The sequence below is a fragment of the Mesorhizobium sp. M0077 genome, assembly GCF_040322955.1.
In the GTDB taxonomy this organism is placed as follows: Bacteria; Pseudomonadota; Alphaproteobacteria; order Rhizobiales; family Rhizobiaceae; genus Mesorhizobium.
This window is the reverse complement of sequence record NZ_JAMYUL010000003.1, coordinates 110,866-222,992: the sequence shown is the minus strand read 5'-3', so window position 1 is coordinate 222,992 and position 112,127 is coordinate 110,866. Positions and strand designations below refer to the sequence as shown.

Annotated in this window: 109 protein-coding genes (2 of these 109 only partly in view); 53 read left to right on the top strand and 56 right to left on the bottom strand. The window is 63.9% G+C overall.

Annotation, left to right across the window (positions count from 1 at the left end):
• Positions 1-167 carry the 5' end (the start) of a DoxX family protein gene (locus tag NKJ57_RS08300; protein ID WP_352510831.1) on the bottom strand. It extends 247 nt beyond the left edge of the window, so only the first 167 of its 414 coding nucleotides appear in the window; the start codon lies at positions 165-167; the stop codon falls past the left edge of the window.
• Positions 168-311: 144 nt separating this feature from the next.
• The gene (locus NKJ57_RS08295; protein ID WP_023693744.1) at positions 312-785 is read right to left on the bottom strand and encodes an Lrp/AsnC family transcriptional regulator; all 474 of its coding nucleotides are present in this window, start codon (positions 783-785) and stop codon (positions 312-314) included.
• Positions 786-899: 114 nt separating this feature from the next.
• Between NKJ57_RS08295 and NKJ57_RS08290 the strand changes: the two genes are divergently transcribed.
• Together NKJ57_RS08290 and NKJ57_RS08285 are read left to right on the top strand one after the other, a co-directional pair.
• Positions 900-1,457, top strand: coding sequence for an RBBP9/YdeN family alpha/beta hydrolase (locus NKJ57_RS08290; RefSeq protein ID WP_352510832.1), 558 nt, complete (start codon positions 900-902; stop codon positions 1,455-1,457).
• Positions 1,458-1,541: 84 nt separating this feature from the next.
• Positions 1,542-1,907 (top strand): VOC family protein, encoded by a 366-nt coding sequence (locus NKJ57_RS08285; RefSeq protein ID WP_023804966.1) that lies wholly within the window; start codon positions 1,542-1,544, stop codon positions 1,905-1,907.
• Here NKJ57_RS08285 and NKJ57_RS08280 read toward each other — a convergent pair.
• Positions 1,904-2,068, bottom strand: coding sequence for a hypothetical protein (locus NKJ57_RS08280; protein WP_023804965.1), 165 nt, complete (start codon positions 2,066-2,068; stop codon positions 1,904-1,906). The two genes, NKJ57_RS08285 and NKJ57_RS08280, sit on opposite strands and share 4 nt — an antisense overlap.
• 242 nt (positions 2,069-2,310) lie before the next feature.
• On the opposite strand from NKJ57_RS08280, the gene NKJ57_RS08275 reads away from it, so the two are divergent.
• Positions 2,311-2,487 (top strand): hypothetical protein, encoded by a 177-nt coding sequence (locus NKJ57_RS08275; protein ID WP_023671438.1) that lies wholly within the window; start codon positions 2,311-2,313, stop codon positions 2,485-2,487.
• Positions 2,488-2,600: 113 nt separating this feature from the next.
• Positions 2,601-2,894 (top strand): DUF982 domain-containing protein, encoded by a 294-nt coding sequence (locus tag NKJ57_RS08270; protein WP_023685943.1) that lies wholly within the window; start codon positions 2,601-2,603, stop codon positions 2,892-2,894.
• A gap of 49 nt (positions 2,895-2,943) precedes the next feature.
• On the opposite strand, the gene NKJ57_RS08265 is transcribed toward NKJ57_RS08270, so the two are convergent.
• On the bottom strand, positions 2,944-3,663 hold the full coding sequence (locus NKJ57_RS08265) for a Crp/Fnr family transcriptional regulator (RefSeq protein WP_023671436.1): 720 nt from the start codon (positions 3,661-3,663) through the stop codon (positions 2,944-2,946).
• Between the two features lie 283 nt (positions 3,664-3,946).
• Between NKJ57_RS08265 and NKJ57_RS08260 the strand changes: the two genes are divergently transcribed.
• Positions 3,947-4,177, top strand: a complete 231-nt coding sequence (locus tag NKJ57_RS08260; protein ID WP_023671435.1) for a DUF6894 family protein — start codon at positions 3,947-3,949, stop codon at positions 4,175-4,177.
• Positions 4,178-4,283: 106 nt separating this feature from the next.
• Entirely contained in the window at positions 4,284-4,784 is a 501-nt protein-coding gene (locus tag NKJ57_RS08255) for a hypothetical protein (protein ID WP_023693749.1), read from the top strand.
• Between the two features lie 38 nt (positions 4,785-4,822).
• Here NKJ57_RS08255 and NKJ57_RS08250 read toward each other — a convergent pair whose 3' ends face one another.
• The 3 genes from NKJ57_RS08250 to NKJ57_RS08240 all read right to left on the bottom strand — a co-directional run bounded on the left by NKJ57_RS08250 (position 4,823) and on the right by NKJ57_RS08240 (position 8,186).
• Positions 4,823-6,937 (bottom strand): EAL domain-containing protein, encoded by a 2,115-nt coding sequence (locus NKJ57_RS08250; RefSeq protein WP_352510833.1) that lies wholly within the window; start codon positions 6,935-6,937, stop codon positions 4,823-4,825.
• 145 nt (positions 6,938-7,082) lie between these two features.
• Entirely contained in the window at positions 7,083-7,640 is a 558-nt protein-coding gene (locus NKJ57_RS08245) for an RNA polymerase sigma factor (RefSeq protein WP_352573678.1), read from the bottom strand.
• Positions 7,641-7,796: 156 nt separating this feature from the next.
• A complete protein-coding gene (locus tag NKJ57_RS08240) occupies positions 7,797-8,186 on the bottom strand; it encodes a DUF427 domain-containing protein (RefSeq protein ID WP_023685939.1) in 390 nt (129 codons plus the stop codon).
• A gap of 819 nt (positions 8,187-9,005) precedes the next feature.
• Here NKJ57_RS08240 and NKJ57_RS08235 point away from each other — a divergent pair.
• The 4 genes from NKJ57_RS08235 to NKJ57_RS08220 are packed head-to-tail and all read left to right on the top strand — an operon-like array spanning position 9,006 to position 13,603.
• Entirely contained in the window at positions 9,006-9,497 is a 492-nt protein-coding gene (locus NKJ57_RS08235) for a Csu type fimbrial protein (protein WP_023685937.1), read from the top strand.
• A 26-nt stretch (positions 9,498-9,523) separates the two neighbouring features.
• Positions 9,524-10,246 (top strand): fimbrial biogenesis chaperone, encoded by a 723-nt coding sequence (locus NKJ57_RS08230; RefSeq protein ID WP_031204518.1) that lies wholly within the window; start codon positions 9,524-9,526, stop codon positions 10,244-10,246.
• Positions 10,218-12,632 (top strand): fimbria/pilus outer membrane usher protein, encoded by a 2,415-nt coding sequence (locus NKJ57_RS08225; RefSeq protein WP_023828876.1) that lies wholly within the window; start codon positions 10,218-10,220, stop codon positions 12,630-12,632. Before NKJ57_RS08230 ends, NKJ57_RS08225 begins: the two co-directional genes overlap by 29 nt.
• A gap of 14 nt (positions 12,633-12,646) precedes the next feature.
• Positions 12,647-13,603 (top strand): Csu type fimbrial protein, encoded by a 957-nt coding sequence (locus NKJ57_RS08220; RefSeq protein WP_352510835.1) that lies wholly within the window; start codon positions 12,647-12,649, stop codon positions 13,601-13,603.
• Here NKJ57_RS08220 and NKJ57_RS08215 read toward each other — a convergent pair.
• The 7 genes from NKJ57_RS08215 to NKJ57_RS08185 form a co-directional block, all read right to left on the bottom strand.
• Entirely contained in the window at positions 13,597-14,583 is a 987-nt protein-coding gene (locus NKJ57_RS08215; RefSeq protein ID WP_023743307.1) for a branched-chain amino acid ABC transporter permease, read from the bottom strand. The two genes, NKJ57_RS08220 and NKJ57_RS08215, sit on opposite strands and share 7 nt — an antisense overlap.
• A gap of 1 nt (position 14,584) precedes the next feature.
• A complete protein-coding gene (locus tag NKJ57_RS08210; RefSeq protein ID WP_023693757.1) occupies positions 14,585-15,472 on the bottom strand; it encodes a branched-chain amino acid ABC transporter permease in 888 nt (295 codons plus the stop codon).
• A gap of 175 nt (positions 15,473-15,647) precedes the next feature.
• Positions 15,648-16,352, bottom strand: coding sequence for an ABC transporter ATP-binding protein (locus NKJ57_RS08205; RefSeq protein WP_023743305.1), 705 nt, complete (start codon positions 16,350-16,352; stop codon positions 15,648-15,650).
• Entirely contained in the window at positions 16,349-17,140 is a 792-nt protein-coding gene (locus NKJ57_RS08200; RefSeq protein ID WP_352510836.1) for an ABC transporter ATP-binding protein, read from the bottom strand. The genes NKJ57_RS08205 and NKJ57_RS08200 overlap by 4 nt, the downstream gene beginning before the upstream one ends.
• A 14-nt stretch (positions 17,141-17,154) precedes the next feature.
• Entirely contained in the window at positions 17,155-18,363 is a 1,209-nt protein-coding gene (locus NKJ57_RS08195) for an ABC transporter substrate-binding protein (protein ID WP_023743303.1), read from the bottom strand.
• A 208-nt stretch (positions 18,364-18,571) separates the two neighbouring features.
• The gene (locus NKJ57_RS08190) at positions 18,572-19,630 is read right to left on the bottom strand and encodes a GSU2403 family nucleotidyltransferase fold protein (RefSeq protein WP_352510837.1); all 1,059 of its coding nucleotides are present in this window, start codon (positions 19,628-19,630) and stop codon (positions 18,572-18,574) included.
• A gap of 210 nt (positions 19,631-19,840) precedes the next feature.
• Complete coding sequence (locus NKJ57_RS08185; RefSeq protein WP_352510838.1) at positions 19,841-20,437, bottom strand: YdeI/OmpD-associated family protein; 597 nt, start codon at positions 20,435-20,437, stop codon at positions 19,841-19,843.
• A gap of 171 nt (positions 20,438-20,608) precedes the next feature.
• Here NKJ57_RS08185 and NKJ57_RS08180 point away from each other — a divergent pair, with 171 nt between their 5' ends.
• Entirely contained in the window at positions 20,609-21,223 is a 615-nt protein-coding gene (locus NKJ57_RS08180) for a hypothetical protein (protein ID WP_023715162.1), read from the top strand.
• Positions 21,224-21,413: 190 nt separating this feature from the next.
• Here NKJ57_RS08180 and NKJ57_RS08175 read toward each other — a convergent pair whose 3' ends face one another.
• Complete coding sequence (locus NKJ57_RS08175; protein ID WP_352510839.1) at positions 21,414-22,325, bottom strand: S1C family serine protease; 912 nt, start codon at positions 22,323-22,325, stop codon at positions 21,414-21,416.
• A 220-nt stretch (positions 22,326-22,545) separates the two neighbouring features.
• Between NKJ57_RS08175 and yghU the strand changes: the two genes are divergently transcribed.
• Positions 22,546-23,415: a glutathione-dependent disulfide-bond oxidoreductase gene (gene yghU, locus NKJ57_RS08170; RefSeq protein WP_352510840.1), complete on the top strand. Its 870-nt coding sequence runs from the start codon at positions 22,546-22,548 to the stop codon at positions 23,413-23,415.
• Between the two features lie 152 nt (positions 23,416-23,567).
• Here the strand turns inward: yghU and NKJ57_RS08165 are convergent, their stop codons facing one another.
• Positions 23,568-24,764: an aminotransferase-like domain-containing protein gene (locus tag NKJ57_RS08165; protein WP_352510933.1), complete on the bottom strand. Its 1,197-nt coding sequence runs from the start codon at positions 24,762-24,764 to the stop codon at positions 23,568-23,570.
• A gap of 269 nt (positions 24,765-25,033) precedes the next feature.
• Here NKJ57_RS08165 and NKJ57_RS08160 point away from each other — a divergent pair, with 269 nt between their 5' ends.
• Positions 25,034-25,774, top strand: coding sequence for a sulfotransferase family protein (locus NKJ57_RS08160; protein ID WP_352510841.1), 741 nt, complete (start codon positions 25,034-25,036; stop codon positions 25,772-25,774).
• A gap of 22 nt (positions 25,775-25,796) precedes the next feature.
• Here the strand turns inward: NKJ57_RS08160 and NKJ57_RS08155 are convergent, their stop codons facing one another.
• The 4 genes from NKJ57_RS08155 to NKJ57_RS08140 form a co-directional block, all read right to left on the bottom strand.
• Positions 25,797-25,985 (bottom strand): hypothetical protein, encoded by a 189-nt coding sequence (locus tag NKJ57_RS08155; protein WP_352510842.1) that lies wholly within the window; start codon positions 25,983-25,985, stop codon positions 25,797-25,799.
• Between the two features lie 285 nt (positions 25,986-26,270).
• A complete protein-coding gene (locus tag NKJ57_RS08150; protein WP_352510843.1) occupies positions 26,271-26,975 on the bottom strand; it encodes a Crp/Fnr family transcriptional regulator in 705 nt (234 codons plus the stop codon).
• Between the two features lie 171 nt (positions 26,976-27,146).
• The gene (locus NKJ57_RS08145) at positions 27,147-27,320 is read right to left on the bottom strand and encodes a hypothetical protein (RefSeq protein WP_023754596.1); all 174 of its coding nucleotides are present in this window, start codon (positions 27,318-27,320) and stop codon (positions 27,147-27,149) included.
• A 141-nt stretch (positions 27,321-27,461) separates the two neighbouring features.
• A complete protein-coding gene (locus NKJ57_RS08140) occupies positions 27,462-27,617 on the bottom strand; it encodes a DUF1127 domain-containing protein (protein ID WP_023671409.1) in 156 nt (51 codons plus the stop codon).
• Positions 27,618-28,377: 760 nt separating this feature from the next.
• On the opposite strand from NKJ57_RS08140, the gene NKJ57_RS08135 reads away from it, so the two are divergent.
• Complete coding sequence (locus tag NKJ57_RS08135) at positions 28,378-29,214, top strand: SLC5/6 family protein (RefSeq protein ID WP_352510844.1); 837 nt, start codon at positions 28,378-28,380, stop codon at positions 29,212-29,214.
• 318 nt (positions 29,215-29,532) lie between these two features.
• Here the strand turns inward: NKJ57_RS08135 and NKJ57_RS08130 are convergent, their stop codons facing one another.
• Positions 29,533-30,600 carry a M35 family metallo-endopeptidase gene (locus NKJ57_RS08130; RefSeq protein WP_352510845.1) on the bottom strand — a complete coding sequence of 356 codons (1,068 nt, stop codon included), beginning with the start codon at positions 30,598-30,600 and terminating at the stop codon, positions 29,533-29,535.
• A gap of 269 nt (positions 30,601-30,869) precedes the next feature.
• Here NKJ57_RS08130 and NKJ57_RS08125 point away from each other — a divergent pair, with 269 nt between their 5' ends.
• The 4 genes from NKJ57_RS08125 (at position 30,870) to NKJ57_RS08110 (ending at position 36,818) form a co-directional block, all read left to right on the top strand.
• Positions 30,870-31,496 carry a nuclear transport factor 2 family protein gene (locus NKJ57_RS08125; RefSeq protein ID WP_023831038.1) on the top strand — a complete coding sequence of 209 codons (627 nt, stop codon included), beginning with the start codon at positions 30,870-30,872 and terminating at the stop codon, positions 31,494-31,496.
• Between the two features lie 48 nt (positions 31,497-31,544).
• The gene (locus tag NKJ57_RS08120) at positions 31,545-33,503 is read left to right on the top strand and encodes a hypothetical protein (protein ID WP_352510846.1); all 1,959 of its coding nucleotides are present in this window, start codon (positions 31,545-31,547) and stop codon (positions 33,501-33,503) included.
• A 97-nt stretch (positions 33,504-33,600) separates the two neighbouring features.
• On the top strand, positions 33,601-36,684 hold the full coding sequence (locus tag NKJ57_RS08115; protein WP_155921577.1) for an ATP-binding protein: 3,084 nt from the start codon (positions 33,601-33,603) through the stop codon (positions 36,682-36,684).
• Positions 36,681-36,818 (top strand): hypothetical protein, encoded by a 138-nt coding sequence (locus NKJ57_RS08110; protein WP_155921578.1) that lies wholly within the window; start codon positions 36,681-36,683, stop codon positions 36,816-36,818. Before NKJ57_RS08115 ends, NKJ57_RS08110 begins: the two co-directional genes overlap by 4 nt.
• Before the next feature lie 94 nt (positions 36,819-36,912).
• Here NKJ57_RS08110 and NKJ57_RS08105 read toward each other — a convergent pair whose 3' ends face one another.
• From NKJ57_RS08105 to NKJ57_RS08030, 16 genes are all read right to left on the bottom strand, one after another.
• A complete protein-coding gene (locus NKJ57_RS08105; RefSeq protein ID WP_023689831.1) occupies positions 36,913-37,896 on the bottom strand; it encodes a substrate-binding domain-containing protein in 984 nt (327 codons plus the stop codon).
• Positions 37,897-38,016: 120 nt separating this feature from the next.
• Positions 38,017-39,069, bottom strand: coding sequence for an ABC transporter permease (locus NKJ57_RS08100; protein WP_023735417.1), 1,053 nt, complete (start codon positions 39,067-39,069; stop codon positions 38,017-38,019).
• Complete coding sequence (locus NKJ57_RS08095; RefSeq protein ID WP_352510847.1) at positions 39,069-40,586, bottom strand: sugar ABC transporter ATP-binding protein; 1,518 nt, start codon at positions 40,584-40,586, stop codon at positions 39,069-39,071. Before NKJ57_RS08095 ends, NKJ57_RS08100 begins: the two co-directional genes overlap by 1 nt.
• Positions 40,583-41,596, bottom strand: coding sequence for a LacI family DNA-binding transcriptional regulator (locus tag NKJ57_RS08090; RefSeq protein WP_352510848.1), 1,014 nt, complete (start codon positions 41,594-41,596; stop codon positions 40,583-40,585). Before NKJ57_RS08090 ends, NKJ57_RS08095 begins: the two co-directional genes overlap by 4 nt.
• A gap of 266 nt (positions 41,597-41,862) precedes the next feature.
• Positions 41,863-42,327, bottom strand: a complete 465-nt coding sequence (locus tag NKJ57_RS08085; RefSeq protein WP_352510849.1) for a GFA family protein — start codon at positions 42,325-42,327, stop codon at positions 41,863-41,865.
• A gap of 32 nt (positions 42,328-42,359) precedes the next feature.
• Positions 42,360-42,896: an isochorismatase family protein gene (locus NKJ57_RS08080; protein ID WP_352510850.1), complete on the bottom strand. Its 537-nt coding sequence runs from the start codon at positions 42,894-42,896 to the stop codon at positions 42,360-42,362.
• A gap of 79 nt (positions 42,897-42,975) precedes the next feature.
• Complete coding sequence (locus NKJ57_RS08075; RefSeq protein WP_352510851.1) at positions 42,976-44,985, bottom strand: amidase; 2,010 nt, start codon at positions 44,983-44,985, stop codon at positions 42,976-42,978.
• Positions 44,986-45,217: 232 nt separating this feature from the next.
• Entirely contained in the window at positions 45,218-46,600 is a 1,383-nt protein-coding gene (locus NKJ57_RS08070; protein WP_352510852.1) for a tetratricopeptide repeat protein, read from the bottom strand.
• Between the two features lie 80 nt (positions 46,601-46,680).
• On the bottom strand, positions 46,681-48,288 hold the full coding sequence (locus tag NKJ57_RS08065) for a WD40 repeat domain-containing protein (RefSeq protein ID WP_352510853.1): 1,608 nt from the start codon (positions 48,286-48,288) through the stop codon (positions 46,681-46,683).
• 106 nt (positions 48,289-48,394) lie between these two features.
• Positions 48,395-49,165, bottom strand: coding sequence for an exodeoxyribonuclease III (locus NKJ57_RS08060; protein WP_352510854.1), 771 nt, complete (start codon positions 49,163-49,165; stop codon positions 48,395-48,397).
• Positions 49,166-49,172: 7 nt separating this feature from the next.
• Positions 49,173-49,820 (bottom strand): alpha/beta hydrolase family protein, encoded by a 648-nt coding sequence (locus NKJ57_RS08055; protein WP_352510855.1) that lies wholly within the window; start codon positions 49,818-49,820, stop codon positions 49,173-49,175.
• On the bottom strand, positions 49,810-50,172 hold the full coding sequence (locus NKJ57_RS08050) for a hypothetical protein (protein ID WP_155922512.1): 363 nt from the start codon (positions 50,170-50,172) through the stop codon (positions 49,810-49,812). Before NKJ57_RS08050 ends, NKJ57_RS08055 begins: the two co-directional genes overlap by 11 nt.
• Positions 50,173-50,179: 7 nt before the next feature.
• Positions 50,180-51,307 (bottom strand): tetratricopeptide repeat protein, encoded by a 1,128-nt coding sequence (locus tag NKJ57_RS08045; RefSeq protein ID WP_023834502.1) that lies wholly within the window; start codon positions 51,305-51,307, stop codon positions 50,180-50,182.
• Positions 51,304-52,209, bottom strand: a complete 906-nt coding sequence (ku, locus tag NKJ57_RS08040; protein ID WP_023673485.1) for a non-homologous end joining protein Ku — start codon at positions 52,207-52,209, stop codon at positions 51,304-51,306. The genes NKJ57_RS08045 and ku overlap by 4 nt, the downstream gene beginning before the upstream one ends.
• 273 nt (positions 52,210-52,482) lie before the next feature.
• Positions 52,483-54,969: a DNA ligase D gene (ligD, locus tag NKJ57_RS08035; RefSeq protein ID WP_023673484.1), complete on the bottom strand. Its 2,487-nt coding sequence runs from the start codon at positions 54,967-54,969 to the stop codon at positions 52,483-52,485.
• A gap of 117 nt (positions 54,970-55,086) precedes the next feature.
• Positions 55,087-55,311 (bottom strand): hypothetical protein, encoded by a 225-nt coding sequence (locus NKJ57_RS08030; protein ID WP_023673483.1) that lies wholly within the window; start codon positions 55,309-55,311, stop codon positions 55,087-55,089.
• Positions 55,312-55,356: 45 nt separating this feature from the next.
• On the opposite strand from NKJ57_RS08030, the gene NKJ57_RS08025 reads away from it, so the two are divergent.
• From NKJ57_RS08025 to NKJ57_RS08000, 6 genes are all read left to right on the top strand, one after another.
• On the top strand, positions 55,357-55,683 hold the full coding sequence (locus NKJ57_RS08025) for a hypothetical protein (protein WP_352510856.1): 327 nt from the start codon (positions 55,357-55,359) through the stop codon (positions 55,681-55,683).
• A gap of 27 nt (positions 55,684-55,710) precedes the next feature.
• A complete protein-coding gene (locus NKJ57_RS08020) occupies positions 55,711-56,718 on the top strand; it encodes an aldo/keto reductase (RefSeq protein WP_352510857.1) in 1,008 nt (335 codons plus the stop codon).
• Between the two features lie 406 nt (positions 56,719-57,124).
• Positions 57,125-58,072 carry a substrate-binding domain-containing protein gene (locus tag NKJ57_RS08015; RefSeq protein ID WP_023673481.1) on the top strand — a complete coding sequence of 316 codons (948 nt, stop codon included), beginning with the start codon at positions 57,125-57,127 and terminating at the stop codon, positions 58,070-58,072.
• 171 nt (positions 58,073-58,243) lie between these two features.
• Positions 58,244-59,875, top strand: coding sequence for a sugar ABC transporter ATP-binding protein (locus NKJ57_RS08010; protein ID WP_488377237.1), 1,632 nt, complete (start codon positions 58,244-58,246; stop codon positions 59,873-59,875).
• Complete coding sequence (locus NKJ57_RS08005; RefSeq protein WP_023685887.1) at positions 59,872-60,888, top strand: ABC transporter permease; 1,017 nt, start codon at positions 59,872-59,874, stop codon at positions 60,886-60,888. Before NKJ57_RS08010 ends, NKJ57_RS08005 begins: the two co-directional genes overlap by 4 nt.
• Positions 60,889-60,898: 10 nt before the next feature.
• On the top strand, positions 60,899-61,396 hold the full coding sequence (locus NKJ57_RS08000) for a GNAT family N-acetyltransferase (RefSeq protein WP_023735430.1): 498 nt from the start codon (positions 60,899-60,901) through the stop codon (positions 61,394-61,396).
• A 66-nt stretch (positions 61,397-61,462) separates the two neighbouring features.
• Here the strand turns inward: NKJ57_RS08000 and NKJ57_RS07995 are convergent, their stop codons facing one another.
• Together NKJ57_RS07995 and NKJ57_RS07990 are read right to left on the bottom strand one after the other, a co-directional pair.
• Positions 61,463-61,696 carry a hypothetical protein gene (locus tag NKJ57_RS07995; protein WP_081731260.1) on the bottom strand — a complete coding sequence of 78 codons (234 nt, stop codon included), beginning with the start codon at positions 61,694-61,696 and terminating at the stop codon, positions 61,463-61,465.
• 145 nt (positions 61,697-61,841) lie between these two features.
• Positions 61,842-62,471: a glutathione S-transferase family protein gene (locus NKJ57_RS07990; protein ID WP_023703088.1), complete on the bottom strand. Its 630-nt coding sequence runs from the start codon at positions 62,469-62,471 to the stop codon at positions 61,842-61,844.
• Positions 62,472-62,680: 209 nt separating this feature from the next.
• Here NKJ57_RS07990 and NKJ57_RS07985 point away from each other — a divergent pair, with 209 nt between their 5' ends.
• From NKJ57_RS07985 to NKJ57_RS07955, 7 genes are all read left to right on the top strand, one after another.
• Complete coding sequence (locus NKJ57_RS07985; RefSeq protein ID WP_031246361.1) at positions 62,681-63,664, top strand: tagatose kinase; 984 nt, start codon at positions 62,681-62,683, stop codon at positions 63,662-63,664.
• Positions 63,661-64,938, top strand: coding sequence for a D-tagatose-bisphosphate aldolase, class II, non-catalytic subunit (locus NKJ57_RS07980; protein ID WP_352510859.1), 1,278 nt, complete (start codon positions 63,661-63,663; stop codon positions 64,936-64,938). Before NKJ57_RS07985 ends, NKJ57_RS07980 begins: the two co-directional genes overlap by 4 nt.
• A 52-nt stretch (positions 64,939-64,990) precedes the next feature.
• On the top strand, positions 64,991-65,581 hold the full coding sequence (locus NKJ57_RS07975; RefSeq protein WP_502900815.1) for a DUF922 domain-containing Zn-dependent protease: 591 nt from the start codon (positions 64,991-64,993) through the stop codon (positions 65,579-65,581).
• 195 nt (positions 65,582-65,776) lie between these two features.
• Positions 65,777-66,862 carry an ABC transporter ATP-binding protein gene (locus NKJ57_RS07970; RefSeq protein WP_352573676.1) on the top strand — a complete coding sequence of 362 codons (1,086 nt, stop codon included), beginning with the start codon at positions 65,777-65,779 and terminating at the stop codon, positions 66,860-66,862.
• Between the two features lie 39 nt (positions 66,863-66,901).
• Positions 66,902-68,227: an ABC transporter substrate-binding protein gene (locus tag NKJ57_RS07965; protein ID WP_023693796.1), complete on the top strand. Its 1,326-nt coding sequence runs from the start codon at positions 66,902-66,904 to the stop codon at positions 68,225-68,227.
• A gap of 141 nt (positions 68,228-68,368) precedes the next feature.
• Positions 68,369-69,268, top strand: coding sequence for a carbohydrate ABC transporter permease (locus NKJ57_RS07960; RefSeq protein ID WP_502902023.1), 900 nt, complete (start codon positions 68,369-68,371; stop codon positions 69,266-69,268).
• Between the two features lies 1 nt (position 69,269).
• Positions 69,270-70,172, top strand: a complete 903-nt coding sequence (locus tag NKJ57_RS07955) for a carbohydrate ABC transporter permease (protein WP_023673469.1) — start codon at positions 69,270-69,272, stop codon at positions 70,170-70,172.
• A gap of 31 nt (positions 70,173-70,203) precedes the next feature.
• Here NKJ57_RS07955 and NKJ57_RS07950 read toward each other — a convergent pair whose 3' ends face one another.
• A complete protein-coding gene (locus NKJ57_RS07950) occupies positions 70,204-70,908 on the bottom strand; it encodes an SDR family oxidoreductase (protein WP_352510863.1) in 705 nt (234 codons plus the stop codon).
• 117 nt (positions 70,909-71,025) lie between these two features.
• Between NKJ57_RS07950 and gcvA the strand changes: the two genes are divergently transcribed.
• The gene (gene gcvA / locus NKJ57_RS07945) at positions 71,026-71,925 is read left to right on the top strand and encodes a transcriptional regulator GcvA (protein ID WP_352510864.1); all 900 of its coding nucleotides are present in this window, start codon (positions 71,026-71,028) and stop codon (positions 71,923-71,925) included.
• Between the two features lie 58 nt (positions 71,926-71,983).
• On the opposite strand, the gene NKJ57_RS07940 is transcribed toward gcvA, so the two are convergent.
• Together NKJ57_RS07940 and NKJ57_RS07935 are read right to left on the bottom strand one after the other, a co-directional pair.
• Complete coding sequence (locus NKJ57_RS07940) at positions 71,984-73,087, bottom strand: flavin-containing monooxygenase (protein WP_352510865.1); 1,104 nt, start codon at positions 73,085-73,087, stop codon at positions 71,984-71,986.
• 455 nt (positions 73,088-73,542) lie between these two features.
• Positions 73,543-73,959: a winged helix-turn-helix transcriptional regulator gene (locus tag NKJ57_RS07935; protein WP_023673465.1), complete on the bottom strand. Its 417-nt coding sequence runs from the start codon at positions 73,957-73,959 to the stop codon at positions 73,543-73,545.
• Between the two features lie 136 nt (positions 73,960-74,095).
• Here NKJ57_RS07935 and NKJ57_RS07930 point away from each other — a divergent pair, with 136 nt between their 5' ends.
• Positions 74,096-74,683 (top strand): dihydrofolate reductase family protein, encoded by a 588-nt coding sequence (locus NKJ57_RS07930; protein WP_023740061.1) that lies wholly within the window; start codon positions 74,096-74,098, stop codon positions 74,681-74,683.
• 95 nt (positions 74,684-74,778) lie between these two features.
• Here NKJ57_RS07930 and NKJ57_RS07925 read toward each other — a convergent pair whose 3' ends face one another.
• Positions 74,779-75,207: a VOC family protein gene (locus NKJ57_RS07925; RefSeq protein WP_352510934.1), complete on the bottom strand. Its 429-nt coding sequence runs from the start codon at positions 75,205-75,207 to the stop codon at positions 74,779-74,781.
• Between the two features lie 245 nt (positions 75,208-75,452).
• On the opposite strand from NKJ57_RS07925, the gene NKJ57_RS07920 reads away from it, so the two are divergent.
• Positions 75,453-76,661, top strand: coding sequence for an MFS transporter (locus NKJ57_RS07920; RefSeq protein WP_352510866.1), 1,209 nt, complete (start codon positions 75,453-75,455; stop codon positions 76,659-76,661).
• A 30-nt stretch (positions 76,662-76,691) separates the two neighbouring features.
• Here the strand turns inward: NKJ57_RS07920 and NKJ57_RS07915 are convergent, their stop codons facing one another.
• Positions 76,692-78,986 (bottom strand): cation:proton antiporter domain-containing protein, encoded by a 2,295-nt coding sequence (locus NKJ57_RS07915; RefSeq protein ID WP_352510867.1) that lies wholly within the window; start codon positions 78,984-78,986, stop codon positions 76,692-76,694.
• 238 nt (positions 78,987-79,224) lie between these two features.
• Here NKJ57_RS07915 and NKJ57_RS07910 point away from each other — a divergent pair, with 238 nt between their 5' ends.
• On the top strand, positions 79,225-79,956 hold the full coding sequence (locus NKJ57_RS07910; RefSeq protein ID WP_023693804.1) for a DUF2270 domain-containing protein: 732 nt from the start codon (positions 79,225-79,227) through the stop codon (positions 79,954-79,956).
• 37 nt (positions 79,957-79,993) lie between these two features.
• On the opposite strand, the gene NKJ57_RS07905 is transcribed toward NKJ57_RS07910, so the two are convergent.
• Positions 79,994-80,338, bottom strand: coding sequence for a hypothetical protein (locus NKJ57_RS07905; RefSeq protein ID WP_352510868.1), 345 nt, complete (start codon positions 80,336-80,338; stop codon positions 79,994-79,996).
• 284 nt (positions 80,339-80,622) lie between these two features.
• Here NKJ57_RS07905 and NKJ57_RS07900 point away from each other — a divergent pair, with 284 nt between their 5' ends.
• A complete protein-coding gene (locus NKJ57_RS07900; RefSeq protein ID WP_023689804.1) occupies positions 80,623-80,928 on the top strand; it encodes a hypothetical protein in 306 nt (101 codons plus the stop codon).
• A 49-nt stretch (positions 80,929-80,977) separates the two neighbouring features.
• On the opposite strand, the gene NKJ57_RS07895 is transcribed toward NKJ57_RS07900, so the two are convergent.
• Positions 80,978-81,625, bottom strand: coding sequence for a Vgb family protein (locus NKJ57_RS07895; RefSeq protein ID WP_352510869.1), 648 nt, complete (start codon positions 81,623-81,625; stop codon positions 80,978-80,980).
• 29 nt (positions 81,626-81,654) lie between these two features.
• Positions 81,655-82,875: a hypothetical protein gene (locus NKJ57_RS07890; RefSeq protein ID WP_023685490.1), complete on the bottom strand. Its 1,221-nt coding sequence runs from the start codon at positions 82,873-82,875 to the stop codon at positions 81,655-81,657.
• Between the two features lie 389 nt (positions 82,876-83,264).
• On the opposite strand from NKJ57_RS07890, the gene NKJ57_RS07885 reads away from it, so the two are divergent.
• The 3 genes from NKJ57_RS07885 to NKJ57_RS07875 all read left to right on the top strand — a co-directional run bounded on the left by NKJ57_RS07885 (position 83,265) and on the right by NKJ57_RS07875 (position 85,429).
• The gene (locus NKJ57_RS07885) at positions 83,265-84,017 is read left to right on the top strand and encodes a DUF899 domain-containing protein (RefSeq protein ID WP_352510870.1); all 753 of its coding nucleotides are present in this window, start codon (positions 83,265-83,267) and stop codon (positions 84,015-84,017) included.
• Between the two features lie 86 nt (positions 84,018-84,103).
• Complete coding sequence (locus NKJ57_RS07880; protein WP_023695475.1) at positions 84,104-84,376, top strand: hypothetical protein; 273 nt, start codon at positions 84,104-84,106, stop codon at positions 84,374-84,376.
• 48 nt (positions 84,377-84,424) lie between these two features.
• Positions 84,425-85,429 (top strand): zinc-dependent alcohol dehydrogenase family protein, encoded by a 1,005-nt coding sequence (locus NKJ57_RS07875; RefSeq protein ID WP_023693809.1) that lies wholly within the window; start codon positions 84,425-84,427, stop codon positions 85,427-85,429.
• An 18-nt stretch (positions 85,430-85,447) separates the two neighbouring features.
• On the opposite strand, the gene NKJ57_RS07870 is transcribed toward NKJ57_RS07875, so the two are convergent.
• The 3 genes from NKJ57_RS07870 to NKJ57_RS07860 form a co-directional block, all read right to left on the bottom strand.
• The gene (locus NKJ57_RS07870; protein ID WP_352463162.1) at positions 85,448-87,310 is read right to left on the bottom strand and encodes an ATP-binding cassette domain-containing protein; all 1,863 of its coding nucleotides are present in this window, start codon (positions 87,308-87,310) and stop codon (positions 85,448-85,450) included.
• A 71-nt stretch (positions 87,311-87,381) separates the two neighbouring features.
• Positions 87,382-88,527, bottom strand: coding sequence for a sugar ABC transporter substrate-binding protein (locus tag NKJ57_RS07865; protein WP_352510871.1), 1,146 nt, complete (start codon positions 88,525-88,527; stop codon positions 87,382-87,384).
• A gap of 158 nt (positions 88,528-88,685) precedes the next feature.
• Positions 88,686-89,342 (bottom strand): SGNH/GDSL hydrolase family protein, encoded by a 657-nt coding sequence (locus NKJ57_RS07860; protein ID WP_352510872.1) that lies wholly within the window; start codon positions 89,340-89,342, stop codon positions 88,686-88,688.
• Positions 89,343-89,508: 166 nt separating this feature from the next.
• Here NKJ57_RS07860 and NKJ57_RS07855 point away from each other — a divergent pair, with 166 nt between their 5' ends.
• From NKJ57_RS07855 to NKJ57_RS07845, 3 genes are all read left to right on the top strand, one after another.
• Complete coding sequence (locus tag NKJ57_RS07855; RefSeq protein ID WP_352510873.1) at positions 89,509-90,744, top strand: ROK family protein; 1,236 nt, start codon at positions 89,509-89,511, stop codon at positions 90,742-90,744.
• A 233-nt stretch (positions 90,745-90,977) separates the two neighbouring features.
• The gene (locus tag NKJ57_RS07850) at positions 90,978-93,527 is read left to right on the top strand and encodes a caspase family protein (RefSeq protein ID WP_352510874.1); all 2,550 of its coding nucleotides are present in this window, start codon (positions 90,978-90,980) and stop codon (positions 93,525-93,527) included.
• 14 nt (positions 93,528-93,541) lie between these two features.
• A complete protein-coding gene (locus tag NKJ57_RS07845; RefSeq protein WP_352510875.1) occupies positions 93,542-93,829 on the top strand; it encodes a hypothetical protein in 288 nt (95 codons plus the stop codon).
• 49 nt (positions 93,830-93,878) lie between these two features.
• Here NKJ57_RS07845 and NKJ57_RS07840 read toward each other — a convergent pair whose 3' ends face one another.
• Positions 93,879-94,520, bottom strand: coding sequence for a TetR/AcrR family transcriptional regulator (locus tag NKJ57_RS07840; protein WP_352510876.1), 642 nt, complete (start codon positions 94,518-94,520; stop codon positions 93,879-93,881).
• A 435-nt stretch (positions 94,521-94,955) separates the two neighbouring features.
• On the opposite strand from NKJ57_RS07840, the gene NKJ57_RS07835 reads away from it, so the two are divergent.
• Genes NKJ57_RS07835 through NKJ57_RS07825 form a run of 3 tightly spaced genes read left to right on the top strand, consistent with a single transcriptional unit; the run spans position 94,956 to position 98,727 of the window.
• The gene (locus tag NKJ57_RS07835) at positions 94,956-95,450 is read left to right on the top strand and encodes a (2Fe-2S)-binding protein (protein WP_352510877.1); all 495 of its coding nucleotides are present in this window, start codon (positions 94,956-94,958) and stop codon (positions 95,448-95,450) included.
• Positions 95,447-96,430 carry an FAD binding domain-containing protein gene (locus tag NKJ57_RS07830; RefSeq protein ID WP_352510878.1) on the top strand — a complete coding sequence of 328 codons (984 nt, stop codon included), beginning with the start codon at positions 95,447-95,449 and terminating at the stop codon, positions 96,428-96,430. The genes NKJ57_RS07835 and NKJ57_RS07830 overlap by 4 nt, the downstream gene beginning before the upstream one ends.
• Positions 96,427-98,727: a xanthine dehydrogenase family protein molybdopterin-binding subunit gene (locus tag NKJ57_RS07825; protein ID WP_352510879.1), complete on the top strand. Its 2,301-nt coding sequence runs from the start codon at positions 96,427-96,429 to the stop codon at positions 98,725-98,727. The genes NKJ57_RS07830 and NKJ57_RS07825 overlap by 4 nt, the downstream gene beginning before the upstream one ends.
• A gap of 184 nt (positions 98,728-98,911) precedes the next feature.
• Here the strand turns inward: NKJ57_RS07825 and NKJ57_RS07820 are convergent, their stop codons facing one another.
• Positions 98,912-99,922 (bottom strand): zinc-dependent alcohol dehydrogenase family protein, encoded by a 1,011-nt coding sequence (locus NKJ57_RS07820; protein WP_023754629.1) that lies wholly within the window; start codon positions 99,920-99,922, stop codon positions 98,912-98,914.
• 106 nt (positions 99,923-100,028) lie between these two features.
• On the opposite strand from NKJ57_RS07820, the gene NKJ57_RS07815 reads away from it, so the two are divergent.
• The gene (locus NKJ57_RS07815) at positions 100,029-100,976 is read left to right on the top strand and encodes a LysR family transcriptional regulator (RefSeq protein WP_352510880.1); all 948 of its coding nucleotides are present in this window, start codon (positions 100,029-100,031) and stop codon (positions 100,974-100,976) included.
• Positions 100,977-101,071: 95 nt separating this feature from the next.
• The gene (locus NKJ57_RS07810; protein ID WP_352510881.1) at positions 101,072-101,572 is read left to right on the top strand and encodes a hypothetical protein; all 501 of its coding nucleotides are present in this window, start codon (positions 101,072-101,074) and stop codon (positions 101,570-101,572) included.
• A gap of 140 nt (positions 101,573-101,712) precedes the next feature.
• On the opposite strand, the gene NKJ57_RS07805 is transcribed toward NKJ57_RS07810, so the two are convergent.
• Genes NKJ57_RS07805 through NKJ57_RS07795 form a run of 3 tightly spaced genes read right to left on the bottom strand, consistent with a single transcriptional unit; the run spans position 101,713 to position 104,473 of the window.
• Positions 101,713-102,603: a ribokinase gene (locus NKJ57_RS07805; protein WP_023814860.1), complete on the bottom strand. Its 891-nt coding sequence runs from the start codon at positions 102,601-102,603 to the stop codon at positions 101,713-101,715.
• On the bottom strand, positions 102,600-103,475 hold the full coding sequence (locus NKJ57_RS07800) for a MurR/RpiR family transcriptional regulator (protein WP_023672510.1): 876 nt from the start codon (positions 103,473-103,475) through the stop codon (positions 102,600-102,602). Before NKJ57_RS07800 ends, NKJ57_RS07805 begins: the two co-directional genes overlap by 4 nt.
• Entirely contained in the window at positions 103,472-104,473 is a 1,002-nt protein-coding gene (locus NKJ57_RS07795; protein ID WP_352510882.1) for a TIM barrel protein, read from the bottom strand. Before NKJ57_RS07795 ends, NKJ57_RS07800 begins: the two co-directional genes overlap by 4 nt.
• A gap of 237 nt (positions 104,474-104,710) precedes the next feature.
• On the opposite strand from NKJ57_RS07795, the gene NKJ57_RS07790 reads away from it, so the two are divergent.
• Genes NKJ57_RS07790 through NKJ57_RS07765 form a run of 6 tightly spaced genes read left to right on the top strand, consistent with a single transcriptional unit; the run spans position 104,711 to position 110,582 of the window.
• Complete coding sequence (locus tag NKJ57_RS07790; protein WP_352510883.1) at positions 104,711-105,313, top strand: CDP-alcohol phosphatidyltransferase family protein; 603 nt, start codon at positions 104,711-104,713, stop codon at positions 105,311-105,313.
• A 41-nt stretch (positions 105,314-105,354) separates the two neighbouring features.
• Entirely contained in the window at positions 105,355-107,136 is a 1,782-nt protein-coding gene (locus NKJ57_RS07785; RefSeq protein WP_502902024.1) for a bifunctional alpha/beta hydrolase/class I SAM-dependent methyltransferase, read from the top strand.
• Between the two features lie 4 nt (positions 107,137-107,140).
• Positions 107,141-108,496, top strand: a complete 1,356-nt coding sequence (locus NKJ57_RS07780; RefSeq protein ID WP_023807771.1) for a phosphatase PAP2/dual specificity phosphatase family protein — start codon at positions 107,141-107,143, stop codon at positions 108,494-108,496.
• Positions 108,497-108,506: 10 nt separating this feature from the next.
• Positions 108,507-108,941: a hypothetical protein gene (locus tag NKJ57_RS07775; RefSeq protein ID WP_023693832.1), complete on the top strand. Its 435-nt coding sequence runs from the start codon at positions 108,507-108,509 to the stop codon at positions 108,939-108,941.
• 3 nt (positions 108,942-108,944) lie between these two features.
• Positions 108,945-109,613, top strand: a complete 669-nt coding sequence (locus NKJ57_RS07770; protein ID WP_023672504.1) for a lysophospholipid acyltransferase family protein — start codon at positions 108,945-108,947, stop codon at positions 109,611-109,613.
• A gap of 39 nt (positions 109,614-109,652) precedes the next feature.
• Positions 109,653-110,582 carry a phosphatidate cytidylyltransferase gene (locus NKJ57_RS07765; RefSeq protein ID WP_352460524.1) on the top strand — a complete coding sequence of 310 codons (930 nt, stop codon included), beginning with the start codon at positions 109,653-109,655 and terminating at the stop codon, positions 110,580-110,582.
• Positions 110,583-110,592: 10 nt separating this feature from the next.
• On the opposite strand, the gene NKJ57_RS07760 is transcribed toward NKJ57_RS07765, so the two are convergent.
• Positions 110,593-112,127, bottom strand: partial view of an FGGY-family carbohydrate kinase gene (locus tag NKJ57_RS07760; RefSeq protein WP_023751870.1) — the 3' portion only. It continues 73 nt past the right edge of the window; only the last 1,535 of its 1,608 coding nucleotides appear in the window; the start codon falls outside the window, past its right edge — the gene reads right to left on this strand; it ends in the stop codon at positions 110,593-110,595.

Here is a 112,127-nt window from a genome sequence, read left to right as displayed (position 1 = left end):
CACCAGGCCAGAAACAGCGGGAAGGGAAAGCCGGCGGCGGCGATGTAGCCGGCGGTCATGCCCATATCCATGAACTTGAAGGCTGCCCCCATCGCGAACATGGCGGCCAGGGTCAGGCGGGCGATGAGAATGGCCGCGGTCTGCCACGGCGATTGAACGGCTTCCATGATGTTCTCCAAAGGTTTGCAACGGGTTCGTCCCAAGGACGGGCGCCACGCCTCCGATCCTACACCAGCCCCCGAAATTCTTTCCCGGCAAAGCCGGACCTCGCAAAAGGAGGCGCTTGCAATCCTCTTGCCGCGCGTGGCCGCTCAGAGCTTCGCCATCAGCTCCCGCCCCAGCCGCTTCGGCGGCTCGGCCCGAAGCACCACATTGGTCGTCACCGCGCCGTAGCGGCCGATGGCGTCGACGATGCTTTCGAGGTCGGGCGGCGACGGGACGACCACCTTGACCAGAAAACAATCCTCGCCGGTCACCCGCAGCACCTCGACCACTTCCGGCATGGCGGCGAATTTCTTCAGGCAGGTCTGGATGTGCTCATGCGTGGTGCGCAGGCGGATCATGGCCATGGTGCCGAGACCGAGGGCGGTGGGATCGATCGCGGCCCGGTAGCCGGCGATGATGCCGCGCTCCTCCAGCCGCTTCACCCGCTCCGACGTCGCGGGCTGGGACAGGCCGACGCGGCGGCCGAGTTCGGAAATGCCGATGCGGCCATCCTCCTGCATGATCTCGATGATTGCCATGTCGGTGGGGTCGAGCCGTGGCCGGTAATCGCCGTTTGCCATGAACACCTTCAATCCATCGGAATTCTTCGTCGCTTTCCGATGATCTCTCATTCCGCGAACAAGGAGAAGCCCTAGGATTGGGACATCATCTGCGGCGAAGAAACAGGATTTTCCATGACCGACTTCATCATTCTGCCGGGCAGCGGCGGATCGGGCGAGGCCCACTGGCAGACACGCTGGCAACAGGCCGACCCGGCGATGCGCCGCTTCAGCCCGGCAAGCTGGGAGCTGCCGGATTTGGACGACTGGGTGGCGGCGCTGGACGTCGCGGTGTCACAGGCACAGACCCCGCCGGTGCTCGTCGCCCACAGTCTCAGCTGCCTGCTGGTCGCGCATTGGCAGGCGGTGTCGAGCCGTCGGATCGGCGGGGCGTTTCTGGTTGCGGTTCCCGACCCGGCCTCGCCGGTCTATCCCGCTTACGGAATTCCCTTCGCCGATACGCCGCGCGGGCCGCTTCGCTTCCCCTCGCTGATCGTGGCCAGCACCGACGATCCCTATGATCCGAACGGTTATGCCCGTGAGAAAGCCGCACAATGGGGCAGCGAACTGCACATCGCCGGTCCGCTTGGTCACATCAACAGCAATAGCGGGCTGGGCGACTGGCCGGCGGGAATGGAGTTGCTGACGGCCTTCGTGAGAGAGAGACAGGCCGACCACGCAATCGCACCATAGACGCCCGAACCGTGCGCCGCGGGCTTGCCCCAGCTTGTCCCGCCAGCTATCTCTCGGGAGGGGCCTTTGTGAGGGAGCCTGCGAATGGTGTCCGTCCGATATCTGGTCCGCGATGTCGATCTGTCCATCGCGTTTTATACAAGCCATCTGGGCTTCGCGCTGAAGCAGCAATTCGGTCCGGCGATGGCCATCCTGACGCGCGGCGACCTCTCGCTCTGGCTCGCCGGCCCCATGGCGTCGGCAGCCAGGCCGATGCCGGACGGCCGGACACCCGAGCCGGGCGGATGGAACCGGTTCGTGCTCGAAGTCGAGCAATTGCCGTCAATCGTGACTGAGATGCGCGAGGCCGGCGTGCGGTTCCGCAACCAGATCGTCGAAGGTCCGGGCGGGCGACAGATTCTTTGTGAAGACCCGTCCGGCAACGTGATCGAGCTGTTCGAGCCCAGCTAGGCTTCGGCCGTCGCCTGGGCTTCGGCGCCGAGCTTTGCCGGGTCTTCCCAAGGCCGCTCGGCGTCTGCTTTGCGCTTCGGACAATCCTCGTAGTCATGCTCTCGCGAACCGCAATAGGAGCAGCATTTTGCCGGCGTGTCGGTTCGAAGCATTGTGGCCATGCACAAGAATGCACGAAAATTCATCCGGTTGCAGCAGCGTCTGCGACACCGCTGCTGGGATGCGTGACCGCCAGCCTGGCGACGCCGCTCAATAGCCGCCGCCGAGGATCGGCAGAATCTCGGCGGCAGACATTGCGCGCGGCGCGTATTCGTCCGGCCTATATCAAAGTTAAATGCGGATGGTGGGGGTGAGGTGGTAGGTGATCGCGATGGGGGGACTCTCAACGCGCTCGAGGTGTCCCATGGACGTTCGAAATCTGATTGCCAAATTGTCAGCCGCGGTATTGCACCGCCGCGCCGCGTCTTCGCCGATACTGTTCAGGCCGATCCGCAACTCGCTCGCCGACATCCCGTTGAAGCCGGCGCCGCGGCCGCCTTATCGTCCGCATCGGCCGATCTGGCCGGCAAGCAACATGTAGCTCGCCGGGCTGCAACCAGTTTGTGATTTCCTCGTTTATGGCGATCCCGTTTTCAAGGAGGCAAGTGATGAGATCGATCCGGGCGAGACGCGAATGGTTTGGATGGTGAGCGCATGAGCCGTTTTCTGCCCCTGACGATCAGATTCGTGGACGGAAGCGCGATGACGGTGTCGTCGATCGCCGACGCCAGGAGGGCGCTAGGCGGAACATGGAAGAACAAGCAGACGGCGGCCTACAAGGCGGCCGACAGGCTGGTGGACGACGCGTTGAACGGCATTTGCCGCCCGGACATCGCCTTTGCCGCTTTCCAGAATGCCGCCGCCCAACAGGGCTTGCTGAAGCCGGCCAAGCCAAGTGCCGCCCTTGCCATGCTCGACGAATTGGCGTCGCTGGATGGGCATCGTTGAAAGACCGGCTGACGGATTGCCTGCGATGTCATGGCGAACGCCGGATAGCCTATCTCGGCTCGCGGTTCATGCTGAGATAAGTCGGGTCGAACTCGGCGATTTCCACCAGCTGCTGCCAGTCCAGAATGGTCACCATGTAATTTGCCCAGCCGATCACACCGATCTTGCGCAGCGCGCCGATGACCCGGTTCATGTGGACGACCGAAAGCCCAAGCACATCGGCCAGTTCCGCCTGCGACAGGGGAAGCCGGAAACTCATGCCGTTGGTCTGCTTGACGACCTGGAGCCGCACGAACAGCTCGCACACAAGATGCGCCAGATGCGAAGTCTTGGACCGCCGGCCCATGGCCACGATCCATTCCCGATGGATGGCGCCATCGACGAGCGTGTCCAGCCAAAGCAAGCGGCTGAGATGAGGCGCCTGTTCGGTGATCGTCCTTAGCCGACTGTGGTCGGCGGCGATCACCCGGCATGGCGACAAAGCTATAATGCCATGGTCCATTGTCTTGAGCAGGAAGGCGTGCAAATCGACAAAATCGCCTGGCACCTGCAACGAGGTGAACTGGCGGCCGCCATCCTCCAGCACCTTGTAGCGCGCCGCCAGACCCTCGATGATGAGCGTGCTGTAGCCTGGCCTCGATCCCTCTGAAACGATGTCCTGACCGGTGGCAAAATCCATCTCGATGGTCATGGCGGCGGCCAGCAGCCCCTTTTCCTGCTCGGACAAAGCGTCATGCTGGCCAAGGTTGAGATAAAGCGGTTCTAGCATCGAGGATCCAGTTCGAGATTTCGTGGACATTCGTGGCCTAGCCAAACGCCGGAGATCGGGTGCGGTTGCAATCGGCCGGCACGGCGACGGCTCCTGGCAGGAAATCTGCTCAGGACACAGTCGCATGGAACCATGGGTGCGGGTTGGGATTTAATCCATGTCGCTCAAAAATGGCCCCGATTTTGAGACAACGACATGCATAAAAACACAGACCTGAAGCGCGTCGCCTGCGTCCTTCAACCGCGATGCGCCTTAGCGTTCTCACGCAGGGATCCTTGCACACATGGAACGGTTCTACTTCGACTTGTACAACGCCGAGACCCAGATTGATGAAGAGGGGCAGCTTTTTCCCAGCCGGGAGCGTGCGGGAGCCGAAGCGCTGCGCATATTGCACGATGTGGCGCGCGACGAGATACCGGAGGGCGACCACCGGCGGATCACCGTCAAGATGCTGAACGAGAACAGGGAGCAGATATTCGAAGCGTCGCTGACCATGGCGTCGCTGTGGAGTTGAACTCGTCGACCCTGTCGAGGACTGTATGGAACCTCTTGCCCTCCCCTCTGTTTCCTAAGGAGGGGCCAGCGGCAGAAGCTGCACGGCTGATTGACTGGAGGCATCTATGTCCTTGCAAAAGCTTCATCCCGAGCAGGTCGACGACACACGCAGGCTTGCCTATTCGACCTTTGCCCCGGCGCTGATCGGTTCGCTCACCAAGCGTCTGGCGCGGTGTCAGGGCGTCAAGGAACTGGGCGCCCTGGAAAAGTCGCTCATCCGTTTGATCGAAGACTCCGATGTCGATGGGCCGCAAGCCGAGGCGATGAAAGAGTTCGCCATCGAGCTGGTGGTGTCGACGATATCGGAAGCCCGCGCTCACCCCGACACCAAGAGCGATGTCGAAGCCGTTGGCGAGCGCCGCGCCGAAGGCCGCTCCGAGAACCCGCAGACGCTCGAGGAGCAGTTGCAATCAGGGCTCGAAGATAGTTTTCCGGCCAGCGATCCGCCCGCCGTCGTCTCGACCGCCATTTCCGGCGCCTCGAAGGACCTTGTCGGTACAGATGAGGTGTTGCGCCGCAAGAAGGAGGCGGCGCAGCGAAAGCAGGAAAAGGCCGACGCCGGTTAGCCGGACAACTCGCGCGAGCCCGAGGCGATGAGAAGTCGTCAGCCGAAGCGCTTTTCCGGCGACTGTCCGCTGGCCGGTGACTGTTCGCCGGCCCGCGCGACGATCGCCTCGAGCGGCTCCGGCCGGTGAAGCAGAAAACCCTGGCCATAGGCCACGCCCATGCCGCGCAGAATGTCGAGCGCTTCCTGCTGCTCGATCTTTTCGGCCACCACCGCGCAGCCGAGACTTTTGGCGATGCCCGCTATGGCCGAGACGATCTCGCGATCGAAACGGCTTTCCGCGATATTCTCGATGAACGAGCCGTCGATCTTGATCTGATCGACCGGAAAGCGCCGCAAATATTCGAACGAGCTCATGCCGGCGCCGAAATCGTCGAGGCTGACGCGGCATTGCCGCTCGCGCGCCTTGCGCACGAACTGCTCGGCGGCGTCGAAATTGGTGACGGCCGCGGTCTCGGTGATCTCGAAACCGATGCCGGAATGCGGCGCCCCGGTCTCGGCGATGACGGCGTCGACGAAATCCCATAGCAGCGGATCGCTCAGCGTCTGCGCCGACAGGTTGAAGCCGAGCAAGATGGCGCCTGACCGCATCGCCGCGCCATGCTGCGAAAGCGCTGTCTTGATGATCCAGCGGTCCAGCCGCGAGGCAATGCCGAAGCGCTCGGCGACGGGAATGAATTCGTTGGGTGGGATCAGCTTGCCATTGCGCCCGGCAAGCCGCGCCAGCACCTCGACATGGCGGCTCTCCTGCCAAGGCTGGCCCAGAAGATGGATCTCCTGGCCGAACAGTTTCAGCTGCCCGTCATCCATGGCGTCGACCGTGTCGGCGGCGACACGCGCCGCGTTGAGGCCGCCGGAGCCCGACGCCGCGTCGGCCGAAAACACCGCGAAGCGATTGCGCCCGGCCGCCTTGGCGGCATAGCAGGCGTCGTCGGCGCAGGCCAACGCATCGGCAACCGTGGTGGTGGTGTCCTCGACGAAGGCGATGCCGATGCTGGCCGCGAGCTTTCGCGAGGTCGCCGGCAGTCCGAGGTCGGCGTCACGGACCGCCGCAAGGATGGCGCCCGCCAGCGCCTCGGCTTTGGCCGATTGGCAATTGGGCACCAGCAGCGCGAACTCGTCGCCGCCGAGGCGCGCGGCGCGCGCCGTTGACGGCAGGCAACCCAATATGCCGGCGGCGACGCCCTTCAGCGCCAGGTCGCCGGCGGCGTGGCCGGCAAAGTCGTTGAGCGCCTTGAAGTAGTCGAGATCGACATAGAACACCGCCAGCGGCAGAAGCCGCTTCATGGCGATGTGTTCGGCCAGCAGCCGGTCGAAGGCGGCGCGGTTAAACAGGCCGGTCAGCGCATCGTGGTGCGCGGCGTAGGCGAGTTCCCGCTCGCGTTTCTTGTCCTCGGTGATGTCGCGCACGGTGCCGAGAATCTGGCCCGCCGTCTCGGGCGCCGCGATAAAGCGCACCAGCGATTCGACATGGCGGATTTCGCCGTCGCGCCTGACGATGCGGTATTGCGCGGCGACGACGCCGTCGGTCGAAAGCGGCGCCAGATGGGCGCGCTCTGCGGCATCCTTGTCGTCGAGATGCAGATAGGAATGCCAAAGGTCGGCAGCCACCTCGTCGGTGTCGGCGACCAGGCCGAATATCTCCCTGGTGCGGGCGTCCCAATAGCTCTTGTTGGCGTCGATGTCGTGATGCCAGATGCCGGTGCCACTGGCCGCCAGCGCCAGGCGAAAGCGCACATTGACCCGCTCCAGTTCGGCTTCCGCCTCTTTCTGCCGGCTGATGTCGGTCTGCACGCCCATCAGCCTGACCGGCCTGCCCGTCTCGTCACGCTCGACAATGCCGCCGCGGTCCAGCACCCAGATCCAGTGGCCGTCCTTGTGCTTGAGGCGTAGCTCGGTCTCGATCGAGGCGGTCAGGCCGGAAATGTGCCGCTCTCCGCTGGCCAGCGCCCGCTGGCGGTCGTCGGGATGCGTCAGCTTCAGCCAGAGGTCGTCGCTGTTGGCAAGCTCGCCATCCTCATAACCCAGCATGTGCGACCAGGTTGGCGAATAGAAACAGTCGCCGCTCAAAATATCCCAGTCCCATACGCCGAGATGAGCGCGTTCGAGCGCAAGCGCCCAGAATTCGCCGTTGCGTATTTTCTCTTCAGCCATGCCCTGGTTTCGCTCACTCCGTCGCCGCCACTATGCACGCAAGCAGAGAAGAAACCGTTACCGGGTGCGCCGCGCCCACAGTGCGGACAAGGCCTGCAATCGGATCGTATCCTGCCGTGTTGCGCCATCAAGCGATCGGGATTCCTCATGCCATGGGCGCCCTGATTGGAGCCGCCCGGCCCGGCCCGGGCTCGACGATCCTTATCGCGCGGCGGCGCGCATTGTCCTCGAGCAGGCCGCGCAGTTCCTCACGGCCGCGCGCAATGCGCGACATCAGCGTGCCGGCCGGCACGCCGAGCATCTCGGCGGCCTCGGCATAGGAGAAGCCCTCGATGGCGACCATGGTCAGCGCGGCACGGCGGTCCGGGCTGATCGCCTGCAGCGCGTCGATGATCTCGCGCGCGGCGACGTTCTCCAGTTGGTCGGCGGGAGAGGCTTGCGCCTCTCCCGCTTCCAGCGGCAGCATCGACGCCTCGCCACGCCGGTTCACCTTGCGCATCTGGTCGATGAACAGATGATGCATGATCGTGAACAGCCATTTTCGCGGGCTCTCTCCCGTCTGCCAGTTGTCCAGCCGCAGCAGCGCCCGCTCCAGGCAGTCCTGGACGAGATCGTCGGCGGAATCGCGGTCGCGCAGCAGCGAGCGCGCATAGCGGCGCAGGCGCGGGATTTCGTCGAGAATGGCTCTCTGCTTTTCGTCCATGACCTTTTGTCTTCGTTTCGGCATGCCGTTGCCGCAAAACCGCTGCGCCCCCGGGTGAGGACAGCTTTGGCTGATCTGAAAAATTCCTCTGTTCATGCCTGTCGTCGGCTCCAAAAACGCTGGGCACTTTTGGGCGACAGGCATGACGCGCTCAGCTCAGCGCGGCGTGGCGTCGATGGTGACCCGGTCGGGATAGAAGGCGCCGTGGGCGCGAATCTCGGCCATCTCGTCGAAGGGCTGCTCATAGGCCCACATCGCGTCGTTGCCGGTTTCACCCGCCGGCAGCACGTTCCAGTAGCTGGAGTCGCCCTTGTAGGGGCACAGCGTCGACCGCTCCGTCTTCCTGAGCTTCCGGAAGTCGATGTCCTCGAACGGGATGTAGAAGGAGAAGGGATGGGGCGGCTCGGTCACCATTTTGGCTTTTGCCGAGGAAGCGATGATGGTGCCGTTTGCAAACACGACGACACGCCCGTTGAAGGGCTCGACGGTGATCACCTTGCCCGGATTGCGCCTGAAGCCGGGTGACGGGTTCGCATGCTGATCCATGACTGCTCTCCTTGTCCGCTGGTGGTTCGATGTCGGTCGACGGCGTCAGCTCTCACTGGTCACTGACGGGCCGGCGACAGCGGTCACACGCGACAGCTTCTGGCGCTTTTCGAGCTGTGGCTTTTCATAGGTCTTCTTCATCGTTCTTCCTTTTCTGACGTCTGGCAGCCGGTCCGCGCGGCTGCCGGCCGTGGATCATGGCTCCAAGGGACAACAGGCGCATCTCCCGTCCGGCCGATGCGCCGCCGAAGGAAATCCGGGCCAGCGTGGCAAGAACGATTCGCATGTGTTTCGCCGCGATCCGACGGCGGTGGATTTATCTCAGCCGGGACGGCCATGCTTGGGCCGGGCGGAACACGGTTTTGGCGGATGCGGCCCTGTCAGCACGGCCGCAAGGCTTGGACAGGCGCGAACAGCTACCGGCGCGGCTATGGCGATGGCTGCTTGGCGCCGGTGCACGCCGCGAAATATCGATAATAAAGGACGACAGGTGAGACTCTACAAAATCAAGATGATTTGCCAGATATTTTCGCCTTTTCGGCACGAGAAGCAAAATAAATTTTCGACAGACGAACTTTCACTTCGGAAAAATGTCCATTTCATCTCTGTTAACCAAATATTAACCAAAATTATCCGATACATACCGAAGTTATTCGCTGTCGCAATCCGAATCTAAGTTGTAATAATCATTGCACAGTTCGCTTCTGACATTACTGTATCGTTGATGTCTTGCGAAGCATGCAACGGAGGAGCTGTAGGAGTGAAATCCGGGTCAAGACTGTGTTGCGAGGAACGGTCTGCCCGACGGAGGAAACACGCATGAGATTGCTGAAATATGCGCTGCTGGCGGGAGCGTCGCTGCTTCCCATCCTGCCCGCGATCGCCGCGACCGCGACGGGCAGCATGAATGTCCGCATCACGATTACCGACGAATGCAAGGTGCAGACGGCGAGCGATCTCGATTTCGGCTCGCACGGTGTCATTGATGCGAATGTCGACCAGACCAGCACCATCAACGTGCAATGCACGACCGGCAAGTCCTACAATGTTGGTCTGAGCGCCGGAGCGGGCGCGGGCGCAACGGTTGCTGTTCGCAAGATGACCGGGCCGGCGTCGGCGACGATCGACTACACCATCTACAGGGAAAGCACCCGGACGCAGCTTTGGGGCACCACGATCCCCACCGACACGGTCGGCGGAACCGGCAACGGCGCCATTCAGCCGCTGACGGTCTACGGGCGTGTTCCACCGCAGACGACACCGGCGGCGGGCCTCTACACCGACACCGTTGCGATCACCATAACGTACTGACAATCGATACCAACACGAGGACGATCATGCGATCCATGCTTTCATGCATCGGAGCCACGGCTGTTCTGTTGCTGTGCGCCGGTCTCTCACAAGCCGCTTCGCTCAGGGTGGCGCCGACAGGTCTCGAGCTGATCTCGCCCGACGCCTCGGCGGTTCTCAACCTCAGCAACGATGACGCCAAGCGGCCGATCAATGTGCAGATCCGGGTCTTCGCATGGAGCCAGGCCGGCGGCATCGAAACGCTGACGCCGACCACGGACGTGGTCGCCAGCCCACCATCGACCAAACTCGGACCCAATGCCCAATACGTGGTTCGCGTCGTGCGCGTGTCGAAGGCGCCGGTGCGGGCCGAGGAAAGCTACCGCGTCATCGTCGACGAACTGCCGGACCCCTCACGCAAGAAGGCCGGTACGGTCGCGCTCGCGCTTCGCTATTCGGTCCCGGTGTTTTTCCGCGACGCCGATGCCGCCGCGCCGGCAGTCGCCTGGAGTGTTTCGCGCAAGGGCGGCAGTCTTGTGCTGACAGCCAGCAATACCGGCGAAAGTCGCCTCCGCCTGTCCAACCTATCCCTGACCCAGAACGGCAAGAAGCTTGGCAGCCGAAACGGACTCGTCGGTTATGTCCTGGGCGGCGCGACCATGCAGTGGCCGATCGGCAGCAGCAAATCACTGTCCGCGGGCTCGGTGCTTTTGAAGGCACAGAGCGATCTTGGACCCTTCGATGCCAAAGTTGCCGTCAAGGGCAAATAGGATCGCGCTAGTCGTCGCGCTCGCGATTTTCACACCTTTCTCGGCGGTGAACGCGCAAGAATTGCCGGCCGTGACGAACCCTGAAGACCCTGGCCAGCAAGCCGGCCGCAGCCTTTATCTAGAGGTGTTCATCAACGACGTCTCGACCAAACTGATCGGCAGCTTCACCCAGATGCCGGATGGCGGCCTGGCATCGACGCCGCTAGAGCTGAAGGAGCTCGGGCTGAAGCCGCCGCAGGGCGCTGTAGACACCGACGGCCTGGTCAGGCTCGACCAGCTGGCGGATGTGTCGTTTCAGATCGACGAAGCGGCGCAGCGCCTCTACGTCACCGCCGCCAATGACAGCCGCGAGGCGCGCATGGTCGATCTCGGCTTGCGCTTGCAGGACCGGCCGGCGCCGCAATCGGGCTTGGGCGCGGTTCTCAACTATTCGCTGTTTGCCAGCTCCAACACATTGTTCGACAAGGACGTCGAGCTGTTCCAGGGCGTTTCCGGCGGCTTCGATGCGCGCGTGTTCAGCCCCTATGGAACGCTCAGCCAATCCTTCATCGCCGGCTATTCCGACGGCAGGCTGGGCGGCTTCACGCGGCTCAACACGACATGGAGTTATTCCGACCCCGACCGGCTGATGACCTATCGGGCCGGCGACTTCATCTCCGGTGGATTGTCGTGGACGCGTCCGGTCTATCTCGGCGGCATCCAGGCGCAACGCAACTTCCACCTGCGATCGGACCTGGTGACGCTACCCCTGCCCTCCTTCGGCGGCACCGCGGCAGTGCCGTCGACGCTGGAGGTCTATACGCAGAACGTGCGCACCTATTCCGGCGACATCCAGCCCGGGCCGTTCCAGGTCACCAATCTGCCGGTGTTCACGGGCGCAGGACAGGCGCAGGTGGTGCTGCGCGACAGCCTGGGCCGCGAGACCACGGCCACCTTGCCGTTCTATGCCTCCAGCATGCTGCTGCGCCAGGGACTGCTCGACTTTTCCGTCGAGGCAGGGATGGCGCGGCGCAATTTCGGCATCTCCTCCGACGATTATGACAGCCGCGTCATGGGGGTCGCCAGCGCGCGTTACGGCGTGACCGACCGGCTGACATTGGAAGCCCATGCCGAGGGCGGCGCCGATCTGATCAATGGCGGCATAGGTGCTGCCTTCCCGCTCGGGGCATATGGCGCAGCTTCGCTGGCCGTCGCCGGCAGCCATCATGACGGACGCACCGGGTCGCTGGTCGATGCCAGGGCCGAGTTCGGTTATGACGGCTGGGCGATCAACGCCCGCATGCAGCGGTCATTCGGCGGCTTTGAAGATATCGCTTCGGTGACGGCACAGCCGGTCATACTCGATCCCGATGATTTCACCCGTTTCAGCGCCGGCGTGCCGCGGGCGGTCGACCAGGTGACGCTCAGCGTGCCGATGCCGATCGACTTCTCCAGCCTCAACTTCTCCTATACCCACCTCAAGGATGCCGAAGGCGAGACCAGCCAGATCGTCGGCCTCTCCTATAGTCAGGAGATCTTCAAGCGCAGCACGCTCTATGCCACGGCCTTCGCCGATCTCGACGACGGCGACAGTTATGGCATCTTTGCGGGGATTTCGATCCCGTTCAATGACGACGTCATGGCGTCGACGGGTGTCGAGCATGGGCCTGACGGCCTCAATGTCGTGGCCGACCTCGCCAAATCGGAGCGGGCCGAGGACGGCAGCATCGGCTGGCGGCTGCGCACCTCCGAAGGCGAGGTTCCCAACCGTTCGGCAGCGGTGAGCTACCGCGCGTCGTTTGCGCGTTTTGAGGCCGGCGCCCAGCAATTCGACAAGGACTTTCGCGTGACCGGTCAGATGGACGGCGCCATTGCGGTCGCAGGCGGCGGGGTGTTCGCCACCAACCGCATCGACGATGCCTTTGCCGTCGTCGATGTCGGCACGCCTGATGTCGAGGTCTTGCATCAGAACCGGCCGGTAGGCAGGACCGACAGCAAAGGCCGCATCCTGGTCACCGGCCTCAACTCCTATGAGCTGAACACGGTCTCCATCGACCCGAAGAATCTACCAGTCGACGCGGATGTCCCGGCTACCAAGGAGACCGTCGTCCCAGCCGACCGCAACGGCGTCGTGCTGAAGTTCGGCGTGTCCGAGGCGGCGCAGGCCGCGCTGGTGACGCTGGTCGACTCGAGCGGAACGCCGCTCGAAGCCGGACTGTCGGGACGCGTCGATGGCGGCACCGAAGACTTCGTCGTCGGCTATGACGGGCAGGCCTATATCAAGGGCCTCGGCAAGCAGAATTCAGTGCAGGTCGAGCGCGCTGACGGCGGTTCATGCCGGGCAGAGTTTCCCTTCGAGGCGGCGCGCGGCCGGCAAGTGGTGATCGGGAACGTGGTGTGCCAATGAGAGCTGGAGGAAAAATGCTGCGCGCCGTAATCATCGCCCTGCTGCTGGTGCTGCTCCCGTCGCTCGCCCGGGCGCAGAGCTGCAGTTACACCGTCACCAGTTTGAATTTCGGCATCATCGACACGCTGTCGGGCACCGCGGCGACATCGACAGCCACCTTCACCGCGACTTGCAGCGGCAGTTTGCCATTGCTGCTGCCCGTCCTGGTCTGTCCGCATATTGCCGCCGGCACCGGCGGTGCAACCTCGGCGGCGGCCCGGCAGATGGCGAGCGGCGTCAACAGCCTCAACTATCAACTCTATTCGGACCCCGCAATGACCGTTGTCTGGGGCACCCATAACTGGGCCTATGCCTCGCGCCCGCCACCGCTGCTGCTGAGCCCCAATCTCTTCGGCAACTCAACCGACACCCTGACGCTCTATGGGCGGGTTCCCGGCGGCCAGGCGACCGTCCCGCCGGGCACCTATGTGTCGACATTTTCGGGCGGGCAACTCGAGTTCCGCTCCCGGACAACCCTGTTGAGCAGCAGCTGCGACACCGGCGCGGGCAACTTGGGCACCAGTCCGACCTTCACCATCAACGCCACGGTCGCGGCAAACTGCCTGGTCGCCACCCAGAACATCGATTTCGGCCCCAAGGGGGTGCTCGACGCCAATGTCGACGCCACCGGCCAGGTTACGGTCACCTGCACCCCGTCTACCGCGTACACGGTTTCCCTCAATGGCGGCACGACAGGGGGCACGCCGACCACCCGCAAAATGTCGAAGGGCGCCGAGAGGGTCACCTACGGCCTCTACAAGGATCTGGCGCGCTCGCAGCCCTGGGGTGACGCCGGAACGCCGGGAAGCACGGTGGCCGGCACCGGAACCGGTACGGCCCAGGCGCTCACCGTCTATGGCCGCGTGCCGCCGCAGACGACGCCCTCGGCCGGCGTCTACACCGACACGGTGGTGGTGACCATCACCTATTGATCGCGGCCCGCCTCGCCGTTGGCCGGCGCCAGCCAGCGCGCGTAAATCTCGCCGACGATGCCGCGGCGAAAGACCAGCACGCAGATCATGAAGATCAGGCCGGTGGCGATGGTCACCGGGAAGCCGGAGGTGGCGAGCGTGTTTTCCAGCCCGACGACGAGGCCGGCGCCGACGACAGGACCGACCATGGTGCCGATGCCGCCGAGCAGCGTCATCAGGATCACCTCGCCCGACATCTGCCAGGTGACGTCGGTCAGCGTCGCGAACTGGAAGACGATCGCCTTGGTGGCGCCGGCAAGCCCGGCAAGGGCTGCCGACATGACGAAGGCGGCGAGCTTGTAGCGGCCGACCGAATAGCCCAGCGAGATGGCACGGTTCTCGTTCTCGCGGATCGAACGCAGGATCATGCCGAAGGGCGAGTTGACGATGCGCCAGACGGCGAAGACGCCGATGAGGAATACGGCAAGCACGACGAAATACATGTTGAGCGTGACGTTGAGATCGACGATGCCGAACAGATGCCCGCGCGGCACGCCCTGTATGCCGTCCTCGCCTTCGGTGAACGGCGCCTGGACGCAGAAGAAATAAAACATCTGCGCCAGCGCCAGCGTGATCATCGAGAAATAGATGCCTTGCCGGCGGATGGCGAGGAAGCCCATGACCAGGCCGAGCACGGCCGCTCCGGCGGTGCCGAGCAGGATGCCGGCCTCGGGCGGCCAGCCCCATGCCTTGACGGCGTAGGCGCAGAAATAGGCGGCGGCGCCGTAGAAGGTGGCGTGGCCGAAGGACAACAGCCCGGTGTAGCCGAGCAGCAGGTTGAAGGCGCAGGCAAACAGCGCGAAGCACAGCATCTTCATCAGGAAGATCGGATAGACGAAGAAGGGCGCGGCTATCAGCGCCAGTATGGCCAATGCCAGCAATACCCGCTCAAGCCGCACGGAGGCGGCGGTGCGCTGGTCGTGAAGGGCTGCCTCGCTCATCTCAGGCGTCCCTTCCGAACAGGCCGGCGGGGCGCAGGAGCAGCACGATCGCCATGATGACGAAGACCACGAGGTTCGACGCCTCGGGATAGAACACCTTGGTCAGGCCCTCGGCGAGGCCGAGCATATAGCCGGTGACGATGGCCCCGAGAATCGAACCCATGCCGCCGACCACGACGACGGCAAAGACGACGATGATGATATCGGAGCCCATCAGCGGACTGACCTGGTAGACGGGTGCTGCAAGAATGCCGGCCAGGCCTGCAAGGGCCGCGCCCAGCCCATAGGTGAGCGTCAGCAGCAGCGGCACGTTGACGCCGAAGGCCTGCACCAGCTCGGGATTTTCGGTCGCGGCGCGCAGATAGGAGCCGAGCCTGGTCTTTTCGATCAGGAGCCAGGTGCCGATGCAGATAATGAGCGAGGCCACCACCACCCAGCCGCGATAGTTGGGCAGGAACATGAAGCCGAGATTGGTGCCGCCGGCAAGCTGCGCCGGAACGGCATAAGGGTTGCCCGACACGCCGTAGTAGAAACGGAACACGCCTTCGATGACCAGCGCCAGTCCGAAGGTGAACAGCAGCCCGTAGAGCGGATCCAGGCGGTAGAGCCGCGACAGCGCCACGCGCTCGACTGCCATGCCGAAGACGCCAACGATGAGCGGAACCAGGAGCAGCGCCGGCCAGTAGCCGATGCCGAGATGGACGAGCAGCAGGTAACCGATGAAGGCGCCGAGCATATAGAGTGCGCCATGGGCGAAATTGATGATCCGCAGCAGGCCGAAGATGACGGCCAGGCCGAGGCTCAGCATGGCGTAGAAGGAGCCGTTGATCAGCCCGACCAGCATCTGGCCGAGTAAGGCCTGGACGGGGATGCCGAAGATCATGGTCATGGCGTCACCGAGGGTGTTGCAAGCGGGATGCGTCTGTGCGGCACGTACCCCCACCCGGACCTTCGGTCCGACCTCCCCACAAGGGAGAGGAAGGGCGGTGGCCCTCCACCCTCCCCCTTGTGGGGAGGGTCGCTGCGCAGCAGCGGGGTGGGGGTACTGCCGTGGGCTGTCGTCATCATACCCCCAACACCTCGTGCAGCTGTTGCGTGTGAGCGGCAAGCTCGCTTGCGGCAAAACCCTCCACCACCTTGCCGTGCTCCATCAGGTAGAAGCGGTCGGCGATGCGGGCGGCGAAGCGGAAATTCTGCTCGACGAGCAGGATGGTCATGCCGCGCTTTTTCAAGGTCGCCAGCAGTTCGCCGATGCGCTGGACGATGACCGGCGCCAGGCCCTCGGTCGGCTCGTCGAGCAGCAGCATCTGCACGCCCGTCCGCAGGATGCGGGCGATGGCCAGCATCTGCTGTTCGCCGCCGGAGAGTTTGGTGCCGGGGCTGTTGCGGCGCTCCTTGAGGTTGGGAAAGAGACCGAAGATTTCCTCGACGCTCATGCCGCCCTTGGCCACAACCGGCGGCAGGATCAGGTTTTCGTCGACGGTGAGCGTGGCGAAGATGCCGCGTTCCTCCGGCACGAAGCCGATGCCGCGATGGGCAACACGATGCAGCGGCAGGCGCATCAGGTCGCTGCCGTCGAAGGTGACACTGCCGCTGCGCTTGCGGACCAGCCCCATAATGGCGCGCAGCGTTGTGGTCTTGCCGACACCGTTGCGGCCGAGCAGCGTCACCGTCTCACCGCGAAAAACGTCGAGGTTGACGCCATGCAGCGCATGGCCCTCGCCATACCAGGCATGGAGATCGCGCACGGCAAGCAGCGGCTCACTCATGCTCGGTCCCCCTGCTCGGTCCCCATGTAGGCGACCCTGACGCGCTCATCGTTGCTCACCGTTGCGTAGTCGCCGGCGGCGAGCACCTGGCCGCGCTGCATGACGGTGATCCAGTCGCAAAGGTCGGCGACGACGGTGAGATTGTGCTCGACCATCAGCACGGCGCGGTCCGTTGCCAGCGAGCGGATGATGCCGGAAATGACGCCGACATCCTCGTGCCCCATGCCGGCCATCGGCTCGTCGAGCAGCAGCACTTTCGGGTCGAGCGCCAGCGTGGTGGCGATCTCGAGCACGCGCTTCCTCCCATAGGAGAGATCGCCGGCCGGACGATGCGCGACATCGTCGAGCCCGACGATGTCAAGCAGCTCGCGCGCCCGTGGAGTCAGTTGGTCAAGCGCGGCCAGCGAGCGCCAGAACTGGAAGCCGAGCCCGCCTGGCCGCTGGAGTGCGACGCGGACATTGTCGAGGACGCTCAGATGCGGAAAGATCGCCGATATCTGGAACGAGCGGACGAGACCCATGCGCGCTACCCTGGCCGGCGCGGTGCGGGTGATGTCGTTGCCCAACAGTTCGATCCTGCCGCTGCTCGGCTGCAGGAACTTGGTCAAGAGGTTGAAGATTGTCGTCTTGCCGGCGCCGTTCGGCCCGATCAGCGCATGGATCTGGCCGTGATGGACGTCGAGGTCGACATTGTTGACGGCGACGAAACCGGCAAAGTCGCGCCGCAGGCCGCGGGCGGAGAGCACCACCCGCGGCTTGATTTCGGCACCGTCCGGCTGGACGGCCACGGCTTGCGCCAGCGTCACTTGGTGACGAGCGGGCAGCCGCTGTCTTCAGCCTTGATGAAGGCCTTGTCGCCCGGAATGGTCGCAAGGTAGGTGTAGTAGTCCCAGTCCTTCTTCGACTCCTCGGGCTTCTTGACCTGATAGAGATACATGTCGTGCACCATCGAGCCGTCGGCCTGTACCTTGCCGTTGGCGTTGATGATGTCGTCGACGGGCATTTCATGGAGTTGCTTGGCGACCGCCTCGGTTTCGTCGGTGCCGGCCTTGTCGATGGCCTTGAGATATTGCAGCACCGCCGAATAGGTGCCGGCCTGGATCATGTTGGGCATGCGGTTGGTGCGCTTGAAGAAGCGCCCGGCGAAGTCGCGGCTCTTGTCGTCGCGGTCCCAGTAAAACCCTTCGGTGAGCACCACGCCCTGCGCCGCCTGCAGGCCGAGGCCGTGCACCTCGGCAAGGGTGAACAGAAGGGCTGCCAGCCGCTGGCCGCCGGCGACAATGCCGAACTCGGCCGCCTGCTTGATGGTATTGGAGGTGTCGAGGCCGGCATTGGCAAGGCCGATAACCTTGGCGCCGGAGGACTGCGCCTGCAGCAGGAAGGAGGAATAGTCGGTGGAGCCGAGGGGGTAACGCACCTCGCCCAGCACTTTGCCGCCGCTTGCCTCAACAACCTTTGAGGTCTGCTCCTTCAGCGAATAGCCGAAGGCATAGTCGACGGTGATGAAATACCAGCTGTCGCCGCCCTGCTGCACCAGCGCGCCGCCGGTGCCGACCGCCTGCGAGTGGGTATCGTAAGCCCAGTGGAAACCGTAGGGCGAGCATTGCTTGCCGGTCAGGTCGGCCGATGCCGCTCCGGTAACGATGTCGATCTTCTTCTTTTCCTTGGACAACCCCTGGACGGCGAGCGCCACCGAGGATGTCGTCAGTTCCATGATCGCGTCGACCTGCTCGGTGTCGTACCACTGGCGCGCAATGTTGGAGGCAATGTCGGGCTTGTTCTGGTGATCGGCGTTGACGATCTCGATCGGCGCGCCCTGCACCTTGCCGCCAAAATCCTCGACCGCCATCTTGGCGGCCTCGACCGACCATTTGCCGCCGAAATCGGCATAGACGCCCGACTGGTCGTTGAGGATGCCGATCTTGACCTTGCCGTCGGAAATTTCGCCGGCCGCCGCCGGCATCGCAGTCGCCGCAAGCAGCGCGGCTGAGACGAGATAGGATGCTTTCACAGGTGGTTCCTCCCTTGTGGCCGACGCTGGAAAACGCGGCGGCCTTGCAATGGTTCAACAGTTCCGTCCGGTTCTCGCTGAAATCCGGGCCAGCGCCCGCCACTTCTCCTCTTGGCAACCCCTCCGCCCTGGGTGCGCCGGGAACCGTAGCATCACATTTCGCGAGGCGAGAATGCTATTTTCGTAGCATGGCGTGCTAGCGCGGCCGCTACCAGTCGGGCTCAATTGGAGAGTCTTCGGAAAAGCCGCTCGGGCCAGGCAGAGAGAGCGTTGCGGCGGCAGCGTCCAGCAGTGCCCCCGGAAGCCCTTTGAGATGCTCGCTGTCCAGCGGAAGCGCAAGATAGCCCGTGGCAATGCGTGCAGCCGCTTCCGCCTGTTCACGATCTCTCACTGCCTTGACCGCAGACCGATCAGGCCGCGTGGCCAGCCAAGCCTTGTGCAGAGCGAACATTCGAGGGTCGACCGTCGGTATGCTTACGGGATAGCCACGCTCATCGATCGCCACAGCCTCCACCTTCGGGGCTTTGATGAGCCATTGCAGCCCCTCCATGGGTGCGCTGTCGAGGTCGTCGGCAAGCTGTGTAATCGAGGTAGTGGCGTTGTTCTTGAGGACATGTCTTGCCTGCGGACGGATCAGGTCGACCAGATAGCCATCACGGTTCGCTGCCCTGAAGGCCCGGGGCTGGAGCGGCTTGAAGGACCTGTCCACTTTACGCAACACGCCTATCAGGCCGGACTGGCTTACCCTCTCGCCGGTCACGAAGCTGATGCGACGTCGGGAATCGAAGAGCAGGTCGATGTCCCCGGTTGCCGTGAGACCGCTGGTGATCTGGACGCCCGCCAGAGCCTCGTAAGCGAACAGCGCATTCGTGCCGACGACCAGCAACTGCTTGCCCAGCAGGTCTGTTTCGGCGCACCGCCGCAATATCCGTGCGGCGATGGCCGGTACCCTGCCCAACCCCATTGCCACATTGACTTTCGCCAGGCCGTTCAGGCGATCGGCCAGACCTGCCAGCAGATCCTTGTTCTGCACCCTGCCCTCGGAAAACGCAGCGAACGCCTTCTCCGTCTGGCTGCTTTTCGGCCCGAGTGAATTCTCGACCTGCCGGACCTTCCGCAGCAGGTATTCAGCACCGCTGCGCTCAACCCAGCGCATGCTGCCTGCAAAGCGCCTTTGGCGCTGGTCATCAGCATGCTGCCAGGCCTCGTAGACCTGTTGCGTATCTATGAGTTGGCGCCGCTGCTCGCCGGTCAACTCTCTCAGCATCGTTTTCCACTCTTAAGCCAGGATCACGTTAGCATAGTGGAAAACTCTTATTAAACAATATGTTGTTATGTTATTTCCACTATCGCAGCTATCACCCGCGCGACGAGTGGAAAATACCGAAGAAACAATAGGTTATGTCGAGCAAGGGAGGGCAGAACCTCACAAGCGGGTTTTTAGCTGCGCGCACCATGGCAGCCGCTTGCCGTCGCCTCACCGCTTCTGCGGATAGATCGTCTCGCCGCGCTTCAGCATCGCGACGAAAGCCCCGATCTTCTTCCTGCGCCCCGCCTCCGTCTTCATGTTGTGGGTGCGGAAGGCGAGCGCGAAGCGGTTCTGGGCGGAAAGCTTTGCCAGCATCTCTTTTGCCGCGGGTTCGGCATCGATGGCGGCCTGCAGATCGTCAGGGATCTTCATGTCCTTGCCTGAGGCATAGGCGCGGTCCCAGCGTCCGTCGGCCTTGGCCGCCTCGACCTGTTTCAGCCCGTGTTCGGTCATGCGGCCCTCCTCGATCAGGCGGGCGACATTGTCGATGTTGATCTTGCTCCAGATGCTCTTCTTGCCGCGCGGCGTGTAGCGCTGCAGAAAGCTCTTGTCGTCGAGCGGCTTGCGTATGGCGTCGATCCAGCCGAAGCACAGCGCCACGTCGATGGCCTGCTTCGGCGTGATCGAGGCGAGGCCCGAGCCGACCTTGTGGACCTTGATCCAGACCTCGCTCTCGCCGGCATGATTTTCGCGCAGCCAGGCGTAAAAACTGTCGGGATCGGGGAATTCATGAACCTTGTCGGGATCGACCTTGAACGGCGCCATCATCACCTCGTTGTTGCCGGGCCGGCTGTATCGGCTGTCGATGCCAGTTTCCGTCAGCGGCGTCGATACCCCCTAGCCTATTGCGAGCCGGCTTGCGCCCAAGCCGGCGCTCATGGCAGTTTCCCGGCTGGTCGAGCCGGGCAAGGCAGACTGCAATTCGGGGGAAATGCCATGCGATCGATGTTACTCGGCCTCATCCTTCTGCTGCCGGCCTCGGCGCTCGCCGAACCCATCGAAACCCAGAAGATCATCACCGCGCTGACCGGCGACTTCAATGGGGACGGCGCCGCCGATCTGGCGATGATCGTCGAGACCGAGCCCGAAGACGATACCATGGACATGCATTTCTTCCTGAGGGACAAAAAGTACAATTTTCTGAAACCCGCCGGCGTCGTGCATGAGCAGGTCTACGGCGAATGGAACGACTACGACCAGCCGCATTATGAGGGCTCCGGCATCGAACCGGAGTTGACCTTGCTGCCCAACGGCTCGATCAAGATCTATCTGCCGGGGCTGATCGGCCCCGGCGAGCGGACCGACATGACGCTGACCATCGCCTGGCGCAACGAGGCCTTCGTCGTCGCCGGCGTTGCCTATGACCATTACAAATACCAGTCCGTTGTCGTCTACAGCAGCTGCGACTACGACGTGCTGACCGGCAAGGGCAAAAGTATGCAGACGCAGGATGATGACAGCAAGGTGAACAGTATCGTGTCTGTCGAAGGCCAGGTCGTGCCCTTCGCGGAGTGGGACACGGGGACGCCTTTTAGGGTATGCGGGGATTGAGGGGGCAGCCAATCTCCCCCCTCGTGGGGGAGATGGCCGGCAGGGGGGCCGCTGTCCCGCCAACGCACCGGCCAGTGTCAGCCACGTTTATCCCGCGATTCTTGTCAGAAAATAGATCGAGAGGTCGCGATCCTTCGCGCCCCCCCTCTGCCCTGCCGGGCATCTCCCCCACTTGGGGGGAGATTGGCTTTTACTGCAGATGCGGTTTCTTCAAGAAACTGTTGCGGTCGGCGGATTTTACCCTGAGCCAGGTTTCGCGGCCGCCGCGTACGACCCTGAGAGGAATCTCCGAACCCGCCGGATTCTGCCATAGCTTGCGGTAGAAATCGGCGAGCCCGTCGACCTCGCTATCGCGCACGTCGGAGATGATGTCGCCCTGGCGCAGGCCGGCCTTGGCGGCGGGGCCGCCTTCGGCGACGCTCATCACCACGACCGCGCCGTTCGACTCGGCCGAGAAGGCGCCGAGCCATGGGCGTGGCGGCTTCGCCACCTGGCCGCGCGTCAGCAGATCGTCGAGGATCGGGGTCAGAAGGTTGATCGGCACGACCATGTTGATGTCGGCGACCTCGCCGTTGCGGCTCATCTGCAAAAGCAGCGAACCGATGCCGAGCAGGCTGCCATCCTGGCCGATGAGCGCCGCGCCGCCCCAGGACGGATGCGCCGGGGCAATGAAGATCGCCTCGTCGAGCAGATATTCCCAATAGCCGGCGAATTCCTGCTTGGTGACGATGTGTGCCTTGACCGAGCGGCCGGTGCCGTCGGCAAACACCACGGGGTCGCCGATCTTGGCCTTTGAGGCGTCACCCAGCGCCACCGCCGGCAGGCCGAGCGGCGCCAGCGCCTGCACCAGGCCGAAGCCTGTCTCCTGGTCATAGGCCAGCGCATGTGCCGGCACGACACGGCCGTCCTGGTCGGTCAGCCAGACCTCCTCGGCCTCGGTGATGAGATAGCCTATGGTGAGCACCAGCCCGTCGCCGCGGATGACGACGCCGCTGCCTTCCCGGCGCGTGCCCAAGGCATTGGCCGTGAAGGCATCGTCGGGAACCATGGCGCGCACGCCAACGACGGAGCGCAAGAGCGGGGAAACGGGATCGATGGGCATGCTTTCATCCTGGCAGATATGCGTGGGCAGTATCCTCTATAGGTATGCCGCGCTGCACAGGGCGCAAGGGCTTAGGCAACGCTGACATCGATAATAGTTCAACACAAGTTGAACCTTTCTGAATTGCACCTATGTGTTCCAGTATCTACGTTCCGCCGACTTTTCCGCCATCAGTCTCGCGCCGTCGTTTTCGCCCCGCCAAACCCAAGGAATTCCCCGCATGACCGAATACATCCCGCCGAAAGTCTGGAGCTGGAAGAAAGCCAATGGCGGTACGTTCGCCAGCATCAACCGGCCTATTGCCGGTCCGACGCATGACAAGGTGCTGCCGGTCGGCAAGCATCCGCTGCAGCTCTATTCCCTGGCGACGCCGAACGGGGTGAAGGTGACTGTCATGCTGGAGGAGCTTCTGGCGCTCGGCCACAAGGGCGCCGAATACGACGCCTGGCTGATCCGCATCAACGATGGCGACCAGTTCGGCTCGGGCTTTGTCGAGGTCAACCCCAACTCCAAGATCCCGGCGCTGCTCGACCGCAGCGGCAAGACGCCTGTCCGCGTCTTCGAGTCCGGCTCGATCCTGCTTTATCTCGCGGAAAAGTTCGGCGAGTTCCTGCCGACCGAACAGCCGGCGCGCGCGGAAACCTTGTCCTGGCTGTTCTGGCAGATGGGTTCGGCGCCCTATCTCGGCGGCGGCTTCGGCCATTTCTACGCCTATGCGCCCGAAAAAATCGAATACGCCATCGACCGCTTCGCCATGGAGACCAAGCGCCAGCTCGACGTGCTCGACCGGCGGCTGGCGGAGACTGAATATCTCGGCGGCGCCTTCTATTCGATCGCCGACATGGCGGTATGGCCCTGGTATGGCGGCCTTGCGCTCGGCCGCATGTACAATGATTCCGCCGAATTCCTGTCGGTGCAGGACTACGAGCACGTACAACGCTGGGCCAAGGCGATCGACGCCCGCCCGACCGTGCAACGCGGCCGCATGGTCAACCGCGCCTTCGGCGACCCGGCCATGCAACTGCACGAGCGCCACGACGCCGGCGATTTCGAAACGAAGACGCAGGATAAATTGGTGGTGGCGGAGTGAGCTAATCTCCCCCCTTGAGGGGGAGATGGCCGGCAGGCCAGAGGGGGTCGGCTCGACTGGGCGCGACCTCCTGCGACTGATGAAGGTTAGCGCTCCACGCGCGGCGACCCCCTCTGTCGCCTTCGGCGACATCTCCCCCTCGAGGGGGGAGATTAGCCCATCAATTTCGCCAGCCTCGGCACGCCCTCACCCACGGCGCGTTCATCAGCCAGCGTAAAGCTCATCCGCATCGTGTTACGTCCCGAACCGTCGGCATAAAATGCGTTGCCCGGCACGAAGGCGACGCGGGCTTCCTTGACCGAGCGGGCGAGCAGTGCCGTGGCGTCCGCACCTTCAGGCAGCGTCAGCCAGACGAACATGCCGCCTTCCGGTCGGCTCCAGCTGACGCCATCCGGCATTTCCGCTTCGAGCGCTGCAAGCAAGCCGTCGCGGCGCTGGCGATAGGCGCCGATCAGCTTTTCCACCTGGCTGTCATACACGGCCTCGGAGACGCGGTGCATGACCAGCTGGTTGATCGACGGGCTGTGCAGATCCGACGCCTGCTTCATCAGCACCAGCCGCTCGACGACGCGGCGCGGCCCGCAGACCCAGCCGACGCGCATGCCCGGCGACAGGATTTTGGAGAACGAGCCGCAATAGAGCGTGCGGGCGTTTTCGATGCCGCCTGAGCGTTCGCAGTCGAGCGCCAGGATCGGCGGCTGGCCCTCGCCGTCATAGCGCAGCGCGCGATACGCGGCGTCCTCGATGACGGCAATGTTGAGCTCGCCGGCGAGGTCAAGCACCGCCTCGCGCTGCTGGCGATTCAGCGTCTCGCCGGTCGGGTTGGCGAAATCCGGCACGAGATAGGCGAATTTCACTTCGCCGCCTGCAGCAGCAGCCGCCGCCTGGTAGGCGGCCGGCGTCATGTTGCCGCCATCCGGCGTCAGCCGGTCGTAGCGCGGCTCATAGGCGTTGAAGGCCTGGAGCGCGCCGAGATAGGTCGGCCACGTCACGAGCGCTGTGTCGCCGGGCGACAGGAACAGCTTGCCCAGATAATCCAGCGCCTGCTGCGAGCCGGAGGTGATGAAGATGTTGTGCTCGTCGCAGGCGATGCCAAGCTTGCCCATCTGGCCGGCCAGCCATTTTCTGAGCGGCAGATAGCCTTCGGAGACCTGATACTGAAGTGCTGCGCTCGCCTCCGCGCCGCCCAGCACCGAGGCGTAAGCATCGGCGATCGCCTGCGCCGGAAACAAAGCCGGATCGGGGATGCCGCCGGCAAAGGAGATGATGTCGGGCTGGTCGAGCAGTTTGAGCAGCTCGCGGATTTCCGACGCTTTCATGCGCGAGGCGCGCGACGCCAACAGGTCCATCAAACTCACGAGCCAACCTCCCGGGATACGGCATCTGGTCCAGCATGACCGTTCCGGCCATGCGAATTAGGTCAATCTGGCTGACCTATTATCAGGCTCCCTCACCCGCGGGAATAGCCAGACCGTCATTCCGCGTGGCCCAGACGAAAAAGCAAACACATTTTGGCCGCTGCACAGGGAAAATTGTTGCGCGCCGAGGGGCGCGGATGCAACCTCGTTCCGAGCGGACCGGCATAAAAAGAAAAGCGGTCTCAACCAGGGGGGATAAAATGGCGCTTGAACTCATCGGGGCCGGATTCGGCCGCACCGGCACATGGTCGACCTTTGCCGCGCTGAACAGGCTGGGCTTTCCCAGCTACCACATGCAGGAAGTCATCCTCAACAAGGCCAACAAGGGCCATCTCGACTTCTGGCGCAAGGTGGCCAACAGCCCGCCCGGCAGCCAGCACGACTGGACCAGAGTCTTTGCCAATTACAAGGCGACGGTCGACAATCCGGGATGCTGCGTGTGGCGCGAATTAATGGCCGCCTATCCCGACGCCAAGGTGCTGCTCACCCTGCATCCGCGCGGCGCCGAGGCCTGGTACGACAGCACCATCGACACCATCCACTTCACCGAGACATTGTGGCAGTTCAAGGTGCTGGAATGGCTGACGCCGTTCGGCCGCAAATTCGGCGACATGTCGCACAGGCTGATCTGGGGCCGCACGCTTGCCGGCGTGATGGACGACCGCGCCAAGGCGGTGGCGCGCTACAACGCCTATACCGAGGAGGTGATAGCGGCCGTGCCGCCGGAGAAGCTTCTGGTGTTCAAGGTCAGCGATGGCTGGGCGCCGCTCTGCGGCTTCCTCGGCGTGGCGCTGCCCAACGAGCCTTTCCCCAACCTCAATGACCGCGAAAGCGTCAAGAAGATCATCCGCGACATCATCAAGGGCAGCTACATCATGCTGGGGCTGTCGGTGGCGGCGGTGCTTGCGGCGATCGCGGCGCTGTGGTGGTGGCTGGGGTAGCCGCCGGACCGTCAGGATATTGCTACTTGCGCGTGATCCAGCCGAGCAGATCCGGCTCGACGTCTTCGTGGTCGGTCAGGTCGCGAACCAGGGAGGCGGCGAGCGCGCGCCACCGCTTTTCCGGGACATTGTCTTCCATCACCGATTTGATGAAGGCGGCGCGCAGGATGTCGCAATCGAAGGCGGATACATCGAAAAGCAGTTCTGCCATTTCGGGTTTCCCCGTTCACATCGGGCGCGCGAGCCTGTCGAAGCCTCAGGCGCCAGCGCCCCATGTACATGGTCGACGACAGCAGATTCATACTCTTGCGGAACCAAGGTTCAACACAATTCGATTGTACGGTTTTTACCAAGCGATTGCGGTTCGTTGCCCGCTTTTGCGCCGATGCTAGATTTGCCGGGCCGCCTCTCCCCAGACGGCCGCAAATGGCCGGCGCGGCTCTGGCAACATGCTTTCACCGGCATTCGCGTCGGCCATTTCCAGCCCGTGCCAGGCTCAGCCCAGCAGGCGTTCGTATTCGGCCTCGGCCTGGCCGTAGAAGCCGTCGGCGACGGCGATCAGGCCATCCCGGTCGCGAATGACGATCTCGCCGCGCCGCGACCGGATCAGGCCGCGCCCTTCTAGGATCTGCAGGCCGATGGTGACGCCGGGACGCCTGACGCCGAGCATGACGGACAGGAACTCATGCGTGATCTGGATCTGGTGGCCGACCACCCTGTCGTCACACATCAGGAGCCATCTGGCCAGCCGATCCTCGAGCTTGGCGCGGGCATTGCTCAGCGCCGTGGATTTGGTCTGGCCGTGCAGATAATGGGCATAGCGGAGCAGGAAGGCGCGAAGCGTCGGGCTTTTCTGCAGCGCTGCCTTGAACGGCTCGGAATCGATGCACACCGCCTCGCCCGGCATCTGCATGTAGCAATCATGGGGCGCCCAGTCGGCGCCCATCACCAAAGCGGAACCCGACATGCCTTCATGGCCGATAATGCCGACCTCGGTGTCGAGGCCCGGCCGGTTCCTCGCCACCACCGAGGCCAGGCCGCTTTCCAGGAAGCAGACCGAGGCGACCGGCTCGCCCGCCACTTCGAGCGGGGCTTTGAGATCGAGCACACGATGGTGCAAATGCGGCGCAAGCAGTGCGAAGTCGGCCGGGTTCATGCGGCGCAAAAGGCCGCTTTTCTCCTTGCTGACCGACTGGTCCATCGCTCTCTCCCCAAGGGCAAGAGCACATGTCATCTCCCAGCCGTCGGCGCCCTGCCCAAATGCAAACGGTCATTGGACGATAGCTGACTCGGATTCAGCCATTGTACTTCGTACAAAACCGACAAATCAGGGGCGACGCCCCATCAATCAATCCAGCAGCTTGTTCCTGGATCAGCGCTTCGGGCGGTCAGCCGCAACCATGCGCGCTTCGCGCACGATGGAGGGGCGATCGTTGCCGATCAGCGATGCGATCTCTTGTATCTGCTGCTCGGAGGCCCCGGTTTCCCGCGCCAAGGCCGCGAGCGCCTCGGCGCTCAGACCGGACTGTCTCGGTTGCTCCGCCATGGCTCCAATGCCTCCTGTCGGGGCAGGAGTGCGATGGTCGCTCCCAAGCGTCAGCGCCCATTGATGTGGCCGACGATGCTATACTGTACGCTTCCGAACAATCGATGGCGAGCGATATATTAGCGACGCTGGGATGCGGCCCTAGAACGGCAGCCTTATCTCGTCGATCGACCTCGACTCCGTCCAGCCAATGTCTTTCTGGATCTCCGTCGGCAGCGCATTCAGTGCGCGCACGGTCTTCCTGTGCTTGCTGGCGCGCGCCAGGGCAGCGCGAATTCTGCTGAGACTTTCAAACATCGGTTACCTCCATGCAGCAGCAAAGCGCTGCCTTAGGCCCGCTCTTGCACGGCCTCTGTAACCGATCGATTGCGCGGCAACGGTGAAGCGCTTCACAAACCGATGCCGGCCAGAAACATTTGTATACAAATTAGTTGCGCTCCCGCGGTGGCGTGATCCGACCCATGGCAGGGCGATCGCATATGGCGCTCCCTCGGGTTCGGCGACCCACCTTCCCTCCGTCGGCGCAAGGCGATCACATATGAGTTCTTACGAAGAGGACCCCCACCCTAACCCTCCCCACAAGGGGGAGGGAACGCTGCCGCAAGCCACCCTTTCTGGCGTCGAACCTAGGCGATTTGCGGCGATCGGCGCCTACCAAGTCTCCCTCCCCCTTGTGGGGAGGGATTAAGGGTGGGGGTATTCGTAGAGCGCAAACCTGTCATATGCGATTGCCCCGCTCCGCGGAGGGAGAGGAAATGCCAATCACCGAGGTCGCGGCCTTGATGGGCTTGGGTTCCTCTCCCCATGGACATGGAGGAAATGGCCGCGGCGGACGGAGTGGGGCTGGCGCCGCCTTATGCGATTGCCCTGCCCTCCTCCGCACCATCGCCCGCATCCTCGTCCGCCGCCTCGGCTATGGACGAATCCCATCATGGGCAATAAGGATGGGGTCTGCCGTGGCGCTTTCGTGCCGGGGCAGGCGACGTTCGATCAATGACGCTGCGCCGGGCGCCTTTGACGCCGCCCCGCAAACGTGTCGATACCGGGGGATCTGGTCATGACCGACAACAAGCCGACCGTAGACGTTACCAAGGACTGGCAGGCAACGCAGGGCCAGAAGTCCGGGGCCACGCGGCTGCGCCTGTTTGCCGTGCTGTCGTGGGTCATCGCCATTGGCGGCGAGATCGCCGGGATCGTACTGCTCTACAAGCACAAGTTCGACCAGGGCAACCTGCCGCTGCTGATCGGCATCCTGGTCGGGATCGCGATCTTCGCCATCGCCGGCAGCCTGCTCTGGAAGGCGGCCAACCGGAAGGACCCGGCCCGCGAATCCGACACGTTCCGGTTCTTTGTCCAGAACCAACTCGGCGCGATCATCACGCTGATTGCCTTCCTGCCGCTGGTTCTCTTGATCCTCAACGACAAGACCATGGACCCGAAGAGCAAGAAGGTGGCCGGCGGTATCGGCGCCGTGCTCGCCGTGCTGGCGACGCTGATCGGGGTCAGCTACCAGCCGCCATCGGTCGAGCAGTACACGCAGGACATGAACACCTGCGCGGAACAGATCAAGGCGGGGCAGCCGACCACGGCCTGTTCGCCCGAGGTCGCCGCCCAGGCGCAGGCGATCGCCACCGACTCCACCACGGTGGCCGCGGCGACGAAGGACGCGGCACACCCCAATGGCCAGGATATCGTCTACTGGATCGCGCCGGAAAACGGCGCCGCCAAGTCCGACACCGAGCATGTCTTCCACCTCTGCGCGGCCGTCAGCCCGCTGAAGGACAAGACCGTCAACAGCGGCTCGGTGACGGAAGCCTACGCCCAGAACGCCATCCGCATCACCAAGCAGATCGAGATGGAACAGAAGCAGTGCGGGTTTACGGCAGCGCCGTGAATCGGCCAGGGTTTGGCGCGCGCAGTGGATCACTGCCAAACCGGTCCAGTTCGTGTTGTCCGCATTAGCATGCGCGCCCAGGACTTCGATCCTACATTTCGGAGCCAGCCGGCGGGCGGCTTGCCAAATCCTGACAGGACGAGACGAAAGTTGAATGTCGCATTTTGGCCGAGAGCGACCGGACCGCTTTCGGTGTGCGGGAGCGATAGCGGACATTCACCATGCGATCGCAATGTTTCCGGCCCTCGGTGATCTTTTCTCGTTTCTGATGGCAATACGGCACCCGTATCCACGCTGGATCAGTTGCCTGGGTGTCCCTCACATCGGAAGATCCGGGTTGTTCTCCGCAAAGTATTCATGACTATCGGCATTTTCTGTGGCTTGCGGGGGGTTTTCAACCGCGAGTAGCTTGGCGGTATTTTGACCACCAGAGGAATAGTCGTCTGTGAAGACGACGACCTCAAAGTGACTAATTTCGTGTACAATCGTTCCAGATCTTGAATCCGTTCCTTTCAGAGCGGCTGACCAGAACTTTTGACAAACAAAGATATTATAAGGTTGACCACGGAACACATACGCATAAACTCCCGGTCCGCAGACGCTGCCGTGACATCCAAACGATATTGCTTTGTTTGCAAGAGCATCCGCAATCTTCGAGAAATTTCCAGTGGCCTTCGCGTACAGTCCTACGGTATGCGCCCCAAACCATGTCAGATATCGTTGGGAATTCGGTTGCTGGGCAGAAGGCGTGCCCTGCAAAACCTGCAGGGCAGCCGAGGCTATGTTGTTTGCTTCAGCCAGCGCAGCGCCAATATCGTCCTGTTGAGAGCTGTCACACTGGTCGAATTTGGGTGCCGAGAGCGGTATCCGTTCCGGAGGAATTCGACCGGATAGAAGCCTGAACGTGACGGCGTTGCTCAGAACCTGGGCGCGTCTCAGGGCACCTTGAGGGCCAACCAGCAGACCCACTCTCTCTGTATCATAGGTAACCGCATAGATCCCTGCTTCATAGATGGCGTAGTACAATGACAGATCGACGGGCACCGAAATCGATTGTCCGGGTTCGATATTGATAAAGTCAGCCTCGGTCGGTTCTGCTCGCTTCACCAAAGGGCCAATATACTGAATTGGCTGCGACCCTCTCGCTACTGAAAAAATCTCGCCCGAGACGCCGTCGATCGGCGTGGTCCACCTGAGCAGTCTGATCGGGCTGCGTGACCGGTTCGTGAGAGTAAAGTCAATAATTAGCGGGGTATCGTTTCCAAAAGAAGTCAGGCGCGATTGCAGAACTATCTCAATTTCCTGATTCTGCTGCGCAAACGCCAAAGGAACTATACTAAAAAGGGCTGAAATTAGAAACACCATATTTCGAACAATGTTTGGCATTTTTTGCTCCTGTGTAACCACGACTAGAATCTATTGTTTCGCCTACGTGAGCTTTTATTTTGCTAACGCATACCAGGATCACCCACAGCTGATCTGGCAATCAGGAATGAAATTGCTGCAGACAGGGGAGTACAACTTACCACAAATTCACAAATTCAGGAATACGACATCCCCGGCCTGCAATGACATCGATTTTCACTGGCGCCTTTTTTGGCGTGGTATAAGATGAACCGCTACTTTCCCATCAAGCTCCATCCGAGGGGGCCATTATGAGCGAGCGTTGGAAAGGCTTAATAACAGTCTGCGCGATTTTGAGGTATTTTGCCCTGGCGTATGGGTTCTGTTTTGCTTTCAGCGGCACTGCTTTGGCTGATTCATGTGGAACAGAGGCTACTCATGGCTGGAACGTCAATAATAATCCTCCGGCCGAAGACCGTCAGGCAATCCAAGATCTTTTGTCCCGCTACGCCTGGACGATCGACGAAAAAAATGCAGCCGCGTTCGCCACCCTCTTTGCGGAACCTAAATCGTCTTACTATGAGATTTGCGATGCAGGCAGCAGTGTCCTCGAGCTGACACTCGACCTTGGCCCAGAGTCGGCACATGATCTTCTCGTGCAAATGAAAATAATAGTTAAGAAACTGGAAACCGATAAACTCCAGACCCGGCATCTCGTGACCAACACCTTGTTCGACGTGGTTAACGACAAGACGGTGAACACCAAATCGATAGTCCTTGTGACAATGCAGGACTCCCACTCTTCGGCACCGAGTCTTGACTATTCGGCGGATGCCCGCGCGTCTGTTGTAAAGGGCGATGACGGCATGTGGCGATTTCAATCGCTTACTGTCCACGCTGACTATGACGCTGGCTCTGTCGCAGCGAAGAAGCGATGACGCCCAGAGATCGGCCATGGGTTCACTGGCACGCTCCATTGGGCTGAGATGCGTGCTGTTGCGCTGATCGCTGCTGTCCTCGGCGTTGCGTTTCTCCTGTTGTCCGGGACGATCGGACATGAAGCTTTCGTGTCGACGCCGCGAGCCGGCGAGAGGCAAGGCTCCAATCAGGCCGACATGATTTGCAGCAAGGCGGGCAACTGCGCGGCGTCACCATTGCCACGCAGTTCCGCTTTCGAGCCGCTGCGCCCTCGCAGCGTCGCTTTCGCTCCCGCTGAACTCGATGGGAAGGCGTTCGCCGAAGCCGTTACGCGATGGAACCCTGACATCTTTTGGGCGCCGGCCTCAAAGAGCACCGACGTCATAACGAGGTCTGGCGATGAAGCGCGGGCGGTGTTCGGTCCTATTCCAGAGGGCGATTGCGGCAGCCCACAGATGAAGGTCATCCCACTGGAAGTTGATGGCAATGTCGTCGACCTCAAGCCCAATCCGACAAAACCGGGCTCTCCGCTGGAGTTCGAGCACAGCAATGAGAACGGAGAGGTGGTGAAATGGACGGCGACATTGCCCAGATGCGACAAGCCTTCGCTAACTGGCAGCTCAACCTACTGTGGGCTGAACTCACGTGCAGTAAGGGTCGTGCGCGGCAACGTGGAATGGCTGTTCCTCTGCAGAAAGTCCAATATCAGCCACGAGGTCAGCACCGATCCCTACTGGACACGGTCGGATCCGAGATTTTCCGTCTTCGGCACCATCGGGTTCAATCGGAAATCCGGAGAAATCATCTTCTTCGACGGCCGCAAGGACCGGAGCGAGTTCGATTGGTCAAAGCCCTTCGTTCCGCCAGGCGGGCGCAACTATTCCGATGACATCGGAAGGGTTGCGGCGGAGAAAATCTATGACCGGACGTTCCAGATCTCGTGCCATGCATGCCATGACAACAAAAGCCCCTATGTGATAGATCCGCACATTGAACAGAGCAGGGTCGGTTTCCGTTCAGCCCGCGATTCCAAATCGACCGCCTTCAGCCTGGGAGATTTTCTACCGCGCCGACCGCGGTTGCCGGGCGCGCCGTTCCGCGTGGTCGGCTCCGGTTACACCGGCACCTATCCCAATGAACTTAGCCAAGCCAGGACGGTCGAAGATCCGACCGGAAACTGCACAAGCTGCCACACGCTTACCACACAAATCACCGGCCGCCGTTTTGCCGCGGACGCAGTCGGGTACGAACCGGCGGTCACATCGCCAACCTGGGTCCAATTGCTCGAGCTGCACGAGGAACAGACCGTCTACGCCGGCATAGAAGCACATCGCACGGACTGGGCGATCGGCAGCAGCGGCATCCATCCCTGGATGGTGCCGGGGTCCGGCAATGACCTGTCCTCAGGAACGCCTCGATTGAGCTTGGAAGACTGGCGCAAGCTGAGCGACTGTCTGTGGGGAGCCGGCGGTCCTGAGTGTGGCTACCGCCCACTCTACACGCGCTGCCCGGCGCCAGAAGCGCAGGATGAAGGCTCTTCGCTTGCCGATGCCGAGATTCGGGTTTTGCCTCCACCGCCCGGAGAGGACGTCAGGACGCGTGTCCTTCGCTTAAGCTGGACCTTTCGCAACAGCTACGGTGGTGTTCCCGAGCGCGACGATATCAGGATCAATGTGGCAGTCAGCGCGGGCACGATTCCGGCAAACGGGGATCCGCCGCAAAGTGGCGAATATCCAAGCATCGAGCAGGCAAAGGGCATCAGCGTCGAGGCTATCTCCGGTCCAGTCGGTTCAGCCGGCTCCAGCTTGTGGATCGAGAACGTTTCGTTTGCTGGTCACAAGAAATGGAGCGATCCAGCGCCGTCGATGTCGCCGCGCACCTTCCAGATCGATCTGCCCGGTGAATGCAACCGACGCACCTTAGTTCGTTTGGTGCCCAAACGGTTCTGCTTCGACCAGAGCCAAGCGGCATTTAGCGAGGCAGACCATTTGATCTACGCCGATGTTCAGTGTGGCGAGCCTCAATGAACCACCTGACGCGATCGAAAGCGACTGGTGAGCACCGGGATTTGCGATAACATGACTGGGTGCTACATGGTCGCCGCACTAAGGAGGGTCCCGGAGCGTGACCACGCCGGTTCCATTGGCTAGCCCCATTTTGCCCGGCAATCCGGCGAAACCTGTTGCGGAACGGCGTTATCTCACCATCCTGTTCTGCGACATGGTGGGGTCAACCGAATATGCCGACCGCCTGGATCCCGAGGATTTCCAACACCTGATTGAGAGCTTTCTACAGACCTGCAGCAGCGTCGTCCGGCGCCGCAAGGGCGTGACGGCTAGTTACATCGGCGATGCTATTCAGGCCTATTTCGGCTATCCAACAGCTGGTGAGGACGACAGCGAGTTCGCGGTGCTGGCCGCGCTCGAGATCGTTGATGCGGTGGCCACCATCTCCGCAAATCTGGGATATCCGTTGCAAGTGAGGATGGGTATCGCGAGCGGCCAAGTCGTGGTGGGTGAGTTCGTCGGCGCACCGAGCGGTGTATCCACCGTCGCCTTCGGTCACGTCGCGCATCTAGCGGCACGGCTGCAGGTACTGGCCAAGCCGAATACGATCCTTGTCGACGCGGCGACCTTCGAGGCCGCAAGCGGCGCGGTTGATTTCACCGGGTTCGGCAAACATGAGCTGAAGGGATTCGCCGCGCCAGTCCAGGTTTGGCAGGTGCAAAGGGCGCGCATGGTGCCGACCCGCTTTGCAAAGCGGGCGCGTATGACCAAGCTGTGCGGCCGCAACGCCGAATTGCGACTGCTGATGGAGCACTGGGAGACTGTCGTGCGCGACAGGCGTGGCAATGCCGTGTTGGTCTCGGGGGAGTCGGGAATCGGCAAGTCCCGGTTGCTCAACGAAATCCAGCAGCGTCTGCGCAGCTTTCCGCAACTGACCATGCAATGTTCTCCGACCTTTGAGAACAGCACCCTTTATCCATTCCTCGCAGAGTTGCAGAGGATTGCAACGATCGAGGACGGTGACTCAACGGAAGAAAAGCTTCGAAAGCTCCGCAACGGATTGTCGATAGGCTCGGTGTCCAGCGACATCGCGCTGGCGATCTTCTCAGGCCTGCTCGGGATGCCGACGACAATGCCGGACAGGCTTGAAGGGACAAGTGCCGAACGACAGCGCAACATTGCCGAGCAAGCATTCATCGATCTGGTCAGTTATTTGGCGCGAACTACCCCGATCCTGATCTTGTTCGAGGATGAGCAATGGGCCGATGCGACCTCGCGCGACCTTCTCGAAAAAATCGTCGCCAGCCTGGCTTCGACACCCGCCCTCTTGCTTGTGTCGAGCAGGAACAACGCAAGCGTTCCATGGGTCGACGGCCCTGACGGGCACCATATCAGGCTTGAAGCGCTCAGCCGAGCGGACGCTGAAGCGATTGTCCATGACATTAGTCCGAATGCGCTCGCGGCTGACGTAGCAGCGGTGCTCGATCGCGGTGAAGGCGTCCCGCTCTATATCGAAGAGCTTACTCGAAGCGTGGTCGAAACAGGGTTGCGCCTAGACGTATCGCAGCCCAAGCGTCTGTCACTCACGAACAACATTCCAAACTCTCTGCAGTTCTCGTTGCTTGCCCGTCTCGACAGGCTGGGGACCGCCAAGGAAGTCGCGCAGGTCGCGGCGGCGATCGGCCGCGAATTCGATTTCGACATGCTGCGCGAAATTTGTGATTGGCCTGAAGCGGAGTTGCGCGCTGCGGTTGGTGAGCTGATGCGCACAGGGCTGATCGTAGCCGAGCGAGGGACGGCCGGAGCAGGCTTTTCGTTCACCCACGTGCTGCTCCAGCAGGCCGCTAGAGGCACGATGCTGCACGAACGTGCGCAACAGATTCACAAATCGATTGCCGAATGGATCGAGCTGCGCGACCCCAACGCGGGCTTTGCCTATCCCGAAGTGCTCGCTGAGCATTTCGCCGACGCCGGTCTGTTCGATCGCGCCGCTGACTACTGGCTGCAGGCAGGGCTGAAGGCCGCCAAGACTTGGGCGAAAGTTGACGCAGTGCGTATCTTCAGGAAAGGGCTTGAAGCAGCGAAACTCTTGCCTGACTCCGACGATCGTAGCCGCAGGTTGCTTCGCTTCGAACTGGAACTGGGCGACGTTCTGTACGCTGCGCTCGGCTACGTGACGGGCGAAGGCAGTGCCGCGTATCAGCGGGCCATAGCGCTGAGCGGGAAGCTTGGCGAACTGGAGGCGACGATTAGGGCACTCGACGGGCTTTTCGGTACCCATTTCAACTCGGGCCAGTTTGGTAAGGCCCTCGCGGCCAGTGATGAATTAATTCGAGTCGGCGAGGAGGGCGGCTACCTAAACGCGCTCGTTATAGGTCTGCAGTTTAAGGGCATGAGTCTGTTCTGTCAGGGTGAGTTGGCGGAGGCTCGGCAATATCTTGAGCGCGCTCTCAGCCACAAGGGCAGTGCAGACGAGGTCGGCAGCGACTTTCCGAGTATGGCCATGATCTACCTTTCGTGGACCTTGCATATTCTGGGGTATCGCCGTCAAGCGCTGAAACTCTACCTCGAGGCGGAGGCGACCGTTCGGCAGCAATCCGCCTATCGCTTGGCCGCCTGCTTGGGAAACGGGTGTGTGTTGTTCGCCTTCCGCGAAGAGAGCAGGGATATCGCTCGGCTGGCGGATGAACTTCTGCCATTAGCGCAGGAAAACGGTTTCAACCTCTGGACACGGGTGGCGCGCTTTTTTGGTGGCTTGGCTGCATCAAGCCTCGATGACAGTCTGGTGGGAAGCCATATGATGGCATTGACCGAGAGTGACCTTGAAGATCAGGAAGTCGACAAATCGTGTTATTTAGGCTTACTGGCCAAAGCTTTCATTAACTCTGGACAATTCGATATAGCGGCAGAGACCGTCGAGAAAGGTCTGCGCGAGGCCGAAAAGATTGGCGAGCATTACTTTACAGCTGCCTTGCTTCGCATTCGCGGCGAGATCGAACTTGCAAATGGAGTCGGAGACAGAGCGGCAGAGGCTTCTTTCCGCGAGGCTATTGCCTTTGCGCGGCAGCAGCGCGCTAGGAGTTGGGAGTTGCAGGCGACCAATAGTCTGGCAAAGCTATTGCGGTCACAGGGTAGATTCGAAGAGGCGCGTGCGGAATTGCGGGAGATCAACGATTGGTTCATCGCAGCAGACATTGAGTGATTAACGACGCATCACGTTCTGCCGGCAATCTCGACGAGCGCGGATTCGGCAACATCACGATCCCCGGCGCAGCCGCAACTTACGGTTTAAAGCAGACCAACGTCCGCTTACGGGTAGCGATGGCATTGATCTGAAGGCCGGCAGCGGCCATTCACCCGTAGCTCGCCGCAACGCAACAAGGCCCCTCCTGGGGCCTTGCTTTCAACCTCAGTGCTGAGCGTAGCCCCCTCACTTCCCCATCAGCTGCTTGGCATTCTCGGCCGTGATCGCGGTGGTTTCCACCGTCACCGTCTTGTCCACCTCGGTGGCGCAATCGAGCAGGATCTTTTTCGACATCTCGATCGCTTCCTTGGCGCCCGTCGGGTAGGTGAAGGTTGCGACCCAGTCGCCCTTGGCCACGGCTTCGATGCCGCCGGCCGGGCCCGGCAGGCCATCGGTGCCGATGATCTTGACGTCCTTGCCCGCGCCCTTGGCGGCGAGCAGCGCGCCGGCGGCCATCATGTCATTGGAGGCGTAGAGCACCTTGATGTCGGGGTGCGCCTGCAGCATGGCGGCGAAGGCGACCTGCGCCTTGTCCGGCACCCAGTCGGCGGCCTGCTCGGCGACGATCTGGACCTTCGGGTTGCCTTTCACGCCTTCCTTGAAGCCGTTGAGGCGCTCCACCGCCGGCGTCGAGCTCGGCAGGCCTTGCAGCACGGCCGCCTCGCCGCCATCGGGCAGCAGGGTCTTGGCGGTGTACTTTCCGGCTTCCTCGGCGATCTTGAAATTGTCGCCGCCGATGAAGGCGGTGTAGTCCTTGCCCGGGTCGCCGACCGTCTTGCGGTCAAGCTCGATGACCGGGATGCCGGCATCCATGGCGCGCTTCACCGCCGGCGTCAGCGGTGCGGCCTCGAAGGGCGAGATCAAAAGGATATCGACCTTCTGGGTGATGAAATTGTCGACCTGCGAGGTCTGCGTGTTGACGTTGCCGGCGCCGTCGGCGATCTGCAGCGTGAAGCCAGGCACTTCCTTGGCCGCCGCCTCCAGCTCGTCATTGACGTGCTGGCGGTAGGGCTCGGCATTGTTGGCCTGCGAAAAACCGATGACGAACTGGCCGTCCTTGGCGCAGGCTTTCACCAGCGGCTCGGCGGCGTAAGCGGAGCCTGCAATGCACAGGCCGGCGCCTGCCAGCAGCACGGCCTTGAGGGTCGATCCTCTTAGTGTCGTTTTCATAACTCACTCTCCTCCTCGTCCGGCCGGGGGGCCAGACCTTGGTTTGACGTTCACGTGTTGCCGTCTCCTCCTTGTTTGTTTGTGCATGTCGTCATCGCAAAACCTTTTGCGCGACATGCACTAACGACCCAACCCCTCGCGGCGGCGAACGAGGGATTGAAGCACTGCCGCCAGGACGATGATCGCGGCGGTCGCGAGCAGCTGCATGGCGGGCGTGATGTTGTTGAGCTGCAGGATGTTGGCGAGCGCGCCCAGCATGATGGTGCCGGCAACGGTGCCGACCATGGAGCCGGCGCCGCCGAACAGGCTGGTGCCGCCGATGACCACGGCGGCGATGGCCGTCAGCTCATAGCCCATGCCGTCATTGGCGCTGCCGAAATTGAACTGGCCGGCATGGACGATGCCGGCAAGGGCGGCGGCAAAGCCGGTGATGGCGTAGACCGAGATCTTCACCATCGACACCGGCACGCCGGATATGCGCGCGGCGCGCTCATTGCCGCCGACGGCAAAGACATAGCGGCCGAAGCGCGTGGTGTTGAGCACGATGGTGGCGATCGCGGCAAAGACGACGAACACAAGCGTCGCCACCGGCACGGTGTTGTTGAACAGCCGCTCGCCCAGCACGGCGAACACCGGCGGCGCCAGGCCCGGCCCTTCGCCATAGGAAATGTTGATGTACTGATTGCCGGAGACGACCAGCGCCAGCCCGCGCGCGGCCTGCAGGCCGGCCAGCGTGACGATGAACGGTTCCAGCCGAAAGCGGGTGGAGATGGTGCCCTGGATGGCGCCGAAGAAGATGCCCAAAGCGAGCACGGCGAGGATGGTGGGGATCAGGCCGAAGCCGCCGGAGATCATCATCGAGGCGGTGACGACGCTGGACAGGCCAAGCACCGCGCCGACCGACAGGTCGATGCCGGCCGTGATGATGACGAAGGTCATGCCGATGGCGATGATGCCGGTCTCCGACACGGCGCGCACGATGTTGGCGATGTTGTCGGGGTTGAGGAACAGGATTTCGCCGTGGCGGCGCGGCGAGAAGATGATGCCGCCGATCGCCACCAGCACCAGGCCGATCAGGCTCTGGAAGCGCACGATGAGCGCCAGCGGGTCGCGATGCTTTTGAGGCGCCGCCATCACCGGGCTCGCTGCCACTGGGTTGTTGTCCTGAGACATCAGGCCTCCCTGCCGTTAGCCGCGGCCAGCACCGTGTGCTCGTCGACGCCGCCCAAAAATTCCGCCACATTGCGCCCCTGGCGCAGCACCACGATGCGGTCGCACAGACCGATCAGTTCCGGCATCTCGCTGGACGCCACCAGAATGCCGAGCCCTTGCGCGGCGAGTGCCCTGAGCCGCTGGTAGATCTCGCCCTTGGCACCGACATCGACGCCGCGCGTCGGCTCGTCGAGCAGCAACAGGCGGGGGTTGCCGAGGATTTCTTTTGCCAGCACCACCTTCTGCTGGTTGCCGCCGGACAGTGCGCCGACGGCGATATCAGGGTTCTTCGGCCGGATGTCGAACTGACCGAAGGATTCCTTCACCGCCTCGGCCTGGCGGCGCGGCGAGACCAGCCAGTTCGGCGAGATTCTGGATATGACCGACATCACCAGATTGAGGCCGACCGCCATGCGCAGCATCAGGCCCGAGCCCCGGCGATCGTCGGTGACGAAGGCGATGCCGGCGTGGCGGGCAGCACTGATCGAATCCAGTTTCACCGGCTTGCCCGATATGGCGACCTCGCCCTCCCAGCGGCCGGACAGGCCGGTGCCGTATAGCGCGGAGAGCAGTTCGGTGCGCCCTGCCCCCATAATGCCGGCCAGGCCGACGATCTCGCCTTCATGGACATCGAGCGAAACACCTTGCGGCGCCTGCCAGCCGGCGCTGCCGCGGGCGAGCTTGAAGCTGGCGTTCCTCAGGCTGAGCAGCGGCTTGCCCGCCGCTTTGGCGCGTTGGGGATAGAGTTCGTCCAGCGGACGCCCGACCAGCAGCCGCACCAGCTCCGCCTGCGGCGCGTGCGGCTCGGTGATGCCGGCGACGCGGCCGTCGCGCATCACCGTCACCCGGTCGGCAATCCCTGGCACTTCCTCCAGCCGATGCGAGATATAGACGATGCCGACGCCGGTGGCTGCGAGTTTTCTCATGATGTCGAACAGCCGCTCGACTTCGCCGACGGTAAGTGCGGCCGTCGGCTCGTCCATGATCAGCACGCGCGAGGCGTAGGACAGCGCCTTGACGATCGCCACCACCTGGCGCTGGCCGATCGACAGGTCCGCCACCATGGCGGACGGATCGATGGCGATCTCGATGGCTTCCAGCCGCTTCTTGGCCTCGCGGCGCATTGCCGGCACGTCGAGGAAGCCGCCCGGACGCATCAATTCGCGGCCGAGGAACAGGTTGGCCGCGACATCCAGCGACGGCACCAGGTCGAGCTCCTGGAAGATGGTGGCGATGCCGGCCGCTTGCGCCTCACGCGGGTTGTTGAAACGCACGGGTTTGCCGTCGATCTCGATGGTGCCTTCGTCCGGCGTGTAGACGCCCGACAAAAGGTTCATCAGCGTCGACTTGCCGGCGCCGTTTTCGCCGAGCAGCGCGTGGATTTCGCCGGCCTTCAGGTCGAAGTCGACGCCGCGCAGCGCCTGCACGCCGCCGAAGCGTTTGACGGCGCCCGTCATCACCAGAAGCGGGGCGGTCATGTTAGCCTCGTGTGGGTCGGCCTCCCGCAGGAGGCGCGCACCCGCAGAGTCGCCTGCAGCCGCACCGAACGCGGCGCGGAAGCGGTCGCCGCGATGCGGGCGCTGAGCAGGGCCGCGGCCTGCCTGCCTATCTCGGTGCAGGGCTGCGCGACCAGCGTCAGGCGCGGCTCGAAACAATCGGCCCATTCGAAATCGTCGAAGCCGGCCAGCGACAGATCGCCCGGAATGGTGAGGCCTTTTTCGCGGATGGCGCGGACGGCTCCGATCGTCGTCATGTTGTTGCCGGTGACCAATGCGGTTGGTGGCGACGGCAGCGACAGGATGGCGTGGGTGGATGCGGTCGCCGCCGCCGTGTCGACATTCTCGGCCGAGAGATATCGCGGCACGCTTTCAAGTCCATTGGCGGCGAGCGAAGCCTGGAACGCCTCGATGCGCTCGCGCGTCGTCGTCAGGCCCGGCTGTCCGGCGATATAGCCGATGCGCTTGTGGCCGAAGGAGGCGACATGGTCGATCAGCGCGCGCATCGACGTTTCGTTCTCGACGCCGATCTGATCGAAGCGCTCGTCGGCGAAACGGTCGATCAGAACGCATGGCATCTTCTTGTCGGCGAGGTAATCGATGGCGCGCTGCGGCGAGCCCGACGGGGCCAGGATGACGCCGTCGACGCGGCGCTGATGGAAAGCGCGCACCACCTGCAGCTCGCGGTCGGGATCTTCCTGGGTGTCCGACAGGAAGACCATCAGCCCGAGCCGCGCGCATTCGGCCTCGACCGCGCAGATGATGTCGGTGAAATAAGGGTTGGAGATCGCCGAGATCGCCAGGCCGACGCTGTTGGTGGTCGAGGCCTTCAGTGAGCGCGCCAGCTCGTTGGGCTGATAGCCCATCGTGGCGATGGCGTCGTTGATCAGCCTCGCCTTTTCCAGCGAAACGAAGCGCGTGTTGTTGACGACATGCGAGACGGTCGACACCGACACACCGGCGCGCCGCGCCACTTCAGCCATTGTCGGCAAGACATATCAGCGCCTGCAAGCGCTCCTCCCTTATGCGTTTCCCGTCCGCTCTGATGGCGGATTTCAAGGGAGCTTAGGATGATCGAAACGTTTGCGCAATCGATTCGATGCAAATTTTTAGCGGGGCTTATCTCCCCCCTCGAGGGGGAGATGTCGCCGAAGGCTACAGAGGGGGTCGCCGCGCGTGAAGCGCCAACCTTCCATCTGCAGCAAGGACGTCGAGCCCAGTCGCACCGACCCCCTCTGGCCTGCCGGCCATCTCCCCCTCAAGGGGGGAGATTCGCGGTTTCACCGAACTCCGCCACCAGCCCCTCATATTCCTCAAAGGCCGGCAGCGCCTCGTAACTGTGCACCGCAGGCGTGGTTGCCCAAGGCAGCTTCTCGCTGGTCCATGTCTCGATGAACGGCGTGAACCAGCCGGGCTCGTCGAGCATGGTCGGACGCAGATTGACGAACCAGTCGAGCCCTTCGGGGCGCGTGAAGATCCAGCTCATGCAATACGGGCAGAAGTAATGACGCGAGGTGCCGTGCAGCCCGCCGATCACCGGCTCGCCTTGCATGATTTCGAAGCCGTCCGAGGGAATGGCGGCGCTCAGTGAATAGGCGCTGGCCGACATGCGCTGGCAGCCGGTGCAATGGCAAGCCATGGTCAAAAGCGGTTTTGCGGAAATCTTGAGCCGCACGCGTCCGCAGCGGCATCCGCCTTCGGCCGGCAAGGTCAGGGTTGGCACGGCAGTCTCCCAGTCTTCAAACCGCCGGCGGTTCAGTCGCCCGTCAGCGCCTTCGTCGTCACCAGCGTGACGCCGGCATCGGTGAAGTCCGCATTGTACCGGGCGATGATCTCGGTCGCGGTTTCGCCTTCAGTGTCCAGCGTGGAATGGGCATCGGAAACGACGGTGACGCCGAGGCCATCGGCCAGGGCGCCCTTGACGGTGCCGGCGATGCAGAAATCGGTTTGCGCTCCGGCGAGCACGACTTCGCCGGCCCCCTGCCCGGCCACCCAGGCGCCAAGCTCGGCATTCGAGAATGCGTTGCGGACGGTCTTGGAGAATGTCGGCTCGTCCTTGGCCTGGCCGAGTTCCGGCCATACCGGCCAACCCGGCTCGCCCGGCGCCAGCGGATCGCCGGCCGGCCCGTCATGCCGCACGAACGCGATTTTTCGCCCGCTGCGCCGTGCCCAGTCGATCAATGAGCGGGTACGCTCGGCTATGCCCGGCGCATCATGGATCGGCGGCTCGACGCGCCCGTCGAACATGTTGGTCTGGAGATCGATGACGATGAGGGGAGCGAGGTTTGGCATGGCGAGAAGATAACGCGGGCGATGGGAGGGTCAAGACGGCGAAGCTGCTGATCTCCCCCTTGGGGAGATTACATGTACCTCACCCGATTCCACCCGCGACCACGTAAGCACCAGCCGTGCGTCCATCCTCCAGCCGTATGACGGCCGTAACGATCGAGCCGTAAGCGCCTCGCCACACACTGTGCATTCTTTCGTGCTCGCCGGCGGGCACCAGGATGCGACCGTGAAAGCTTGTGCCGCTGCGCCGCAGAGCGACCGGTTCGCCATTGACGTGAACCTTGACGCCAGCGGTCTCCGCATCGAGTTCAACCGTCACGGCGATCTCGGCCTGGTCTCCTCGCCGCGTCGTCTCGGCAACAAGCGTAAGCCTCGGCGCCGGCGCATCGCTGGCCCGCAATCCACCAGGCCGCCCCGCAAACACATCGTCCGGCAATTCCGGCGTGCGCGGCGGGCTGGTGCGGCGTTGGGTGGCGCGCTCGTAATCGCCGGCGAGCCGCAGCAACTCCGCATCATCATAGGCCTTGCCCGCAAAGGTCAGCCCGACCGGCATGCCGATATCGGCCATCGTTCCCATAGGCACGGTGACGGTCGGAATGCCGAGATGACGCCACACCAGATTGCCGTTGGCAACCCAGGTGCCGTTGCGCCAGGCGATTGCTGCAGAGGTCTCGTTGACGTCGGCATCGGCCGGGCCGACATCGGCGACCGCCGGCAGCACGACGGCGTCGAGCCGGTTCGCGTCCAGCCAGTCCTCGAAGTCGATGCGCCGCGTCGCCTCCAATCCCTTCAGACCTTCCGCCAGCATTGGAATATCCAGCAATGGCGTCACGCCCTGTTTGGCGCGTGTGACATAGTCCGCCAGATCGAAACCGTCATCGCCATAGCGGTCCGGCAGCGCGCCCGGCGGCTGCGGGAAAATCTTTGGGCCGTCGACCGCAGCCAGGTCGGGGACCACCGGATCGGCATTTGCGCGCAGGAAATCGTCCCAGCCCCAGATGCAGAGATCCCAGATTTCGCGCTCTGCAAAGGCTTCCGGCACCAGCCCGCGTTCGACCATGGTTTTTGTGCCCGGACGGTCGCGCTCATAGTTCGAGACGACGGGGAAATCGACCTCGACCACCTCCGCGCCGAGCTTTTCCAGGTCACGCGCCGCCTGCCGCCAGAGGTCGAGCACCGGGGCGCGGGTCTCGATGGGTTTGGGCGCGCCGCCGTCGCGGCCGATATACATTTTCGGCACGCCGAGGCGTTTGCCTTTCAACGAGCCCTCCAAGGCGAGTGTAGTGTAGCTTGGCGGCCCGAGAGCAGCGCTTTTCGCGATCGAGACCCAGGGCTGCGCGCGCCAGAAATCGCCGCGCGTCTCGGTATCGTCGGCGACGATCACGTCGAGCAGTTCCAGCATGTCGGCGATGCCGCGCGTGTGCGGCACCACCACATCCATGGTCGGCACCAGCGGCCAGTTGCCCCTGACCGAAATGACGCCGCGCGACGGCGTGTAGGCGACAAGTGCATTGTTGGACGCCGGCGCGCGGCCGGAAGACCATGTCTCCTCGCCCAGCCCGAAAGCGGCAAAGCTCGCAGCGGTCGCGGTGCCGGAACCGTTGGACGAGCCGGAAGCGAAGGCGGCGGTCAAATAGTCGGCATTGTAGGGGCTCTCGGCGCGGCCATAGACGCCACGCTGCATGCCGCCATTGGCCATAGGCGGCATGTTGGTCAGCCCGATCAGCACAGCACCACCGGCCCTCAGCCTGGCAATGGTGAAAGCGTCCTCGTTGGCGACGAGATGCTCGAAGGCGGGCGAGCCGGCGGCCACCGTCAGGCCCTTCACCTTATAGCTGTCCTTGGCGGTGTAGGGGATGCCGTCGAGCGGCCCGAGGGTGGCACCATTGCGCCGCCGCAGGTCGGACGCCGCCGCCTCCTCGAACATTGCCGGGTTAAGCACCGGCACGGCATTGAGCGCGATGCCATGGCGGTCGTAATGCGCGATGCGCCTGAGATAAGCGCCCACCAGCTCGACGCTGGTGACGGTGCCGGCCTCCAGCGCCCGGCGCAGGTCGGCGATCGTGGCTTCGACGAGCTGGAGGTTGGGCATGGGATTCTCGAGATGCAGCGGCAAATGAGTCTTCGCATCGTGCGATGCGAGTGTCACGCCGCAAACGAAAGGCGTGACGGCGACGCTGCTGATCTCCCCCAAGTGGGGAGATGGCCGGCAGGCATAAGTGGCCTCCGAAATTGACTGATGAAAGACAGTTTTGGTATCCGCTGCCGATGTCCATTATATGACACGACCTCACCGACGTCATCGGCGTTGCCTGACCCTGAGCTCACAGCGTCTTGCTGTCGAACTGGCCTTTTTCCTTCATCATTTCGAGGAAGGTCCTGGCCTCCGCATTTCCGTGGCTTGCCGATGTGGAAAACCACTTGGCAGATTCCGGATAGTTCGGCTTGCCGCCGATCCCGGTGTAATAAAGCTTGCCAAGGTTGAGTTCTGCTTCGACATTTCCCGCCTTGGCTGCCTCCAGCAACCAGAATTCGGCGGATTTTTCATCCTTGGCTATCCCTCTGCCGCGGGCATAGGCAACAGCCAGGTACAGTTCAGACGAAACGTCCCCCTGCTTTGCGGCCTTGAGCGACCACGAAACGGCATCAGCGTCGCTCTGAGTCAGTCCGGCGCCCGTCCAATATGCCAGGCCGAGGTTCGCCTGCGCATAAGCGTCTCCCCGGCTCGCCGCCTTCAGCCACCAGGATGATGCTTCGGCATCACTTTTGGCAGTGCCCTTGGCCGTAGCATAGGCATAGGCCAGCGCAGACTGCGCCCGGACATTGTCCTGTTCCGCCGCCTTGACCAACCAGGCGAACGACTGGGCGTCGTCCTTGCCGATGCCTTTTCCCAATTCATACGCGTTTGCTAAGGAGTATTGCGCTTCCGGCACACCGGCGACCGCGGCCTTCATCCACCATTCGAAGGCCAGGCGGTCATCCTGACCGACGCCGTGGCCAAGCGAATACAGCGTGCCCAACAGAGACTGGGCATTCGGCTCACCCTTGTCGACCGCCTTTCGCACCCACGTCACGGCGAGCTGATCGTCCTTCTCAACGCCTTCACCGAGATAATAGGACCGACCGATGCAGTAGGCAGCTTCGGTACTGCCGCCATCGGCTGCCTTGCGCCACCAGGAGAGAGCTTGCTCATAGCTTTGCGGAACACCTTGGCCCTGCGCGTACAGGGTGCCGATGGCATAGTAACCATTCGCGTTGCTCTTGTCGGCCGACTGTGTGGCAAATTTTAACGCCAGTTGGTCGTTTCTTTCGACACCTCGGCCATGGGAATAGGCCTGGGCGAGCAAGGATGCCGCATCTGCATTTCCTTGCTCGGCTGCTTTGCCCCACCAGTAGGTCGCCTGCCTGTCATTTTGGGCAATACCCTGGCCACGCCAGTACATTAATCCCAGATTGTACTGTGCGTCAGCATTTCCCATGTCGGCCAGCACGGAGATCTGATGGAATTGCTCGCGATAATCCTTTGCCAGGACAGCCGCTTGAATCTTCTTAATGGCTGACCACTGCACATAGTAATTTCGGCCAGGCCCGAGCAGCACAAAAGCCGCCAGCAACACCAGAACGACGGTAAGGACCCCTCGGCGACGCGACGTGGGCGGGCTGTAGACAGGTGTATCCACTTTGGGCGCCCAGTCGTTGTTGCTCACCGTCCCCAATCCATTTGCAGCCACCAGTAATCCATAGCGCAAGCCAGGCTGTTCTGGAATATCCAAAGCATTTGATGTCGCTACTGCGGTGCGCCGGCGAACAGGATTTCGCCATCGCCGCCAGCCGCCGGCCAATCCCTGATGGTGCGATCGTCGCCGCCGGTGAGCAGCGTGCCGTCGGTGGCGAAGGCAACGGCGTAGATCGGGCCGGTGCGGCTGTCGAACATGGCGGTCTGGCCGCCGGTGCCGACATCCCACAGCCGCGCCGTGCCGTCGAGCGAGCCGGAGGCCAAGCGCTTGCCGTCGGCCGACAGCGCCAGCGTATAGACGGTGCCTTCGTGACCCTCGAAGCGGCGCAATTCCCTAAACGTGTCGAGGTTCCAGAGCTTGATCGTGTAGTCGCCGCTGCCGGTGACGACATGATGGCCGTCGGCGGTGAAGACAGCGCCGTAAGTGCCCTGCTCGTGGCCGTGCCAGCTTCGCAATTGCTTGCCGCTTTCGACGTCCCAGAATTTCAGCGTGCCGTCGATGGAGCCGCTCAGCGCGCGCGTGCCGTCGGGCGAGATTGCGACCGTGCTGATCGGCCAGTCATGTCCGGTCATCACATGCAGCACCGATTTGTTGACGAGATCCCAGACGATGACGTTGCCGGTGTCGTGGCCACTGACGGCGCGCTTGCCGTCCGGGCTGATCGCCAGCTTACGCACGCCGCCATTCGCGCCCGACGAGAAGACATGCAGCACCGCGCCGTCGGCAAGCTTTCGCAGCACGATCTCGCCATCGTCGCCGGCGGTCAGCGCGGTTGCGCCGTCGGGCATGAACAGCGCCGTGCGCGCCATGTCCTTGTGTTCACCAAGGTTGCGGATCAGCCGCTTGCCGGCGATGTCCCAGAGCTTGATCATATGGTCGGTGCTGGCGCTCATGACGTCGCGGCCATCGGCCGAGACGGCGAGCCAGACGACGGCGTCGCGGTGGCCGTCGGGCTCGGTCGGCAGCGCCGGCGGAGGCGGCGGCAACGGCGCGACGGTTTGCGGTGGCGTGGCCGGAGCCGGCGGTGGAGCAGTCTCCGGTGGCGGTGTCGCCGGAGCGAGTGCGACTTGTGGCGGCTGAGGGGGAGCAGCCGGAGGCGTAGGCTGCGCCGGCTCGGGCGGTTTGGCTGCCTGCACCGGCGGAGTTGGCTCGGGCGGCATGGTGACCTGCGGCGAACTCGGCGGGGCCGGTGGCGTCGCCAGGTCCGGCGGGACACCGTCGATGCCCTGGTCCTTCGGCTCGGCTTTGGGTTCGTTCGGGGCGGCCACCTCAGCGCCCGGGCCGGCGTCACGCGCCCAAGGGAAGTGGTCGGCCAGCAGCGCCAACACGGCGAACACCGGCAACATGAGGAAGGCGCGCCGCAGACCGGGGCGGCCCTTTGGGTCGATCTCGGCGTCGCGGCCAAAAAGCGGCGTTCCAGCAGGCTGGCTTCGCCGACCCGGCAGCAGTCCGGCCCAGAACAACAGGGCGCCAAGCAGGCAAAGCCCGCCGACGGTCAGGAACACCACCGGTCGCAGCGTGGCTGGGCCGTGCAGCATGTGATCGATCCCGCTCCAGCTGAAATCTCTGTCGCCGAGCAGCAGATACGCCCGCACCAGACAAGCCAAAGCGGCCGCCAGCAGCGGAAGCGCAAACAGCCTTTCGGCCAACCTGTCCATCGGACTCCCCCTCCGGTGCCGCACCTTGCTCATCATGCGGCCGCCGCAGCGAAACAAATAGCGCAAAACTGCGCCCACGAAAGTGGGCGCGATCACGCAGCCAAATTCACTTCAATTCGACCCATACCGGCGCGTGGTCGCTGGCGCCGTCCTCACCTCTGACATCGCGGTCGATGCCGGCAGCGGTGAGGCGGCGCGCCAGTTTCTTCGACAGCAAGATGTGGTCGAGCCGCAGCCCGGCATCGCGCGGCCAGCGGTTGCGGCGGTAGTCCCAGAATGTGTAGAGCGTTTCCTTCGGATGCTTCTTGCGCAGCGCATCGGTCCAGCCCTGCTCGAGCAGACGCTGGAACGACGCCCGGCTTTCCGGCTGCAGCAACGCGTTGTCGTCATAGGAGCGGGTGGCGTAGATGTCGCGCGGCTCGGGCACGATGTTGTAGTCGCCGACCAGCGCCACCGGCAGGCCGGTGTCGAAGAGTTCTGCGGCATGCGCCTCCAGCCTTTCATGCCAGGCCAGCTTGTACTGGAATTTCGGCCCCGGCTGCGGGTTGCCGTTGGGCGCGTAGAGACAGGCGATGACGACGCCCGACACCGCCGCCTCGATGTAGCGGCTCTGCTTGTCGGCGGTATCGCCGGGCAGGACGTCACGGGTCAGCACCGGCTTGGCTCCTCGCGCCAGTATGGCTACGCCGTTCCAGGTCGGCTCGCCCTTCCACACCGCGCCATAGCCGGCGTCGGCCAGTGCCGTGCGCGGAAACTGCAGGTCGCGCGCCTTCAGCTCCTGCAGGCAGACGACATCGGGCTTGGCTGCCGCCAGCCACGCCAGCAGGTTTTGCAGCCGGCTGTTGACGTTGTTGATATTGAAGGTGGCGATTTTCATTTGGCGATCAGGAAACGATCCGCCCTGTCCACGCCTTCACCGTCCCGGCCAGCGTCTTCAAATGATCGGCGGTCGAAAACCCCGACACGCTCTTGCGCGGCTTCAGGTCGTGGTCGCCATCCTCCAGCCAGATCACTTCGATGGCGTCGGAAAGGCCGTAGGTCGCGACCTCTTCCCTGGTGCCGAATTCGTCGCGCGTGCCCTGGAAGATCAGTGTCGGTGTCTTGAGGTCGGCGAGGTGTTTTGTCCTGAGCTGCTCTGGCTTGGCCGGCGGATGAAAGGGATAGCCGAGGCAGACGAGGCCGGAAATCTCTCCCTTGGCGAGCATTTCGTCCGCAATCATCGAGGCGACGCGCCCGCCCATCGACTTGCCGCCGATGATGAGCGGCCCGGTGACGCCCATGGCTCTCAGATCGGCGATGGCCTTGATGTATTCCGGGTTGACCGTCTCGGCGCGCGGCGGCGGCTTGCGCTGGCCGTAGCGGCGCGCCGCCATATAGTGGAATTCGAAGCGCGCGACCTGGAAACCGGCTGTGGCGAGCGCCTTGGCGGTGGCGGTCATCGAAGGCGAATCCATCGATGCGCCGGCGCCGTGCGCCAGCAGGATGGTGACGGGAGCGGTGTCGAAGCCGTCGAAGAGGAAGCTAGTGGGCATCAGGCTGCGGGACCCCGATATAGTGGTAGGTGGTTTTGGACCCGTAAACTTCCTTACGCCACTGCTCCGGATGCAGGGTAACATGGGTGAAAATGGCTGCAAAAAACCCCACGAGCACGATGAAGAATGGCCGGCCGAAGCAAACGCGCTGCTTGTTCGACATACGGTCCTCGGGGCGCTGGGGAAATGGCCAAGTTCTGCGGTTGTAATATGTGGCCCAATTGATTTTGCTGTCTTCGAAAAAATTCCAGCCATTGCTCCAGTAGAAGAGCAGCTCGCGGGCCTCCTGCACCGCCAAAACAATGAAGCACGCGGTTAATCCCATACTCGAAATCTGAACAAGATTATCCACGGCAGCCTCACCCCGCCGTCCGCGCCAGCTGCAGATCGACGAACTGTATCCCCTTTTGCGCAGTGCGCGCCCATTCGCTGTCAGCATCGAGTTCGAGATAGCGCACCCAGTGGCGGCGGGCTTCGGTCAGATTGCCGGCGTCGAACTCCAGCCGGGCAAGGTTGAACACCGGATCGGCGTAGCTCTTGTCGAGCGCGATGGCCTTGACCAGATGCCGGCGCGCCGAGGCGATCTTGCCTTCGTCGCTCATCAGCCCGGCGAGGTTGAACCAGGCCTCGACGAACGCCGGATCGAGCTTGATCGCTCTTGCATAGTCATGCGCCGCGTCGGCCACGCGACCGGCGCCACGCAAGCAATTGGCGCGGTTGAACGCGGCGATGGCGTCGCTCGGATCGATGCTGAGGCAGCGTTGGTAGAGCGCCGCGGCATCGTCGTGCCGGCCCTCCTCTTCCGCGCTTTCAGCCTCGGCGAACAATTCTTCCAGCGTGTCGTCGCCGGCTGCGCTTGCGCTGCCGAGATCGAACAGCAGCTGGCCGTCGAGTTCGCTCTGGCCATCCTCGAGATAGATCTGATCGGGCCGGCCATGCTGCGAGCCGACATTGAGCGATTTGGCGGTGAGCGAAGCGACCGGACCGGAGCGATGCACGGAGCGCGCGATCGCGCCCCAGGATGCACCGCCGGCGACCAGCCCGGCATATTTGCGGGCAAGGATCAGATCGCGGAACGAGTAGGGTTCACAATCGTGCTCGAAGGCGTCAAACAGGCTGAGCAGGTCGAGGTCGGCACCGGACAGTCTGGACTGGTCGACGAGAGACTGCCTGGACAGCGAAGACGCCTCCGGCGTCTTCATCAGACCAAGCAGGCGCAGGAAGCCATTTTCGCTAAGGAGTGTTCGGCCAGCGGAGCCCTCGGCTGCAACCCGGCGCTCGATCTCGGCATCGCCGCCCTTCGCCGTGCCGGCCTTGGCGATCAGCGTTCGGCCGAACACAACATGGCTGGTGCGCCTGGTGACGCCGCGCCGCAACTGGCCGTGCTGACGCTCCACCTCACGGGCCGCGAGCCGCAGCGGAAATGCCGCCAGCGCGCCGATGGCGCCGAAGACGGCGCCCGGGATTATACCGGTCGGCGCCGTCACCCCTTGCTCTTGCCGACGGCCTTGAGCAGATTGGCCTTCAACGGGTTTTCCTTGGCCGCACCCGCCTTACCCTTGGCGGCAGGTTTTTCAGCGTCGTCGGCCTTGCTCTTCGACTTGGCCGGCGGCTTGGCTGATTGCGACAGGCTCGCCTTCAACGCGTCCATGAGGTTGATGACATTGCCACGCTCGGGCGCCGCCGCAATGATCGGCTTATGGCCCTTCAGTTTCTCGCGGATCATCGTCATCAGCGCGATCTCGTAGCGGTCCTCATAATTCTTCGGATCGAAGGTGGTTTCCTTCTGCTTGATCAGCGCTTCGGCCAATTGCAGCATTTCGGGATCCGGCTTGCCAGCCGGGATGTTGCCGAAATATTCAGCCGTGCCGCGCACTTCGTTCGGGTTCCTCAACGTACACACGAACATGCCGTTCTCGCGCGCGCCAATCGTCACCACGCGCTCGCGGCTGGACAGGACAAGGCGGGCAATGGCCAGCTTGCCGGATTTGCGCATTGCCTCGCGCAGCACGGCGAAGGTTTCCTCCGCCATGGCGCCATCCGGCGCCATGTAGTACGGCGAATCCTGATAAATGACGTCGACCTCGTCTTCGTCGACGAAGGCCTCGATGTTCATCGTGTGATTGGATTCGATGCGCACTGCTTCGAGGTCGGCCTCATCGATGATGATGTACTGCTTGTCCTCGTATTCGTAACCCTTGACCAAGTCCGCGCGCTCGACGAGGCCGAGTTCAGGGTCGACCGGCTTCATGTTGATGCGGTTGTGGGTCTTCTTGTGCAATTGGTTGAACGATATGCGCTCGCTGGTCGTCGTTGCCGGATAGAGCCGGACCGGACAGCTGACGAGGCTGAGCTTGAGGTAACCTTTCCAACTTGCCCTGGGCGCCATGATACTCTCCTACGCGGCCACGCACTGACATTTCAGACTGAGCATGATCTTATCCGAAAACCGGTTCCCACTTTTCGGGATCATGCTTACTGCAGCGCTTCGTCCAAAGGACGAATGGTGCTGCGGAAATCCTACACCGACCGGGCACGATACAGGCAAATCCCTAGCGAAATCTTCCAGTCGCCCTGAAGGTCCAAGGCCGAGAATAATTCAAATTGTCCGAAGCGTCGATGGACTTGGGTTCCTCGCCCCCATGAAATGGGGAGAAAAACCTTATTTGAAGGCCGGCAAATCCCTCGCGAAATCCTCCATGTCCGCCCAGGGGTCGCCCGAGGTCGCCAACAACCCCGGCAGCGAGGAATAGTTCAGATCCTGCGGCGCATCGATCGTCTCAAGGTCGCTCCAGCTCACCGGCGTCGACGCCGGCAGGTTGGTGCGGGCGCGCAGCGAATAAGGCGCCGCGGAGGTGTGGCCGCGCGCGTTGCGGTGATAGTCGATGAAGATGCGGCGCTTGCGGTTTTCCTTGCCCATTGTGGTGGTGAAAGTGTCGGGCGCGGTGGCCGCCAGGTGCGTGGAGATGGCGCTGGTCGCCTGGTGCAGCTTCTTCCAGTTCTGCTTTTGCGTCACCGGCACGGTTATGTGGATGCCGCTGCCGCCGGATGTCTTGGCGAACGGCACCAGGCCGAACCGCTCCAATTCGCCCTTGATGTGGACGGCGGCCTCGACCACCTCGCGCCAGGCGATGCCCTCACCCGGATCGAGATCGAAAACGATCTGGTCGGGCTTGTCGAGGCTCAAGCGATGCGTGCCCCAGGTGTGGAACTCAACGACGCCGAACTGCGCGAGTGCCAGATAGCCTTTTGCTCCCTCGACCGACAGATAGGATTTGGTTTCACCTTCGGAGTTGGTGGCGTCAAAAGTGACCACCGACGGCGGCATGCCGGTGAAGGCGTGGCGCTGGAAGAAACAGTCCTTCGGCAGGCCCGTCGGGCAGCGCACCAGCGACACCGGGCGGCCCATAATGTGCGGCAGCATGAAATCGCCGACCAGCGCGTAATAGACGGCGATGTCGAGTTTGGTCGGTCCGGTCTTGCCGAACAGCCGCCGCTCCGGATTGGTCACCCAGATGGTTGCGAGATCAGCTTCGGCGATCAGCCGCTTGCGCTTCGGCGACACCGGCGTCGACAGGCCGACATCGCGCAAGCCCCGAAACACACCGTGGCGCAGCGAATTGTCCGCCGTTCGGTTGGCGTAGTGGATGCGGGCCGACAGCATCGGCCGCACCCATTTCATCTCGCGCATGATCTCGCGCGGCACACCCTCGGGTGCTGTCGCGCCGTCGCGCAGCGGCTGCAGCCGGGCCAGCAAGTCGCCCGCCGTAGCGGCATCGAAGCCGGTGCCAACCTTGCCGCGATAGTGCAGTTCGCCATCCGCGAATTCAGCCATGCCGAGTGCCGCCAGTCCTTCGGCCGCGTCGGAAACGGTGTAGCCGGCGATGATGAAATCGCCGGTCTCCAGCGCCTTGACCTTGGTCCAGCTCTTCGTGCGGCCGCTCTGGTAGATGGCGTTGGCGCGCTTGGAGACGACGCCTTCCAGCCCAAGGATCGAGGCCTGATCGTACAGCCCCTGTCCGTCGCCTTCGACATGGTCGCTCAGCTGGATGGCGGAGTTGGCGCCCTGTCCGGCTAGCAGTTCGGCGAGCAGGGCCTTGCGCTTTGCGAGCGGCGCCTTGCGGAGGTCCCAGCCGTCGAGATGCAGCAGGTCGAAGGCATAGAAATGGAGCTTGCTGCCCGCACCCGCCGACAGCGCATCCTGGAGCAGCGCGAAACGCGAGATGCCCTTCTCGTCCAGCACCATGATCTCGCCGTCGATGATCGCCTGGCTGAGGGGCAGCCGGGCGAATGCCTGCGGCAGGTCGCCGTAACGCTTCGTCCAGTCGATGCCGCCGCGGGTGATCAGCCTGACCTCGCCATCGGCGATATGCGCCATGGTGCGGTAGCCGTCGAATTTTATTTCGTGCAGCCAGAGTTCACCTGTGTCTTCCACTGGCCCACCCGGTGGCTTCGGCACCTGCGTGGCGAGCTGCGGCTCGATGCGCGACGGCGGATCGCCCCTGGCCGCACCGGGCAGCGCGCCGGGTTTCAGCGCGCCGGGCTTGGGCGGCAGGCGGGCCGGCTTCTTCGGCGGCGCCACCAGCTCCTCGATCCGCTTGCCGGACTTCACGCTTTCCGGCCGCGCTTCCAGGATGTCGAGGCCGGTATCGGCGGCGAGATCGCGCTCCTTGAACAGCAGCCAGTTTTTCTTCTCGCTGTCTTCGCTGGGCTTGGGCTTCAGACGGGTCAGCATCCAGCCGCCATTCAACTTGTCGCCGGCCAGCCGGAACTTGAAGGCGCCGGTGCGCAGGCTCTTGTCGACATCGTCCATCGGCGCCCAGGTGCCGGTGTCCCAGACGATCATCGGCCCGCCGCCATATTCGCCTTCGGGAATGACGCCCTCGAAGTCGATATATTCGAGCGGATGGTCCTCGGTCTCGACTGCAAGCCGCTTGTCGGCCGGGTTGAGCGAGGGCCCGCGCGGCACCGCCCAGCTTTTCAGCACGCCGCCGACCTGCAGGCGCAAATCGTAATGGTCGGCGGTGGCGTGATGCTTGTGGACGACGAAGCGGTTGCCGTCGCCTGAAATGAGCCCGCCCGCCGGTTCCGGCGTCTTCGTAAATTCGCGCTTGGCGCGGTAGGCCTTGAGTTTTGGCGGGGTTGGCATGGGTCAGGCGGGAGCGGCGGCGGCGGACGAACCTTCCCTGCGCCGCGTTCCTGCACAGTGCTGTCCCGCCAACATTTCAGATTTCCCAGCGTGGTGCGAAGAATGTGGAGATCACGCTCAATCGTCTGAGGCGGGCGTCAGGTCTAGCTCGGCCGGGGACAGCCCTTGTTGGAGCTGGCTCAGCCGGAACTCGTCGACCCAGTAGGCCTCGCCGTCGACCAGCACGCGGGCCGAGTAGACGCCGCCGGAAAAGCTTTGCGCGGTGACGTAGACCTTGTGGCGGTCGAGCGCCTTGCGCACCGCGGCGCGCTTGGAATTCTGGCTGGTGACGGAACTGGCCATGGCTCACTCATACACAAGACCGCAAGACATGGCGGCGGCATAAGGATGCTGGAGATCGGCCGCTCTGTCAATTTTGACCGCCTGCTTCTGGCAGCGCTACGATCCGACGGCAGCAAAAAACCGCTGCGCCTCGGCAGCGGACTTTGCAATGGCGACGACAATATTCGGTTAGTGGTCCGAAGGAATTATGAGCGCGGTGACGCGCGAGAGCTGCTGACGCCGGTTCAGCGTCGGCTTCTCGTAGATCTTCTTCATTGGTATCCCATGGGCCCCCAATGGCCGCCGGCAAAGGCGCTTGCGGCTGGGTTTTGTCAAGGGAAGCGCTGTTCTTCCGCCGAACAGCTATGGAAACTGGAGGAGCGGCCGCTATAGTTTTCCTCAGCCCCAAGGAGAACGGCAATGACCCTCAGCACCCGCAAACTCGGCAGCCAGGGGCTGCAGGTCTCGGTGATCGGCCTCGGCTGCATGGGCATGAGCCAGTCCTACGGCCCTGCCGACGAGGCGGAATCGATCGCCACCCTGCACCGAGCCATCGAACTCGGCTGTACCTTCCTCGACACGGCGGAAGTCTACGGCGCTTATGCCAATGAAGAACTGCTCGGGCGGGCGCTGAAGGGCCGGCGCGATGAGGTGACCCTTGCCACCAAATTCGGCTTCCGCATCGAAAACGGCAGACAGGTCGGCACGGAGCGTGACAGCCGGCCCGACCATATCCGCGAGGCGCTGGAGGGCTCGCTGAAGCGGCTCGGCACCGACCATGTCGACCTTTACTACCAGCATCGCGTCGATCCGGCCGTGCCGATGGAAGACGTCGCCGGCACGGTCGGCCGGCTCGTCGCCGAGGGCAAGGTGCGCTTCTTCGGCCTGTCGGAGGCTGGTGCGGCCAACATCGGCCGCGCACATGCCGTGCATCCGGTCTCGGCGCTGCAGAGCGAGTATTCGCTGTGGGAGCGCAATCTGGAGCCGGAAATCATCCCGCTGCTCAAAAAGCTCGGCATCGGCCTGGTGCCGTTCGCGCCGCTCGGCCGCGGTTTCCTCGCCGGCGATGTCAAGCGCGCCGAGGACTATCCGGAAGGCGATTTTCGGCGCGGCGACCCCCGCTACCAGGGCGCCAACTACGACGCCAATGTCGCGGCAGCGGCTGCGGTGCAAGAGGTGGCCGCGGCCAAAGGGGTAAAGCCCGCACAGATCGCGCTGGCCTGGGTGCTCGGCAAGGGCGACGGCTTCGGCATCGACATCGTGCCGATCCCGGGGACAAAGCGGCGCAAGTATCTGGAGGAAAATGTCGCTGCCGCAGCGATCACGCTCGAAGCCGCCGAGATGGCTGCGCTCGACGCGGCACTCGCGCCGGGCAAGGTCTCAGGGCCGCGCTACAATGAGCGGGTGATGACGACCATCGACAGGTAGAGGCGTCTAAGCTGCCAATTTCCCCCCTCGTGGGGGAGATGCCTGGCAAGGCAGAGGGGGCGCGAAGGATCGCCCGCATCAAGTATTCTGCGTAGGGGTTAGCTCAAAGATGTAAGTGAAATTGGCCAATGTCGGCGGGACAGCGCCCCCCTCTGTCCTGCCGGACATCTCCCCCACAAGCGGGGAGATTAGCAGTTTCAGCCCCTCGCCTCACCTTGCGTAATCGATTTTCCTTGGCTAGCATCCTCGGGTCGGCGCCGTGCGGAGGAGAACGTTGCGGCGGACCGGCTGGAGCGCCTCGCGTCCCCTCGGGGCGTTCACAGGACACTCCATTTTTGAATTGACGCAAGGACCGTCCCGAGCCGCTCCCGGTTTCGGGCTCCTGCGTTCATGTGGAGGATATCTGATGAACAGACGCGAATTCCTGTTGTCGACCGTGGCGACCGGCGCCATGGCGCTGGCCGCGCCCATGGCCTTTGCCGCCGACAAACTGACCATATTGGGCTCGGTGCCCAATCTCGGCTTTCCGTTCTTTGTGCACATGCTGAACGAGATCAAGGCGGAGGCGCAGGCGCAAGGCGTCAATCTGACCGAGAGCGACGGCCAGAACTCGGCGCCGAAGCAGACCGCCGACATCGAGGCCGCACTTGTGCAGAAGGTCAACGCCATCGTGATTTCGCCGCTTGACGTCAACGCGCTGGCGCCGGCGATCGAGGAAGCGGTCAAGGCCGGGGTTCCCGTGGTCACCATCGACCGCCGCGTTGACGGCGTCGAGGGCATTCTGGCCCATGTCGGCGCCGACAATGTCAAGGGCGGCGAGGCCGAGGCGCAGGCCATGGTGGCGGCGTTCCCCAACGGCGCCAAGCTGTTCCATTTGCAGGGCCAGCCGGGTGCCGGGCCTGCGATCGACCGCAACAAAGGCGTCCACAATGTGCTCGATCCGCTCAAGGACAAGTACCAGATCATCTTCGAGCAGACCGCTAACTTCGCCCGCGCCGAAGCGCTGTCGGTGACCGAGGCCGGGCTTGCCGCCAACGGCAAGCCGGACGCCATCATCTGCGCCAATGACGACATGGCGCTCGGCGCGCTCGAAGCCTGTGCCGCGCGCAACTTCACCGACGTCAAGATCTACGGCTTCGACGCGCTGCCGGAAGCGCTGGTCGCCGTGCGCGACGGCAAGCTCGCCGGCACGGTCGAGCAGTTCCCCGGCGAACAGTCGCGCAAGGCGGTGCAGATCGCGGTCGCCTTCGCCAGGGACAAGACCGAGCCGAAGGAGAAGCTGGTGCTGTTGACGCCGATCGTCATCGGCAAGGACAATCTCGACAAGGCGGAGAGGTTGAACGAGACGAAGTGAGAGTAGGGCCCATGACGGGTGGAGGTCGCGCTCTGTCGCGCCCCCCTCTGTCCTGCCGGACATCTCCCCCACTTGGGGGGAGATTGGCCGTCACGTCTGCTTTCGCCAATCGCCAACGTTATAGAAATAGTGCTGCCGGCAAAACTGCTGATCTCCCCCCGTGTGGGGGAGATGTCCGGCAGGACAGAGGGGGGCGCTGTCCCGCTGCCTATCGCAATCCGGGAGCAATGCTTGTCCGCCGTTGAACCCACCGCATCATCGCCACCGCTCCTTTCCGTCGAAGGCGTGACCAAGCATTTTTCCGGCGTCACCGCGCTCATCGACGTTTCGCTCGAGGTGCGGCCCAGTGAGATCCTTGGCCTGCTCGGCGAGAACGGCGCCGGCAAGTCGACGCTGTTGAAAATCCTGTCCGGCGTGATGCCGCCGTCAAGCGGCCGCATCGTCTTCGACGGCGCCGACTACGCGCCGTCCAGTCCGCAGGATGCGAAGCGGCATGGCATCGTCACCATCTATCAGGAACTGAGCCTGATCCCGACGCTGACGGTTGCGGAAAACATTTTCATCGGCCGCGCGCCGCTCGGGCCGCTCGGGCTGGTCAGCTGGCGCAGGATGGAGGACGCCTCGCGCGCGATCATCGCCCGCGTCGGTCTCGACATCGATCCGGCGACGCCGGTGTCCTCGCTGTCGGTAGCCGAACAGCAGCTGGTCGAAATCGCCCGCGCTCTGTCGCTGGAAAGCCGCCTGATCATCATGGACGAGCCGACCTCGGCGCTGACCGAGACCGAGGTGCAGAAACTGATGTCGATCATGGACAGGCTGCGCAAGGACGGTGTCGCCATCATGTTCGTCACCCACCGGCTGGAGGAAGCGTCCGCCATTTGCGACCGCATGACCGTGCTGCGGGATGGCAGGCTGGCCGGTCATCTCGACCGTGACGGCCAGCCGATCCAGATCCCGAAGATCATCGAGAAGATGGTCGGCCGCGCCGCCTCCGAGCTCTACGCGCGGCCGACGCAGCGCGATGTCGCCGGCGAGGTCAGGCTCTCGCTGCGCGGGCTGCGGACGGTACGCGACCCGTTGGCGCCGCATGCCATCGTACTCGAAGGCGTCAACCTCGATCTGAAGGCCGGCGAAATCCTCGGCGTTGCCGGCCTCGTCGGTTCCGGCCGCACCGAGCTTGCCCGCGCCATTTTCGGCGCCGACCGCATCGCCGCCGGCACGATTGCGCTCGACGGTAAGCCGATCGCCCCGGCCTCCCCCGCAGACGCCATCAAACTCGGCATCGGGCTGGTGCCGGAAGACCGCAAGCACCAGGCGATCTTTGCAGCACTGGGCATTCTCAACAATTTCTCGATCGCCTCGCTCGGCCGCTACAGCAATGGGGCCGGCTTCATGGCCGAACGGCGCGAGCGCGAGGCGCTGGCCGGCTATCGCAAGGCACTGTCGATCCGCATGGCCTCGCCCGACCAGGCGATCGAGGGCCTGTCCGGCGGCAACCAGCAAAAAGTCATCCTGGCCCGCTGGCTGGCGCGCGACCCGAAAGTACTGATCGTCGACGAGCCGACGCGCGGCGTCGATGTCGGCGCCAAGGCCGAAGTGCACCAGATCCTGGTCCAGTTGGCTGCGCGCGGCATCGCCATCATGATGATCTCGTCGGAGCTGCCGGAGGTGCTGGCAGTGTCGGATCGCATCGTTACGATGCGGCGCGGCCGTATCACCGGCGAAATGCCGGGCATCGAAGCGACCGAGGAAAAACTGATGGAACTGATGGCGCTCGACCGCAAGCAGGACGCAACGCAATGACCAGCACCACCGAACAGACCCAGCGCAGCGGCATCAACATCGCGCGGCTTCTGATGAGTTTTGGGCCGCTGATGTTCCTGGCGGTGTTGATCGTCATCTTCACCGTGCTGAAGCCGAGCTTCATCGATCCAATCAACCTGTTCAACATTTTGAGGCAGATCTCGATCACCGGACTGATCGCGCTTGGCATGACTTTCGTCATCCTCACTGCCGGCATCGACCTGTCGGTCGGCTCGCTGCTCGCCTTCTGCGGCATGGTGGCCGCGGTGGTGGCCAAGGGCGGCACCGCCAACACGCTGTCGCTGTCGACCACGGGCACGCAAGGCTATGGCTGGTTCGCCGCCTTGCTTGCCGCCGTCATCGTCGGGGCGCTGGCCGGCGGCGTCCAGGGCTTTGCCATCACCCGGCTGAAAGTACCGCCCTTCGTCGTCACGCTGGGTGGGCTCACCGTGTTTCGCGGCCTGACGCTGACCATCTCCAATGGCGGACCGATCTCCGGTTTCGACGCCTCGATGCGCTGGTTCGGCACCGGGCTCATCGGACCGGTGCCGGTGCCGGCGATCATCTTCGCGGCGGCGGCCATCCTGTGCCACATCGTGCTGCGCTATACGCGCTATGGCCGCGCCGTCTATGCCGTCGGCGGCAATGCCGAGGCCGCACGCCTGTCGGGCCTGCGCGTCGACCGCATTCTGATCTCGGTCTATGTCATCGTCGGCTTCTTCGCCGGGCTGGCCGCCTTCGTTTTGTCAGCACGGCTCAACTCCTCCGAAGCCGTGGCCGGCATCGGCTACGAGCTTACGGTGATTTCGGCCGTGGTCATCGGCGGCACCTCGCTATTCGGCGGCATCGGCTCGGTCGGCGGCACGGTGGTGGGCGCAGCACTCATCGGCGTGCTGCAGAACGGGCTACAGTTCAACAATGTCTCTTCCTACACACAAAGCATCGTCATCGGCCTGATCCTGATCCTGGCCGTGGCCTTCGATCGTTGGCTGAAGTCGCGGGTGAGGCGGTGAGGGATCGGCCATGGTTCAGATCAGGGCGATGACAGAGAACGATGTAGCGTCGGTATCGCGGCTGCTGGGAGAGTCTTGGCGGCGCACCTATTCGTCGATCCTGGGACCTGAAAATACAGCGCGGCTCTCGGACGACAAGCATGCGCCCGAGCGGCTGGCAGAGGAACTTGGGGACGACAACAAGATGTCGTTCGTGGCCGAACGGCCGGACGGTTCGATCGCCGGCTACGCGATGGCGGCGATGGACGATCGTGGCGATGTCCTGCTCGACCGGCTGCACATCGACAAGACAGAGTTCGGCAGCGGGCTCGCCACCGACCTGCTGCACGCGGTGCTTGTCGCGCATGCCGGCATCCCCAGCATTGCGCTGGAAGTGATCGAGGGCAACGACCGGGCGATCGCCTTCTATCGCAAGCACGGTTTCGAAGTGGTCGAGCGCCACACGGCCGCGCACGGCGTTGGCGGCCACGCCTCGCTGATCATGCGCCGGCTGCTGTCGAGGGCGTAAGGGAAGGGAATAGGCCGTAGGGAATAGGGAATAAGGTGGCGCAGACCGATACCCTACGCCTACGGCCTACTGCGACGCCGCTTGCCGGCCGTCCTCGTCGTCCGGCATATCGAGAATTTCGATCAGCCGCGCCACCTTCGTTCCCGGCAAGGGGCGACCCTCGTTGACCAGCGCCTCGTCGGCACCGAGCCAAGCGAACGCCTCGCGCAGTTCTTCAAGGGTGGCGCCGGTCAGCGCGATGTCGGCTATGACCGCCTCGTCTACCGGCCCCAACACCGAAATGATGTCGTTGCGTGTCATGGTCACCTCCATGCTAAGTGCCGGCCGGTCGTCGAGATGACGCCGAGACCCGGCCATCCAGCCAACGGATTGCGAGAAAAAACCGCCGACAAAGCAGAATCTGGGTCTTCTTTTCGACTAAGCAAGGTGAACGCGCCTTTTGCCTTCAAGCAGCCGAATGCCGATCGATGCTGTAGAGATGCACGGGATAGCCGGGACCGATGGCGTCGCGTACCCGGCCCGTCCAGGCACGAACCGCCGGATAAGCCGCCAGCGCAAAGCCGCAATCTTCGGCACGGTGGCCGTAGGCATAGACAGCAATGTCGGCGATGGTGAGCATGTCGCCGACAAGGAAGGGCGTGTCGTTCAGGCTGCGCTCCAGCGCTGCCAGCGTGCGGGCGCCGGCTTCGCGCTTGGCCGGAAGCGTCGCCTGGTTGCGCTCCAGCCTTCCGGCCAGCGTCCAGAAGCGCAGGGAGCCGATGACCGGCTCGACATGGTACTGTTCGAAGAACAGCCATTGCATAACTTTCGCGCTGACATAGCGATCCGCCGGCAGCAAGGGCGTGCCTTCGGCGAGATAAATGAGGATCGCATTCGATTCGGCGATCGCACGGCCATCCTCGAGTTCGAGCACAGGAACGGCGCCGGCCGGGTTGAGCTTCAGGAAGGCGTCGGTGTGGCTCTCGCCCTCGAAAATCGACACCAGGCGGCTTTCATAGGGGATGTTGAGCAGGCCGAGCACGACCCTCGCCTTCCAACCGTTTTGCGACGGCAGATAATCATGAAGCGTGAGCATGGCTGTCCTTTCACTGCGGTCGACGCCTGATTTGCACGGTGCCACGATCCCAGCCACCCGAATCCTGCAATGTGTACGCGCAGAATAAATAAACTATACGCATGTAAGGTTTTATTGACTTCGCCCTATGTGCGATTTACCCGATAAACATTTGTGCCGAACAACTGCGCGAGCAAGCAATCAGTCTGTGACAAGGAGGAATCGCAAGCATGAGCCTTTCGCGCCGCAGCGAAATCGCCGCCGAGGCCGTGGGGCCAACAATTGCCGCCGGCGAAATCCTGGTCGAGATCATGGCGACGGAACGGGGTTTCGGCTTCCTCGAGCCGCAAACGCTCGTCGGGCCATTCCCCAGCGGTGCGCCGGCGATCTTCATCGATCAGGTTGCGCGGCTGGGGGGCGGCGCCGGCATTATCGGCTGCGTCGGCCGCGACGATTTCGGCACGCTCAACCTGGACAGGCTGAAGCGCGACGGTGTGGACGTCTCCGCCGTCGATATCAGCGACCGCTTCCCGACGGGATGCGCCTTCGTGCGCTATCGGCCCAATGGTATCAGGGACTTCGTCTACAACATCGCCGAATCCGCCGCCGGGCAGATCCACCTGACCACTGCTGCGCGCCTGCTGGCGGACAGAGCCGGCCATCTGCATATCATGGGATCGACGCTGTCGGTGGCAGGGCTGAAGGAGATTGTGACCTACGCAGTGAGGGCGGTGCGTGCCCGCGGCGGCTCAACCTCGTTCGACCCGAATGTGCGCAAGGAGCTGATCGGCGCCGACGGTGCGCTGTTTTCCGCACTCATCGACGATGCCGACCTGCTGCTGCCGTCCGGCGACGAATTGCTCGCTACGGCGGGCGTCGATGACGAGCATCAGGCGGTGGCGGCGCTGTTTGCCAGAGGCGTCGGCGAGATCGTGCTGAAGCGCGGTGCTGACGGCTCTTCCTGGTTCGGCGCCGACGGCGCCAGGATCGACTGCGCCGGTTTTCAGGTCGAGGAAGTCGACCCGACGGGCGCCGGCGATTGTTTCGGCGCCACTTACCTGACCTGCCGGCGCCAGGGGATGGAGCCCGGCAAGGCGCTGCTTTATGCCAATGCCGCCGGCGCCCGCAACGTCACCCGGCGCGGCCCGATGGAGGGCACCGCCGGCTTCGATGCGCTTGACCAATTCATCAAGGGAACAGCGAGACGGACATGAGTGCCAACCCGCTTGCAGGCCTCGCCAGCGCGCGCAAAAACGGCCCGCCCTACGGCATCACCTCGATCTGCTCGGCTCATCCGCTGGTGATCCAGACAGCAATACGGCGCGCCGTTGCCGACAGGGATAAAAGCCTGCTGATCGAGGCAACCTGCAATCAGGTCAACCAGTTCGGCGGCTATACCGGAATGACCCCGGCGCTGTTCGTCGCCTTCGTGCTGGAGATCGCCTGTCGCGAGGGGCTGGAAGCCTCGCGCATCATCTTCGGCGGCGACCATCTGGGACCGAACCCGTGGCGCGCAGAGCCGGCGGCGCAGGCGATGGACAAGGCCGAGGCCATGGTCGGCGCCTATATCGCGGCCGGCTTCACCAAGATTCATCTCGACGCATCGATGGGCTGCGCCGGCGAGCCGGCGGCGCTTGACGACGAGACCATCGCCACCCGGGCGGCGCGACTGGCAAAGGCGGCCGAAACGGCCGCGCACGCCGCAGGCAGCACCTTGCCGGTCTACATCATCGGCACCGAAGTCCCCGCCCCCGGCGGCGTCCACCACGCGATCAGCGAGTTGAAGCCGACCGAGGCGGAGGCGGCGCGGCGCACGATCGAGGTTCACCGGGAGATCTTTGCCCGTGAGGGGCTGACGGAGGCCTTCGGCCGCGTCATCGCCGTGGTGGTGCAGCCGGGCGTGGAATTCGGCAGCCAGAACGTCGTCGCCTACGCGCCCGAGAAATCCAAGGGCCTGACCGGCTTGCTCGATGAGCAGCCGTCGCTCGTCTACGAGGCGCATTCGACCGACTACCAGAGCCGTGCGGCTTTGACCGCGCTGGTCGCAAACGGCTTTCCCATCCTCAAGGTCGGCCCCGGCCTGACCTTCGCCTTGCGCGAGGCGCTTTACGGGCTCGACCTGATCGCCTCCGAAATGGCCAGGGACTATGGCGACCGGTCGCTCGCCCGGACCATGGAAAGCGCGATGCTGGCAGCCCCCGGCCATTGGCACAGCCACTATCATGGCAATGAAGCAGAGCTCTATGTGCAGCGGCATTACAGCTACAGCGACCGCATCCGCTATTATTGGAGCAACCCCACCGCTGTCGCGGCCGTCGAGCGCCTGCGCAAGGCGCTGGACGACGTTGCCATTCCCGAAACGCTGATGCGGCAATTCCTGCCGGCGCTGCCGGCCGAACTCGGGCCGGCGGGCAATCCCGAGGCTATCCTTCTCGAAGCTGTCGATCAGGTGCTGGCCGACTATGACGCGGCCTGCCGTGGGACCTGAGTGCATTGCGCCGGGTTGATCTTTGCCTCAGCCCAGTGTCTCTGACGTTTCCATGAAACCAGCCATGTTCTTTCTCCTGTTCGCGGCCTCCCTGCTGGCGTCGCCGGCACGCGCCGACTGGAAGCCGGTCGAAAAGGTCGAGACCTACGCCATCGCAGGGCGGACCGGCCCGGAACTCTATGCCGCGATCGGCGAAGCCGGCCCCTTGCTCGGCAAGGGTCGGGTCATTGCGCACACCAATTTCAAGCTGACCTGGACCAGGGACTACAGGCCGAAAGGCGACGCCTGCGTGCTCAAATCGGCGCGCCCGAAACTGATCATCACCTACACCTTGCCGAAGCCGGCCGAACCGTTGCCGGCTTCCGTCCAGAAGAACTGGACGGTGTTCATCGCCGGGCTCGCCGCCCACGAGAGAGTGCATGGCGCAGCCATCGCCGAGATGGTGCGCAAGATCGAGGCGGTGAGCGTCGGCCTGACCGTTACTGATGACCCCGCCTGCAGCAAGATCAGAACCGAGCTGACGAGGCAACTCGCCCAGATCTCGCTGGCTCAGCGGCAGGCGAGCCGCAACTTCGACCGGGTCGAATTCGGCCCCGGCGGAAACCTGCAGAAGCTGGTGCTGGCTTTTGTGAATGGGGGGTAGTTTGCCGGTGTGCCGTTCATTGCGCCGGGTGTTTCGAACGACAAGAAAACCGTCCGCATGGCCGCTTTACAGGCAGGCTTGGTAGCGCTACCGTCTGATCGTCGCGCGACCTGTTGGGGGAATGGGAGACGGTCGCGAGGCGGGAGAGGAGCGGTTTCCTTCGGGGCGTCGCAAGAAGCATTCGGGAGGAGATCGATGGCGTCTGTCGCGATCGGCGACGTTTACAAATCGTTCGGGACCGTCGAGGTCCTGCACGGCGTCAGTGTGGATATCGACGACGGCGAGTTCGTCACGCTTGTCGGCCCGTCGGGTTGCGGAAAATCGACCCTTCTCAGGATGATCGCCGGCCTGGAAAAGATTTCTCGGGGCGAGATCGCGATCGGGGATCGGGTCGTCAACAACGTTGCGCCGAAAGAGCGCGACGTTGCCATGGTGTTCCAGAACTACGCGCTCTACCCGCACATGACGGTCGCCGAGAACATGGCGTTCTCGCTCATGCTCAAAGGTGTTTCGAAGACCGATTGCGCTACCAGCATTCAGCGCGCCGCCGAAATCCTCGGGCTGGTGCCATTGCTGACGCGATATCCGCGCCAGCTTTCCGGCGGCCAGCGCCAGCGCGTCGCCATGGGCCGGGCGATCGTGCGCGATCCACAGGTTTTCCTGTTCGACGAACCGCTCTCCAATCTCGACGCCAAGCTCAGGGTGCAGATGCGCGCCGAGATCAAGGAACTGCACCAGCGGCTCAAGACGACCACAGTCTATGTCACCCACGACCAGATCGAGGCCATGACCATGGCCGACAAGATCGTGGTCATGCATGACGGCATCGTCGAACAGATCGGACCGCCGCTGGAGCTCTACGACAGGCCAAACAATCTCTTCGTCGCCAGTTTCATCGGCTCGCCCGCCATGAACCTGATCAAGGGCGAGATCGTCACCGACGGGTCTCCGTCCTTTCGCGGCGCCGGGGGAATTTCCGTGCCGCTGGCCGGCGCGCCGGCCGTTGGCAACGGTCATCCGGTGGTGCTGGGAATACGGCCCGAGCATTTGCGGCTATCGTCAGACCAAGGCATTCCAGTCTCCGTCGCGGTGGTCGAGCCGACCGGGTCGGAAGTGCAGATCATCGGCCGCACCGCCGGCGGCGACGAGATCGTCGCCAATTTCCGCGAACGCCATGCCTTAACACCGGGCGAATCCATACGGCTCTCTGCCGCGCCTGGCCTGATTCATCTCTTTGACGGCAAGACCGGAACACGATTTGAAACGCGTAACGGATGGTAAGGACCGCATAGCAAGGAAGATAAACCGGAGGAGACGACCATGAAATTCACGAGACGCGATGTAATCCGCACGACCGCAGGTGCCGCGGCGGGAGCTCTGGGAAGCCGGTTCGTCGGCTCGCCGGCTTTTGCCCAGGAGGGCTTGAAATACAAGCCCGAGGAAGGCGCAAAGCTGCGGCTGCTGCGCTGGTCGCCCTTCGTCAAGGGCGATGAGGATCAATGGCTGGCCAACACCAAGCGCTTCACCGAGGCGACAGGTGTCGAGGTTCGTGTCGACAAGGAAAGCTGGGAGGACATTCGCCCCAAGGCAGCGGTCGCCGCCAATGTCGGTTCCGGCCCGGACCTCATGTTCGTCTGGTTCGACGACCCGCATCAATATCCCGACAAGCTGCACGACGTGACCGAGCTCGGCGAGTATCTGGGCTCGAAATATGGCGGCTGGCACGACGGACCAAAGCAATATGCGACGCGGGACGGCAAGTTCGTCGGCCTGCCGCTGGCCACGATCGGCAATGCCATCGTCTATCGCGAAAGCTGGGTGAAGGAGGCCGGCTTCTCCGAATTTCCGAAGGACACGGCAGGCTTCCTCGAGCTTTGCAAGGCGTTGCAGGCGAAGGGACATCCGGCCGGCTTCACGCACGGCCACGGTGTCGGCGACGGCAACAATTACGCGCACTGGCTGCTGTGGAGCCATGGCGGCCAGATGGTCGACGAGAGCGGCAAGGTGGCGATCAACAGCCCCGAGACGCTAAAGGCGATCGGATACGCGCAGGAACTCTACAAGACCTTCATTCCCGGGACCGAAAGCTGGCTCGACGTCAATAACAACCGCGCCTTCCTGGCCGGCGAACTCGGCGTCATCGCCAACGGCATTTCCGCCTACAATACGGCCAAGATCAACAAGGACAACGATCCGAAGCTGGCTGAGATCGCCAAGGACATCCGCACCACCAACCTGCCGATCGGTCCCGTCGGGAAATCGGTCGAACTGTTCCAGGTGACCACCGCAGTCATCTTCAACTACACGCCCTACCCCAATGCGGCCAAGGCCTATCTGCAGTTCATGTTCGAGGATCCGCAGATGACCGACTGGATCACCTCCTCGGCGGGCTATTGCTGCCAGACGCTGAAGGCCTTCGACAACAATCCAGTGTGGACGGCCGACCCGAACAATGCCGCCTATGCCAAGGCCTCGGCGACGCTGCGCCCCAACGGCTATGCCGGGCCGCTCGGCTATGCCTCGGCGGCGACCATGGCCGACTATGTCCTGGTCGACATGTTTGCCAAGGCGGTGACCGGCCAGGCGACGCCGCAGGAGGCGATGGAGGAGGCGGAGAAGCGCGCCAACCGCTACTACCGCGTTTGATCACGGCACCGCCGGGCAGCGTCTAGTGCGCTGCCCGGCCCGTCGCACAATCCCATGGCGGCCGTTGACGCCGTGACCTGATTCCCCGATGAGGAGCCCTCCATGGCCGTGCCGTCCGTTGCCGCCCAGCCGCGTCCGTCGATGCTTTCGCGGCTCTCCGAAAGCCGCAACGCGCTGGGCTTCGGCTTCATGCTGCCGGCGGCGGCGCTGCTGCTGGTCTTCCTGACCTATCCGCTCGGGCTGGGCGTCTGGCTCGGTTTCACCGATGCCCGGATCGGCCGCCCCGGCATCTTCATCGGCGTCGAGAATTATCAGTACCTTTGGAATGACAACGTCTTCTGGCTCTCCGTCTTCAACACGCTGCTCTACACGGTCAGCGCCTCGATCCTGAAGTTCGTGCTCGGCCTGTGGCTGGCGCTCATCCTCAATGAAAACCTGCCGTTCAAATCGTTCTTCCGCGCGATAGTCCTGCTGCCCTGGGTGGTGCCCACCGTACTTTCGGCCATCGCCTTCTGGTGGATCTACGATTCGCAGTTCTCGATCCTGTCCTGGGCGCTGCAGCAAATGGGCCTGATCGACCACCGCATCAATTTCCTCGGCGATCCGGAGAATGCGCGCGCTTCGGTCATCGCCGCCAACGTCTGGCGCGGCATTCCTTTCGTCGCCATCACGCTGCTCGCCGGCCTGCAGACCATTCCGCAGTCGCTCTACGAGGCGGCCACGCTCGACGGCGCCAGTCGCTGGCAGTTGTTTCGTTATGTGACTCTGCCGCTGCTGACGCCGATCATCGCCATCACCATGACCTTCTCGGTGCTGTTCACTTTCACCGATTTCCAGCTGATCTACGTGCTGACCCGGGGCGGACCGGTGAATGCCACGCATCTGATGGCGACATTGTCTTTCCAGCGCGGCATTTCCGGCGGCCAGCTTGGCGAGGGCGCGGCCATCGCGGTGGCCATGATCCCGTTCCTGCTGGCGGCGATCCTGTTCAGCTATTTCGGCCTGCAACGCCGCAAATGGCAACAAGGCGGCGGAGACTGACATGGTCAAGACGGCCGCGACAAGGAAGGCGAAACGTGGGGATATCGACGAAGGCGGCATGGGCTACCTGCAGAGCCTGCCGCGCCGCGTGGTGACGGTCTATCTGCCGCTGCTGGTGTTCGTCTTCGTGCTGTTGTTTCCGTTTTACTGGATGACGATCACGGCGGTTAAGCCCAATCTCGAGATGACCGACTATGCGCAGTTCAATCCGTTCTGGGTGGTGCATCCGACATTGGAGCATATCCGCTACCTCCTGTTCGAGACCTCCTATCCGGGCTGGCTGCTCAACACGATCATCATCTCGACCGCCGCTACTTTCCTGTCGCTGCTGGCGTCGGTGTTCGCCGCCTATGCGATCGAGCGGCTGCGGTTTTCCGGGGCGCGGCAGGTCGGCCTCGGCATCTTCCTCGCCTATCTGGTGCCGCCCTCGATCCTGTTCATTCCGCTGTCGGTGATGGTGTTCAACCTCGGGCTCTACGACACGCCCTTCGCGCTCATCCTTACCTATCCGACCTTCCTGGTGCCGTTCTGCACGTGGCTGTTGATGGGTTACTTCCGCTCCATTCCGTTCGAACTGGAAGAATGCGCGCTGATAGACGGAGCGAGCCGGTGGCAGATCCTCACCAAGATCGTGCTGCCGCTGTCGGTGCCCGGCCTGATCTCCGCCGGCATATTCGCCTTCACCCTGTCATGGAACGAGTTCATCTATGCGCTGACATTCATCCAGTCCTCGGAAAACAAGACCGTGCCGGTGGGTGTGCTGACCGAGCTGGTGCGCTCCGACGTCTACGAATGGGGGGCGCTGATGGCGGGAGCGCTGATCGGCTCGCTGCCGGTGGTGGTGCTCTATTCGTTCTTCGTCGAGCACTATGTCTCGTCGATGACCGGCGCGGTGAAGGAGTGACGCGCCGGCTCACGCAAGGCAACCGGCGCGGTCAGATCGCGCCGATGATGCCGCCGTCGACGCGGATGTTCTGGCCGGTGATGTAGCCCGCACCTTCGGAAGCGAGGAACGCGATGGTCGCGGCGATCTCCTCCGACGTGCCGTAGCGCTGCATCGGCACGCTGTCGCGGCGCTCCTCGGTGGCCGGCAGGCTGTCGATCCAGCCGGGCAGCACATTGTTCATGCGCACATTGTCGGCGGCGTAGGTGTTGGCGAAGATCTTGGTGTAGGCGGCAAGCCCGGCTCGGAACACGGCGGATGTCGGGAACATCGGGCTCGGCTCGACCACCCAGGCGGTCGAGATGTTGATGATGGCGCCGGCCCTCTGCTTGACCATCTGCGGCGCCACGATGCGCACCGGCCGGATGACGTTCATCAGATAGACGTCGAGACCGGTGTGCCACTGCTCGTCCGATATCTCGAGGATCGGCGCGCGTGGCCCGTGGCCGCCGCTGTTGACCAGCACGTCGATGCGACCGTAGCGCTCGAGCGTCAAATCGGCAAGGCGCTGCAGGTCGTCATTCGACTGGTTGGAGCCGGTGACGCCGAGCCCGCCAAGCTCCTTGGCCAAAGCCTCGCCCTTGCCGGAGGACGACAGGATCGCGACCCTGAACCCGTCCGCCGCCAGCCGCTTGGCCGCCGCCGCGCCCATACCGCTGCCACCGGCGACGACCACTGCCACTTTTTCTACACTCATTTTTCTCTCCTTGGGGTTTTGCGGCGTGTGTCTCGCGACTTCAAAGGATGATATAGCCGGTCTTGCCATCTGGTTCGAACCAGAAAGCCTGAAATCAAGCTGTAGAAAAACTCCTGCATGCCCGAAGCCTTCCTGAGCCTGCCGCCGTTGAATGCGCTGCGTGCCTTCGAAGCCGCCGCGCGTCATCTCAACTTCCGCATCGCCGCGCAGGAGCTGAACGTGACGCAAGGGGCGGTGGCGCAGCATATACGCGGGTTGGAGGCCGATCTCGGCGCAAAGCTGTTCGACCGGCTGCCGCGCGGCCTGGCGCTGACCGACGAAGGCCGCGCCTATGCGCCGAACATCCGCCGCGCCTTCGACCTGATCTCCGAGGCAACGCTGCTGTTGCGGCCCGAACCGGCGCGACTGACAATCAGCGTCACGCCGAGCTTTGCCACCAAATGGCTGATCCCCAAACTGCCGGAGTTCGTCGCGCACAACCCGCTGGTCGATTTGCGAATCCTGGCCAGCGAAAGCCTGTCGAGTTTTCAGGCCGATGGCGTCGACATCGCGGTCAGGCAAGGCCGCCTGCCCTTCGGCGCCGGCCTGATGGTGGATCTTTTGTTTCCACAGCAGATCATCGCCATCTGCAGCCCTGCCCTGCTGCCGACCTGCGCGAACGAGATCGCGCCGACCGACATCCAGCACCACGTCCTGCTGCACGACGCGCACAATCTATGGCCGGAATTCATGGAAAAGGCGCTCGGCCTGAGGATGGCCACCGAGGCCAAACGCATGCGCTTCAACCAGACAGGCCTCGCGATCGACGCCGCCATTGCCGGCCAGGGCATCGCGCTGGCCAGCCGGTTTCTCGTATCCGCCGACATTGCCGCCGGCCGGCTGGTGCAGCCGATCAACGCGGAGATGCGTGGGACGCACGATTTCTATGTCGTGATGCCGCGCAAGCAACGGCACCCAGAACCGACGCAAGCCGTGCGGCAATGGCTGCTGGATGAGGGCGATGCGGCGCGGCTGTGATGGATAGCCGATCTCCCCGCAAGGCGGGAGATCCGCAGCTTGGCCGACGCCGCCCCTTTCAGCCTCGCCGAGCAATGTCGGCCGCCACTGCCTTCGCCTCGCGTCCAATTTCCCTGAGCAGACCGGTGACCGGATTGTAGAAGCCGACGAGGTAGAGGCCGAGTTGCGAGGCGCGGGCGTTGACGCCGCTGCGCTCCGGTTGCAGCTCCGCCGGAACGAATTTCTCGTAGCCCGGGCGGTAGCCGGTGGCGAGGATGACGGCGTCGAACGCTTGCTGCTTGCCGTCGATGAACGTAGCGCCGCGCTCGGTGAAGCCCGCTATGTCGGGCGCGATCTTGATGGCGCCTTTGGTGATGGCGTCGACCGTGCCGACGTCGATGACCGGGATGCGGCCGACTTCGTCGATCTGCTGCAGGATGCCCTGCTTCGGCCTGACGATGCCGTATTTCTCGAGCTTGCCCAGCGCGAAATCGAGGATGATCGGGAACATCCAGTCGTTCAGCGCCTGCGGCATCGGCCGGCTGGCGATGCCGACCATCTGGATCGGCACGCCGAACAGCTGGCGCGGCACGATGTGGACGCCCTTGCGCACCGAAATGGTCGGACGCGCGCCACTTTCCGCCAAGTCGAGCGCGATCTCGGCGCCGGTGTTGCCCATGCCGACGATCAGCACCGTGCGGCCGGCAAAGGGCGCCGCTTGCGTATAGTCGGCGCTGTGCAGCACCTCGCCCTTGAAAGCCTCGATGGCAGGGAGCCGGGGGATGATCGGCTCGGCATTGTTACCGCTGGCGATAACGACATGGCGCGCCTCGAGGTTGTCCGATCCTGTCTCGACCAGAAAACCGCCGTCCCCGAGGCGAATGGCTTTCACCGTCACACCGAAGCGCGGGCGCAGATCGAATTTTTCCGCGTAGTCGTCGAGATAGCGGACCACCATTTCGCGCGGCACGTAGCGCGGATAATTTTTGGGAAAGGGCAGGAACGGCAGCGACGAGAACGACTTGACCGTATGCAGATGCAGCCGCCGATAGTGCCGCCGCCAGGCGGGCGCGATCTCCTGCGATTTTTCGAGCAGGATGAAATCCACTCCTGCCCGCTTCAGGCAGGCACCGACCGCAAGGCCGGCGGGCCCGGCGCCGACAATAACGACAGTGGTGTCCAAGCGATTCTCCTCCCGCTAGCTCCTTAGGCTACGCGTAGAAGCGCAGGCGGGACAAGGCGCGCCTCACCTTCTCCCCTTGTTGGAGAAGGTGGATCGGCGCGCTAGCGCCGAGACGCCTTCGCATCGCGGCGCGCACGCTGCGCATCCTGTCCGGTCTCGGCTCACCCCCGGTGACGAATGTCTATCCCGGCAATCGCCCATGCTGTCGGACGGGCTGCCTGTCGCCCGCCGCACCGCGGTCGAAGAGCTCTACGTGCATGGCGGCATGGGCCAATCGGCATGCATGCCGCTCCCGCCATCGCGCGCTGGCTGGAAGAGGCCGTGGTTCGGGCGATGGCAATCCGAAGCAGACATGGCTCTGGCCACAGCGATTTGCAGGATGGGAAGGGTGAGGCTGCGCGACGTCGTGTCGATGTAGCCCGCCATCGGCCCGAAGGGAGGGCTGGCGTTGCTCCTTAGCCGATATGCTCGGCGCGCAGCTTCTTCTTTATCTGCTCCAGGCCTGCCTCGCCGCCCGTCGCCAGTTCATCGGCGATCCTTGCCAGCTTGTCATCGGCGTTGCGGTATTTGCTGCCCCAGGCGCCGAGCGTCGCCAGCACCGGCAACAGGTCGATGCCCGCCTCCGTCAGCTTGTAGATCGCCTTGAGCTTGTGCGTGGGGTCGTCGCTTCTGGTGACAATGCCCTCATCCTGCAAGGTCTGCAGCCGCTCGGCCAGCGTGCGCGACGAGATGCCTTCGCCTGATAGCAGAAACTCCCGGAAGTGCCTTTTTCCCGCGAAAATCATGTCGCGGATGATCAGCAGCGTCCAGCGGTCACCGAGCAATTCGAGCGACAGGCTGATGGGGCAGCCGGATCTTTCCCTGGTCGACATTTGAATGCTTCCATTTTTAAATCACTTTACTATTGACATCATTTTTCTCTCGTGTCAATGGTTCCGAAAGTAAAGCAATCACCAACGCCACCTGACCTGGCGCTGGTGACACCAGAGCTCAATCAGGAGAACGACGATGAGAAAGCTGATCCTGCAGATGCAGATATCGGTCGACGGTTTTGTCGGCGCGGCCGGCGATGAGCACTGGCAGCTCTGGGAATGGGGCGCCAACTGCCCGTGGGACGACGACTTGAAGCAGGATTTCAACACGGTGTTCGCTGGCATCGATACCATTCTGCTCAGCCGCAAGATGGCCGAAGAAGGCTATCTAACCCATTGGGGCAATGCCGCAAAAAGCTATCCGCGCGATCCCTTCTACGCTTTTGCGCAGCGCATCGTCGAGGCGCGCAAGGTGGTGCTGAGCGACAAGCTCGCGGCATCGCGGTGGGAGCGCACGACGGTTGCCAGCGGCGACCTGCCGCGCGAGGTCAAGGCGCTGAAAGCTGAAGGTGAAGGCGACATGGCGGTATTCGGCGGCGCCGGCTTTGCCTCGGCGCTGATTGCAGCGGGGTTGGTCGATGAGTTCCAGCTGTTCATCAATCCGGCCGCGCTGGGCGACGGCGAGCGGATTTTCGACCGTGGCGGCTTCCGGAAATTGCGCCTGCTCGGCTCTAAAGCCTATGCCTGCGGAATGGTGGTGAACCGCTACGCGCCGGCAATGTGAAGCAGTTCAGCGATTGAATCCGTGGACCGCTTCAACTCTTTGTTTTTGCGAGAACTCCGGACGGATCACCGCAACCCGCTCCTCGTGAACCTGCGCTAGAAATTGATCTCGACCGAAGCGGCACTTCGCTTTGCCGGCCCGTGAAACACCGCCTCGATGTTGTTGCCGTCGGGGTCGAGCAGGAAGGCGGCGTAGTAGCCGGGGTGGTAGGGCCGCTCACCCGGCGCGCCATTGTCGGCCCCGCCGGCATTGAGGCCGGCCCTGTAGAAGGCATCGACCATGGCGTTGTCCCTGGCCTGGAAGGCCAGATGATGGCGCCCGGTCAGTTGTCCTCTCGCCGCCCGGCTGTCGAGGCTTGAGATGAACAGTTCGTCGGCCCAGAAATAGTCCTCGGCCTCGCCGCCGATCGGAATGCCGAGCACCTTGAAGACAGCTTCATAGAAGCGCCGGCTCGCCTTGAGGTCCCTGACCACCAGTTGGACGTGGTCGATGAGGCGGCCGCGATGCAGTTCCATGAGCGATATCTCCCGTCGCGAGACCACAAAGCTAGTGCCGCGGAGCGGCTCGTCAATTCGGCAGTCTATCTTGTCGGCGCGCTTGGCAGCCTTACACCCTGCTTTTGTCATATCGGATGGACTTCCACGCAGACCGGATAAAAAATGCAACCGGATTGTCGGATTCGAAATCCCGCCAACGTCCTTCGGACGCAAGCGGCGCAACGGAGCTGGAGCGAGTGGCGCCGCATCGAAACCGATCTCGGGAGAAGAGCATGAACAATTCCTACCGTTGGGTGATCGTCGCGTGCGGCGCGCTGATGACCTGTGTGGCGCTCGGCGCGATGTTTTCGCTGGCGATCTTTCTCGAGCCGATGGCGCTCGACACCAACTGGTCGCGAACCGGCATTTCCAGCGCCATGACGCTGAATTTCTTGGTGATGGGTGCAGGCGGTTTCGCCTGGGGCGCCATCTATGACCGTGTCGGCGCTCGCCCGGTGGTTTTTGCCGGCGCGGTGCTGCTCGGCCTGTCGCTGGTGGTGGCGAGCCGAGCCCAATCGCTGCTGGTCTTCCAGCTGAGCTATGGCGTCATCGTCGGGCTGGCGGCCAGCGCCTTCTTCGCGCCGATGATCGCGCTGACCACCGCCTCGTTCGAGACCCATCGCAGTCTGGCCGTGTCGCTGGTCTCGGCCGGCATGGGCGTGGCGCCGATGACCATCTCGCCCTTCGCGCGCTGGCTGATCACCGCCTACGACTGGCGCACCGCCATGTTCGACATCGGCATCATGGCCTGGGTGCTGTTGCTGCCGGCCGTCTTCCTGGTGCGCCAGCCGTCGACGGCGGTCGCGGCAGCGGATGGCAGCGCGCCCGCGCCTGCCGCGGCCCCCGGCATGTCAGTCGGCCAGGCGCTGCGCTCGCCGCAATTCCTGGTGCTGGGTATGACCTTCTTCGCCTGCTGCGCAGCGCATTCGGGGCCGATCTTCCACATGGTGAGCTATGCCATGTCGTGCGGCGTGGCGCCGATGGCAGCCGTGTCGATCTACAGCGTCGAGGGCCTTGCCGGGCTTGGCGGGCGCGTGCTCTACGGCGTGCTCGGCGACAGGCTGGGCGCCAAGCCGGTGCTGATCGTGGGCCTCGCCATCCAGGCGGTGGTGATCGCCGCCTATCTCGCCGTCGGCAATCTCGAGCAGTTCTATCTCCTGGCGATCATCTTCGGCGCCACCTATGGCGGCGTCATGCCGCTCTATGCGGTTCTGGCGCGCGACTATTTCGGGCCGCGCATCATCGGCACGATACTTGGCGCCGCGACCCTGTTGTCCAGCCTCGGCATGTCGTTCGGCCCGCTCGCCGGCGGCATGATCTTCGACGCCTATGCCAGCTATTCCTGGCTGTTCATCGGCTCGGCGCTGATCGGACTCGGTGCTGCCGGCATCGCCATCGCCTTCCCGCCGCAGCCCGGCCGAGAGAGGCTGCAGGCGGCATGAGCGAAATTTCCCCTCGAGGGGAAATACTCATCACCCTGTCCCCGTTCCCGAGCGCAGCTCTTCCCTGCCCTCGTCGTCGCGGCTGAGCCTGGCGTCCGAGATCAGCACCACCGGGCATTGGCAGCGCTGCAGCACGCCGGTGGTCGTCTCGCCGAAGAAGAGTTCCTCGCCAGGGCGCCGCGCCACGCCCATGACGATCAGCGCCGCCCCCCTGCCGGCCTGGCGGGCAATGGCATCGGCGGCGGCGGCCCGGCTGCGGATGGCCGTCTCGATCTCGACGCCATAGCGGTCGGCTAGTGCGACGGTATCCTTCAGCACCGCCTCCCTGCGGCGATGCGAGACAGTGTCGCGCGGTTCGTCGCGGCCGACGCGCGCGACATAAAGTATCTTGACCCGCGCACCCGTGACCGCTGCAATCGCCAGCGCCATTTCGGCACCCCGGCGGGCGATCGCGGTGCCGTTGACCGGAACCAGAATCTTCCCGCCTTCAGGTCCTAGCCTTGGCATCTGGCGGCCGGCGCCGGTCGCCTTCAGCACCAGGCATAGCGGGCCCTCGAAGGCGCCGGCGATCTCGTTGATGCGGCGGGCAAACCCACCTTTCGACGTGACCGCGCGGCCGAGCCCGATCAGCAGCAGCCCATAGCCTTTGCGCGCCTCCTTGGCAACCGTTTCGGCCGAAAGCTCGGCCTCGTGGCGCCGCGTGACAGGCGCCGCGCGGGCCAGCTCCTCGTCCGAACTCCTGGCGGCCTCGCGGCTGTCCTCGGCACCCTTTTCGATCGGCTCGAGCTTCGCATCCGTGCCGGGCTCGGCCTTCTCCCCCTCGCCTCGGGCATGCAGCACCGTCGTCGGCCTGCCGGCGCCCACGACTCCTGCGAGGTAAGCGGCAAAGCGGCCGACAACGCCCTCATCGGTCACCACCAGCAGTCGTTCCAGATTGGCGATGAAGCCGCGTTGGTCGATCTCCTCGCGCTCCAGACGCTTCTTCTCGTTCTCGCCCATCGGCAAGCGGCCGAGTGCCCAACGCAAGGTCGGCGGCATGGCGAGCGTGGTGATGACGGCCATGGTCACGATCATGGTGAAAAGATTGTGCGACAGAACGCCGATCGACAGGCCAATAGAGGCGACGATGACTTCGGTCGAGCCGCGCGCGTTCATGCCGCAACCGACGGCGATGCCTTCCTTGCGGCTCATGCCGGCAAGCTCGGCGCCGATGAAGGCGCCGGCGAATTTGCCGAAGCTGGCGATCAGCACCAAAGCGGCCGTGAGTAGCGCAAGCTCGTGGTCGACAAGCACGGTGAGATCCGCCGAAAGGCCGGCGACGCCGAAGAAAACCGGCATGAACAGCGCCATGATGACGCCGCGCAATTGCCCTTCGATATGACGCGACAGGATCGGCGATTCCCCAACCAGTATGCCGGCGACGAAGGCGCCGAGCACGGTGTGGACGCCGATCAGATCGGTGATCAGCGCCATTGCGCCCATGATGGCGAGAATGACGGTGACGACGGCGTATTCGCTGCGGAACGTATCGTTGGTCCAGCGGATGGCGTCGAAGACGATGCGGCGGCCAATCGTGAAGGAAAACCCCATGAAGGCGGCGACGCCGACAATGGTGAAGGCAAGGCTGCCGAGCTCGATGCGCCCCTTGGTGGCGATGCCGATGGTGATGGCGATGATCACCCAGCCGATCGTGTCCTCGATGATGGCCGACGAGACGATGATCTGACCGAGATCGCGGCGCATGAAGTTCATCTCGCGCACCACCATGGCGACGATCTTGACCGAGGAGATCGACAGCGCCGTGCCGAGGAAGAGACCGGCGACAATGCGCTCGGTTCCGTCGGCCAGCAGCGAGGCCGGCATGAACTGTGCGGCGGTGAAGCCGAGCGCGAAAGGCACGGCGACGCCCGCGGCGGAGATGGAAAAGCACGCACGGCCGACCCTGCGCACCAGCCGCAGATCCGTCTCCATCCCGGTGAGCAACAGAAGCATCAACACGCCGAGCTGGGCGATGGCGCTGATCATGCTCTTTTGGGTGGCGTCGCCTGAAAAGATCACGCGTTCTGCTTCCGGCAATAGCCAGCCGAGCAGCGATGGCCCGAGCAGGATGCCGCCGATGAGCTGACCCATCACCGCCGGCTGGCCGAGACGCTCCAGCAATTCGCCGATGCCGCGGCCGACGAGAAGCAGAAGGAGGATTTCGAGAACGAAAATGCCCTCGCTGGACATGCCGGTCTTTTCGGCTGCCAACGATGCGGCCGGCATGAATGCGAAAGCTGCCGCGGCAAGCGCGACCGGCCGGCGCCGGTTGACCACGAAGGACATGCACCCCCTCATCGTGCCCGGTATAACGTTTGCGGGCAAGATCGGTTGCACGCCACGCTCCCTTGGCGCGCCGCGGGTTCCTCATTACCTGAATCGCATAACGGGCCTATCTGACTGCGGATAAACCGCCGAGACCCGGGCCGGCGACGGAACATTTTCAACCGATTGCGCGTTGCGCGGATGGGGATGACCGGCGTCGTTTCGGCCGGCCATGGCGTTGGGAGGCGCGTGGCAAGGGATGTCCCAGGTCAAGACCGTGAAAACCGACGAAGCGGCTGCAGCGCCGCGGGCCTCTGATGCGTTCGCGCTGAAGCTCACCTCATCGGAATTCGTGGCCACCATGTCGCATTTCCACCGCGCCGAAATCGCCCGCATGGCCGGCTGGCGCGACCGGCTGGACCGTACCAGCAACTGGGCGATTACTGTCGTCGCCGCCATGCTCTCAGTCTCACTGTCGACGCCCAGCGCCCATCACGGGGTGCTGCTCTTTGCCATGCTGCTGACCACGCTGCTGCTATGGATCGAGGCGCGGCGCTATCGTTTCTTCGACGTCTACCGGGCCAGGGTGCGCCAGTTCGAGCGCTATTATTTCGCGCAGATCTTCTCGCCGCAGCCCGACTACGCCTCCAACTGGCTGGCCATCGTCGGCGAAGGCCTGCGTTCGCCGCGCTTCCTGATCTCGCAACGCGCGGCGTTGGTGCGCCGGCTGCGCCGCAACTACATTTTCATGTACACGATCCTGATGCTGGCGTGGGTGCTGAAGATCACGACGCCCAGTCTGCAGCGCGAAGGGTCGCCGATAGGCTTCGGCGCGTCATTTCTCGACGCCGCGCGCGTGGCGCAGCTCGGCCCGGTTCCAGGCATCTATGTCGCGTGCATGGTCGGGCTGTTCTATGTCGGCCTGCTCGCAGCCGCTTTCCTCATCTCAAGCGACGAGGGCGAGCTTTCGCATGGCACCGTGCATGTCTGAGAGCGGCCTCGAAAAGCGCAATCTGCCGCGGTGATCTTCAGCAGACATTGTCGACCATCAGAGCGGTCGCTTCCGACCGGCTTGCGGCTTCCTCAACTGGAAGCCGTGCGCGATGGCGCTTGTAGGCGGTGAGCGCGATGACCAGCACGCAGCGTACGGCGTTCAGCCAGTTGATCGCCGCCAGAGCGGGATCGTTCAGATTGATGTGGGCGTAGAGTCCCGTCGTGGCGTTGGCGCCTGTCCACAACAGCCAGGTCGCGTAGGAAATCGCCGACGCCCCGTGCCTGTCCCGGGCCACCCGCACGATCTGCGGCAGGTAGGACACCACGCGCAAGCCATTGAAAATAGTGAAGAGATAAAAAGACAGATCAGCAAGTGTCATCCGAAACCCCTGTCATGGCCGGACGTCCCATAGCGTTCCTTGCAGTGGCGGCATGTGAGCCCGTTCACATGCCGGCTTCGATTTTCCTGTTGCGCCCCGGCATCCGGATTCTTTCGCCATGGGGGCGTTCGCCGTGAGCCAGCCCGACGAGGTCGACATGAACCAGATCTTGTTTCGGCCGACGGCGCGGGAGTACTAAACAGATCTCGTGCTTGGGCAAAGTTCGGGTTGACCGCTGCCAAGAGCGCAGCGACTATCCCTGCAACGTGCAGGAGGACATGAGAATGGACGAACCCGATCGCTGGCGGCACATGGCGAGCGCGCCCAAGGACGGCAGCCGCATCCTGGTCACGGTCAGGCCATCGGAACAGGGGCCGGCCGAGGTCGACCTCGCTTACTGGTCGCGCGCCGACCAGTTCGGCACGGAGGGCTGGCGCTCTTCCGATTCGTCGCCAGGACGGGTGATCGAATACCCCGAACCGGAGTTGAAATGCTGGATGCCGCTGCCGACGGCCAATCTGAGCCGGGCTTCAATGCCAAGTCCGTGGCAAGGCGAAGACGTCCCGCTGCTCGACGGCTCCGGGATATGATCTCGGCGGGACGTTTCGCACCATAAGGCGAACGCCGCCGGCCGCGGCCTTATACGCTGCCGGCCGATCTGGGCCGGCGCACCGATCGCACCATGCCGCCGGGGCCGCTGCCGCAGAAGAAGCGGTCGCCGCCGTCGGATTCGAGCCCGGAAACGCCCACCCCTGCCGGCATGTCGAGCCGTTCCAGCACCTTTCCGCTTTGCGGATCGACGCGCCGGACATCGCTCTGGTCGCCTTCCCAGGTGCCGTGCCAGAGCTCGCCATCGACCCAGGTCACTCCGGTGACGAAGCGGTTCGAGTCGATGGTCCGCAGGATTTTCCCGGTCTCGGGATCGATCTGGTGGATCTTGCGCTCCCGGTTCTGCCCCACCCAGAGCGTGCCCTCGGCCCAGGTCATGCCGGAATCGCGGCCGCCGCCGGGCGCCGGGATGGTGGAGAGCACCTTGCCGGTATCCGGGTCGATCTTCTGGATGCGGTCCCCGGCGAGCTGAAACAGATGCCGGCCGTCATAGGCGGTGCCGGCATGGGCGGCGACATCGATCGAGCGCAGCGTCTCACCGCTTGCCGGATCGAAGGCGGTCAGCCGCTCGCCCGTCGCAAACCAGACATTCTGTCCGTCGAAGCTCACGCCGTGCACGGTGTCGACATCAGGAAAGGGCCCGTATTCGCGCAGGATTTCCGCTGCTGAATGTTTCATGTCCTGGTCCTCGATCATGGTCACCTTTCCTAGCCGTTCGGCAGCGGCGACGGGAGTAACAAGGTGGTCGTGAAACCAGCGACCGGTGGCGTCATCCAGCGCCGCGCCCGGCCGTGGCCGAAGGACTGCACTTTGCCGGTCTCGGCCAACTGCTCGAGCGCCCGCTGTACGCTGCGCTGTCCGGCGCCCAGCGCCAGCGCCAACGCCGAGCTGGCCCAGGATTCACCATCGGCCAGGAAGGCCAGCACCGCGGCGTGCCGCTCCTCGATCGGCCGCGCCAGCACCGCCACGGAGCCTGCTTCGCGCGGCTTTAGCGCAAAGCCCTGGCTGGTCGCGCCGATGCCCGCCAGCGGCCGCAATTCGGCGCGCAGCCGGCCGATCTCGACCCGCAGCCTGGCGCGATGCGATTCATCGGCATGCCGGCCGCCAAAGGCGCGGGCAATCAGCGTCGCCCTCGGCACATCCGCCGGCCAGGCTTCGGCAAGCGCGCGCGCCAGCGCAAACAGCACCGGCCGCGTTGCCAGCGAGATCGTTGTTTCCTGCTTGTGCACGATATAGCGGAACGTATCGACGACCAGCGCGCGCGACGCCTGCAGCGCCTCGACCTCTTCGAGCAACAGCGGATGCTCCTCGCCGCCTGCGATCAGCCGCGCCGCCGGCGTCTCCAGCGCCAGGAAGGCGCTGTCGACCTCCGCCATGAGACCCGGAATGCCGGCCCGGCGGGCGGCATGGCGCGCCCACTCAAGGGCTGCGCGCGCGGCCTTCGTCTTCAGGCGCCGCATGGCGATGCCGGCAACCGCGAGTTCATGCGCGGCGCGTGAGGCCGGCGGAAGCGGCGACGGATCGAGCCCAGCCAGCACGTCTTCAGCCTCGTCGAGGCGGCCGATCAGCAGCAGGCGGCGCACTTTGAGATGCCCGGCATGCGCCGCGTTCAGCCGGTCGCCATGCTTTTCCAATGTCGACCGCGCCGCGTCGAGCGCCTTGGACGGCCAGCCGAGATCACGCGAAACAAGTGCGATCTCGGCTTCGGCGACAACGCACCTGGCGCGCGCCACCGCCTCCTTTGGACCGAAGGCACGGCCGGCCCTACGCAACAGTACTTTGGCGCGATCGAAATCGCCGAGCTGCGCCATGGCAATGCCGCGCAACGCCAGCGCCGGGGCATCCTCGCGCAAGGCGACGCGGTCGAGTGCCGCCAGCGGATTGCCCGCCGCCAGCGCCAGCCCTGCCGCGGTGATCAGCGAGTCCATGCAAATCCCGTCACATTTGTAACTCCCACCGCTCCCCTTACCGGCCCTAACTTAAGTCACCACCGCCAAGCAGCAAGCCGCGGACGGCGACCTAGCCATCTGGACTGGTTGAAGACGCCCAGGCCTGCGTTGACGGCAATATTCGCATTCGCTAGCCTGAGCATCTCAGACAGTCTCGTTAAGCTTCTCAATAAGGAAAAACCGACCATGCCTGCTTCCGAGGACTTCGAGCCCACCGTGCGGCCTCGCCACCCCTGCTGCGGTGGCCCGCCTGCAAATGCCGTCACATTTGTAACTCCGCCCTCGCCGCCTCGCGGCCCTAGCCTGCCTCACGATCAACAGGCAACGACAAGCCACAACGGCTCAACAACTGGCAAAGGAAACAAGCAATGACCAAGCACGTGGCAATGAAGACCCCACCGGTCGTTTCAAGGCAGGAATGGGAAGCCGAGCGCGAAAAGATGCTGGTGAAGGAAAAGGCAACGATGCGCGCCAGGGACGCGCTGTCGGCCGAGCGCCGGCGCATGCCATGGATGGAAGTAGACAAGGCCTATGTGTTTGAGGGTCCCAACGGCAAAGCGAGCCTGCTCGATTTGTTCGAGGGCCGGCGGCAGTTGATCGTCTACCGCGCCTTCTACGAACCCGGCGTCCACGGCTGGCCCGAACATGCCTGCCGCGGCTGTTCGCTCGGCGCCGACCAGGTCGGCCATCTCGCCCATCTGAACGCCCGTAACACCACGCTTGCCTATGCCTCCCGCGCGCCGCAGGCCGACATTGCCAGCTTGAAGCAGCGGATGGATTGGGAGATGCCCTGGTACACAATCACCGACAGTTTCGACAAGGATTTCGGCGTCGACGAATGGCACGGCCACAACGTGTTCATCCAGGACGGCAAGAAAGTGTATCGCACCTACTTCATCAACAACCGCGGCGACGAGCAGATGGGCACGGTCTGGAGCTACCTCGACGCAACGCCGCTCGGCCGCCAGGAAATCTGGGAGGATTCGCCCGAAGGCTATCCGCAGACCGAGCTCTACAGCTGGTGGAACTGGCACGACAATTACGACGCCGCACCCGACAAGACGTGGGAGGAAGTGTCGGCGGCCGGCGAAGCCGCGTTCCGCAACAAGGACGGCAAGTAAGGACCTGGAGCGGCGCCCATCCAGCTTGGTTTCCTGTCCCTCACGGGACAGGAAACCCGGGCATTGATCATCAAGGGATTACGACCATGAGCGATATCGGCACAGGCACCGGCAGTGAGGTCCCTCAACGCTCCGATGCAGTTTCTCTCCGCACCGCCGAGTGGCTGTGCCTCGCCGCGGCCCCTGTTTTCGCCGTGATGGCGCTGCTTACCTGCATTCACGCTGGCGACGGCGTCATGTCGTGCCTGGGGGCCGATGCCTCCCCGCTCACCGGCATGCCGGTGATGTATCTCTTGATGAGCGCCGTCCATCTGGCGCCTTGGCTGCGCGTGATTTCCGGCCGGCCGGTCCGGCGATAGGCTGGACCGCCGCCGCCATGCTAACGCTCTTTACGTCGGAGAGAGACTATGAAGCTGGTCAGGCTGAGAGCGCCGGGCGGGTTGGACAAGCTAGACCTGGTCGAGGAGGATCAGCCCCGGCCTGGGCCGGGAGAAATGCTGGTCAGGATTCGCGCCTGCGCGCTGAACATGCGCGACGATTTCGCCGTACAGGGCAAGGTGCCGCTCGCCGACGGCCGCGTGCCGCTGTCGGATGGCGCCGGCGAGGTGATCGCGATCGGTGACGGCGTCGACACGTTCAAGCCGGGCGACAGCGTCGTCAGTGTTTTCTACCCCTGGTGGCTGGCCAGCGACATGAGATCCGATACAAGCCGCGACATTCCCGGAGACAGTTTCGACGGCTTCGCCAGCGAGTATGTGTGCATGCCGGCGCAGGCCTTCACCACGGCGCCGGCGGGCTATACGCATCTCGAGGCGGCAACGCTGACCTGCACGGGCGTCACCGCCTGGCGCGGCCTGGTGACATGCGGCAAGGTAAAGCCCGGCGACACGGTGCTGATCCTTGGCACCGGCAGCGTGTCATTGTTTGCGCTGCAATTTGCCAAGGCCGCCGGCGCAAGGGTCATCGCCACGTCGTCCGATGAAGAGAAGCTGGAGAAGCTCAGACGACTCGGGGCCGACAGCGTCATCAACTACAAGGCGGTGCCGGAGTGGGGCGGCAGGGCCAGGGAACTGACGGACGGACGCGGCGTCGATCATGTGATCGAGGTCGGCGGACCGGCGACGCTGGCGCAGTCGATAGCGGCCTGCCGGACAGGCGGGCATATCGCACTCATCGGCGTCCTGACCGGCTTTGCAGCAGAAGTTTCAATCCCGGCGCTGTTTTCAAACCAGATCCGCATCAGCGGAATTTCCATCGGCAGCAAAGCCGACCAGCAGGACATGATCCGTGCGATAGAGGTCAACCGCCTGAAGCCTGTCATCGACAGCAGCTTTCCACTGCAGGATATCGCCGCCGCCTTCAGGCACTACGAAGCGCAAAGGCATTTCGGCAAGGTCTGCCTCGAGCTTTAGATCCTGCGATCGGCATTCCTACCCAGCGGCCGGCGCCAGCGTCCCGCTTGCCATCAGGCCCCAGAGCTGATCGGCGGTCAGCTGTTTGGCCGAGCCGTCGTAAGCCACCCTGCCGAGGCTGAGCACGACGATCCTGTCGGCCAGCGCCCTGACCGTCGACAGGTCGTGCGTGACCAGGATGACGCCGGTGCCGCTGGCGGCGATCGAACGGATCAGCTTGACGACCTGCGCGGTCTGCTTGACGCCGAGCGCGGCGGTGGGCTCGTCGAGGCAGATAAGCTTGACGTGATCGGCAAGCGCGCGGGCAATGGCGATGGACTGCCGCTGGCCGCCCGACAGCGAGCGCACCAGAACGTTTTCGTCGCGAAGCGTGACGCCCAGCGCGGCAAGCCGGGCACGACACTGCTCGGCGGCCTTTCGGTCGTCGCGAACCGGGAAGACACCGAGCCAACGCCGCGTTTCCTCACGCCCGAGGATCATATTGTGGGCGACGCTGAGGTTCGGGCAGAGCGCCAAATCCTGATAGACGGTCTCCAGGCCGGCGCCGCGTGCATCCTGCGGGCTCCTGAAGGAAATCGGCTGGCCCTCGAGGGTCATCGCGCCGGCATCGGGCCGGATGGCGCCCGAAATAATCTTCACCAGCGTCGACTTGCCGGCGCCATTGTCGCCGAGCAGACAGACGATCTCGCCTTTGCCGACCGTGAAGCTCGCCTCTTCCAATGCCGTCAGCGCGCCGTAGGATTTGCGGGCGTCGGCAATCGAGAATGCCGGACCTTGCGGGGCTTCTCCATTGCCCTCCGTCACGGCAGGGCCGGCCGAGGCGACGGCACCATCGTCCGCCACCGCGAAGTTGGTCGCGGCGGCCCGAGCGCGCCGGCCGCGAAAACCGATCGCAGCCTGGTCGGCCACCAACGCCAGCAACAGCATGCTTCCCACCGAAATGGATTGCCACCATGATTGCAGGCCGACGAAGATCAGTCCTGCATTGAGGATGCCGATGGTGGCAACGCCGATGGCGATGCCGAGCGGCCGGCCGGAGCCGCCGGAAAAAGCGACGCCGCCTAGGATGGCGGCGGTGAGCACGTCGAGCTCGAAGCGAACGCCGATGGTCGGCGTGATGCTGCCGAGGCGGCCGGCGATCAGCACCGAGACCAGACCGATCAGCAAGCCATTGGCGGCGTAGAGGCCGACCACCGTGCGCCCCACCGGAATGCCGCAGAGTTCGGCTGCGCGCGGATCGCCGCCTATGGCGTAGAGCCTCAAGCCGGTGACCGTGCTGGTCAGGACAAAGGCTCCGGCGACAAAGACCAGCGCGGCGATGATCACGGTGTACTGGATGCCGAAGATCTTGCCCCGCCCCAATTCGAGCAGAGCCTCGGGAAAACCATAGACCGCGGTGCTGGAGACGACGAAGGCAAGGCCGCCATAGAGCGCCAGCATCGCCAGCGTGACGATCAACGGCGAGATGCTCAGCCTGCGCACCAGCAGACCGTTGAGCAGACCGAGCAAAAGGCCCAGACCCAGGCCGACGCAGATTGCCAGCAGCGCGCTCTGCGTCGCCACCGCGACCTTGGCAGTGATGATGCCGATCAGGGCGACCATGCTGCCGATGGAGAGGTCGACATAGCCGGCGATCAGCAGCGCGGAGGTGCCGAGCACGGCGATCAGGATCGAGGTCGAGTTGACGCCGATGACGACGAAATTGTCGAGGCTGAAGAACGATTTGTTCAACAGCGAGAAGGCGACGATCAAGCCGAGCGCGACCAGCGCCAGCCCGATGCGGCCAGACGCTTCGCCCGGCGCCTTGACGCCCGGCAGCAAGGATGAAAACCGGCCCGTTTGCAGCGGTGTCGTCCCCGTTCGAAGGCTGTCTGTGCTCATGCTTGCCTCTCACTGAAGCGGGCGGTTTCAGGTCAGGCTGAACCGCCCGTATCGCGCGGGAAAAACAGGCGCTACTTTGCCTCGGATGACCAGGGGAAATTCACATACTGGGCGCGCGTATCGTAGCAGATGTTGCCGTACATCCTGAGATAGATATCGCGGCGCTTCGGGTCCTTGTAGACCGCGGCCGGGTCGGCGACGTCGGCCTCGTACTGGGCCATGTAGTCGCTGGTCAGCGCCACCGGCAGGATATCCATCGCCTGCGGGATGCTCTTGCCCTCCAGCCAGTCGGCCGCGTGCTGGCCCATGGCATAAGCGAAGACCGGCGACGCCAGGCTGATGCTTGCCTTGTAGGGACCGCCGCCTTTCTTGATCGCGGCGACCGCTTCCGGCTCGCCGTCGATGCCGCCGAGGAACTGGTCCGGCCGCGCCTTGCCCGCCGCTTCCAGGGCAGCCAGCGCGCCGAGCACGACGGTGTCGGCGCCGAGCACGACATCGACGTCGGGATGGGCCTGGAGAATGGTGCTCATCGTGGCAAAGCCGCCTTCCTTGTTGACGGGATTGGGTGAGATGTCGGCGACGATGGTGACACCGGGCATTGCCTTGAAGATGTCGCGCATGGCGGCAAAGCGCGGCGCCAGGAATTCCATGCTGTCATGCGACAGGATGACGACATTGGCCTTGCCGCCGAGCTTTTCCTTTATGTAGGCTGCGGCCGCTTCGGCCAGCACCTTGCCGGTCTCGTATTGCGGCGCATTGAGCAGCGACGTGGCTGGCGGCGGCACGATGGTGCCGACATAGGCGCCCGACCAGATAAGCTCCTGCAGGCTGCGGCTCATCGAGGCCGGGTCCACGGGCGCCGCCACCAGACCGCCGATCTTGGAGGCGAGAAACAATTGCACCTGCTCGACCCCCTTGGCGGCGTCATTGTTGGCAAGCGCGCGGCGATATTCCAGCCCGCGATCCTTGGCGGCGGCGGCCAGGCCGCGGTCGACGCCCTGCATGAATTCACGCTCGTTATCCTGCGCGAAGGCCAGCACCTTGTTCAGGCCGGGCGGTTGGCTGCAGGCCGGCGCCTTCGGATCGAACGGCGCAAATACCGCCGGCTTGGTGAGCCCGGCCGGGCCGTCCTGCGCGCTTGCCAGAATGGTACCGCCCGCGAGCACACCGGCAACGCCGAGCAGCGTCGCCAGCATCATGTTCCTGTCAGATCGCATTTTACTTCCTCCCTGTCGTTGATTGTTGCCGCGCATCGCAAGCCTCGCGGTCGCTACTCTTCCCAGTCTCCCCAGATACCCACCTTCCCGCTCGCAAGTCAAAACTTTTTCCAGTGGAATTAATTAATCAGAGATAGTCGGGTGACTCGCCCACGCGATCACGCCTTGCCGATCAGCGACTGGACGACTTTGGCCAATTCCGTGCCGAGCACGCGATGCGCGTCGCTGTCGAGGTGAATGCCGTCTACCGCGCTCGACTCGACGACGTCGCCGGCGTTGAAGAACGCGGCGCCGGCGCGCCGGGCCGCATCGCGGAACAGGCCGGCAAAGTGCATCGACTTTGCGGCGCCGCCCAGGAACATCTGGCCGAACCAGTCGACCTCCAGCATCGGCGGCGGCGCTACTATCAGGACCGCGGGCGCCACGCCCGCGGGGCCAGCTTCGCTGCGCAGGACAATTCTGGCCAAAATCTCAATGGAATCAGCGACGTCATTCGGCGTTACCGAGAACCTATGCTTGAGATCGTTGGTGCCGAGCATCAGGATGACGAGGTCGAGCGGCATATGCGTTTCCAGGCACACCGGGAGCGATTTGAGCCCGTTCTTGTGGAGACCTTCGATCGGATCGTCGTGCACGGTGGTGCGCCCGCCCTGCCCTTCTTCGATCACATCCCATCCGTTGCCGAGCTGGCGGCGCATGATGCCCGGCCAGCGGCGGTCGGGCGTGAAGCGGTGCCGTCCGACGCGGGCCAGGGTGGGAATGGCGCCATAGGTATTGGAATCGCCAAAGCACATGATGGTCCGGGTCTGCGTCACGGCATTGCTCCTCCAGGCTTGCATACTTTGAACGACAGCAGGCCGGCCGGCGTCAACTACATTTTTCCATCGGGTGGATTTAAGTGTTGCCTTGCCAGGCCCGCATTGCTACGTCAGCGCTTTGATCGGCTCGCCTTGCGGCCAACCTCCTTGCGCAGGGGAAAGCGTGACCGGCACCAGCTTCTTCAGTCTCGAAAAGATCGCCGAGGGCCGCAGCGGCGGAACCACGCAGGCCGAGAGCCGCATCTACAACGAACGCCTGATCGTCTCGCTCATCCGCCGGCACGGGCAGCTGGCCAAGACCGATTTGACGCGGCTGACCGGGCTGGCCGCGCAAACCATCACCACCATCGTCAACCGCGCCGCCGACAACAAGCTGCTGCTGCGCCTGGAGCCTTTGCGCGGACGGCTGGGGCAACCCTCGGTTCCCTATGCGTTGAACCCGAAAGCCGCGTACGCCTTCGGCCTCAAGGTCGACCATCGCAGCGCCGATGTCGCCCTGGTCAATTTCGTCGGCGACGTGATGGCGTTCGAACGCACACTGTTCGACTATCCGACGCCCGTCGAGGTGATGAAATTCGCCAAGGGCGCCATCGCGCGCATGTGCCGCAAGCACAGATCGATAGAGCAAGACCGCATCGCGGGTCTTGGCATCGCCTCGCCATTCCATCAGTGGAACCTGAGCGAAGAGGGCGCGGTGCCGGCGAGCAGGCTGGATGCCTGGAGGGAAATCGACATTCGCGCCGAACTGGACCGGGCGTTCGACTGGCCGGTGTTCCTCTACAACGACGCCACGGTGTCGGCCGCGGCCGAACTGATGTTTGGCGCCGGCGGATCGCGCGCCGACTTTCTCTATGCCTATGTCGGGCACTTCATCGGCGGCGGCCTGGTGCTCGATCATCACTTGTTCCCCGGCCGCAACAAGCTGGCCGGGGCGCTGGGCGACATGCCGGTGCCCGCGCCGGGGCGCAAGGGCGACCGGATGACCCCGCTGCTGCGCGTCGCTTCGCTGCATTCGCTGGCCGGCAAGCTCAACGACCAGGACAATGGGGACGAGGGCGCCGGCCGCATCTGGTCGTCGCCCGACAACTGGGGCGACCTTGGAGAGCCGCTCACCGCGTGGATCGATGAGGTTTCGGACGGGCTTGCCTATGCCGCCCGCAGTGCCGTTGCCTTGCTCGACATCGACAATGTGGTGATCGACGGCGCCATACCGAATGGCGTGCGCAAGGAGATCGCCAAGGCCATGCGCAGAAAGCTGGCACGGATCCTTGTCGATCGCCCCGAGCCGTTCTCCGTCATCGAGGGGACGTTTGGCCATCTCGGCCCCGTTATCGGCGGCGCCAGCATTCCGTTGCTGGTGAAATATTCGAACGACAAGGAATTGCTCTTCAAGGAATAGGCGCGCAGCCGCCGGCACCAGGCATTTCGAACTGTGAGACTTGTCACATACCTGCTCGTGAAGCGCGTGCTACTTGCACCCTGCGGTCGGTCGACGCCGAAAGAAATCGCCTGCCATGGTCTGGCGGTGACGGGCCTTTCACTTTATGCTGTGGCAGGTTGCATACTCTCAACGGACCTTGATGCCGCAAGCGGTGTTCTCGTCGGCGTCAGGCCGCGACCAGGAGTTTTGTCATGCTCCGACTTTGCGGATTCATCGCGGCCTTCATCCTTGCCGGCCTCACAAGCTTTGAGGCCTGCGCCGATCGAAGGGTCGCGCTCGTCATCGGCAATTCCGATTATCGCGACATCCCGGCGCTGAAGAACCCGGCCAAGGATGCCCAGGATGTATCGGCCACGTTCCGGCTGGCGGGCTTCGAGGTTTTCGTCGCCGAGAATCTCACCAAGCAGCAGTTCGAAGGCCAGTTCCGGGACTATCTGGCCGCCGCCGACGGCGCCGATCTCGCCGTCGTCTACTATTCCGGGCACGGCTTTCAGATCGGCGGCGAGAATTTCCTGATACCCGTCGACGCCTCGTTGAAGAAGGCGGCCGACATCGAGGTCCAGGCCATCAAGCTCAACGACGTGCTGGAGCAGCTGCGCTCGAAGTCGAAGATCCAGGTGATCATCCTCGATGCCTGCCGCAACAACCCCTTCCCGCGCAACAATTACTGGCTGCGCGACCAGCTTGTCACCGCCGGCAATACCGGGCTGGCGCAGGTGCGAAGCTCGCTCAACACGCTGATTGCCTTCGCCACCGAACCAGGCGCGGTCGCCTATGACGGCAGCGGCGACCTCAGCCCGTTTTCATCGGCCTTTTCGCGGCGCGCGCTGGCGCCGAACCAGGAGATCCGCACGGTCATGTCGGCGGTGCGCCGCGATGTCGTGCAGGCCACCAACGGCATGCAGGTGCCCTGGGAAAATTCCTCGCTGATCGATGACGTGGTGCTGGTGCGCCGCAACAACCGGCCTTCGCTGCCGCCAGTGCTGGAGAAGGTAGTGCTCTCGGGGGTCGGTCCTGTCGCTCTCGGCCTGCCGGAGCCGGTCGATGTCGATGGCGGCGCTATCAGCGTCAGCATCGAACGTCCGCCGGCAATGGGCCGTCTGGTGCTGGACGGCAAAGACGTCGCGGTGGGCGAACCGATCGCCGGCAAGGACCTGCCGCGCCTGCAGATGGATGTCCCCAAAGGCGCCGCCACGCAGGACGAGGTGGATATGCTGGCCTATGCCACGCATGACAATTGGGGCGGGGGGAGCCAGGGCATACTCGTGTTCCGCGTCAAGAGCGGCGAAGGTGCGGCGGGTCAGCAGATCATGGCTTCGCTCGAGGCCGAGCAGAAGCAGCAGGTGCTGGATCGCGGCATCCACATCACCGGCGCTGCCGAAGCGATCGAGAACCGCAAGCTTGATATTCCCGTCGGCGTCGGCCCCGTCGCGCTCAATCTGGATTTCCCCACCGACGATCCGGCGGTCAGCCTGAAGGTCTCGGGGTATCCGGCAACGGGAACGCTGTCATTGCCTGATCGAACCTTGTCGCCGCAATCCAGCCTTCTGGCCGGTGAAGTCGACCATCTCCGTTACGAGCCGCAGATCGGCGCCGGCGCGCCGGTCGAGGTCGGCTTCGAAATCCGGGCCGACAGCAGCTCGGCCAAGCCGGCGACGATGAAGCTGTCGCCGACGGTCGATGCCTGCGATACCGCCGCCGGCGAGCCTCTCGACCTGCAAGGCGTGGTGCCCGGCCTGCTGCCGAACGAGATCGGCGCCGGTGCGGTGGCAGCCTGCGAGGCGGCCGTGAAAACCTATCCAGACGTCGCCCGCTTCCACTACGAGCTCGGCCGCGCCCTGCTTGCGGCAGGCCAGGTTAGAGAGGCCAGGACAGCCATCGAGGACGCCGCCAAGAAAGGCCATGTGCGCGCCGTCTTCGAACTCGGCTATCTCAACGCAACCGGAACCGGGACGGCCATCGACCGCACCCAGGCCAACGCTCTCTACAAGGCTGCCGCCGACAAGGGCGATCCTTACGGTATGACCTCGTGGGGACGCGCGCTGTTCAATGGCTATGGCGTCAACCGCGATACGGCCAAGGGCCTCGACCTGCTGCTCAAGGCGGCGGCCATGGGGCACACCTATGCCATGAACGATCTTGCCGCCATCTTCACCGAGGGCCGCAATGGCGTGCCTGCCGATCCGGCCCGCGCCGTCGCCTTCCTGCAAGCGGGGGTGCAGCGCCAAGACATGTATTCGATGAACCTGCTCGGCCGCAATTACCTCTCCGGCCAGGGCATCGACAAGGATCCGAAGACGGCGCAGGCCCTGTTCCAGCAGGCCACCGATCTTGGCCAGCCCTACGCGCCCGGCAGCCTCGCCCGCATGTACAGGGATGGCGCCGGTGTGCGCCAGGACCCGGCGGAAGCGCAAAGGCTGTTCGAACTGGCGACCACGCGCGGCGATCCGTCGAGCGCCTATGATCGCGCGGCGCTCGAAATGGCGAAAGGCGACAAGGCCGATCAGGCTGTCGCGGTGCGCTTCCTGGCATTCGCCGTCGCGCTCGATCTGCGCAAGGAGTTGCCGGACGCCAAAAAGGGCCTGGCGCAGTTCGGCACCAAGCCGAAAACGGCAGCTTTGGACGCGCTGCGTCAGGAGCTCAAGTCGAAGATCCCCCCGTCCGGTTCGCTGGACATGCAACTGGTCAATGCGGCCCGGGGGGTCTGGGAAGAAGCCAATCCGCGTCGGGATTTGTTCTGAACAATAAGGAGGCCATGGTGGGCAAGGCATTCAAGCAGACATTCGGGCAGGCATTCATCGGGATAATTCTATCCGGCGTTCTGGCCGGGCTCATGGGCTGCACCTCCGTGTCGCCGATGTTTGAGCCGGCACCGCCGGTGAAACATCGCAAGGTGGTTCGCGCAGCACCCCAGCCAAAGGTGGTCAGATTCAAGAAGGCGGCCACCGGCAAAGTGATCAAGCCGGCCGAGGAGATCCCGCAAAAGCCGCCCGTGATTCCTTCTCTCGGCGGCAGCGGAGGCGGCGGTGGTGGTTGGGGATGAGGATGGGGCCGGAGCGAAAAGCTGGTTTCTGAAATTGAGGTGACTACCGCTACTTCGCCTTGGCAGCCCCGAATCGCAACCCGTCCATCAGCAGCGATACCAGCCGGCGCGAGCGGTCGCGCCAGTCCTTGGTGTCGGGGGCCGAGTAGATTCCGCCGAGTGCATGCAGCACATCGGAGGCGTCGACGTCGCTGCGGATCGAGCCTTCCGCCACTGCCGCCTCGACCAGTTGCCGCAAGGCCAGCGACACCCGGCCCGACATGTCGGAGAACACGGCGGAATTGGTGTTGAACAGGATGCGCAGGCTGGCCGCCAGGCCGCGCTTGGTGGCGATGTAGTCGACGAAGCGCTGCATCCACTGTTCCAGCGCCACATCGGCCGAATGGTGCCTGGCGAGATCATCGGCCGCCGCGCAGAGCGCCTCGACTTCACGCCGATAGACCACCTCGACCAGATGCTCGCGGGTTGGAAAATGCCGGTACAGCGTGCCGATGCCGACGCCCGCCTGGCGCGCGATCTCCTCCAGCGAGGCATCGACGCCGTGCTCGGCAAAGGCCGCTGCCGCAACCTCGACCAGCCGGTCGCGGTTGCGCTGCGCATCGGCGCGCAGCGGCCTTGGCGCTGCGGCTTCGCGCCTCTCGTCGGCAATTGCTTGCGACTGCTCGGTCAATTTTTTCTCCACTGTCGACATATGGGGCTTGAACCCAGAGGGGTAAGCCCCCAACTAATAAACGGAGGCGCCTCCGTTTTAGTGGAGCAGCCTTATCATATAATCAGGGGAGCCGGTATGTCACGTGTTGAGATTGTGAAGACTGAAGCATCCCCTGCCCGCTGGAGAGTCGGGGCGGCAGAGCTGCCAATCTCCCCCCTCGTGGGGGAGATGTCCGGCAGGACAGAGGGGGGCGCTGTCCCGCCAGCCTATCAAGGCCTGACCAACACCCGCTTGGAAAAGGTCTATTTCGACGCATGTAAATCGGGAACGTCGCATTCCTTCGCGCCCCCCTCTGCCCTGCCGGGCATCTCCCCCACAAGGGGGGAGATTAGGCGCACCGTCGCCTCTTCCCGTGTCCTCTCCCACTCGAGCCCCATCAATCCCTAGCGTCAAGCAACTGGAGCCAGACGCCTCATGATCGACCAAACCAAATCCATCACTATCCCCATCCGTCTCACCATCAACGGACACAGTCACGAACTGCAGGTCGAGCCGCGCGTCACGTTGCTCGACGCCTTACGCGACCGTCTTAACCTGACCGGCACCAAGAAGGGTTGCGACCAGGGCCAGTGCGGCGCCTGCACGGTGCATGTCGAGGGACAGCGCGTGCTGGCCTGCCTGACGCTTGCAGCACAGGTCGAAGGCCGCGAGATCACCACCATCGAAGGATTGGCCGGCGACGACGGCACGCTCAACGCGGTCCAGGCCGCCTTCCTCGACCAGGATGCTTTCCAGTGCGGTTACTGCACGCCGGGACAGATCATGTCGGCGGTCGGCTGCATCCGCGAGGGCCATGCCGGCTCGGATGACGAGATCCGCGAATACATGGCAGGCAATCTCTGCCGCTGCGGCGCTTATCCGCACATCGTTGCCGCCGTGCGCCAGGCGGCACTGGAGGTCGCGTCATGAGGGATTTTTCCTACGTTCGCGCCGATAGCATCGATGCGGCACGACAGGCGGCCGCCCTGCCTGGGGCCATGCTGCTTGCCGGTGGCACGACGCTGGTCGATCTCGCCAAATGCGGCGTGGCCGAACCCGACAGCCTGGTCGACATCACCCATCTCAAAGGACTCGACGCCATCAAGGTCGACGCTGACAGTGCCATGATCGGCGCGCTGGCCAAGATGAGCCACGTCGCCGACCATGCCGAGATCAAGAGCCGCTTTCCCGCGGTCTCCGAAGCGCTGTGGCAGGCGGCTTCCGCGCAACTGCGCAACATGGCGACCATCGGCGGCAATCTGATGCAGCGCACGCGCTGCCCCTATTTCCGCGATCCCGCGAGTTTTTCCGCCTGCAACAAGCGCTCGGCCGGCAGCGGCTGCTCGGCGATCGGCGGCGTCACCCGCGGCCATGCCGTGCTCGGCACCAGCGACGCCTGCATCGCCATGTATCCCGGTGACCTCGCCACCGCGCTGGTCGCCTTCGACGCCGTGGTTCACCTTGGCGAACGCCAGGTTGCCGTCGACGACTTCTTTCTCCTGCCCGGCGCCACGCCCGACAGGGAACATGCCATGCAACCGGGCGAGATGATCACGGCCATCAGCATCCCGGCTTCAGTCGCCGCCCGGCAGTCGACCTATCTCAAGGTTCGCGACCGGCAGTCCTATGAGTTCGCCGCTGCAAGCGCCGCAGTCGGCATCGACTTCGACGCCGATGGCCGCACCATTCGCGACCTGCGCGTCGCGCTGGGCGGCGTCGCGACGAAGCCGTGGCGGGCGCACGCCGTGGAAGCGGCGTTGAAGGGCAAGGTGCTCAGCGAAGACAGGGTGCGGGCAGCCAGCTTGCTCGCCATGGAAGGGGCGATCGACCACGGCGCCAACCACTACAAGATCGAACTGGCGCCGCGCGTCGTTGCCCGCGCCATCCTCAAGACGGGAGCCATGTCATGACCATTCACGACCCGAGGACACGGCACGGCGACGCTTCGGACGGCACTGCCGATCAGGTTGGCGGGCGGCTGTCGCGCGTCGACGGCCCGGCCAAGATTACCGGTGCGGCAAAATACGCCGTCGAGCAGCAGCTCGACGGGCTAACCTACGGCGTTCTGGTCGAAAGCACGATCGCGTCAGGCAAGGTGCGCTCGATCGACACGTCAGCCGCGGAGGCGGCCCCTGGCGTGCTCAAGGTGCTGACGCCCGATACCATCATGAGCCTGCGGACCGCATCGGACTGGTTCGGCACGCCGCCGCCGGACAAACCCTACTGCCCGCTGGCGCGCGACATCACCTTTTCGGGCCAGCATGTCGCCGCGGTCATCGCGGAGACTTTCGAGCAGGCCGTCGCGGCAGCGGCGATGGTCAAGGTCAGCTATGACGAGACGCCGGCCATCGTCGACCTCAGCGACGCCAAGGCCGGCGACGGCATTCCGATCGCCGCCATGACCAAGGAATGGGGCGATGCGCAGGCCGCTTTCGCCGCTGCCCCGGTGCGCGTCTGCGGCGCCTATAACACGCCGCGCGAATACCAGGCGCCGATGGAGCCGCATGGCCTCATCGCGCGCTGGGAGGGCGACCGGCTGACCGTGTGGGAACCGAGCCAGTGGCTCGACGGCATGGCCCGCACCTATGCCGAATGGTTCGGCGTGCCGTTCGAAAATGTACGGCTGGTCTCGCCTTATATCGGTGGCGGCTTCGGCTCCAAGGCATTGGCGCTCGGCCATGGCGCGGTGGCGGCTGCCGCAGCAAAAATGCTGGGACGGCCCGCGAGGGTGGTGATGACGCGGCCGCAGACTTTTACCGGCTATGGCGGCCGCGCCGCGACCCGCCAGACGGTGACGATCGGCGCCGACCGTGACGGAAAGATCCAGTCGATCGTGCATCGCGGCGTCAACGAAACATCCATAGACGGAATGTGGGTCGAGCCGTTGGGCGTCGTCACCTCGATCATGTATGCGACGCCCAACTTCTCCTCGAAGCAGAATGTCGTGCGGGTGAATTCGGTGGTGCCCGGCGCCATGCGCGCGCCGGGCGAAAACCCTAGCGCCTTCGGCATCGAAAGCGCCATTGACGAGCTCGCCTACGAGGTCGGCATCGATCCGCTGGAGATCCGGCTGAGGAATTACGCCGAGCAGGATCCGCACGCAAAAAAGGCTTGGTCGACGCGGCAGTTGCGCGAGGCTTTCGCGGCTGGCGCCGAACGCTTCGGCTGGGCCCAGCGCACGTCCAAACCGCGTTCGATGCGCGACGGCAACCAGCTGATCGGCTGGGGCGTCGCCGCCGGCACCTATCCGGTACGGCGCGCTTACGGCGAGGCCATCGTGCGTATCCTTGCCAACGGCTCGGTCGAGGTCGAAAGCTCCTCGATCGACATGGGCCAGGGCACCTACACGATCCTGGCGCAGACAGCGGCCGAAACGGTAGGCGTGGCGGCCGACCATGTCGTGGTGAAGCTCGGTGATTCCCGGTATCCCCGCGCCGGCGTCGCCGGCGGGTCGCGGCTGGCCGGCGTGATGACGGGCGCGGTCTACAAGGCGGCGACATCGGCGCTCGACCAGCTTGTCGGGCTGGCGATCAGCGATCCGCGCTCGCCCTTCCACGCGCTGCAGGCGAACACTTTGGTCGTCGCCAATGGCCGCATCAGGTCGCCGCGCGGCGATGGTCCCGATGTCTCGATCGCCGACCTGCTGGCCAGCGTCGGCCGCGACCGCATCGAGGCCACCGGCGACACCATGCCGGCGAACTCGACCGCCGAGGATCGCTACAAGAACTACACCACCATCGCGGCGGCGCTGCCGCACACCGAGGGCGACTATTCGCGCCACTCCTGGTGCGCGCATTTCATCGAGGTGCGCGTCGACGAGGATTTCGGCACGGTGCGCGTGTCGCGCGTGGTATCGGCGCTGGATTCGGGCCGGCTCTACAACCCCAAGCTGGCCGAAAGCCAGTGGAAGGGCGGCATCATCATGGGCATCGGCCAGGCGCTGCTTGAAGAAGGCATTGTCGACCGCAGGCATGGCCGCATCGTCAACAACAATCTCGGCGACTATCTGGTGCCGACCAATGCCGACATCCCCGATATCGAGGTCATCTCGGTCGGCATTCCCGACCTGCACTCTTCGGTGCTCGGCGGCAAGGGTGTCGGCGAACTGGCCATCGTCGGCGTAGCGCCGGCGATCGCCAATGCGGTGTTCCATGCGACGGGAAAAAGAGTGCGGGATTTGCCGATCACGCTGGAGAAGTTGATCTAGGAAGCGGCGTGCGTAATCTCGCCCCTCGAGGGGGAGATGTCGCCGAAGGCGACAGAGGGGGTCGCCTCTCGTAGAGCGCCAACCTCCTTCCGCCGCAGTAGGTCGAGCCCGGTCGGACCGACCCCCTCTGCCCTGCCGGGCATCTCCCCCTCAAGGGGGGAGATTGGCAGCTCGCGCGCCTCGGTTACCAGTCGAGCTTGAACGCAAGCTTGCCGAAATGCTGCCCGCCTGCCGCCATGTGCGCGTAGGCTTCGGCCGCCTGCTCCTGGCTGAACACCTTGTCGACGACCGGGTCGATGCGGGCGGCGGCGATGGCGCGGACGGCGGCGCGAAGGTCAGATACCGACCCGGTGTTGTTGCCGATCACCTTCAGTGCCTTGATGATGATCGGCAGCAGGTCGACCGTGGCCTCGGCGCCGGTGACGAAACCGATGGTGAACAGCGTGCCGCCAGGCGCGGTGGCGTTGACGGCGCGGGCGAAGGTGGCGGTGCCGGCGGTCTCGACGACGAGGTCGGCGCCGAGGCCGCCGGTCAGTTCCAGCACCTTGCCGTCCCAGTCGGGCGTCGCGCGGTAGTTGATGAGATGATCGGCGCCGAGTGCCTTCGCCCGCCCCAGCTTCTCGTCCGACGAAGAAGTGATGATGACGGTGGCGCCGGCGGCTTTCGCCAGCTGCAGGGTGAAGATGGAGACGCCGCCGGTGCCGAGCAGCACGACGACCGAGCCCGGCCCGACATCGGCGGCGCAGACCGCGTTCCAGGCGGTGGTCGCGGCGATCGGCAGGGTCGACGCCGCCTCGAAAGAGAGACGAGCCGGTACCGGCACGAGCGAGTTGGCCGGCAGCGCGACATATTCGGCGAGCGACCCCGGCAGCGAAATTCCGCGCATCTGCGTCATCTCGTTAGGCCGGGGCGGACCGCCGATCCAGCGCGGCTTGGCATGGGCAACGACGCGATCGCCGACGGCGAAATCCGTAACGCCCTCCCCCAGCGCGACGATCTCGCCGGCGCCGTCGGCGACGGGAATGAGCGGAAAGTCGGGCACGCGATAATTGCCGCTGGCCACCGCCACATCGACGAAATTCAGGCTCGCGGCGCGCTGGCGGATCAGCACTTCGCCGCGCTGCGGTTCAGGCGTGGCAATGGTGGTGGCGCGAAAGGCGTCCAGCTTGGCGGCGGTCAGTTCGATGGCTTTCATGGCTCACGCATTCCTGTTTAAGGGGTCAATCGTCAGGATTGAGTGAAGCTATCTGCTGCGCTACAAGCAGATAATCCGGAATTTTTACATTTGAGTCCTGTGCTTTATGCAGCAATCACACAACCCCGCCAGCCTTGCCGAAATGGCCGCCTTTGCGGCCATCACCGAAGCGCGCTCCTTCACCAAGGCAGCGTTGCACGTCGGGCGCGACTCGACGGTTCTGTCACGCCGCCTGCAATCGCTGGAGCAGCGGCTCGGCGTGCGGCTGCTGCACCGGACCACCCGAAGCGTATCGTTGACGGAGGCGGGAGCGGAGTTCCTGGTACGCGTCCGCGCCATCCTGGCCTCGGTAGACGAAGCCGAGGCTGCTGCTTCCGCGCATGCCAGCGGGACGCCGCGCGGCTTGCTGCGGCTGGCGCTGCCGGGAACCTTTGGGCGTATGTGGATCGGGCCGCTGTTGCCGCACTTTCTAGCGACGTTCCCGGATGTCCGCATCGAGGCCGAGTTCTCCAACCGGTTCGTCGATCTCGTTGCAGAGAACTTCGATGTCGCCGTCCGTCTCGGCGCGCTGGAGGACTCGCGCCTGGTGGCGCGCAAGATCGCGACACGGCGGCGGTTGCTGTGCGCTGCTCCCTCCTACCTCGCCCGCAGGGGCGCGCCGGAAGCGCCGGAAGCGCTGACCGAACACGCCTGCCTCGGCTTCTCCGGCTTCCAGACCTTTCCCACCTGGGAGATGACCGACAGTTCGGGCCGCCGCGTCAACGTCGACGTCTCGGGGCCGATGGTGTGCGACGATGCAGAGGTGCTGGTCGAAGCCGCGGTGCAGGGCCTCGGCCTGATGATGAGCACCGACTGGCTGGTCGGACGCGAACTCGCCGACGGACGGCTGGTGCCGGTGCTGGCGGACTGGACGCTGGCCGACGAAGGCGCGGTCTATGTCGTCATGCCCTCGGCCAAGGGACAAGCCGCCAAGACACGCGCCTTCGCCGAGTGGATCGGCAAGCGCTTCGCGCCGGAGCCGCCCTGGACGTCGAGGCCGGTCTCAAAGGCTTGATCAATGGGGCGCGCCGGGGGCTAAGACGGCATATGCCGCTGTCACCAGGCCTTTTGTCCTGTATGATCTCGTTGAAGGAAGCTTGGGAGGGGATCATGCAAAGTGCATTGGCGAAGTTCATCATGGCAGGTTCCGTTCTTGCCGCGCTGCAAGCCGCGCAGCCGGCTTTTGCCGCGTCCTGCAGTTGGAGCGCCAAGATGGAAGAAGACGAAGGCGGCAGCGTGCTGACGGCTTCGGTGTGCGGCGGACCGAAGGCCGATGCGCATCTGATGCTCGTCTGTTTCGACAAGCCGGTGCTGAGCTACGATCTGGGTGCGGCCGGCCAGCAGCTGGAGCCCGGCATCAGCGCTTCCTTCACCTTCAAGGGCGGTGACAAGAGCGTGACCAAAAAGCTCGACCTCGAAGCCATGTATAATTACTTCACGGCTGAGCTGAGCAAAGACGATCCACTGCTCGGCCTGTTGCGCGGCAAGGGCGACGTCACGGTTACGGCCGACAAATATGGCGAGAACAGCTTTCCGCTGACGGGCTCGAGCGCTGCGATCGGTAAGGTGCTGGCGCAGTGCGGCAAAGGTTCGGCCGGCGAAGCGGACTGAGGCTCCCTACTTTCGACCACGCAGCTTGGTCCCGCGCCTCCATCAGGGCAAAGCCAAGCAGGTTCTCGCCGCGCCCGGTTTGCCGTTTCGCTCATCGACGGGGGCACGGGTTTGGAGGCGGCAATGTGCGGCCTGAGTTTTCAACGCGAGCTGCGCTTTCCCTCCGGTGTCGCCACCAGCGAGGCGGCGGCGGCATTGGCCGTGGCGATCGCCGCTTCCATCGGATGGCCACGGGCGAGGCCTGCCGCGAAGGCGCCGACGAATTCGTCGCCGGCGCCATGGGTGCTGACGACTTTTACCGGAATGGCCGCCAGCGCGAAGGCCGCGCCGATCCGGTCGCAATAGGCGACGCCTTCGCCGCCGGCGGTGACGATCGCCGAGGGGTAGGTATCGATCAGCCGCCGCGCGGCTTCGGTTGCGCCGGCGAGCGTATCGACGACCGGAACGCCGGCCAAAAATTCCGCTTCGATGGCGTTGACGATGACGATGTCTATCAGCGCGGTCAATTCGGCCGACAGTGTTCGCGCCGGTGCGGCGTTGAGCACGACGCGGCCGCCGGATGCCTTCACCGCGCGCGCGGCAGCGATGTTTGCGGCGTCGGGCACTTCGTTTTGCAGCAACAGCACTGCCGTCTGTACCACCACCTCCCTTGCTGCCACGACGTCATCATCGTCCAGCGTGAGATTGCTGCCGGAGACGATCACCGCACCATAGTCGCCATCGCTGTCGAAGATCGCCACGCTCATGCCGGAGCCTGCGCCTGCCGCCACGCGCACGAAGCGGCGATCGACGCCGGCGCGATCTAGATTGGCCAGCAGCGCCGTGCCGAAATCGTCGTCGCCGACGGCGCCGATCATCGCCGCACGCACGCCGGCGCGTGCCGCCGAGACCGCCTGGTTGCCGCCCTTGCCACCGCATTTCGGCTGCCAGGCATGGCCGGTCACCGTCTCGCCCTTGCGCGGACGGTCGGGCGCGTCGACCATGATGTCGTAGTGCAGGCTGCCGAAGACGGTGACCAGCGGAACCGTCATGTGCCCCGGTCTTTTCGTTTCGAGGTGACGGCCGACATGGTGCGGCCGAGATTGCGCTCCGCCGCCTGATAGTCGCGCTGCGCCACCGCCACGAACAAAGCGTCGAGGATGTTGAGCTGCGCGATGCGCGCCGCCGCGTTTTCGCCCATCAGCGGCGAGCCTTGCGCGGTCGAGCACAGCACGATGTCGGCAATCTGGGCCAGCGGCGAGTTGTCGTAGTTGGTGATGGCCAGCGTGCGGGCGCCGCTCTTGCGGGCTAGATGGATGGCGTCGATGACGGCCGACGTGTTGCCGGAATGCGAGAAGCCGACGGCGATGTCGTCGGCGCCGAGGAGCGAGGCCGACATCAGCATCATGTGCGAGTCGTCATAGACAGACGCGCGGATGCCGATGCGCAGGAATTTGTGCGAGACATCGCGGGCGATCTGGGCGGAGCCGCCGACGCCATAGAAATCGCGGTTCCTGGCGCGGTAGAGCAGATCGGCGGCACGGTCGAAATCGTCCATGTCGAGGATCGCGAGCGTCTCCTCCAGCGCCTGGATCGAGGTGCGGAACACTTTCTGCACGATCTCGGCCGAGCTGTCGTCGACCGACAGTTCCTGGTGCATCTCGGCGGTCGGGAGGCGGCTGTATTCATAGACGGCGGTGCGGAAGTCGCGGTAGCCGGAGAAGCCGAGTTTCTTGGCGATCTTGACCACCATCGCCTCCGACACGCCGGCCTCCTCGGCGATCTGCTTGAGCGGAATGGTCTCGTCGAAACCGCGCCGGCCGAAGACGGTTTCCACCACCTTGGCCTCAAGCGGGGTGAGATGCGGCATCATCATGCGGATGCGCGGCCCCACGGCTTTCAGATCGAGATTGCTCAACGTCATCCACGTCCCCTCGTCTCCGGCCCGAGCATGGCTTCCTGGACGATAGCCTGCGACGTCACGGCGTCCTGACTGTCCATGGCGGCGGACAGGCGGTTATCCTTCTCCAGACGGTCGACAACGCACAGCATGCGCTTGACGGTGGCGATGTTGACTTCGCATTCGCGCACCGGATCGAGCCCGGTCATGTCGGGGAAGGTGTCGAAGTAGATGGCGCCGGCATAGCCGTCGCGGCGGATCTGGCGCAGCAGTTCGATGGTCTGCAGCGTGTGCACCGCGCCGACCATCAGGCCGTCGTCGCGCTTGGCATAGCCATCGTTGAGATGGACGCCGAGCAGCTTGCTGTGGCGAGCGATCAGCGCCGCGGCGAAGGCCGGCTGTTCGTCGGCATAGAGCACATGGGCGAAATCAAGCGTGACGCCGAGATTGGGTAGGCCGACCTCGCGGATCGCCAGCAAGGTGGTCGCGGCATCCGGCATCAGCGAGTAGGAGCGCGGTTCGTTCGGCTTGTACTCCAGGCTGATCTGGCAGCCGGGATCATGCGCGACAACTTCACGAACCCCATCGATCTCGTGTTGCCAGAGCGTCGCATAGTCGGCCTGGAAGGCGTAATCGAAACCATCCTGGCCGAGCCACAGCGTCATCAAACTGGCGCCCGCCGCGCGCACCGCATCGATACCGGCCTTGGTCAGGTCGATGGCTTCGCGGCGCACCGCCGGGTCCGGATTGGTGAAGGCGCCGAGCTTGAAGGCCGGATTGGAGTAGTAACGCATGGCAAAGCCGTTGATGGAAAGCCCGAGACCGCCGAGCTTTCGGGCGATTTCAGCCGGCTTTTCACTGACATGGTCGGGGAAATTAAGATCAAGATCGGTCAACCCGTCGACCTTGGCCGCGCGAGTGGCCATCTGCAGCATGGACGGCTTGCCGGTGAGATCAGGCCATTCGGCTTGCGGCCGCGAGGCGAAGGAATTCAGGCGGGTGGCGAAGCGACTGTTTGTCATGATCGACCTTTCAGTGATTTACTTCACATAAATATGAATATTTGTAAAGTTCTCATTTGCGAGGCGGTTTGTAGCGCGCAACATCCTGCTTGGCCGAGATCTTCGGCTGCGCCTCTGCATCATGCCGGGAGTTTCGAGTCCCGCAACGGTGCGGATGCTGGTGCGAGCCCTTGCGCCCTGCCTGACGATTGACCAATCTCGCCGACACTGTCATGAGCCGCGGTTGGGGGATCGCACATGCCAACGCTTTATCAACTGAAACCGGCCTTTCAGGCCAGGCTGCGGCCGCTGGCCGACCGGCTGGCCGATGCCGGCGTCACCGCCAACCAGATCACGCTTCTCGCCGCCGCGCTCTCCATCGCCACCGGCCTGGTGGTCGCGGCCTTTGCCTTCCATCCCCTGGTTTTCCTCTTGATGCCGGTGGTGCTGTTCGTGCGCATGGCGCTCAACGCCATTGACGGGATGCTGGCCAGGGAACATGGGCAAGCATCAAAACTCGGCATGTATCTCAACGAACTCTGCGACGTGGTCTCGGACTTGGCGCTGATCCTGGCCTTTGCCACCTTGTTCCCGGCCTGGAGTGTCGTCGCCTTCGCTATTACCGCCATGCTTGTCGAGTTCGCCGGCGTGCTCGGCGTTGCCGCAGGCAGCGGGCGCAACTATGCCGGGCCGTTCGGCAAGAGCGACCGAGCCCTGGTGCTCGGCGTCATCGCCTTCCTCATCGCCTGCGGCCTGTGGTTCCAAGCGATTGTGCCCTTTGTGTTTCCGGTCATGGCTACACTGTCAGTCGTAACCGCCATCAACCGGATACGCGGCGGCCTTAGAGCGGGCGGCGCATGATGCCAAAGCGTCAGGCACCCGACCGCCAGAGGGAAACCATGATCCACCAGACCATTGCAGCCGGAGCACCGGCAAGCCTCGAGCGCATCGCGCAGGAGCGCACGTTCAAGAGCCATGACGGCACCGAGATCTTCTACCGCTACTGGCCGGCCGCCGGGTCGACGCCAAAGGGTGCGATCCTTCTGTTCCATCGCGGCCACGAGCATGGCGGCCGCATGGCGCATCTGGTCGACGAACTCGCCATGCCCGACCATGCCTTCTACGCCTGGGACGTGCGCGGCAATGGCCGCTCGGCCGGCGAGCGCGGCTATGCGCCATCCTTTGCCGCCCTGGTTCGTGACATCGACTGCCTGGTGCGTGAGATCGGCCGGGATGGTTTTGGCCAGCGCGACATCGCGCTGATCGCGCAGTCGTTCGGCGCCGTGCTGGCTGCTGCCTGGGTGCATGACTATGCGCCCGACATCCGCGCGCTGGTGGTGGCTTCACCGGCCTTTTCGGTCAAGCTCTACGTGCCCTTCGCCAAAGAGGGCATTGCGCTGTGGCAGAAGCTCAAGGGCCGCTTCTTCGTCAATTCCTACGTCAAGGCGAAGTTCCTGACGCATGATGCCGAGCGCATCGCTTCCTTCGACGCCGATCCGCTGATCACGCGACCGATCGCCTCCAACATCCTGGTCGAGCTTTACGACCACGCTGCCCGCATCGTCTCGGACGCGCGCGCCATCACCGTGCCGACGCAGCTCTTGATCTCCGGCAGCGATTGGGTGGTGCGGCATGGACCGCAGCACGAGTTCTTCGTCAATCTCGGCAGCAGCGCCAAGGAGCGGCATGTGCTGCCCGGCTTCTTCCACGACACGCTGGGCGAGCGCGATCGCAAGCAGGCGCTGGACCTGATCCGGCCATTCCTCGAAAAGCAATTCGCCACGCCGGAGAAAACCATCGACTTGCTTCAGGCCGACCGCGCCGGCTACACCCGCGACGAGGCCGAGAGGCTGGCCTCGCCGCTGGCGCTGCTGTCGCCAAAGGGTATCTACTGGGCGATAAGCCGCGCCTCGATCGGCATCGGCGCCTGGCTGTCTTCGGGCATGAAGATTGGCATCGCCACCGGCTTCGATTCCGGCTCGACGCTCGACTATGTCTACGAGAACGACGCGCGCGGCATCGGCTTCATCGGCCGCATGATCGACCGCACCTTCCTCGACGCCATCGGCTGGCGCGGCATCCGCCAGCGCAAGCTGCATCTGGAAGAGCTGATCGGCAACGCCGCCGCCAGCCTGAAGGCAGCCGGCCGTCCCGTCCACATGCTCGACATCGCCGCCGGTCACGGCCGCTATGTGCTCGATGCCGTCGCCAAATGCACTGAACCACCAGCAAGCGTGCGGCTGCAGGATTATTCCGAGCTCAATGTCGGGTTGGGTTCGAAGCTGATCGCCGAGCGGCAGCTGCCGACCAGCGTCAGCTTCCACCAGGCCGACGCCTTCGATGCCGACATGCTGGCCGGGCAAAAGCCGGCGCCGGACCTCGCCATCGTCTCCGGGCTTTACGAATTGTTCGCCGACAACACGATGATTTCCCGCTCGCTCGGCGGGCTGGCCAGCGCCATGCAGTCCGGCAGCCTGCTCGTCTACACCAACCAGCCATGGCATCCGCAGCTGGAGATGATCGCGCGCAGCCTGACCTCGCATCGCGGCGGCCAGGCCTGGGTGATGCGGCGGCGCACGCAGGGCGAGATGGACCAGTTGGTGACGGCTGCCGGTTTCGAAAAGATCGACCAGCGCATCGACCAATGGGGCATCTTCACCGTCTCGGTCGCACGGCGCGTCTGAGACCATGGCCCTGCCTGTCACTGACCCTGCCCCGGCGCGGGAACCCTATTTGGGCATCGTGCTGAGGGCCGCCCTTTGGCTGGCGCTGCTGGCGCCGTTCTTCTATTCGACCTATGGCTTTGCCAACTGGCTGGCGTCGCGGCGCGACCATGTCGGCAGCATCGTGTTTGCCTGGGAACACGCCATCCCTTTCGTCGCCTGGACGATCGTGCCCTATTGGTCGATCAATCTGTTCTACGGCCTATCGTTGCTGCTCAACACGACCAGGCGCGGTGTCGACCGGCTCGCCGGCCGTTATCTCTCGGCGCAGATCATTGCCGTCGCCTGCTTCATCGCGTTCCCGCTGACGGCGACATTCGTGCGGCCGGAAACCACCGGCCTGCCAGGTTTCCTGTTTGCAGTGCTCGGTGGTTTCGACAAGCCGTTCAACCAGGCGCCATCCCTGCACATCGCACTCCTGGTGATCATCTGGGACCATTGGCGTCACGTTCTGGCACGTCACCGTCTCGGCGGCATTCTCCGCCCCGTCTGGCACGTCTGGTGTTTTCTCATCGGCGCCTCGGTGCTGACGACGTGGCAGCATCATTTCATCGACATTCCGACCGGCGCGCTGCTCGGCCTGTTTGCGCTATGGCTGTTTCCGTTCAAGGGCGAATTGCCTTTCTGGGGTTTTCGTCTGACCGCCGACCCCAAGGCGCGGCGGCTGGCGGGCTACTACGCGCTGGGCGCCGCCCTTGCCTTGGCCGGCGCTGCCGGCGGAGCGTTTGTCTCCGCCGATTTTCTCATCCTGTTGTGGCCGGCATTGGCGCTGGCCATCGTCGCCTTCGCCTATGCCGGGGCCGGCGCCAAAGTGTTCCAGAAGGCGGCCGATGCCAGTGTCTCACTGGCCAGCCGCATCCTGCTCCTGCCCTACCGGCTTGGCGCCCGGATCAATGTGTGGGTATGGACCCGCCAACTGGCGCCGCAAGCGGAGATCACCGACGGTGTTTTCCTCGGCCGGTTTCCGAGTGCCGACGAGGCCAACCGCTTCGGCACAGTGATCGACCTTGCCGGCGAGATGGAACGGCCGCGCGGCGTGACCTGCCGCTGGATCAGCTACGCGATGCTCGACCTCGTGGCGCCGCCTCACGACAGGCTGGAGCGAGCGGTGGCGGCGATCGAGCTGGCGCGCCGGCGCGGCACCGTCCTGGTCTGCTGCGCGCTCGGCTTCCAGCGCAGTGCAGCCGTCGTCGCCGACTGGCTGGTGGTGACGGGGCGCTCGTACACAGCTGCACAGGCGCGCAAGAAACTCGCCGCGTCGGGCAGGCCCGTGCACCTTCAGATCGGGCTGGATGAACCGGGGCTGGAAGAACCGACATGAGTTGGCCGGCATGAGTGGCGACAATTTTCCCGAGAAGGCCGAAATATTCGCCGCCGGGCTGATGGTGCAGGCGGTGTGGCCGATCCTGCTGGTGGTCGCGGCTGTGATGGCAGCGCCGGTCATCGGCCTGGTGGCCGGACCGCAGACGACAGCGCTGTCCGCGGCGGCCTGGCTGGTCGCGGCGGCGAGCGCCGTGGCCACGCTGGCTCTTTCGGCCTTGCTTTTGTTCGATGCGCTGCTGTTCCGGCTGATGGCAAGCCACGCCAGCGAGGCCGCCGGAGGTGCCGCGGTCGACGATGTGCTGGCGCGCATGCGCCTGAAATCCACCACTGCCGGCGGCCGCTCGCTCGACCATCGCATGGCAGGCACGCGCCGCCTGCTGACAAGGCAGCGCATGGCGCTCGCCATGTTTGCTGCGGCATCCCTTTTCGCAGCATTTGTTTGAGCCATGACAAAACTTCACCTGCGCGCCAACACCTTCACCTTGCTGCAGACGGTGACGTCGGTCGGCCTGTCGGCGGCGGCCTGGGTGGTAACCGGCGTCAGACCAATCTGGAACGGCAGCCAGCCGTCGGAGCGGCAGCGCATCTACTTCGCCAACCATGCCAGCCATGGTGATTTCATCCTGCTGTCGGCTTGTCTGAGCGAGAAAGTGCGCGCCCGCACCCATGCGATCGCGGCGGCCGAATATTGGGGCAAGTCGCGGCTGCGCCGCTTCATCGCGCAGGACATGCTGTCGTCCGTGCTCATCCACCGGCAGTGGACCGACGAAACGCAACACCCGATCTCGATCATGCTGTCGGTGCTCGACGACGGCCACTCGCTGATCCTGTTTCCCGAAGGCACTCGCAACACGACGGAGGCGGATCTGCTGCCGTTCCGCTCCGGCCTCTACAATCTGTCGATGGCGCGGCCGGATGTCGAACTCATCCCGTGCTGGATCGAGAACATGTCGCGCGTGCTGCCCAAGGGCCAGTTCCTACCGGTGCCGCTTTTGTGCCGCGTCGTCTTCGGTCCGCCGGTGGCGATCGCGCCCGGCGAAGAACGCCGCACCTTCCTCGAGCGCGCGCGCCAGACGCTGCTGTCGCTCAACCCGCGTCCCGATCGGGACCACTAGCATGACCAGGCAAAGAGACTTCGTATGACACTGCCGCCAATGCATGAAACCGTCATCCTGCTGGCCGGCCTGATCTGCGTGCTGACCATGGCGAGCATCGTTGCCGGTATCCTCTCATGGCGGGCGCCGAAGCCGCTGCCCTCGACGCTCGTCAACTTGAACCAGCGCATCAACGCCTGGTGGGTGATGGTGCTGGCGATCACCGTCGCGTTCTTCTTCGGCCGCACCGGCATGACCATCCTGTTTGCGCTGATCTCGTTTGCCGCGCTGCGCGAGTTCGTGACGCTGACGCACAGCCGGCGCAGCGACCACTGGGTGCTGCTCGGCATGTTCGGCATCATCATTCCCTTCCAGTACTGGCTGGTGTGGACCGCCTGGTACGGGCTCTTCACCATTTTCATCCCCGTCTACTGCTTCCTCTTGATGCCGGCGATCACCGCGCTCAACGGCGACACCGAGCGCTTCCTCGAGCGGGTGTCGGCGCAGCAATGGGCGGTCATGATCTCGGTCTACTGCGTCAGCCATGTGCCGGCGCTGCTGACGCTCAACGTGCCCGGTTTCGAGGGCCGCAACCTCCTGCTCATCGCCTTCCTGATCATCACCGTGCAAGGCAGCGACGTGCTGCAATACATTTTCGGCAAGCTGTTCGGCCGGCATCTTCTGTCGCCGTCCGTTTCGCCATCAAAGACTTGGGAAGGGCTGATCGGCGGGCTGGTGTCATCGAGCCTGCTCGGCGCGCTGCTGTCGTTCCTGACGCCGTTCTCGCCGCTCGCGGCGGCAGGCGTCGCCTTCATCGCCTGCCTGATGGGGTTCCTCGGCGGGCTGGTGGCGTCGGCGATCAAGCGCGACCAGGGCGTCAAGGACTGGGGTCACCTGATCGAGGGTCACGGCGGCATGATGGACCGCGCCGACAGCCTGGTCTTCGCCGCACCGGTGTTCTTCCACATCGTCCGCTATTTCTGGACGTGAGCCAAGCCGTTCAATCGCGGATGGCGCGGCCTGCCTGCTGCAGCAATTCGAAGGCGGCGAAGCGCTTGTCGTGCCAGGGCACGAGGTCGCCACCGGCCGGGCGATAGATGTCGCCGATGCGCGACATGCCGGTCATCGCCGCGATCACATCGGGATATTTTTGCGCCGCCACCGCCGCCAATATGGCCGAGCCGAGCAGCACCGGTTCGGGCGAGGTCGAACCGGCGACGGTCAGCCCCGTCGTGTCGGCCAAAAGCTGACGTACCAGCTCGCTTTGCGCCGCACCGCCGCTGACGACGATAGTGTCGATGGCAATGCCTTTTTTGGCCATCGCCGCCAGGATCTGGCGAACGCCGTAGCCGATGCCCAGCAGGCCGCCGACATAGAGGGCGACCAGACTGTCGAGGGACGTGTCCATGCCAAGCCCGGCGATCAGGGCCTTGGACTCGGGATCGGCGAAGGGCGAGCGGTTGCCGAGGAATTCCGGCACGACATGCAGTCTCCCGGCCAGGTGCGCTACGGCGGACAGGTCGGCGGACTGCTTCGCCGCCTGCTGACCAAGCCAAGCGGTCAGGCCGAGACCTTCCGCCTTGGCTTTTGCGGATGCCTCAGCCGTGGCCGGATGGAAAGCGACGAGGTGGTCGATTGCAGCACCCGCCGCCGATTGCCCGCCTTCATTGAGCCAAAGCCCCGGCACCATCGAGGAAAAATACGGACCCCAGACGCCGGGCACGAAGGCCGGCTCGCTGGTGCTGGCCATGGTGCAGGCCGAAGTGCCGAACACATAGGCCATGCGCGACTGCAAGGTGCCGACCGAGCCCTGCCCGCCAACCGTGCCGACGCCGCCGGCATGGGCATCGATCAGGCCGGCCGCAACCGGCGTTCCCGGCAGCAGGCCGAGATCGGCCGCGGCGGCCTCAGTGAGGCCTTGGGCAAGTGCCGTGCCACCCTCGACGATTTCGGTGCCGATGCGGGCAAAGCCTTCATCGGCGAGCGCGCCGAGGCCGATGGCACGGAAATAGGCATCGTCCCAGCGCCGCTCATGACCGAGATAGGTCCATTTGCAGGTCAGCGTGCAGATCGAGCGCGCCAGGCTGCCGGTTGAGCGCCAGGTCAGATAGTCCGTCAGGTCGAAGAAATGCTCGGCCGCATCGAAGGTGGCGGGCAGGTTCTCGCGCAGCCACAGCAGCTTCGGCGTTTCCATTTCCGGCGAGATGGTGCCGCCGACATAGTCGAGCACGGCGTGCTTGCCGGCATTGATGCGCTGCGCCTGGTCGAGCGCGCGGTGATCCATCCAGACGATGATGTTGCGCTGGCTGTCGCCGGAACTGCCGGCCGGCAACGGCGCGCCATCCTGGCCGACCACGACCAGCGAACAGGTGGCGTCGAAGCCAATGCCGGCAATGTCGCGCCCGGCGAGCCCCGACTTGGTCACGGCTTCACGCACGCTGGCGCACACCGCGCGCCAGATATCCTCGCTCGACTGCTCGGCGATCTCACCGGGTTCGATAAACAGTGCGATGTCACGCTTCGCCGAGGCGAGCA

Bases quoted from the DNA above. Each gene is read 5' to 3' on its own strand.
- NKJ57_RS08295 (WP_023693744.1), bottom strand. From the start codon at position 785: ATGGCAAACGGCGATTACCGGCCACGGCTCGACCCCACCGACATGGCA.
- NKJ57_RS08290 (WP_352510832.1), top strand. From the start codon at position 900: ATGACCGACTTCATCATTCTGCCGGGCAGCGGCGGATCGGGCGAGGCC.
- NKJ57_RS08285 (WP_023804966.1), top strand. From the start codon at position 1,542: ATGGTGTCCGTCCGATATCTGGTCCGCGATGTCGATCTGTCCATCGCG.
- NKJ57_RS08280 (WP_023804965.1), bottom strand. From the start codon at position 2,068: ATGGCCACAATGCTTCGAACCGACACGCCGGCAAAATGCTGCTCCTAT.
- NKJ57_RS08275 (WP_023671438.1), top strand. From the start codon at position 2,311: ATGGACGTTCGAAATCTGATTGCCAAATTGTCAGCCGCGGTATTGCAC.
- NKJ57_RS08270 (WP_023685943.1), top strand. From the start codon at position 2,601: ATGAGCCGTTTTCTGCCCCTGACGATCAGATTCGTGGACGGAAGCGCG.
- NKJ57_RS08265 (WP_023671436.1), bottom strand. From the start codon at position 3,663: ATGCTAGAACCGCTTTATCTCAACCTTGGCCAGCATGACGCTTTGTCC.
- NKJ57_RS08260 (WP_023671435.1), top strand. From the start codon at position 3,947: ATGGAACGGTTCTACTTCGACTTGTACAACGCCGAGACCCAGATTGAT.
- NKJ57_RS08255 (WP_023693749.1), top strand. From the start codon at position 4,284: ATGTCCTTGCAAAAGCTTCATCCCGAGCAGGTCGACGACACACGCAGG.
- NKJ57_RS08250 (WP_352510833.1), bottom strand. From the start codon at position 6,937: ATGGCTGAAGAGAAAATACGCAACGGCGAATTCTGGGCGCTTGCGCTC.
- NKJ57_RS08245 (WP_352573678.1), bottom strand. From the start codon at position 7,640: ATGGACGAAAAGCAGAGAGCCATTCTCGACGAAATCCCGCGCCTGCGC.
- NKJ57_RS08240 (WP_023685939.1), bottom strand. From the start codon at position 8,186: ATGGATCAGCATGCGAACCCGTCACCCGGCTTCAGGCGCAATCCGGGC.
- NKJ57_RS08235 (WP_023685937.1), top strand. From the start codon at position 9,006: ATGAGATTGCTGAAATATGCGCTGCTGGCGGGAGCGTCGCTGCTTCCC.
- NKJ57_RS08230 (WP_031204518.1), top strand. From the start codon at position 9,524: ATGCGATCCATGCTTTCATGCATCGGAGCCACGGCTGTTCTGTTGCTG.
- NKJ57_RS08225 (WP_023828876.1), top strand. From the start codon at position 10,218: ATGCCAAAGTTGCCGTCAAGGGCAAATAGGATCGCGCTAGTCGTCGCG.
- NKJ57_RS08220 (WP_352510835.1), top strand. From the start codon at position 12,647: ATGCTGCGCGCCGTAATCATCGCCCTGCTGCTGGTGCTGCTCCCGTCG.
- NKJ57_RS08215 (WP_023743307.1), bottom strand. From the start codon at position 14,583: ATGAGCGAGGCAGCCCTTCACGACCAGCGCACCGCCGCCTCCGTGCGG.
- NKJ57_RS08210 (WP_023693757.1), bottom strand. From the start codon at position 15,472: ATGACCATGATCTTCGGCATCCCCGTCCAGGCCTTACTCGGCCAGATG.
- NKJ57_RS08205 (WP_023743305.1), bottom strand. From the start codon at position 16,352: ATGAGTGAGCCGCTGCTTGCCGTGCGCGATCTCCATGCCTGGTATGGC.
- NKJ57_RS08190 (WP_352510837.1), bottom strand. From the start codon at position 19,630: ATGCTGAGAGAGTTGACCGGCGAGCAGCGGCGCCAACTCATAGATACG.
- NKJ57_RS08185 (WP_352510838.1), bottom strand. From the start codon at position 20,437: ATGGCGCCGTTCAAGGTCGATCCCGACAAGGTTCATGAATTCCCCGAT.
- NKJ57_RS08180 (WP_023715162.1), top strand. From the start codon at position 20,609: ATGCGATCGATGTTACTCGGCCTCATCCTTCTGCTGCCGGCCTCGGCG.
- NKJ57_RS08175 (WP_352510839.1), bottom strand. From the start codon at position 22,325: ATGCCCATCGATCCCGTTTCCCCGCTCTTGCGCTCCGTCGTTGGCGTG.
- yghU (WP_352510840.1), top strand. From the start codon at position 22,546: ATGACCGAATACATCCCGCCGAAAGTCTGGAGCTGGAAGAAAGCCAAT.
- NKJ57_RS08165 (WP_352510933.1), bottom strand. From the start codon at position 24,764: ATGGACCTGTTGGCGTCGCGCGCCTCGCGCATGAAAGCGTCGGAAATC.
- NKJ57_RS08160 (WP_352510841.1), top strand. From the start codon at position 25,034: ATGGCGCTTGAACTCATCGGGGCCGGATTCGGCCGCACCGGCACATGG.
- NKJ57_RS08155 (WP_352510842.1), bottom strand. From the start codon at position 25,985: ATGGCAGAACTGCTTTTCGATGTATCCGCCTTCGATTGCGACATCCTG.
- NKJ57_RS08150 (WP_352510843.1), bottom strand. From the start codon at position 26,975: ATGGACCAGTCGGTCAGCAAGGAGAAAAGCGGCCTTTTGCGCCGCATG.
- NKJ57_RS08145 (WP_023754596.1), bottom strand. From the start codon at position 27,320: ATGGCGGAGCAACCGAGACAGTCCGGTCTGAGCGCCGAGGCGCTCGCG.
- NKJ57_RS08140 (WP_023671409.1), bottom strand. From the start codon at position 27,617: ATGTTTGAAAGTCTCAGCAGAATTCGCGCTGCCCTGGCGCGCGCCAGC.
- NKJ57_RS08135 (WP_352510844.1), top strand. From the start codon at position 28,378: ATGACCGACAACAAGCCGACCGTAGACGTTACCAAGGACTGGCAGGCA.
- NKJ57_RS08130 (WP_352510845.1), bottom strand. From the start codon at position 30,600: ATGCCAAACATTGTTCGAAATATGGTGTTTCTAATTTCAGCCCTTTTT.
- NKJ57_RS08125 (WP_023831038.1), top strand. From the start codon at position 30,870: ATGAGCGAGCGTTGGAAAGGCTTAATAACAGTCTGCGCGATTTTGAGG.
- NKJ57_RS08120 (WP_352510846.1), top strand. From the start codon at position 31,545: ATGCGTGCTGTTGCGCTGATCGCTGCTGTCCTCGGCGTTGCGTTTCTC.
- NKJ57_RS08105 (WP_023689831.1), bottom strand. From the start codon at position 37,896: ATGAAAACGACACTAAGAGGATCGACCCTCAAGGCCGTGCTGCTGGCA.
- NKJ57_RS08100 (WP_023735417.1), bottom strand. From the start codon at position 39,069: ATGTCTCAGGACAACAACCCAGTGGCAGCGAGCCCGGTGATGGCGGCG.
- NKJ57_RS08095 (WP_352510847.1), bottom strand. From the start codon at position 40,586: ATGACCGCCCCGCTTCTGGTGATGACGGGCGCCGTCAAACGCTTCGGC.
- NKJ57_RS08080 (WP_352510850.1), bottom strand. From the start codon at position 42,896: ATGCCAAACCTCGCTCCCCTCATCGTCATCGATCTCCAGACCAACATG.
- NKJ57_RS08075 (WP_352510851.1), bottom strand. From the start codon at position 44,985: ATGCCCAACCTCCAGCTCGTCGAAGCCACGATCGCCGACCTGCGCCGG.
- NKJ57_RS08065 (WP_352510853.1), bottom strand. From the start codon at position 48,288: ATGGACAGGTTGGCCGAAAGGCTGTTTGCGCTTCCGCTGCTGGCGGCC.
- NKJ57_RS08060 (WP_352510854.1), bottom strand. From the start codon at position 49,165: ATGAAAATCGCCACCTTCAATATCAACAACGTCAACAGCCGGCTGCAA.
- NKJ57_RS08055 (WP_352510855.1), bottom strand. From the start codon at position 49,820: ATGCCCACTAGCTTCCTCTTCGACGGCTTCGACACCGCTCCCGTCACC.
- ku (WP_023673485.1), bottom strand. From the start codon at position 52,209: ATGGCGCCCAGGGCAAGTTGGAAAGGTTACCTCAAGCTCAGCCTCGTC.
- ligD (WP_023673484.1), bottom strand. From the start codon at position 54,969: ATGCCAACCCCGCCAAAACTCAAGGCCTACCGCGCCAAGCGCGAATTT.
- NKJ57_RS08030 (WP_023673483.1), bottom strand. From the start codon at position 55,311: ATGGCCAGTTCCGTCACCAGCCAGAATTCCAAGCGCGCCGCGGTGCGC.
- NKJ57_RS08025 (WP_352510856.1), top strand. From the start codon at position 55,357: ATGCTGGAGATCGGCCGCTCTGTCAATTTTGACCGCCTGCTTCTGGCA.
- NKJ57_RS08020 (WP_352510857.1), top strand. From the start codon at position 55,711: ATGACCCTCAGCACCCGCAAACTCGGCAGCCAGGGGCTGCAGGTCTCG.
- NKJ57_RS08015 (WP_023673481.1), top strand. From the start codon at position 57,125: ATGAACAGACGCGAATTCCTGTTGTCGACCGTGGCGACCGGCGCCATG.
- NKJ57_RS08010 (WP_488377237.1), top strand. From the start codon at position 58,244: ATGTCCGGCAGGACAGAGGGGGGCGCTGTCCCGCTGCCTATCGCAATC.
- NKJ57_RS08005 (WP_023685887.1), top strand. From the start codon at position 59,872: ATGACCAGCACCACCGAACAGACCCAGCGCAGCGGCATCAACATCGCG.
- NKJ57_RS08000 (WP_023735430.1), top strand. From the start codon at position 60,899: ATGGTTCAGATCAGGGCGATGACAGAGAACGATGTAGCGTCGGTATCG.
- NKJ57_RS07995 (WP_081731260.1), bottom strand. From the start codon at position 61,696: ATGACACGCAACGACATCATTTCGGTGTTGGGGCCGGTAGACGAGGCG.
- NKJ57_RS07990 (WP_023703088.1), bottom strand. From the start codon at position 62,471: ATGCTCACGCTTCATGATTATCTGCCGTCGCAAAACGGTTGGAAGGCG.
- NKJ57_RS07985 (WP_031246361.1), top strand. From the start codon at position 62,681: ATGAGCCTTTCGCGCCGCAGCGAAATCGCCGCCGAGGCCGTGGGGCCA.
- NKJ57_RS07980 (WP_352510859.1), top strand. From the start codon at position 63,661: ATGAGTGCCAACCCGCTTGCAGGCCTCGCCAGCGCGCGCAAAAACGGC.
- NKJ57_RS07975 (WP_502900815.1), top strand. From the start codon at position 64,991: ATGAAACCAGCCATGTTCTTTCTCCTGTTCGCGGCCTCCCTGCTGGCG.
- NKJ57_RS07970 (WP_352573676.1), top strand. From the start codon at position 65,777: ATGGCGTCTGTCGCGATCGGCGACGTTTACAAATCGTTCGGGACCGTC.
- NKJ57_RS07965 (WP_023693796.1), top strand. From the start codon at position 66,902: ATGAAATTCACGAGACGCGATGTAATCCGCACGACCGCAGGTGCCGCG.
- NKJ57_RS07960 (WP_502902023.1), top strand. From the start codon at position 68,369: ATGCTTTCGCGGCTCTCCGAAAGCCGCAACGCGCTGGGCTTCGGCTTC.
- NKJ57_RS07955 (WP_023673469.1), top strand. From the start codon at position 69,270: ATGGTCAAGACGGCCGCGACAAGGAAGGCGAAACGTGGGGATATCGAC.
- NKJ57_RS07950 (WP_352510863.1), bottom strand. From the start codon at position 70,908: ATGAGTGTAGAAAAAGTGGCAGTGGTCGTCGCCGGTGGCAGCGGTATG.
- gcvA (WP_352510864.1), top strand. From the start codon at position 71,026: ATGCCCGAAGCCTTCCTGAGCCTGCCGCCGTTGAATGCGCTGCGTGCC.
- NKJ57_RS07935 (WP_023673465.1), bottom strand. From the start codon at position 73,959: ATGTCGACCAGGGAAAGATCCGGCTGCCCCATCAGCCTGTCGCTCGAA.
- NKJ57_RS07930 (WP_023740061.1), top strand. From the start codon at position 74,096: ATGAGAAAGCTGATCCTGCAGATGCAGATATCGGTCGACGGTTTTGTC.
- NKJ57_RS07920 (WP_352510866.1), top strand. From the start codon at position 75,453: ATGAACAATTCCTACCGTTGGGTGATCGTCGCGTGCGGCGCGCTGATG.
- NKJ57_RS07915 (WP_352510867.1), bottom strand. From the start codon at position 78,986: ATGTCCTTCGTGGTCAACCGGCGCCGGCCGGTCGCGCTTGCCGCGGCA.
- NKJ57_RS07910 (WP_023693804.1), top strand. From the start codon at position 79,225: ATGTCCCAGGTCAAGACCGTGAAAACCGACGAAGCGGCTGCAGCGCCG.
- NKJ57_RS07905 (WP_352510868.1), bottom strand. From the start codon at position 80,338: ATGACACTTGCTGATCTGTCTTTTTATCTCTTCACTATTTTCAATGGC.
- NKJ57_RS07900 (WP_023689804.1), top strand. From the start codon at position 80,623: ATGGACGAACCCGATCGCTGGCGGCACATGGCGAGCGCGCCCAAGGAC.
- NKJ57_RS07895 (WP_352510869.1), bottom strand. From the start codon at position 81,625: ATGAAACATTCAGCAGCGGAAATCCTGCGCGAATACGGGCCCTTTCCT.
- NKJ57_RS07890 (WP_023685490.1), bottom strand. From the start codon at position 82,875: ATGGACTCGCTGATCACCGCGGCAGGGCTGGCGCTGGCGGCGGGCAAT.
- NKJ57_RS07885 (WP_352510870.1), top strand. From the start codon at position 83,265: ATGACCAAGCACGTGGCAATGAAGACCCCACCGGTCGTTTCAAGGCAG.
- NKJ57_RS07880 (WP_023695475.1), top strand. From the start codon at position 84,104: ATGAGCGATATCGGCACAGGCACCGGCAGTGAGGTCCCTCAACGCTCC.
- NKJ57_RS07875 (WP_023693809.1), top strand. From the start codon at position 84,425: ATGAAGCTGGTCAGGCTGAGAGCGCCGGGCGGGTTGGACAAGCTAGAC.
- NKJ57_RS07870 (WP_352463162.1), bottom strand. From the start codon at position 87,310: ATGAGCACAGACAGCCTTCGAACGGGGACGACACCGCTGCAAACGGGC.
- NKJ57_RS07865 (WP_352510871.1), bottom strand. From the start codon at position 88,527: ATGCGATCTGACAGGAACATGATGCTGGCGACGCTGCTCGGCGTTGCC.
- NKJ57_RS07850 (WP_352510874.1), top strand. From the start codon at position 90,978: ATGCTCCGACTTTGCGGATTCATCGCGGCCTTCATCCTTGCCGGCCTC.
- NKJ57_RS07845 (WP_352510875.1), top strand. From the start codon at position 93,542: ATGGTGGGCAAGGCATTCAAGCAGACATTCGGGCAGGCATTCATCGGG.
- NKJ57_RS07840 (WP_352510876.1), bottom strand. From the start codon at position 94,520: ATGTCGACAGTGGAGAAAAAATTGACCGAGCAGTCGCAAGCAATTGCC.
- NKJ57_RS07835 (WP_352510877.1), top strand. From the start codon at position 94,956: ATGATCGACCAAACCAAATCCATCACTATCCCCATCCGTCTCACCATC.
- NKJ57_RS07830 (WP_352510878.1), top strand. From the start codon at position 95,447: ATGAGGGATTTTTCCTACGTTCGCGCCGATAGCATCGATGCGGCACGA.
- NKJ57_RS07825 (WP_352510879.1), top strand. From the start codon at position 96,427: ATGACCATTCACGACCCGAGGACACGGCACGGCGACGCTTCGGACGGC.
- NKJ57_RS07820 (WP_023754629.1), bottom strand. From the start codon at position 99,922: ATGAAAGCCATCGAACTGACCGCCGCCAAGCTGGACGCCTTTCGCGCC.
- NKJ57_RS07815 (WP_352510880.1), top strand. From the start codon at position 100,029: ATGCAGCAATCACACAACCCCGCCAGCCTTGCCGAAATGGCCGCCTTT.
- NKJ57_RS07810 (WP_352510881.1), top strand. From the start codon at position 101,072: ATGCAAAGTGCATTGGCGAAGTTCATCATGGCAGGTTCCGTTCTTGCC.
- NKJ57_RS07805 (WP_023814860.1), bottom strand. From the start codon at position 102,603: ATGACGGTTCCGCTGGTCACCGTCTTCGGCAGCCTGCACTACGACATC.
- NKJ57_RS07800 (WP_023672510.1), bottom strand. From the start codon at position 103,475: ATGACGTTGAGCAATCTCGATCTGAAAGCCGTGGGGCCGCGCATCCGC.
- NKJ57_RS07795 (WP_352510882.1), bottom strand. From the start codon at position 104,473: ATGACAAACAGTCGCTTCGCCACCCGCCTGAATTCCTTCGCCTCGCGG.
- NKJ57_RS07790 (WP_352510883.1), top strand. From the start codon at position 104,711: ATGCCAACGCTTTATCAACTGAAACCGGCCTTTCAGGCCAGGCTGCGG.
- NKJ57_RS07780 (WP_023807771.1), top strand. From the start codon at position 107,141: ATGGCCCTGCCTGTCACTGACCCTGCCCCGGCGCGGGAACCCTATTTG.
- NKJ57_RS07775 (WP_023693832.1), top strand. From the start codon at position 108,507: ATGAGTGGCGACAATTTTCCCGAGAAGGCCGAAATATTCGCCGCCGGG.
- NKJ57_RS07770 (WP_023672504.1), top strand. From the start codon at position 108,945: ATGACAAAACTTCACCTGCGCGCCAACACCTTCACCTTGCTGCAGACG.
- NKJ57_RS07765 (WP_352460524.1), top strand. From the start codon at position 109,653: ATGCATGAAACCGTCATCCTGCTGGCCGGCCTGATCTGCGTGCTGACC.